The sequence below is a fragment of the Pseudomonas sp. NPDC008258 genome (assembly GCF_042956345.1).
Taxonomy (GTDB): domain Bacteria; phylum Pseudomonadota; class Gammaproteobacteria; order Pseudomonadales; family Pseudomonadaceae; genus Aquipseudomonas.
This window is the reverse complement of record NZ_JBIBGE010000004.1, coordinates 115,000-228,639: the sequence shown is the minus strand read 5'-3', so window position 1 is coordinate 228,639 and position 113,640 is coordinate 115,000. Positions and strand designations below refer to the sequence as shown.

Genomic DNA, 113,640 nt, shown 5'->3' with positions numbered 1-113,640 from the left:
GCCAGCAGTGCCAGGCTGCCGCGGTCTGGCGAGCGCCGTGGGTCGCAGGCGACGGCCAGGCGTGCCGGCGGAAAGCGGCTGAGTTGTTCGAGCAGGCGGTTGCGCGACTCGCGGCTGTCGAGCACGCCGGCATCGATCACGCTTTTCGGCAGGGTGGGCGGCCAGGGGCGCTGGTCGTCCAGTTCCAGGCCGACCAGCAAGGCACCGCTGCTGCCGCTTTCCAGCTGCCCGGCGGCAAACTGCGGCAAGGCTTCGGGGGCGGCGTCCTGCACGCCGATGCGTTCGCTGCGAGGCATCAGCGCATCACGCAGGTGCGCGTAGCCGGGCAGGCTCAGGTCCAGCGACAGGCGCTCGCGGCCCTGGCGCCAGCGCCACAGGCATAACCCGGCCAGCAGCAGGCGCGGCAGCAGGCCGTACACCAGCACCACGCCGAGCAGCCAGCTGGCCCAGGCCTGGCGGGCCAGTTCCAGGGCCGGCAAGGTGTCGCCGCTGGCGCGGATCATGGCCTCGTCGGGTACGGCAAAGCCCAGCAGCGAGGGCAGGGCGCCCAGTGCCTGGGTCAGGTGGATGAACGGGTCGGCGGCAAGCAGGGTGGTTTCCCAGACAAAGCCGTAGCGGCGGGTGGCCAACAAGGCCAGCAGCATCCCCAGCGCGGTGAGCATAGCCACCAGCCACAAGGCATGTACCAGCAGGCCGAGCAGCCAGCGGTTGAGGCGCTGGCGTTGCAGCAGCACCAGCAGTGCTGGCGCCAGGTGTGCGGCCTTGGCGTCACGGGCAAAGCGTTCGCTCAGCCACAGCCACAGGCGCCCCAGCCCTGCGCCATGCTCGCCACTCAGGGCAAAACCGATGGCCCAGCCCAGCAGCATCAGCAGGTTCAGCCCGAGCAGGCTGCCCAGTGCCCAGAACACATTCACCGGGCGCTGCCCGTCGCCCAGGGCGGCCAGCGCCAGGCCGGCGCCGCTGAGTACCGCCATCAGCAGCAAGGCCAGTAGCGCCAGGCGTGCGCCTTGCTTCCAGTGGCGCAGGGCGGTGGTCATGCCGTCGCGTTCAGCCAGGCACAGCGCACGGGTTTCGATGCGGGCCGCCAGGTCGCCGCCTTGTTGGCGGGCGCGGCGGTTGGCCTCCTGGTCTTCCAATGGGCCGGCATGTTCTTCACGCAGGCGTACCGCTTCGGTGAGCCAGCGTTTGTCCAGTGGAGTCGGTTCGGTCACAAGCTCTTCCATTGCACAGGTCAGGGCAGAAGCATAACCCACACGCCCGGTGCTATCCTCGCTGGCATGAATACATCACTCCCCCTCAGCCTGATCGCGGCTCACGCCGAGAACCGCGTGATCGGCATCGACAACTCCATGCCCTGGCATCTGCCGGGGGATTTCAAGTACTTCAAGGCCACCACCCTGGGCAAGCCGATCATCATGGGGCGCAAGACCTGGGATTCGCTGGGCAGGCCGCTGCCTGGGCGGCTGAACATCGTGGTCAGCCGCCAGGCTGGGCTGCAACTGGAGGGCGCCGAGGTATTCGGCTCGCTGGAAGAGGCGCTGGTGCGTGCCGAGCAGTGGGCGCGGGAGAAAGGCGTCGATGAGCTGATGCTGATTGGCGGGGCGCAGCTGTATGGGCAGGCGCTGGAGAAGGGACTGGTCAGCCGCATGTACCTGACGCGCGTGGAGTTGGCGCCGGAGGGGGATGCGTGGTTTCCTGAGTTTGACCGGGGGCAGTGGACGCTGGCTTCGAGTGAGGCGCAGGTTGAGGAAGGCAAGCCTGGGTATCACTTTGAGGTTTGGGACAGGGTTTGAGAATTTAGGGCTGCCTTGCAGCCCTATCGCGACGCAAGGCTGCTCCCACATCGATTGCATTGATCTCGAGCCATGTGCAATACCTGTGGGAGCCTGGCTTGCCAGCGATGAGGCCTGAACAGGCAACATGCAGTATCAATTGCGAATACATCTCATCTTCTGCTAGCGTGCGCACCTCTTGAGACTTGCAGCCGAGGCGTGCCGTGTCTTCATGGAACAAGCAGATCGCCCGGCTGTTCACCGAGCAGAAGAAAGCGCTGGAAGCCTTCGTCGCACGGCGTACCGGCAATCCTCAGGTAGCCGCTGACCTGACCCAGGAGTCGTTCCTGCGCCTGGCGCGGCTGCCTGCCGACAAGCAGATCGATAACCTGCCGGCCTTTCTCTTCACCATTGCCAGTAACCTGGTGCGCGATCACCAGCGGCAAATGATTCGTCGCGAGCGCCTGGATGCTGGCGAGCCGAGCGAAGAGCTGGCCAGCGACGACCCCGGCGCCGAAGAACAACTGTTCGACCAGCAGCAGCACGCCTTGATGCAGGCCGCGATCGAATCGTTGCCCGAGGCGACCCGGCATATCTTCCTGCTTTACCATGTCGACGGCTGCAGCTACCGGGAAATCGGCGAGCGCATGAACGTTACCCCGCGCAGCGTCGAATACCAGCTGCGCCGGGCACTGCTGGACTGCCGCGCCTTCATCAAGCGGCAACTGGCCGGCCAGGTGAGGGCGCCGCGGCCATGAACCCTGGAATTTCAGATACCCCCATGAGCGAAACGCCCGACAGCGAGCAGATGTTCGCCGAAGCCACAGCCTGGTATTACCGCTTGCAGGCCGACGATGTCACGCCTGAGGAGCAAGCGGCATTCGCTGCCTGGAAGGTGGCCGGGGCTGTGCAAATGCAGGCCTGGGATGAAGTGATCCTGTTGCTGGGCGCTTTACAGGCACCCGCGGCACAGCTGCGTGAACAGCAGCGCCAACAGTGGCGCAAGCCTGCCCGGCGTAACTGGCGCAAGGTTGCGCAGGGCATAGCGGCGGCCCTGTTGCTGGGCTCGCTGGTTGGCCAGACGCCGTATGTCGACCGCTGGCGCGCCGACTATGCAACCGCCACCGGTGAGTCGCGCAGTGTGCGCCTAGACGATGGCACACAGGTGCAACTGAACACCGACACGGCGCTACAGGTAACCCTGGCGCAGGGCGAGCGGCGGGTGCGGCTGTTGCGCGGCGAGGCCTGGTTCGATGTGGCGCGCGACCCCGCCCGGCCGTTCGTGGTGAATGCCGGTGAGGGTTGGGTGCGGGTGGTCGGTACCCACTTCAGCGTGGCCAGTGACGCTGGCCAGACCCGCGTCAAGGTCGGGCAGGGCAGGGTCGAAGTCAACGCCGGCAGTGGCCCGGGCGTGTTCCTTGGGCCGGGGCAGGCCGTGGAGTATGCGGCGGGCTCGCTGGCCGCCTTGCACCCGTTCGACCAGGCCAGTGCTTTTGCCTGGCGGCAGCGGCAGCTGGTGTTCAGCCAGCAACCGCTGGCCGAGGTGGTTGCCGAGTTGAACCGCTATTGGCCGGGCCAGACCGTGCTGCTGGGCGAGGGCCTGCGCCAGCGCAAGGTGTCTGGCGTGTTCGAGATCGACAAGCCCGATGCCGTGCTCAAGGCGCTGACGCATACCTTAGGGTTGCGCGCCGAGCAGTACACGCCTTGGTTGCGCATCCTGCGTGAAGGTTGAGCGAAGATTTTCAAAAATTTTTCGGGGATTCCAGCCGAGCCGACGTCCTTGATTGGGTAGGCGCAAATAATAAGCACTCTCAGACAGTGCCGCGCCGTCGATCATCAGGACGAATTCGGGGAGCCTCACCACATGAACATCATCGCCACGCGCACTGCGCTCGGGCTGGCCGTTGCACTTGCCTGCGGCACATTGGCCGTGCCGCTGCACGCCAGTGCCGCGACCCAGGCCCAGGCCTACCGTTTCGAGATCCCGGCACAGCCGCTGGATTCGGCGCTGGCGGCCTTCAGTGCTGTGACGCGGCTTCAGGTGCTGGTGCCGGGCGAGTTCACCCAAGGGCTGCGTTCACCGGGCGTGAGTGGCAGTTATCCACAGGCCCAGGCGCTGGCACGCCTGCTGGACGGCACCGGCCTCAGTGCCACGTATATCGACGCCGACAGCGTAACCCTGGAACGGCGTGGCAGTGACGACGATGCCTCGCTGCAACTGGGCGCGATCAAGATCGACAGCCGCCAGTTGGGTACCACCACCGAAGGTACGCATTCCTACACCACCAGCGCGCTGAGCATCGGCAAGGGCGAGCAGAAGCTCAAGGACATCCCCCAGTCGGTCTCGGTGGTCACCCGCCAGCGGCTGGACGACCAGAACATGAACAGCCTGCAGGACGCCATGCGCCAGGTGACCGGGGCAACGATCAAGTCCTATAACACCGGTTCCAACCTGAACGACGTGTACATACGCGGCTTCCTGGTCGACCAGGTGCAGGTAGACGGGGTTTCCCAGCGCACCGGGCAGGGCGACATGGCCACCAGCTTCGACCTGGCCATGTTCGACCGGGTCGAGGTGCTGCGCGGCCCTTCCGGCTTGTACCAGGGCGCGGGTGAACCGGGCGGTACCATCAACCTTGTGCGCAAGCGGGCGCTGGGGCAGTTCGGTTTGTCTGGCGAGCTGTCGGCCGGCAGCTGGGACCGCTATCACTCCACGGTCGACATTACCGGGCCGCTGAACGACCAAGGCACCCTGCGTGGGCGTTTTGTCACGGCCTACGAGAACAACCAGTCGTTTGTCGACCATGCGCAGAACGAGCGGCCGATGGTTTACGGTCGCCTGGAATACGACATTACCCCGGCTACCACGCTGTCTTTGGGTGGCACCTACCAACGCAACAATTCCACGCCAGCTTTCGGCCTGCCAGCTTATGCCGACGGTAAGCTGCTGGACGTCAGCCGTTCGACCTTCGTTGATGCCAAATGGAACGAGTTGGACGAGCGCCTGTGGGAAAGCTTCTTCGAGGTTGACCATACACTGGACAACGGTGGCCAGTTCAAGACTTCGCTGACCTACCGCGATGCGGAAACGCCGACCCGCAACTTTACCTGGACCGACGATGCTGTTGATCCGGAAACCGGCGACAGTTGGGCGTTAGCCTATTCCTACTACACGCATATCAAATCATTGGGCCTGGACAGCTTTGTCACCCTGCCGGTGGAGGCATTCGGGCGTAGCCATGAGTTTACGGTGGGTGCCGAATACCAGCATCTCGACAAGGACTTTACCTACGGTGGCGGGGATTACTTCCCAATCAACGTTTTCGACCCGGGCAGTATCGATATTCCCAAACAGGACTACGACATGCCCAATGGCAACTGGTCGAAGTCCAACCAGTATGGGGCCTATACCCGGGCCAAGATCAGTGCCACCGACTGGCTGGACGTGATCGCCGGCGGCCGCCTGACATGGTTTGACAGCGAGGCGCGCAACGCCAACCCGTTCTTCAACCAGTTCAACAGCTCCGAGACCAACATCAACCACAAGTTCATCCCCTACGGTGCGCTGGTGGCCAAGCTGACGCCGGAACTGTCGGCCTACGCCAGCTACACCAGTATCTTCAAGCCGCAGACCGAGGTGGACAAGGATGGCGTGCCGATCGACCCGCGCAAGGGCAAGCAGTATGAACTGGGCCTGAAGCGTGAGTTCTTCGATGGTCGCCTGAACGGCAGCGTGGCGGTGTTCCGCATCTATGACGAAAACCGTGCGCAGCTGGTGGGCCAGACGACGTACAACGAGGCACAGGGCAAGGTGCGTAGCCAGGGCTGGGAAACCGAGCTTTCCGGCAACCTGACCGATAACTGGAGCATCAGTACCGGTTACGCCTTCACCATGCTCAAGTCGATGAGCAACGAGGACTACCAGGGCATCACCATTACGCCCAAGCACAACTTCAACCTGTGGACACGCTACGAGTTCAACGATGGGCCGTTGCAGGGCGTAAGCGTAGGGGGCGGGGTGCGGGTGGTCAGCGAGACCTACTACATGCGCAACGGCGTGGACTTTGTGCAGGGTGGCTATGGCGTGGCGACCGCGCAGGTGGGGTACCGCTTCAACAAGCACCTGACCACGACGCTGACGGCCAATAACCTGTTCGATCGCAAGTATTACGAGCGGGTGGACAGTGCGTGGGGGTCGAACTTCTATGGCGAACCGCGGAACCTGACGTTGAGCTTGCGGGCCAGTTACTGACTTGAGAATGCCGGGGCTGCGTTGCAGCCCATCGCCGGCAAGCCAGCTCCCACAGGTATTGCACAAGGCTCAAGTCCAGCTCCCACAGCTATTGCACAAGGCTTAAGGCCAGTGGAGAACCTGTGGGAGCTGGCTTGCCGGCGATAGGGCCCTGTCAGGTATGGCTCAATTCGGCATGTTCATCGCCGGCCAGCACATCCTTGTCGGTCTCTTTCAACAACTGGCTGGTCACCACGCCCGCCGTCATCGAACCGTTCACGTTCAGCGCCGTACGGCCCATGTCGATCAGCGGTTCCACCGAAATCAGTAACGCCACCAGTTCCACCGGCAAGCCCATGGCCGGCAGCACGATCAGCGCGGCGAAGGTGGCACCGCCGCCGACCCCGGCAACCCCTGCCGAACTCAGGGTGACGATGGCCACCAGCGTGGCGATCCACAGCGGGTCGAAGGTATCGATGCCCACCGCTGGCGCGACCATCACCGCCAGCATGGCAGGGTAGAGCCCGGCACAGCCGTTCTGGCCGATGGTGGTGCCGAATGATGCGCTGAAGCTGGCAATCGACTGCGGTACGCCCAGGCGGCGGGTTTGCGCTTCGATGTTCAGCGGGATGCTGGCCGCGCTGGAGCGGCTGGTGAAGGCAAAGGTCAGCACCGGCCATACCTTGCGGAAGAAGCGCAGCGGGTTCACGCCGGTGGCGGCCAGGATGACGGCATGCACCACGAACATCAGTGCCAGGCCCAGGTACGACACCACCACGAAGCTGCCCAGCTTGAGGATGTCTTCCATGTTCGAGCTGGCGACCACCTTGGTCATCAGGGCCAGCACGCCATATGGGGTCAGCTTCATCACCACCCGCACAAGGCGCATCACCCAGGCTTGCAGGGTGTCGATTGCCGACAGCGCGCGCTCGCCTTTCTCGGCATCGTCCTTGATCAGTTGCAACGCGGCCAGGCCGACGAACACGGCGAAGATCACCACGCTGATGATCGAGGTCGGCTTGGCGCGTGCCAGGTCGCCTACCGGGTTGCTGGGGATAAACGACAGCAGCAACTGCGGGATGTTGAGGTCGGCGACCTTGCCCGCGTAGTCGCTGTGGATAACCTGCATGCGCGCGCTTTCCTGGGCGCCGGCCACCAGGCCTTCGGCGCTGAGGCCGAACAGGTTGGTCAGCACGATGCCGATCAGCGCGGCAATGGCGGTGGTCAGCAGCAGGGTGCCGATGCTCAGCACGCTGATGCGGCCCAGCGACGAGGCATTGTGCAGGCGCGCCACGGCACTGAGGATCGAGGCGAAGATCAGTGGCATTACGATCATTTGCAACAGGCCGACGTAGCCGTTGCCGACCAGGTCGAGCCAGCTGATGGTGGCCTTGAGCACCGGGTGGCCAGCGCCATAGACGGTGTGCAGGACCAGGCCGAAGACCACGCCCAGCACCAGGCCCAGCAGTACCTTCTTGGCCAGGCTCCAGTCGGTGCGGCGGGTTTGTGCCAGGCCCAGCAACAGGGCCAGGAACGCCAGCAGGTTAAGTGACAGCGGCAGGTTCATTGAAGCTCCAGCAGAAAAAAGCAGAAGTGGCATCGCCTCTGTGAGCGATTGCGAACGGAAATGCTAACAGGCTGAAAACAAACGAATTTATACCCAAATGGAATTTGCATAGTCGTTTATGGAATAACGGCGTGTCGCAGATTGCAATGAACACGGCGTTTACTGCTGCATGGAGGTCGCTATCGACGGCCGCCGGCAGGGATTGTTGCACTAGCGTTTCCGGGTCATTTCAGGAGATTCGTACATGAGAGTCGCTGTGAAAGCCGCCGCCATCGGCCTGTCCCTGCTGTTCAGTATCGAAACCTTCGCCACCGAGCTCAAGCACTGGCCTGCCGAAGCGGCCAAACAGCTCGACAGCATGATCGCTGCCAATGCCAACAAGGGTAACTACGCGGTGTTCGACATGGACAACACCAGTTACCGCTACGACCTTGAAGAGGCCTTGCTGCCGTTCATGGAAAACAAAGGGCTGCTGAGCCGGGAAAAGCTCGACCCGTCGTTGAAGCTGATGCCGTTCAAGGACACCGCCGAGCACAAGGAAAGCCTGTTCAGCTACTACTACCGGTTGTGTGAAGTCGACGACATGGTCTGCTACCCGTGGGTAGCCCAGGTGTTCTCGGGCTTTACCCTGAAGGAGCTGAAGGTGCAGGTGGATGAGCTGATGGCTTCCACCAAGCCGATCCCCAGCACGTATTATGAAGGGGATCAGGTAAAGGCCATCGAGGTGCAGCCGCCCAAGGTCTTCAAGGGCCAGGCCGAGCTGTACAACAAGCTGATGGAGAACGGCATCGAGGTGTACGTGATATCCGCCGCCTCCGAAGACCTAGTCCGCATGGTCGCCTCGGACCCCAAGTACGGCTACAACGTGAAGCCGCAGAATGTGATTGGCGTGAGCCTGCTGCTCAAGGATCGCGCCAATGGCCGGTTGACCACCGCGCGCAAGCAGATCAGTGCCGGGCACTATGACGCCAAGGCCAACGAAGGGCTGGAGCTGACGCCGTACCTGTGGACCCCGGCCACCTGGATGGCGGGTAAGCAAGCGGCGATCCTGACCTATATCGATGAGTGGAAGAAGCCGGTGCTGGTGGGTGGCGACACGCCGACCAGTGATGGCTACATGCAGTTTCATGGGGTGGATGTGGGCAAGGGTGGCATCCACCTGTGGATAAACCGCAAGGCCAAGTACATGGACCAGCTGAACGGGATGATTGCCAGAAATGCGGCCGCGCAGGCCAGGGAAGGGTTGCCGGTGACGGCGGACAAGAACTGGGTGATCGTGACGCCGGAGCAGATTCAGTAAGCCTTGTGTAGATTGTGCCGGCCTCTTCGCGGGCTCGCCCGCTCCCACAGGAATTGCACATGTTTCGGATGCTGTGCAGTCCCTGTGGGAGCGGGCGAGCCCGCGAAGAGGCCGGTACAGGCATAAAAAAACCGGCGCTCAGAGCGCCGGTTCTTCATTCACGCTTTCAGAGCTTCACAGCCCTTCGAGCATTGCCTTGTTACGCACAGCACCCTTATCGGCACTGGTCGCCAGCAGGGCATAGGCCTTCAGCGCGGTGGTCACCTTGCGTGGGCGTACTTCAGCTGGTTTCCAGCCCTTCTTGTCCTGCTCGATGCGGCGCTCAGCCAGCTCTTCATCGCTGACCAGCAGGTTGATCGAACGGTTAGGGATGTCGATCAGTACCTTGTCGCCGTCACGCACCAGGCCGATAGCGCCGCCGGCAGCAGCCTCCGGCGAGGCGTGGCCGATCGACAGGCCCGAAGTGCCGCCCGAGAAGCGGCCGTCGGTGAGCAGGGCGCAAGCCTTGCCCAGGCCTTTGGACTTCAGGTACGAGGTCGGGTACAGCATCTCCTGCATACCCGGGCCACCTTTAGGGCCTTCGTAGCGGATGATCACGATGTCGCCGGCTTTCACTTCGTCGGCGAGGATGCCGCGCACGGCGCTGTCCTGGCTTTCGAAGATTTTTGCGGTGCCTTCGAACACGTGGATCGACTCGTCGACACCGGCGGTTTTCACCACGCAGCCGTCGAGGGCGATGTTGCCGTACAGCACGGCCAGGCCGCCTTCTTGCGAATAGGCGTGCTCGAAGCTGCGGATGCAGCCGTTCTCGCGGTCGTCATCCAGGGTTTCCCAACGGGTCGACTGGCTGAACGCGGTCTGGGTCGGGATGCCGGCAGGGCCTGCCTTGAAGAAGGTGTGCACGGCCTCGTCATCGGTCTGGGTGATGTCCCACTTGGCGATGGCTTCTTCCATGCTGCGGCTGTGCACGGTCGGCAGGTCGGTGTGCAGCAGGCCGCCACGGGCCAGCGAACCGAGGATGCTGAAGATGCCACCGGCGCGGTGCACGTCTTCCATGTGGTACTTCTGGATGTTCGGCGCCACCTTGCACAGCTGTGGCACTTTGCGCGACAGGCGGTCGATGTCGCGCAGGTCGAACGCCACTTCGCCTTCCTGGGCCGCGGCCAGCAGGTGCAGGATGGTGTTGGTCGAGCCGCCCATGGCGATGTCGAGCATCATGGCGTTTTCGAACGCCTTGAAGTTGGCGATGCTGCGCGGCAGCACCGACTCGTCGTTCTCGCCGTAGTAGCGCTTGCACAGCTCGACGATGGTGCGGCCGGCGGTGAGGAACAGCTGCTCGCGGTCGGCGTGGGTGGCCAGGGTCGAACCGTTGCCCGGCAGGGCCAGGCCCAGGGCCTCGGTCAGGCAGTTCATCGAGTTGGCGGTGAACATGCCGGAGCACGAACCGCAAGTCGGGCAGGCGCTGCGCTCGTATTCGGCGACTTTCTCGTCACTGGCGGTGGAGTCGGCGGCGATGACCATGGCGTCGACCAGGTCCAGGCCGTGGCTGGCCAGCTTGGTCTTGCCGGCTTCCATCGGGCCGCCGGAAACGAAGATCACCGGGATGTTCAGGCGCAGGGCAGCCATCAGCATGCCGGGGGTGATCTTGTCGCAGTTCGAAATGCAGACGATGGCGTCAGCGCAGTGGGCGTTGACCATGTACTCCACGGCGTCGGCAATGATCTCGCGGCTTGGCAGCGAGTACAGCATGCCGTCGTGGCCCATGGCGATGCCGTCATCGACCGCGATGGTGTTGAATTCCTTGGCCACGCCACCGGCGCGCTCGATTTCGCGGGCCACCAGCTGGCCCAGGTCCTTCAGGTGCACGTGGCCCGGGACGAACTGGGTGAACGAGTTGGCAATGGCGATGATCGGTTTCTTGAAGTCTTCGTCCTTCATGCCGGTGGCGCGCCACAGGGCACGGGCGCCGGCCATGTTGCGGCCTTGGGTGGAAGTCTTGGAACGATAATCAGGCATGAAACACTCCTGGCGGCTTAATCAGGTCACATAAAGGGGAGTGAGCTTCTCTTGTCCTTTGCGCCGCAGGCCGGTTGCCACTGGCACGGATGAGGCCGAAGACCGCGCGGGATCGCCGCGTGCTTGGCCAGAGCTCATAAACCCGCCGGGGATGACTGGCGATGAATAGGCCGATTCTACACCGCTGGCGCGGCGAAGGAATGCAGATGTGGATGGTTGGCGGGGGGATTGCGGCAGGAAAGGGCCGCTTGGCGGCCCTTTTTGGCAGAGATCAGCTGTTGGGCAGCAACCGGCAGGTGATGCTCTTGATGTAGCGGGTTTCGGCAATGGCCGGGTGTACCGGGTGGTCCGGCCCCTGGCCGCCGCGCTCGAGCAGCTGCATGTTGCGGTCCAGGTGGCGGGCGCTGGTCAGCAGGATGTTGTGCAGGTCGTCCTCGGGCAGGTGCATCGAGCACGAGGCGCTGACCAGGATGCCGTCCTTGCTCAGCATGCGCATGGCCTGTTCGTTGAGGCGGCGGTAGGCCGCTTCGCCGTTTTTCAGGTCTTTCTTGCGCTTGATGAAGGCGGGTGGGTCGGCAATGATCACGTCGAAGCGTTCTTCAGCGGCCTTCAGTTCGCGCAGGGCTTCGAACACATCGCCCTCGATGCAGGTCAGCTTCTCGCTGATGCCGTTCAGCGCCGCGTTGCGCTCCACGCCATCCAGGGCAAAGCCCGAGGCGTCGACGCAGAACACTTCGCTGGCGCCGAACGCGCCGGCCTGCACACCCCAGCCACCGATGTAGCTGAACAGGTCGAGCACCCGCTTGCCTTTAACGTACGGCGCCAGGCGCGCACGGTTCATGCGGTGATCGTAGAACCAGCCGGTCTTCTGGCCTTCACGCACCGGGGCTTCGAACTTGACGCCGTTCTCTTCCAGCGGCACCCAGTCCGGCACCTCACCGTAAACGGTCTCGACATAGCGCTGCAGGCCTTCGGCGTCACGCGCGGCGGAATCGTTCTTGAACAGGATGCCGCTTGGTTTGAGCACTTGCACCAGGGCAGCGATCACGTCGTCCTTGTGCGCTTCCATGGTGGCCGAGGCCAGCTGAACCACGAGGATGTCGAAGAAGCGGTCGACCACCAGGCCCGGCAGCAGGTCGGAATCGCCATAGACCAGGCGGTAGCATGGCTGGTCGAACAGGCGCTCGCGCAGCGACAGGGCGACGTTCAGGCGGTGAACCAGCAGCGACTTGTCTAGCGGCAACTTGATGTCGCGCGACAGCAGGCGGGCGCAGATCAGGTTGTTGGGGCTGAGTGCGACGATGCCCAGCGGCTTGCCGTTGGCTGCCTCCAGAACGGCCTGCTGGCCGGCCTGGAAGCCTTGCAGCGGGGTCGCAGTAACGTCGACTTCGTTGCTGTAGACCCACAGGTGGCCGGCGCGCAGGCGGCGGTCGGCATTGGCTTTGAGGCGAAGGCTGGGCAGGGACATGACGTCGCTCCGGGAAAAAAGAGCGGGAGTATACCCTGTTGGCCTGCACTTCGGTTCGGGGCACGACAAAGCGCTGGCACAGCCAACTGGGTTAGAATCCCCCGTCCTAAACGAGTGTGCACGTATGTCCCAAGAACTCAGCGCCGAACAGATCCAGCAAGCCTTGCAAGGCATTACCATTCCGCCGCAACCGCAGATCATGGTCGACCTGCAGTTCGAGCAGTACATGCCTGACCCGGACCTGGAAACCATCGCCAAGCTGATTTCCCAGGACCCGGGCCTCTCGGGCGCCTTGCTCAAGCTGGTCAACTCGCCGCACTTTGGCCTGGCCAACAAGATTGGCTCGATCCAGCGTGCGGTGAACCTGCTGGGCAGCCGTTCGATCATCAACCTGATCAACGCCCAGTCGATCAAAGGCGAGATGAGCGATGAGACCATCGTCACGCTCAACCGCTTCTGGGATACCGCTCAGGACGTGGCCAACACCTGCCTGACCCTGGCCAAGCGCACCGGCATCCAGGCCGCGGACGAGGCCTACACCCTGGGCCTGTTCCATGACTGCGGCGTGCCGCTGATGCTCAAGCGCTTCCCCAACTACATGGATGTGCTGGAAGAGGCCTATGCCAAGGCCGGCGAAGAAACCCGCGTGGTCGATACCGAAAACCATACTTTCAACACCAACCATTCGGTGGTCGGCTACTTCACCGCCAAATCCTGGCGCCTGCCTGAGCACCTTACGGCTGCCATCGCCAACCACCACAACGCCCTGGCGGTGTTCCGCGACGAGAGCTCGCGCAACACACAGAGCCAGCTGAAGAACCTGCTGGCAGTGCTGAAGATGGCCGAGCACATCTGCGCGTCCTACCGGGTGCTTGGCAACCAGGCGGTTGACCACGAATGGAACGTGGTCGGCCCGCTGGTGCTCGATTACATTGGCTTGTCGGAATACGATTTCGAGAACCTCAAGCAGAACATTCGCGAGCTGGGCGGGCACTGACACATGCCGGAATTACCCGAAGTAGAAACCACCCGGCGCGGTATTGCGCCGCACCTGGAAGGCCAGCGCGTCAGTCGTGTGGTAGTACGTGACCGGCGCTTGCGCTGGCCGATCCCCGAGGACCTGGATGTGCGCCTGTCGGGGCAGCGCATTGTCAGTGTCGAGCGGCGCGCCAAGTACCTGTTGATCAATGCCGAGGTCGGTACGCTGATCAGTCACCTGGGCATGTCGGGCAACCTGCGGCTGGTCGAGCTGGGCCTGCCGGCGGCCAGGCATGAGCACGTGGACATCGAGTTGGAGTCGGGGCTGATGCTGCGCTACACCGACCCGCGCCGCTTTGGCGCCATGCTGTGGAGCCTGGACCCGCTGAACCACGAACTGCTGCTGCGCCTGGGGCCAGAGCCGCTGACCGACCTGTTCGACGGTGAGCGCCTGTTCCAGCTATCCCGCGGGCGGTCGATGGCGGTCAAGCCGTTCATCATGGACAACGCAGTGGTGGTGGGGGTGGGCAACATCTACGCCACCGAGGCGCTGTTTGCTGCGGGCATCGACCCGCGCCGTGCCGCTGGCGGGATATCCCGGGCGCGTTATCTGAAGCTGGCGATCGAGATCAAGCGGGTGCTGGCGGCGGCGATCGAGCAAGGCGGTACCACACTGCGCGACTTTATCGGGGGCGATGGGCAGCCGGGGTACTTCCAGCAGGAATTGTTCGTTTACGGGCGGGGCGGGCAGCCGTGCAAGGTGTGTGGCACGGAGTTGCGCGAGGTGAAGCTGGGGCAGCGGGCGAGCGTGTATTGCCCGCGCTGCCAGCGCTAACCTGAAAGCTGGCGCGATCACTGTGGGAGCGGGCAAGCCCGCGAAGCAAGCAACTCGATGGATGGCACCGGCTGCGCCGGTGTTCGCGGGCATGCCCGCTCCCACAGGGACCGTGCAGAGGCTGCTGGGACTCAGTCCTTGCCGGTAATGCGGCGGTACTTGGCCATCAGCTGTTCTTCGGTCTCCGGGTGCGCTTCATCCAGCGGGATGCAGTCGACCGGGCAGACCTGCTGGCACTGCGGCTCGTCGTAGTGACCTACGCACTGGGTGCACAGGTTAGGGTCGATCACGTAGATCTCTTCGCCTTGGGAGATAGCCTCGTTCGGGCACTCGGGTTCGCAGACGTCGCAGTTGATGCAATCGTCGGTGATGATCAGGGACATGGGGACTCCGGCCGGGGCTCACAGCCCGGGCATGTTCAACGCAATGGGCACAATTGTGCCGCATTCGCGCCCGCAGTGCACGCGGGCGCGACAATCAGGCGGTCAGGCTTGCTTCTTGAAGCGTTCAGTCAGCGCTTCGGCCACCACCGGGTGGACGAACTTGGTGATATCTCCGCCCAGTGCGGCAATTTCCCGGACCAACGTCGAAGAAATGAACGAATAGCGCTCCGACGGCGTGAGGAACAGGCTCTCGACATCGGGGGCCAGCTGCCGGTTCATGTTCGCCAGTTGGAACTCGTACTCGAAGTCGGAAACGGCACGCAGGCCACGCAGGAAGACGTTGGCACCCTGTTCCTTGGCGAAATGCGCCAACAGGGAAGAGAAGCCGATGACTTCGACATTGGGCAGGTGCTTGGTGACCTCACGGGCGAGCTCCACCCGTTGTTCCAGCGGGAACAGGGGGTTTTTCTTCGGGCTGGCCGCCACTGCGATGATCACGTGGTCGAACAGCCGCGAGGCGCGCTCGACCAAGTCGCCATGGCCTTTGGTAATGGGGTCGAAAGTACCCGGGTACAACACTCGGTTCATCGCGTCATCCTGGCTGGAGTGCGTTGGGGAGTCGGATGGTAGCGCAGCGACGGCGCCCCGGCCAAGTCATGCGGCTGGCTGATGGCACTATAGACAGGGGCCGTATTGGTTGTCATGCGCTGTGTGCCAGGCGGGCAATCAGGGCTTCGGTGAGCCTGGCGCTGATGGCATACACCGACAGTTGCGGGTTGGCGCCGATGCTGGTGGGGAACAGCGAGCCGTCGTGGACCGACAGGTTGTCCAGCTGGTGATGGCGGCCCTGGCTGTCGCATACCGCCTGGCGCGGGTCTTCGCCCAATGCACAGCCCCCCATCACATGGGCGCTGCCCAGGCGCGTCCTGAAGGGCTCCAGGCGCAAGGCGTCGATCATGCGCAAGGCCTGTTCCAGGCTGGAAGCGGTGCTGGCATCGCTGTGCACGGGCGTCACCTGCGTGGCCCCGGCCGCGAACTGGATCTGTGCCATGCTGCGGTAGGCGCGACGCAACCCGTCGCGCAGGTAGTTGGTGACCGGGTAATCGAGCACCGGTGAGCCATCGCCACGCAGCTCCACGGCCCCGCCCTGGCTTTCGGGGTGAAAGCCGTCACGTAGCAACGCCAGCATCACATGGGTGTGCGGCAGCTCGGCCATGCGCCGGGCGTTCTCTTGGCCGTGCCCGCCCAGCAGGGTGCTGGCCAGGGCCGGGTGCAGCGGCGGCACTTCCAGTTTGTAGCCGACCGGGCCATCCGTACCACCCTGCCACTGGAAGTGGTCGCTGTAGATGGACTGCGGGGCGCCGTAGTAAGGGTCGATGCGCTCCTTGAAGCGCGCTGCGCTGAAATTCACCAGGTGCAGGAAGGTGCGCTTGCCCAGGCGGCCATGGGGGTCTGGAGCGTCGGAACGCAGCAGCAGGGCCGGGCTGTTGATGCCGCCGCCGGCCAGCAGGTAATGACGTGCACGTACCCTGACCTGCTTGCCGGTGGGGTAGATGCCTTGGGCATCCAGGGCATGGCATGTCAGGCCCTGGATACGTTCGCCGTTGTGTGTGAAGCGCGCGGCCCGGGCCAGGTACAGCAGTTCGCCGCCATGGTCGAGGGTGGCGGGAATGCGGGTTACCAGCATCGACTGTTTGGCATTCACCGGGCAGCCCATGCCGCAGTAGCCCAGGTTCCAGCAGCCGCGCACGTTGCGCGGGATCACCGCCCAGCGGTAGCCCAGTTGTTCGCAGCCCCGGCGCAGCACGTCGTTGTTGGCGTTGGGCGGCATGGCCCAGGGTGTAATGCCCAGCTCTTGTTCCACCCGCTCGAACCAGGGGCGCAGGTCATCCTCACCCAGGCCGTTCACGCTGTGCGCCGAGGCCCAGTGGGCCAGCGTCTGCGGCGGGGTACGAAAGCTCGATGTCCAGTTCACCAGCGTGGTGCCGCCAACGGCGCGGCCCTGAAGAATGGTGATGGCGCCATCCTTGCTCATGCGCCCCAGGCCCTCCTGGTACAGGCTGGCGTAGGCTTCGCTCTCCAGCAGGTGGAAGTCGCTGCTGGTCCTGAGCGGGCCTTCTTCGATCAACAGCACCTTGAACCCGGCAGCGCTGAGCATCTGTGCGCTGGTGGCACCACCGGCACCGCTGCCGATAACGGCTACATCGGCCTCAAGGGCCAGGTCATGCTCCAGGCGCGAAGCGTCGTGGGTTATCCAGCCGCGTTCGAGGCCTTGGCGAAACGGATCGGCTACAGGCATTGGCGATGCTCTTGTTGTTTTCAAATGTTCGGTGGACCGGGGTAACCACAGGCGGCCCAGGACTCGGGGCGTTCGTACCAGGCCATTTGCAGCAGTTGCAGCAACGAGGCGTGGCCCATGCGCAGCAGGCTCAATGAACTGTCCTGCCAACGCTGCAGGAAGGCTGTGACCTGGGTAGGGCTGGCCTGTTCCCAGGCGCCCCAGATACCGGTCAACGGGCCGCGGGTGAGTGGCAGGCTCAGCACGTCGAACAGTTGCCGGGTGAGCTTGAGCATTTCCGGCGACAAGGCTGCCAGTTTGTGGTCGAGGCTTAGCAGTACTGGCTGCTCGGTGGCCAACGTACCCGCCAGCACCACCGGGATCAGCGCACGCAGCAGTGGCAGGTCGTCATCGCGCACTGCCTGGTAACCGTGTGCGCTGGTTTGCGCGGTGCAGCCGACCAGGCTGGTGGCACTCAGAAACACGCTGGCGCCCAAGCTGAAACGCAGCAGGTCACGGCGTTGCATAGACCGGCCCTCAGCGGATAAAAAGCTTGTAGACCAAGCGCTGCAAGGCTTTGCCATAAGGCGGGTAGATCAGCCGTGCGGCGTTGAAGCGTTGCTTGGCCAGCACTGCCTTGGCCTTGCTGAACGTAAGGAAACCGTCGTGGCCGTGGTAATGCCCCATGCCCGAAGGGCCGATGCCACCGAAGGGCAGGTCGTCCTGGGCCACGTGCAGCAAGGTATCGTTCAAGCACACGCCACCCGAGTGGGTGTGGCATAGCACGCGGTCCTGGCCGGCCCGGTCATAACCGAAGTAGTACAGCGCCAGAGGCCGCGGGCGCTGGTTGATGTAAGCCAGCGCCTGGTCGAGGCTGTCATAGGGCACCAGCGGCAGCAGCGGGCCGAAGATTTCGTCCTGCATCACCTGCATGTCGTCATTCACACCCAGCAGCAGGTGCGGTGGCAGGCGCCGGCCCTGGCGGGTTTCGCCAGGGTACAGGTCGAGCACCTGCGCGCCCTTTTCCCGGGCATCGTCCAGCAGGTGCTGCAAACGCTGGAGCTGGCGCGGGTTGATGATGGCGGTGTAGTCGGGGTTATCGGCAATGCGTGGGTACAGGCGGCGAACGGCGCGCTGGTAGGCGTCGCTGAAGGCCTCCAGCCGGTCACGCGGCACCAGCACGTAGTCGGGGGCGACGCAGGTCTGGCCAGCGTTCAGGGTCTTGCCAAAGGCAATGCGCTCTGCCGCGGTATCCAGGGGCACATCGGCTGACACGACGGCCGGTGACTTGCCGCCCAGTTCCAGGGTGACCGGGGTCAGGTTCTGCGCAGCAGCCAGCATGACCTGGCGGCCCACGCTGGTTGCGCCGGTGAACAGCAAGTGGTCGAAGGGCAGGCGGGCGAAGGCCTGGCCTACCTCGACTTCGCCGAGCACCACGCTGACCAGGTCGGTGGGGAATACCCGTTCCAGCAATTGCTTCAGTACCTGGCCACTGGCAGGCGTGGCTTCGCTGAGCTTGAGCATGACCCGGTTGCCTGCGGCGAGGGCGCACGTCAGCGGGCCGATGGCGAGGAATAGCGGGTAGTTCCACGGCACGATGATGCCAACCACCCCCAGCGGTTGGTAACGCACCTGCGCGCTGGCCGGCTGGAAGGCCAGCCCAACCTGCCGCCGGCTGGCGCGCATCCAGCGTTGCAGGTGCTTTTCGGCGTGGCGCAGGCCCTGTACCGAGGGCAGCAGCTCGGCCAGCAGGGTCTCGTCGGCGCTGCGCCCGGCAAAGTCCTCGCTGATGGCTGTGATCAACTCAGCCTGGCCGGCCAGCAGGGCTTCGCGCAGGCTTTTCAGCCATTGACGGCGCTGGGCGGCGGGTGGCAGAGGGTTGCCCGCGAAGGCCTGGCGCTGGGTGGCGAACACTGCTGCAAGGTCGAGGTCGGGTTGCACAGGGGGCAAGGCACTGGGCGAGTTCATGGCGGCGTCGAGTCCGGGCAGGGAATCCCTAGAGCCTATACTCTAATTTGTACCATGGTGCGAATTTTTCCGCGCGGTCGGACGGTGCATTCCACCTGCAATACGCCGTAAGATGACCCTTTGAAGAAGGCCCGCAGACTGGGAGCTGAGCATGGCCCCGCGCATGAAGACCCGAGAGCGCATCGTGCAGAACAGCCTGGAGCTGTTCAACCAGCAGGGCGAACGCAGCGTCAGTACCAACCACATTGCCGCGCACATGGAAATCTCGCCCGGCAACCTGTATTACCACTTCCCCAACAAGCAGGCGATCATCGCCCTGTTGTTCAGCCAGTACGAAGAACTGGTGGACAGCTTCCTGCGCCCGCCACAAGGGCGCGCAGCGACCGTGGAGGACAAGCGCTTCTACCTCAAGGCCTTGCTGGCGGCGATGTGGAACTACCGCTTCCTGCACCGCGACCTGGAGCACCTGCTGGAAAGCGACGCGGAGCTGGCCGCCCGCTACAGGCGCTTTTCCGAACGCTGCCTGCGCCAGGGCCAGGCGATTTATCGCGGCTTTGTCGAGGCCGGCATCCTGACCATGGCACCTGCGCAGATCGAATCGCTGACCATCAATGCCTGGATCGTGCTGACGTCGTGGGTGCGCTTTCTCAGCACCACCCGTGAACATTCCGCGCACCTGGGTGAAGAAGCCTTCAAGCGCGGCGTCTACCAAGTGCTGGTGCTGGAACTCGGCTATGTGACCGACAACGCCCGCAGTGCCGTGGACGCCCTGTGCCAGGAATTCCATGTACCGTTCAACCAGGCCCTGGAACAGTAACCCAGGGCCCTAGTGCCATCGATCAGGAGATTGTCATGCCCCTTGCGCAATTGATCACCCCGCAGCAGTTGGCCGAGCGTCTGGACTCGCCCAAGTTGGTGATCCTCGACTGTCGCTTTGCCCTCGAGGATGTGGACTATGGCCAACGCAGTTACGCCCAGGGGCATATTGCCGGGGCGCATTTTGCCGACCTGGACCGTGACCTTAGCGGGCCTGTGATAAGGCGGCGCACCGGGCGCCACCCTTTGCCTGAGGCGCGGCGCCTGGTCGAACGCTTGTGCGAGTGGGGCCTGGACGATGACAGCGAGGTGGTGCTGTACGACGACGGGCCGGGCGCCTTTGCCGCTCGCGCATGGTGGTTGCTGGCCTGGCTGGGCAAGCGCAGCGGCGTGGCGATTCTCGATGGTGGGCTGAAGGCGTGGCATGCGGCGCACCTGCCTTTAAGCCTGGACTCGCCGCCAAAGCGCGAAGGTACCTTCACTGGTGAGCCGGATGCCAAATTGTTGATCGATGCCGACCACTTGGGCAAGCGGCTGGGTGCTGCGGACCTGACCTTGCTCGATGCACGCGCGTTGCCACGTTTTCGTGGCGAAGTGGAACCGATCGACCCGGTTGCCGGGCATATTCCGGGTGCGCAGTGTGCGGCCTTCACCGACAACCTCGGCGCTGACGGGCGCTTCCTGCCTGCGGACCAGCTCAAGCAGCGCTTTGCCGAAAAGCTGGGCGGGCGTGCGCCGGAGCAGTTGGTGTCTTACTGCGGGTCTGGGGTAACGGCTTGCCATAACCTGTTTGCGATGGCGCTGGCGGGGTACCCGCTGGGCAAGTTGTATGCGGGGTCGTGGAGCGAGTGGATCAATGATCCGCAACGTGGTGTGGCTACCGGCGAGTAAGCAGGCCCGGCCCCATCGCCGGCAAGCCAGCTCCCACAGTGAACATGCAAAGCTTGAGATCTACGCTGTACCTGTGGGAGCTGGCTTGCCGGCGATGAGGGCGGTTGAGCCACTGAAAACCGGGGCTGTTATTGGCCTTCCACCAGCCACTGCGGAATCCGCCGCTCCAGGTAATACCCCGGGTTGCGCAGGCTGCCATCGACAAACCCCACATGCCCGCCGCGGCTGTGCAGCTCGAAGCGGGTCTGCGGTGCCAGTTCACGCGCCGTAGGCAGGCTCTGGCCGGCCACGAACGGGTCATCGCTCGAGTGGATGATCAGCGTAGGCGTGCGGTTCTGGCCGAGGAAGAAGTGGCTCGATGAGCGGCGATAGTAGTCGTGCGCATCGCGAAAGCCGTTGAGCGGAGCAGTGACTTTGCCGTCGAAATCCCAGAACGTGCGCAGGTTGGTCAGTTGCCCCAGGCGCTGCAACGCCGCCAGCCGTTCATGCTGGCCCTGCTCATGGAAGTGCCGCTGCTTGAGCTGAACATACGCCAGCATCTCGCGCATGAAATGCGCCTGATACACCTTGGAGAACCCCTGGCCGATACGGTCGGCACAGTGGTCCAGGCGAAAGGGTACCGACACGGCAACTGCCGCCTCCAGTTGGCTGGCAACGCCGCTCTCGCCCAGGTATTTCAACAGCACATTGCCACCCAGCGAGTAACCCACCGCGTACAGCGGGGCCAAGGGGCGCTTTGTGCGCAGGTGGCTGACAATTTCCGCCAGGTCTTCGCTGGCGCCGGAGTGGTAGCTGCGCGGCAACAGGTTGGGCTCGCCTGAGCAGCCACGCCAGTTCACCGCCACGCTGGCCCAGCCGCGCCCTTGCAGCGCTTGCTGCAGGCCTTTCACATACGGCGAATGTGACGAGCCGGTCAGCCCATGCAGCACAAGCACCAGTGGCGCATGTGGCTCATGGGGGCCATGCCAGTCGAGGTCGATGAAGTCGCCGTCGGCCAGCCACAGCCGCTCGCGGTTGCGCTGCAGTTCAGGCAGCTTGCGCCACAGGGGCCCCCACAGGGTTTGCAGGTGGGGGTTGGAAAGGCCGGTGGCCGGGCGAAATGTGGCGCTTGGGCTGGGCATACTGGGCGACTCGTGATGTGCCTGCCTAGAGTGCCATGAAAAAGCGCCACAGTACCTGCGCTATTGGTCGGTTGTGGCCCTTTGCCAGAGCGCGTAGTGCACCTGACCGGTTTTTTTCTCACGATGCAGGCGCCAGTTGCCCGGCAGTTGCAAGGTTGAAGGCGCTGCCTCGCTTTCGGTATAGACCCACGCCTGTTCGCCCAGCCACTGGTTCTGCTCCAGCAGGTTGCAGGTGTTGGCTAGCAGGTCCTGGTGGAAAGGCGGGTCGAGGAACACCACATCGAACTGCTGCTTGGCCGGGCCTTGCAGGTAGCGCAGGGCATCGGTTTGCAGGATCTGCCCGCGTGGGCAGCGCAGGATCTCGAGGTTGTTCTTCAGGTTGGCGATGGCTGCCGGGTTGCTGTCTAGCGCCACGGCGTCCTTGGCCCCGCGCGAGAGGGCTTCGAGCACCAGTGCGCCACTGCCGGTGAAGGCATCCAGCACCTGGGCACCTTCGATGTAGGGTGCCAGCCAGTTGAAAACGGTTTCGCGCACGCGATCAGGCGTTGGCCGCAGGCCTTCACCCTCCGGTACCGCCAGGCGGCGGCTGCGCCACTCGCCGGCGATGATGCGCAGGTGGCCCTGGCCCTTGCTTTGGCCCGGTTGCGGGCGGGCGGGAGGGGTGGATCTAGGCATTAGTGCTCCGGTACCCCGAGCGGCTGCTCGGAGGGCTTGTCAGTGGGGGCTGGCAGCGGTTTTTGTGGCACTTTCGGGCCAACGGTGACGATCACCAGTTTATCGGCTGACAGGTGTTTGTTCATCGCTGCCTTGACCTGCTCGACGGTGAGGGCCTGGGACTGCTGCATGAAGTCCTCCAGCCAAGTCAGCGGCAGGTTGTAGAAGCCGATGGCGCCCAACTGGCCGACGATACTGGCGTTACTGGCGTTGGACAGCGGGAAGCTACCGGCCAGTTCGCGCTTGGCATCGTCCAGCTCTTGCTGGGTAGGGCCGGCCTTGAGGTAGTCGGCGAGAATGTCCTGCACCAGCTTGAGCGTACCTTCGCTGAGTTCGGCACGGGTTTGCAGGTTGATCATGAACGGGCCGCGTACCTGCATCGGGCTGAACACCGAGTACACGCCGTACGTCAGGCCGCGCTTTTCACGCACTTCGCTCATCAGCCGGGTGCCGAACGCGCCGCCACCGAGGATCTGGTTGCCCAGCGACAAGGCTGGCCAGTCCGGGTCCTGACGGTCGATACCCAGTTCGGCCAGCATCAAGTGGGTCTGCTTGGACGGGAAGTCGATGTGGGTCAAGCCGGCCTTGGCTTCGGTTGGCTGGGCTGGGGCGGCAAGCGCCGGGCCCTTGGGCAGGCCGGCAGACACCTGGGCGGCAATGGCTTCGGCCTCGGCGCGGCTCAGGTCACCGACCAGGGCGATGACCGCGTTGCCGCCGGTATAGGCCTTGGCGTGGAAGGCGCGCAGTTGTGCCAGGGTGATGCCGTTGATGCTTTCGGCGGTACCGTCACTAGGGTGGGCGTAAGGGTGCTCGCCGTAGAGCTTGCCGAACAGCGCCTTGCCTGCAATCTTGCCGGGGTTCTGCTTCTCGTATTCGAAGCCGGCCAGCATCTGGTTCTTGATGCGTTTGAGAGCGTCTTCGGGGAAGGTCGGTTTGCCGGCCACTTCAGCGAAAAGCTTGAGTGCCGGTTCGCGTTTGTCCTTGGCGCTGAGGCTGCGCAACGACGCTACGGCCATGTCGCGGTAGGAACCGTTGCCAAAGTCTGCGCCCAGGCCTTCGAAGCCTTCGGCGATGGCGGTCACGTCCTTGCCGGCCACACCCTCGTTGAGCATGGCGTTGGTCAGGGCGGCCACGCCGGGTGTGCTGCCGTCCTGGCTGCTGCCCGCGGCAAACGTGACGCGCAGGTCGAACATGGGCAGTTCGCGGGCTTCGACGAACAATACCCGGGCGCCTTCGGCGGTGTTCCAGTGCTGGATGTTCAGCTGACGCCGGCTGGGCGCCTTGCCATCGAGCTCGGCCAGCGATTGCAAGGTGTTGGCCGGGCGGGCGGCGCTGCTGTCGGCTTTAGCTGCATTGTCGGCCATGGCCGGGGCGGCCAGCACGGCCGCCAGCGCCAAGGCGCGGATACCCGTGGCCAGCAGGGTTGGGCGCGGTGCGCGACGATCACTCATGAGCGGACTCCTCAGGCAGTACATGGGCAACGCTCAGGCGTTCACGGGTGAAATAGGTGCGCGCGGCGTTCTGGATGTCCTGCGGGGTGACACGCTTGAGCTCGTCCAGCTCGCTGTCGATCAGTTTCCAGGACAGGCCGACGGTTTCCAGCTGGCCGATAGTGGTGGCCTGGCTGCTGATGGAGTCGCGGTCGTAGACCAGGCCGGCAATGACCTGGGCGCGCACGCGTTCGAGCTCTTCTGCCGTGGGCGGGGTGGTCTTGAGCTCGTCAAGCAACTGCCAGATGCCTTTTTCGACATCGGCGAGGGTTTTCTGCTTTTGCACGTTCGGCGTAGCCGAGATCAGGAACAGGCTGTCGCCGCGAGTAAAGGCGTTGTAGCTGGACGAAGCACCGGCTACCAGCTCCTGGCCACGCTCCAGGCGGGCCGGCATGCGGGCGCTGTAGCCGCCGTCGAGCAGGGCCGAGATCAGGCGCAGGGCGTGCACGGTACGCGGGTCTTTGGCGGTGGGCAGGCCGGGCACGTTGAACCCGTAGATCAGGCTGGGCAGCTGCGTGCGTACATGCAGGGTCAGCTGACGCTGGCCAGGCTCGGCCAGCTCAAGTGGCAGTTTGGCAGGCGGTACCGCGCGTTTGGGAATGCTGCCGAAGTACTTCTGCGCCAGGCCCTTGACCTCATCGGCTGTGACATCGCCGACCACCACCAGGGTGGCATTGTTGGGGGCGTACCAGCTCTCGTACCAGTGGCGCAGTTCCTCGACCTTCATGCGCTCGAGGTCGGCCATCCAGCCAATGGTCGGGGTGTGGTAGCCGCTGGCCGGGTAGGCCATGGCGCGGAACAGCTCGAATGCCTTGGCGTTGGGCTGATCGTCGGTGCGCAGGCGGCGTTCTTCCTTGATCACCTCGATTTCGCGGCTGAATTCGTCGGCGGGCAGGCGCAGGCTGGCCAGGCGGTCGGCCTCCAGTTCCAGGGCCACCGGCAGGCGGTCGCGGGCCAGCACCTGGTAGTAGGCGGTGTAGTCGTCGCTGGTAAAGGCGTTTTCTTCGGCGCCCAGGTCACGCAGGATGCGCGAAGCTTCACCGGGGCCGATTTTGGCGCTGCCCTTGAACATCATGTGTTCCAGCGCGTGGGACAGGCCGGTCTGGCCCGGGGTCTCGTAGCTGGAGCCGACCTTGTACCAGATCTGCGAGACTACCACCGGGGCCCGGTGGTCTTCGCGTACGACCACTTTGAGGCCGTTGTCGAGGATGAATTCGTGGGTGGGTTGCACATCGGCGGCAAAGGCCGCGAGCGGCAGGCAGAGCGTGCCGAACAACAGGCCAGCGGCGCGGCGGGCTAGAGCATTCATACGGTGTTTAACCTGTTCGGCGGCCCGCTGGGTTTAGCGTCGACGGGCCAGGAGGTGCTAGGATACTGATCCGGTTGCCTGGCGACCATGCCTGTCGCCGTTCTGGCCCACAGGACACTAAGACAAAACGTTGCGCATGAACCAGCCGGCTTCAAGATAGTCTGTTCTGCGTAGAGAGAATTCCCGATGTGCCGTTGCTGGCCCATCGCTACCCTGAGATAGCCGTCCTCCATGTTTGGTTCCAACGACGACAAAAAAGCGCCGGCCGAGGCTGGCGAAAAGAAAGGCCTGTTCAGCTGGTTTCGAAAGAAGCCGCAGCAACCCGTCGCCGAACAGCCACAAGCGCCTGAAGCCCAGGCCGCAGAACCTGTAGCGCCGCAGCCCGCCGTCGAGCACCCTGAAGCTGCTCCGGTAGAGCCGGTGGTTGCAGAAACTCCCGCACCTGCAACCGAGACCCCTCGGGCTTTCGAGCCAGCACCTGCCCCTGAACCTGCACCTGCCCCAGTGGTTGCACCGGTCCTCGAGCCTGCCCCGGTGCCTGAGCCTGCCCCAGTGGTTACCCCAGCTCCCGAGCCTGCACCGGCCCCGGTGGGAGCGGGCGTGCCCGCGAATGCGGAGCCTGCCACCCCGCAGGTCGTGACCCCTGCGCCAGCACCCGCCCCGGTCATTCAAACCGTCGAGCCCCCGGTCAGCAACCTGGTCCTGCCCGTTGCCGAGGAGCCCGTCGCCCTGGTTCCTGACCTGGAGCCAAAGGCCCCGCCGGCGATCCCCGAGCGCCCGGTGGCAGCACCTGTCGAGCCAGAGCCAGAGCCAGCCACAACCGTTACCGAGCAAGCCAAACCAGGCTTCTTCGCCCGCCTCAAACAGGGCCTGTCCAAGACCAGCGCCAGCATCGGCGAGGGCATGGCCAGCCTGTTCCTCGGCAAGAAGGTCATCGACGACGACCTGCTCGATGAAATCGAAACCCGGCTGCTGACTGCCGACGTCGGCGTGGAAGCCACCTCGGCCATCGTCCAGAACCTGACCCAGAAAGTCGCGCGCAAGCAGCTGGCCGACGCCGATGCCCTGTACAAGTCGTTGCAGGAAGAATTGGCCGCACTGCTGCGCCCGGTTGAGCAGCCGCTGAAAGTCCAGGCACAGAACAAGCCCTACGTGATCCTGGTGGTTGGCGTGAACGGTGCCGGCAAGACCACCACCATCGGCAAGCTGGCCAAGAAGCTGCAACTGGAAGGCAAGAAGGTGATGCTGGCTGCAGGCGATACCTTCCGTGCCGCGGCGGTCGAGCAACTGCAGGTGTGGGGCGAGCGCAACCAGATTCCGGTGATTGCCCAGCACACAGGCGCCGACTCTGCCTCGGTGATCTTCGATGCCGTGCAGGCCGCCAAGGCGCGTGGCGCAGACGTGCTGATCGCCGACACCGCGGGGCGCCTGCACACCAAAGACAACCTGATGGAAGAGCTGAAGAAGGTTCGCCGGGTCATCGGCAAGCTCGACGCCGATGCGCCGCACGAGGTGCTGCTGGTGCTCGACGCCGGTACTGGCCAGAACGCCATCAGCCAGGCCAAGTACTTCAACCAGAGTGTCGAACTGACCGGGCTGGCCCTGACCAAGCTGGACGGCACCGCCAAGGGCGGGGTGATCTTCGCCCTGGCCAAGCAGTTCAATATCCCGATCCGCTTCATCGGTGTGGGTGAAGGCATCGATGACCTGCGCACCTTTGAAGCCGAGCCGTTCGTCAAGGCTCTGTTCGCCGAGCGAGACTGACCATGATCCGATTCGAACAGGTTGCCAAGCGCTATCCCAACGGTCATGTGGGTTTGCATGAACTGAGTTTCCGGGCGCGCCGGGGCGAATTCCTGTTCGTCACCGGGCACTCGGGCGCCGGCAAGAGCACCTTGCTGCGCCTGTTGCTGGCCATGGAGCGCCCGACCAGCGGCAAGCTGATGCTGGCCGGGCAGGACCTGGGCCAGATCAGCAACGCGCAAATCCCGTTCCTGCGTCGGCAGATCGGCGTGGTGTTCCAGAACCACCAATTGCTGTTCGACCGCACCGTGTTCAACAACATCGCCCTGCCATTGCAGATTCTCGGCCTGTCCAAGGCCGAGGTTGCCAAGCGCGTGGACTCGGCCCTGGAGCGTGTATCGCTGAGCGACAAGGGCGAGCTGTTCCCGGCCGACCTGTCCACCGGGCAGCAGCAGCGGGTAGGTATCGCACGCGCTATCGTGCATCAGCCGGCCTTGCTGCTGGCCGACGAACCCACCGGTAACCTGGACCCGCGCCTGGCCGCAGAGATCATGGGTGTGTTTGAAGACATCAACCGCCTGGGCACCACGGTATTGATCGCCAGCCACGACCTGGCACTGATTGCGCGCATGCGCCACCGTATGCTGACCTTGCAGCGCGGCCGCTTGATCGGCGATGGGGAGGCTGGGCAATGAGCACTACACGTACGCCGAAGGTTTCCGAACGGGTTGCGCCAAAGCCGGCCGACCCGCAACCGGCAAAGAAAAAACGCGGCGAAGACGACGACGGCCCGGATTTCCGCACGCTGCTGCATGCCTGGCTGGAAAGCCACCGTGCCAGCATGGCCGATAGCCTGCGCCGTCTGGGCAAGCAGCCGATCGGCAGCTTTTTCACCTGCCTGGTGATGGCAGTGGCGCTGAGCATGCCCATGGGCCTGTCGTTGCTGCTGAAAAACATCGAGCAGCTTGGCGGCTCGTGGCAGCGCGCAGCGCAGATTTCGCTGTTTCTCAAGCTGGATGCCGGTAGCCGCGACGGTGAAGCGCTGCGTGATGAGATCAAGGGCATGCCCGGTGTGGCAGACGCGCAATTCGTTAGCCGCGAGCAGGCGCTGGAGGAATTCCAGCAGCAGTCTGGCCTGGGCGAGGCCTTGCGCGAACTGCCTGACAACCCGCTGCCTGGCGTAGTGGTGGTGACCCCGAGCGAGGTCGACAAGCCGGCCCTGGAAGCGTTGCGTCAGCGCCTGTCGGAGCTGCCGAGGGTGGAGGTGGCGCAACTGGACCTGGTGTGGGTCGAGCGCCTCGCAGCCATCCTCAAGCTGGGTGACCGCTTCGTCTTCGGCTTGGCCGTGATGCTGATTGCTGCGTTGCTGTTAGTAATCGGTAACACAATTCGTCTACACATTGAAAACCGCCGCATCGAGATCGAGGTGATCAAGCTGGTAGGCGGCACCGACGCCTACGTGCGCCGGCCTTTCCTGTACATGGGCGCCTTGTATGGCCTGGGTGCGGGCCTACTGGCGTGGGGCATCCTGGCGTTTGGCCTGAACTGGCTGAACGAGGCGGTTGTAGGGCTTTCCGGCCTGTATGGCAGTGATTTCGCACTGGGCGGTGTGCCTGCGTCCGATGGTCTGTCCCTCTTGATCGGAGCAGTGTTGTTGGGGTATATCGGTGCATGGATTGCCGTCGCTCGTCATCTGAACGAGCTGGCGCCGCGATAGTTTTTACGTGCCAGCATTGACATTTTCTTCACCATGGAACTTGTACCGTCGTTCCGGGTCAATGTTGGCAGCGCCCACAAGGCGCGAGTCTGGTAAGTCGGAGGTTCTTGAATGACCACATCGTTGCAACCTGCCTATGCCTTGGTGCCCGGTGCAAACCTGGAAGCCTATGTGCACACGGTCAACAGCATCCCGCTGCTGACGGTCGAGCAGGAGCGTGATCTGGGCGAGCGTCTCTATTATGAGCAGGATGTCGAGGCCGCTCGTCAAATGGTGATGGCCCACCTGCGTTTCGTCGTACATATCGCCCGTAGCTATGCAGGCTACGGGCTGGCCCAGGCCGACCTGATCCAGGAAGGCAACGTTGGCCTGATGAAAGCCGTCAAGCGCTTCAACCCGGAAATGGGCGTGCGCCTGGTGTCTTTCGCCGTGCACTGGATCAAGGCAGAGATTCACGAATTCATCCTGCGCAACTGGCGCATCGTCAAGGTGGCCACCACCAAGGCCCAGCGCAAACTGTTCTTCAACCTGCGCAGCCAGAAGAAACGCCTGGCCTGGCTGAACAACGACGAAGTGCATCGCGTGGCTGAAAGCCTGGGTGTCGAGCCGCGTGAAGTGCGTGAGATGGAAAGCCGTTTGAGTGGCCAGGACATGGCCTTCGACCCGGCAGCCGAGGCGGATGACGACAGCGCCTTCCAGTCGCCTGCGCATTATCTGGAAGACCACCGGTACGACCCGGCGGTGCAACTGGAGAATGCCGACTGGAGCGATAATTCCACCAGCAACCTGCACGAAGCACTGCAAGGCCTGGACGAGCGTAGCCGCGATATTCTCTACCAGCGCTGGCTGGCAGAAGAGAAGGCCACTTTGCATGAGCTGGCGGACAAGTACAGCGTCTCGGCCGAGCGGATTCGCCAGCTTGAGAAGAATGCGATGAACAAGGTCAAGGCGTTGATTGCGGTCTGATCAAGCCTTGGTTGCACAGAAAAGCCGCTGGCCCTGATCGGGTACGCGGCTTTTTTATTTGTGTTGTTTGTACCGGCCTCTTCGCGGGCGCGCCCGCTCCCACATGTACGGCGCAAGTCTTGTGGGAGCGGGCGTGCCCGCGAAAGGGCCCTCAAAGCTTGCGCGAGGTGTCGAGCTGCATCAGGTAGCTGGGCCCACCCAACTGGCTCATCTGCCGGCGAATCCACCCGGCCCGGCTGGCCACGTAGGCGCTCGGCCGGCTGGCACTCCACTTGATCGGGCTAGGCAGCACCGCCGCCAGTTGCGCGGCCTGCTGGCGGCTGAGCCGGCTGGCATCGACGCCAAAGTGATAACGCGCCGCCGCCTGCGCACCAAACACGCCCTTGCCCCACTCGGCGCTGTTCAGGTAGACCTCAAGAATGCGTTCTTTGGACCAGAACAGCTCGATCAGGGCCGTGAACCAGGCTTCCAGCCCCTTGCGGAACCAGCTGCGCCCGGACCACAGGAACAGGTTCTTTGCCACTTGCTGGGTCAGGGTGCTGGCACCGCGAACACTGCCGCCGCGCTCGTTATAGGCCAGCGCCGCCTGGATGGCCGGGATGTCGAACCCCCAATGGCTGGCGAACTTCTGGTCCTCACCCGCGATGACGGCAACTTTCAGCTCATCGGAGATGTTCTCCCATGGTTCCCAGTCGCGTTGCAGGTCGATCGGCTCGCCATTGACCCACGACTGCACCTTTCGCTCGACCATCAGGGCCGTACCGGGCGGCGGCACCCAGCGGAACACCAATACCAGCACGATGCTGCCGGCAGCGAACCAGAGCAGGGCACGGGAGAGGCGGCGGATAAGGGTTGGCAGCATGACGATGGCTTGGCCGTACGGGTGGAAGGGGCCATTATACAGACCCGATACAAGGAGTCGTCCCATGCTTCGCAGCTTCCTGATGCTTGCCGCCTTTTTCGGCTTTACCGGGGTCGCCCTGGGCGCCTTCGCCGCCCATGGCCTGAAAAGCCGGCTGACGGCCGACTACCTGGCTATCTTCCACACCGGCGTGACCTACCAGCTGGTGCATGCGCTGGCGATCTTTGGCGTTGCCGTGCTCTCGGCGCACCTGCCCGGGCGCCTGGTCGGCTGGGCAGGCGGCCTTTTTGCGCTGGGTATCGTGCTGTTCTCCGGCAGCTTGTACCTGCTGACCCTCAGCGGCATCGGCAAGCTCGGCATCATCACCCCGATTGGCGGCCTGTGCTTCCTCGCCGGTTGGTTGTGCCTGGGCCTGGCAGCCTGGCGGCTGGGCTGACCGGTTGGTCCACAATCGCGACTAATGGCGCGCACCGCCCTTGGGTTGCAGGGCGGTTCGGCGCTAGAATGCGGGCCCCAAAGAACAATGGTGGCCGTGCGCATGCGCATTCAACTGAACGGTGAACCTTACGAACTGCCTGCCGGCGAGAGCGTTGCAGCCCTGCTGGCGCGCCTGGAGCTGACCGGGCGCCGCATTGCCGTGGAACTGAACCTGGACATCGTGCCGCGTAGCCAGCACGACAGCACGCTGCTGAACGACGGCGACCAGGTCGAAGTGGTCCACGCCATCGGTGGCGGCTGACAGCAGCCCGGCGGTTCACAAGCAAGCCCTGCAACCTATTCCCGAGGAACAACGATGAGCAACGTTCGTAGCGACAAGCCCTTCATCCTGGCCGGGCGCACTTTCCAGTCGCGCCTGCTGGTTGGCACCGGCAAGTACCGTGACATGGAAGAAACCCGCTTGGCGACCGAGGCCTCGGGTGCCGAGATCGTCACCGTGGCCGTGCGCCGGACCAACCTTGGCCAGAATGCGGGCGAGCCGAACCTGCTCGATGTGCTTTCGCCCGACAAGTACACCATCCTGCCCAATACCGCCGGTTGCTTTGACGCCGTCGAGGCGGTGCGTACCTGCCGCCTGGCCCGTGAACTGCTCGAGGGCTACAAGTCCCATGAGTCGCGGACCCTGGTAAAGCTGGAGGTGCTGGCTGACCAGAAAACCCTGTTCCCTAACGTGATCGAGACCCTCAAGGCTGCCGAAGTACTGGTCAAGGAAGGTTTCGACGTGATGGTGTACACCAGCGATGACCCGATCATCGCCCGCCAGCTGGCCGAAGCCGGCTGCATCGCGGTCATGCCGCTGGCTGGCCTGATTGGTACCGGCCTGGGTATCTGCAACCCCTACAACCTGCAGATCATCCTTGAAGAATCGAAGGTGCCAGTGCTGGTCGATGCCGGCGTGGGTACCGCTTCCGACGCCACCATCGCCATGGAAATGGGCTGCGAGGCAGTACTGATGAACTCGGCTATTGCGCACGCGCAGCAGCCGGTGCTGATGGCCGAGGCCATGAAGCACGCCATCGTCGCCGGTCGCATGGCCTACCTGGCCGGCCGTATGCCGAAAAAACTCTATGCCAGCGCCTCTTCGCCGCTGGATGGTCTGATCAAGTAAGAGCCCCAGATGACTGACTCGCAAGATACGCCGATCGCCGCCGACGGCGACGCCCGCCCACACCGCCGCATCAAGAGCTTCGTGATGCGCGCCGGGCGCATGACCGAAGGCCAGCAACGCGGCCTGGACCAGGGCGGCCCGCTGTACATCCTGCCGCTGGCCGACAGCGCGGTGGACTACGACCAGGTGTTCGGCCGTTCGGCGCCGCGCACCCTGGAGATCGGCTTTGGCATGGGCCATTCCCTGCTGGAGATGGCGGCTGCTGCGCCTGAGCAGGACTTCATCGGGGTGGAAGTGCACCGCCCGGGCGTTGGCGCGCTGCTGAACGGCGTGCTGACCCAGGGGCTGAAAAACCTGCGGGTGTATGACTGCGATGCCATCGAAGTGCTGAACCGCTGTGTGGCGGACAACAGCCTCGACCGCCTGATGCTGTTCTTCCCCGACCCGTGGCACAAGGCGCGTCACCACAAACGCCGCATCGTGCAGCTGGAGTTCGCCGAACTGGTACGGCGCAAGCTCAAGCCTGGTGGCGTGTTCCACATGGCGACCGACTGGGAGCCGTATGCCGAGTACATGCTGGAAGTGATGAGCGCTGCCCCGGGCTATCGCAACCGTGCGGCCGATGGCACCTACGTGCCGCGCCCGGAAGAGCGACCGATCACCAAGTTCGAACGCCGCGGCGAGCGACTGGGGCATGGGGTGTGGGATTTGAAGTTCGAGAAGGTGGATTGATCGGCTGATACGGCCTTTCGATGTGCTGGTGCTTGCAGAAATGCAGGCGAAAAAAACCGCCTTGAGAAAGGCGGTTTTTTTGTGAGCGGCAGGACTGAGTATCCTTCGCTCTGGGATATCACCGAAAACACCCGCACTGCAAAAATATCTTAAGTAGGCTGGCAGAGGCCGTCAATGCTGCGAAACATCCGGCATTACGTGTGTCGGAACCCTTAACAGTCTTGCACGCAGATCCCAAGTATCATCACGTTGCTCCTGTGTAGATGTGATCGGTGATGGGCCGGGTAGGAGAAGAATTCTGCTTTCCGGCCCCTTCGACATGGCCTGAGAACCGTGCCGGCAGCTGTCTTCGAAGGGCCATTAACCTGGCCACTTCACCGAAAGCACTCGCACTGTTTTCGAAGGCATCGAAGTGCCGGTTAGATGCTGGAAGATTGGCCCGCCAACACGGAGGCCAAGGCATATGAAGCGTTTGCTTGATGCGCTGAGCCGCGTCTGGAAGCTTGTCCGGATCTTGGTTGTGCTCAAGACCGTTCGGGACTTCATGCGCGACCACTTCGATGATGCCCGTTAAAGGCTAGTCAGGTGGTAGGGCTGCCCTGGTACTCCGGGGCAGCTTTTAGCAGTGATTACCCTCGGCGATCAGCCACCACACCAATCAACACCAGCACTACCAACAGCACCGGCGCGAGCGCGTAGTTGTTGAACTGGCTCAACCCCTTCACCACCCACGGCGTGGCATAGATCAGCGCCGCACCGCTGCCGATCATCACCATCAGCGCCATGAACGGCACGCGCAGGGCGCCCGCCAGGCCACCAATGCGTTGCTCGGCCCAGGCTTTGACATCGCTACCGAACAGCACCAGCAGGCAGCCTACCAAGGCCAGTGAAATCTCCGACAGGTTACCGCGGCTCCAGCGGGAAACCGTCGCAAGCAGATCAAGTACCAGATCCATGGGTCATCCTTAGGTCAAGAAATACTGCAGCAGGTCATTGAGGAACAACTGGCCCCTTGGCGTGGCCACCAGTCGATCCGGTTCGACCTGTAAAAGGCCCTTTTGTTCGGCGGCGCGGCGTGCCTCGCGCAGTTGCTCCAGTGGCAAGCCGGTGCGCTGGGTGAACAGTTCGGCTTCCACGCCATCGGTCAGGCGCAGGGCGTTCATCAGGAACTCGAACGGCAGTTCGTCGACCGGCAGCAGTTTCTCCCCGGCCTTGAATGGTTTGGCCAGGTTCAGGTAATCCTTGGGCAGGCGGGTCTTCCAGGTCCGCAGGATGCGCCCGTCGGCGAAAGTCAGCTTGCCGTGGGCGCCGGCGCCGATCCCGATGAAGTCACCGAAGCGCCAGTAGTTCAGGTTGTGCCGGGCAGCGCGGCCCGCTTGGGCGTAGGCCGATACCTCGTACTGGCGGAAACCGTGCTCGGCCATCAGTGCCTGGCCGGCCTCCTGGATATCCCAGAGGATGTCGTCCTCGGGCAGCTCAGGCGGCTGGTTCCAGAACACCGTGTTCGGTTCCACGGTCAGCTGGTACCACGACAGGTGCGTCGGCCCCAGGTCGATGGCCTGGCGCAGGTCGCCCAGCGCATCATCCAGGGACTGGTCGGGCAGGCCGTGCATCAGGTCCATGTTGAAGTTGTCAAAACCGGCCGCACGCGCCATGCCGGCAGCACGCACCGCTTCGTCGCCGTTGTGGATGCGCCCGAGCGCCTCCAGCTTGGCTGGCTGGAAGCTCTGCACGCCGATGGACAGGCGGTTGATGCCGGTTTGCCGGTAGGCCTTGAATTTGTCCTGCTCGAACGTGCCTGGGTTGGCCTCCAGGGTGATTTCGATGTCCGGCGCGAACGGGATGCGTTGCTCCACGCCGCGCAGCAGCCGGCCCAGGGCGTTGGCACTGAACAGGCTGGGGGTACCGCCACCGAAGAAGATCGAGCTGATGGGGCGGCCCTGTACGGCGGCCAGCTCCTGATCAAGGTCGTCCAGCAGTGCTGTGACGTAGGCGTCTTCCGGCAGTTCAGGCCCGGCAGCGTGGGAATTGAAGTCGCAGTAAGGGCACTTGCGTACGCACCACGGAATGTGGATGTACAGCGCCAGCGGCGGCAGGCTGGTGAAACCCGCCGCGCCGGGGGTGGACAGCGTTGCGATCATGCCAGGCCCAGACGTTGGCGCAGCAGGGCCATGGCACGGGCGCGGTGGCTGAGCTGGTTCTTGTCCGCCGGGGCCAGGTCGGCGCTGGAGCAGTTGCGCTCCGGCACCCAGAACAGCGGGTCGTAGCCAAAGCCGTGCTCGCCGCTGGCCTCGAACAGGATGCTGCCGTGCCACAGGCCTTCGCACAGGATCGGCAGCGGGTCGTCGGCGTGTCGCACCAAAGCCAGTACGCAGACGAACTGCGCCCCGCGCTCGGTTTCGGGCACGTCTTTCAGGGCTTCGAGCAGCTTGGCATTGTTGGCCGCGTCACCCTTGCCGTCGGCGTAGCGCGCCGAGTAGATGCCCGGCGCACCACCGAGGAAGTCCACCGCCAGGCCGGAATCGTCGGCCAAGGCCGGCAGGCCGGAGATACGTGCGGCGTTGCGCGCCTTGAGGATGGCGTTCTCGACGAACGACAGGCCGGTTTCTTCCGGCTCGACCTGGCTGAATTCACCAATCGAGCGCAGCTGCACGGACTGGCCGAGCATGGCCTGCAGTTCCTTGAGTTTGCCAGCATTATGGCTGGCCAATACGAGTTGCTGGAAATTCATCATTCGCCGGGGAAAACTTCCTGGTTGAAGCTGAGGGAATTGCTGATGCCGCCGGTTTCGATATTCAGGTCGAAGGTGACGGTTTCTGGCTGTTCGATCTTGAACTGGGCAATGTAGTACACCGCGCCCTGTTCGGTAATCTGCTTGAACGACAGCGGGCTAGTACGCCCGGTCAGGTCCTTGACCGTTCCGCTGACAAGCGCCGGGGCTGGCTTGTTGGCCTTGAGCACGGCAATGTTGAGCACGCCCTGGTTCTTGCTGCGTACAAGGCCGGTGGCGGCAGCCACCTCGGGTGTAAGCATGCTCGAAGTGAATGCGCTGTAATGCACCGTCACGTCGCCAAACACTTCCTTGCGCTCGGGCCGGGCGGCATCGGCAGCCAGTACCGGCAAGGCCAGGCACAGGCTGATCAGGAACAGGGCTAGGCGACGCATGGGGCGATTCCTCCGGTGGGCGTCAGACTGCGAGCTGGTGCTCTTGCAGGCCCGGGCTGCTGACGCGATAGATGCCGATCTCACCTAGAAGATTAGGCCAAAGCCGCCCACCCCACCCGTTGCGGTGCAAGTGGTCGACAGCCAGGCGGTCGAGCACCTTGGCCCTGCGCTCGTGCACCAGTTCTTCGAAGTCGGCAAAGGTGCAGAAGTGGATGTTCGGCGTGTTGTACCAGGTGTACGGCATGAAGTCCGACACCGGCATGCGGCCCTTGGTGGCCAGGTACCAGCGGCAGCGCCAGTGGCCGAAGTTGGGGAAGGTAATGATGCACTGGCGGCCCACGCGCAGCATCTCATCCAGGATGCGGTCGGGGTACTCCACGGCCTGCAGGGCCTGGGTCATGATCACTACATCGAAACTGTTGCTGGCGAAGTTGCCCAGGCCTTTGTCCAGGTCCTGCTCGATGACGTTGACGCCCTTCGCCACGCAGGCGGCGATGTTGTCGGCGTCGATCTCCAGGCCATAGCCGGTGACCTGCTTGCGGTCACGCAGCGAGGCCAGCAGTTCGCCGCTGCCGCAGCCCAGGTCGAGTACCCGGCTGCCGGCGGGGATCCAGTCGTGGATGATTTCCAGATCGGCTCTCATGCTGTCCTCAGATGGCAATGCGGTTCATGTAGTTCGAGAAACCCTGCATGTAGCGAGGCGTGGGGATCAGGAAGGCATCGTGCCCATAAGGCGAGTCGATCTCCAGGTAGCAGACGTTCTTGCGCGCCGCCATCAGGGCGTCGACGATCTCGCGCGAACGGGCCGGCGAGAAGCGCCAGTCGGTAGTGAACGACATGATGCAGTAATCCGCCTTGACGTGGGCCAGGGTGGCGGCCAGGTCGCCGCCTTGGCTGGCAGCCGGGTCGAAGTAGTCCAGCGCCTTGGTCATCAGCAGGTAGGTGTTGGCGTCGAAACGGCCGGAAAACTCCTCGCCCTGGTAGCGCAGGTAGCTTTCTACCTGGAACTCGACGCTGTGGAAGTCGTAGTTGAGCTTGTCGCTTTTAAGCTCACGGCCGAATTTTTCACCCATCGAGTCATCGGACAGGTAGGTGATGTGGCCAACCATGCGCGCCAGCATCAGGCCGCGCTTGGGGATCACGCCCTGGTCCTGGAACGAGCCACCGTGGAATTCGGGGTCGGTGAGGATGGCCTGGCGTGCCACCTCGTTGAAGGCGATGTTTTGCGCCGACAACTTGGGTGCCGAGGCGATGTCGACGCAGTGGCGTACACGCTCGGGGTAGGTCATGGTCCATTGCAGCGCCTGCATGCCGCCAAGGCTGCCGCCGACGATGGCTGCCCATTGTGCAATGCCCAGGCGGTCTGCCAGGCGTGCCTGGCTGTGCACCCAGTCTTCAACAGTCAGCACCGGGAAGTCGGCGCCATAAGGTTTGCCGGTTGCCGGGTTGATGCTGCTGGGGCCGGTACTGCCGTTACAGCCGCCGAGGTTGTTCAGGCTGACCACGAAGAAACGGTTGGTGTCGATCGGCTTGCCGGGGCCAATGCAGCTGTCCCACCAGCCCGGCTTGCGGTCGGTGGCGGCATGGTAGCCAGCGGCGTGGTGGTGGCCCGACAGGGCATGGCAGATCAGCACGGCGTTGCTCGCGCTGGCGTTCAGGGTGCCATAGGTCTCGTAGACCAGCTCGTAACTGGCCAGTGAACGGCCACAGGCCAGTGCCAGCGGTTCATCGAACCGGGCGGTTTGCGGTACTACCAGACCGACGGAATCTTCGGGAAAGACAGTGGACATCGACCCTGCTCACGCTTGACGGAGGCGTAAGTCTAAAGAGCGCTACCCCCAGCGGCAAGCAAAGGCTTGCCGCTGGAAGCAACCAGGGTCAGATCATGCGCCACAGTTCTTGTGGCATGCCTGCGTAGGCAGCCAGAGGGGGCATGACGAACGACTGGATCACCTGGATTGCCAGGAAGGCGAAGATCGGCGAAATGTCCATGCCGCCCAGGTTGGGCACGATGCGGCGGAACGGTGCCAGCACCGGTTCGCTGATCTGGTAGGCCAGCTCGGCTGCGGGGTTATGGCTATTGGGCGCGACCCACGAAACGATCACCATCACGATCATCGCCACCCAGAAGATCTTCAGGAACAGCGAGGTGATGCCGATGATCGCCCACATCAGCAGGTGCAGGACGTCGCCGAAGGTGCCATAGGTGACCATCAGCACGAAGCCCATCAGCAGGGCCTGGATAACGATGGCCAACAGCAGCGACGAGGTGTCCAGCCCGGCCACACTGGGGATGACCCGACGAATCGGCTTGAGCAGCGGCTGGGTGGCACGCACCGCAAACTGGCACAGCGGGTTGTAGAAGTTGGCTTTGACCAGTTGCAGGACGAAGCGCAGCAGAACGATCACCAGGTACAGGCTGACCAGGGTTTGCACCACGAAGATCGCGGCGCCGGACAGTGCATTCATCTAAAGCTCCTTATTTGCCCAGTTGTTCGGCCAGCTCGGCGGAGCGCGTGGCCGCAGCCTGCAGTGCCTGCTCGACGATGGCCTCGAAGCCGCTGGCCTGGAACGACTTGATCGCTGCTTCCGTGGTGCCTGCGGGCGAGGTGACGCGGCGACGCAGTTCGGCGGCATCGACATCGCTGGCAACTGCCATGCGGGCAGCGCCAAGCGCGGTCTGCAAGGTCAGTTGGGACGCGGTTTCACGCGGCAGGCCAAGTTTTTCGCCTGCAGCGGTCATGGCCTCGATCAGCAGGAAGAAATACGCAGGGCCGCTGCCGGACACAGCGGTCACAGCGTCCAGTTGTTGTTCCTGCTCCAGCCACAAGGCCGTGCCCACCGCAGACAGCAGTTGTTCGGCCTGCTGGCGTTGCCCGTCGGACACTTCAGCGGTGGCGTAAAGGCCGCTCACGCCTTGGCGCAGCAGCGCCGGGGTGTTGGGCATGCAGCGCACCACCGGGCGGGGGCCTACCCAGCTTTGCAGGCTGGCGCAGGTGATGCCGGCGGCGATCGATACGATCAGCTGGCCATCGTGCAGGTTGGGTTGCAGGGCCTGACACACGGCTTTCATGACTTGCGGCTTGACCGCCAGCACGATCACATCGGCGCCGTCGATGGCCTGGGCGTTGTTCTCGAAGGTTTCGATACCGTGCTCGGCCTGGATGCGGCTGCGGGTCTCGGCGCCCGGGTCGCTGGCGCGGATCTGCGAGGCGTCCAGGCCCTGGGCACGCAGACCACCGATCAGGCTGGCGGCCATGTTGCCGGCGCCGATGAAGGCAATACGAGTGTTGCTCATGTCAGGTCCTTGTGGGAAAGAGTGAGTAAAGCATGCAATCAGTTTTGACCGTAGTCGCGGGCGCCGAACAGGGCGGTACCGATACGCACCCAGGTCGCGCCCTGTGCAATTGCCGCTTCCAGGTCGTGGCTCATGCCCATGGACAGCGTGTCCAGGCCAAGGTCCATGCCCTCCTGCAAGGCACGCAAGCTTGCGAAGGCGGCCTCTTGGGCCACGCGGTCATCAGTGGGTTCGGGGATTGCCATCAGCCCGCGCAGGCGCAGGTTTGGCAGCGCGACCACGGCCTTGGCCAGGGCCGGAAGATCGGCGGGAGCACAGCCGGACTTGCTGTCTTCGCCGCTGACGTTCACCTGCAGGCAGATGTTCAGTGGCGCCAGCCCGGCAGGGCGCTGCTCGGACAGGCGTTGGGCAATTTTCAGGCGGTCCACGGAATGTACCCAGTCGAAATGCTCGGCGATGGCTTTGGTCTTGTTCGACTGAATGGGGCCGATGAAGTGCCAGATCAAGGGCAAGTCGCCGAGTTCCTGCTGCTTTGTCAGCGCTTCCTGTAGGTAGTTTTCCCCGAAATCGCGCACACCGGCAGCGTGGACCTCGCGGATGGCGCTGGCGGGTTTGGTCTTGCTCACGGCCAGCAGCTGGACGCTGGCCGGATCACGCCCGGCAGCCTGGGCAGCGCTGGCGATACGGGCGGAAATAGCGGAAAGGTTGTCTGCTAGGGTGGACATGGACGGATGCCGACGGCTGTAGGGTCTGCGGCATTCTACCTACTTGAAGGCCTTTGGGGAGTCTCATGGATGTGACTGAACTGTTGGCCCAGGCCGTGCAGGCGGGGGCTTCGGACCTGCACCTGGCGGCGGGCCAGGTACCGATGCTGCGCCTGGAGGGCGAGTTGCAGCGGATGAACATGCCGGCTCTGGTGCCGGCAGGCCTGGCCGAGGGTATGGCGCCCTTGCTGGCTGAACACCAACGACAGCAGTGGGCACAGGGCGATGAGCTGGACCTGGCGCTGGAGGTCCCCACACTTGGCCGCTTTCGGCTGAACCTGTTTCGCCAACTGAATGGCCCCGGGGTTACTTTTCGGCTGATCCCGAGGGGGATCGCCACGCTGGATGAACTTGACCTGAGAGATGTGTATCAAGCTGTTGCGCAATGCAGTGATGGCCTGATCCTGATAGGTGGGCCTACCGGCAGTGGCAAGTCCAGCACCTTGGCGACGTTGCTCGACCAGCTGAACCGCGAGCGGGCGCTGCACATCATCACCCTCGAAGACCCGGTCGAAGTTATCCACAGCAGCCAGCGCAGCCTGATCAACCAGCGCGAGATTGGCCGCCATAGCGGCGGCTTCGCCCAAGGGCTGCGCAGTGCGCTGCGCCAGGACCCGGATGTGATCATGATCGGTGAGTTGCGTGATCTTGAATCCGTTCGCCTGGCCTTGCGCGCGGCCGAGACCGGGCACCTGGTAATGGCGACTGTGCATACGCGTTCGGCGGCGGGCAGTATTGATCGCCTGGTGGACGTGTTTGCAGCCGAGGAAAAGCCGTTGGTGCGGGCCATGCTGGCGGAATCGCTAAGGCTGGTAGTGGCGCAGGTGCTGGTCAGGCGTGAAGGCGGGGGCCGGGTAGCGGCAAGGGAGGTGCTGGTGGCGACGCCGGCGGTGCGTAATCTGGTGCGGGAAGGGCGGATGGCGCAGTTGTGTTCGGTGATGCAGGCGGGGGCGGCGGAGGGGATGCGGACGATGGAGGGGGCTTTGCGGGGGTTGAGGGAAAGGGGGGTGATCAGCGATTTATAGTGCCAGTGCCGGCCCTTTCGCGGGCACGCCCGCTCCCACAGGTATGGCGTTTCCCGTGAGAGGGGCGACGTACCTGTGGGAGCGGGCGCGCCCGCGAAGAGGCCGGAACAGGATAACGCCGATCAGCTCAGCGCTTGGCCAGGCTCAGCTGTTGCTGTTCTTTCGGTAGCACCCGTTTGGCCACTACGTAGTGCTTCTGCCAGTAAGGCTTGCTCAGGGTGTCGATGCTCACCCGCTTGCCACGCCGCGGCGCATGGATGAAGCGGTCGTTGCCCAGGTAGATGGCAACATGGTTCACCCGACGGCTCTTGATGTTGAAGAAAATCAGGTCACCAGGCTTCAGGTCGCCCTTGGCCACTTTCACGCCGTGGCCTTGGGCCATGGCATTGGAGGTGCGCGGCAGGTCGACGTCTGCGACATCGTTGAAGGCGTATTTGACCAGCCCGCTGCAGTCGAAGCCTTTTTTCGGGCTGCTGCCACCCCAAACGTAGGGGGTGCCGAGCACATTCACCGCACGGCTGAGCACATCGCTGCTCTGTTTCGGCGACATGGCAGCCACCGGCACACCGCGGCTGCTTGCAGCGTTGCCTGGGCGTGCGCGCAGGGTGGTCTGCTTGACCGGCGCGTGTTTCACCGAGGCATTGGTGGTGTAGCCGGTGAAACCATTGGGAAGACGTTGCTCACGATTGGTGGCGTGGGCGGCCAGGGGCAATAATAGACAGAGGGTCAGCCATGTCTTGAATAAAGGCGGCATAGATGAAGCTCTTATGAATAGTTATGTGTTGGGCGCGCAACTTTATAACAGCTTTTTGATCATTATTTGATCCGTTGGTCGATTGCCCACGTGCCATACGTCGGCCTGCGACGAGAAAGTCACATTTTTTTTTAGAAAATTTTTGGATAACCCAAGAGGGCTATGAATGAACAGTTATGAACAGGGGGCGCCCTATCACGACACTCACAGCAAGGTCATCGGCTACCTGCTGTGGATTTTCGGCTTCACCGGGTCGCATCGTTTCTACTATGGCAAGCCCGTCACCGGCACCATCTGGTTCTTTACCCTGGGGCTGCTGGGCATTGGCTGGCTGATCGACCTGTTCCTGATCCCGTCCATGGACCGTGAGGCTGACCTTCGGTTCCAGTCCGGGCGCATCGACTACAACATCGCCTGGGTGCTGCTGACCTTCCTTGGGGTGTTTGGCCTGCACCGGCTGTATCAGGGCAAGTGGATTACCGCGATCATCTACTTCTTTACCGGCGGGCTGTTCCTGGTGGGGGTGCTGTATGACTTCTGGACGTTGAACAGCCAGGTTTCCGAGAGGAATGCGGGGCGGGGTTGAGAAGGCTGGGGCGCAAAGCGCCCCTGTTGAAAGGTTACTGGCGGGTCTGGCGCTGTTGCAGCAACAGGTTGGCGAACCCTGCCCCTGCCAGCTGTTTCTGTGCCCCGGTCAGCTGTTCGCGGTTGCTGAACGGCCCGACCAGTACGCGGTACCAGGTTTCATCCTTGACCGTACCCGACTCCACCTTCACCGCCTGGCCCAGCAGGATGATCTGCGCGCGGACCTTGTCGGCATCGGCCTGCTTGCGGAACGAGCCGGCCTGCAGGAAGTACTGGGTGGTCGCGGCCGGCTTGATCACCGGCGGTGCCGGTGGTGGGGTCTGGCCCAGCAACGCCGCCTGGGCCCGTGCGGTGTCGATCTTCGCCGCTTCTGCCGGCGTTACCGGGGCCACCGGCTGGGCGGGCACTGGTGGCGTCTTCTCGGGAACGGCCTCTGGCGGCACGATTACCTCAGACTCCGGCAGCAACGTGTAGAAGTCGTATTTCGGCTTCACAGGCTGCTGCGGGGTGGCCTGGGCCGGCTTGCCGGCCTCGACCACTTTCTCCGGCTTCTGCTGCTCGGGTTTGGTGCGCTTGATGTCTTCGCCACCCGGCTCGAGCTTCATCAGGAATACGATGAATGCGCCTACGGTAAGGCCGACGGCCATCCATACCCAGCCGGGGATCGGCTGCTTGGCCGGCGCCGTCTGACGACTGGCGCCGCGCTTGGGGGCGGGTTTCTTCTTGGCAGCCAACTTACATGCGCTCCAGGGTTTCCAGGCCGAGCAGTTCCAGACCTTGTTTGAGGGTGCGGCCGGTCAGGGCGGCCAGGCGCAGGCGGCTTTGCTGCTGCTCTGGGGTTTCTGCAGCGAGGATCGGGCAGTTCTCGTAGAAACTGGAGAACAGGCCGGCGAGGTCGTACAGGTAGCTGCACAGCACGTGCGGTGTGCCCTTGTCGGCGACGTTATTGAGGATTTCGCCAAACTGCGCCAGGCGTGCAGCCAGGTCCTGCTCGTGGGGAGCCTGTAGCACGATGTTGCCGTCAACTTCGTCAAAGCCCTTGCCCAGCTTGCGGAATACACCGGCCACGCGGGTGTAGGCGTACAGCAGGTAAGGGGCGGTGTTGCCTTCGAAGTTGAGCATCAGTTCGAAGTTGAAGCTGTAGTCGCTGGTGCGGTGCTTGGACAGGTCGGCGTACTTCACTGCGCCAATGCCCACCACTTCGCCGATGTGACGCAGGTCTTCGTCGGCCAGGCTCGGGTTCTTTTCCTTGACCAGCGCGTAGGCGCGCTCCTTGGCCTCGGTGAGCAGGTCGATCAGCTTCACGGTGCCGCCGTCACGGGTCTTGAACGGGCGGCCGTCGGCGCCGTTCATGGTGCCGAAGCCCATGTGCTCCATTTGCATCGGGTGGCCGACAAAGCCTGCACGGCGCGCCACTTCGAACACCTGGTTGAAGTGCAGGGCCTGGCGCTGATCGACGAAGTACAGGGCGCGGTCAGCCTTGAGCACGTTGCTGCGGTAGCGTACCGCAGCCAGGTCGGTGGTGGCGTACAGGTAGCCGCCGTCGGCTTTCTGCACGATGACCGGCAGTGGTTCGCCTTCGCTGTTCTTGAATTCTTCGAGGAACACGCACTGCGCGCCCTGGTCTTCGACCAGCAAGCCCTTGGCCTTGAGGTCGGCCACCACGTTGGCCAGGTCGTTGTTGTAGGCACTTTCGCCCATCACGTCGGCCATGGTCAGTTTGACGTTGAGCAGCTCGTAGGTCTTCTGGCAGTGCGACAGCGAGATGTCCTTGAAGCGTGTCCACAGGGCCAGGCAGTCCGGGTCGCCGGCTTGCAGCTTGACCACCAGGCCGCGGGCGCGGGTGGCGAACTCTTCCGACTCGTCAAAGCGCTTCTTGGCCGCGCGGTAGAAGTTTTCCAGGTCCGACAGCTCGTCGCTGGTGATCGGGTTTTCCTGCAGATAGGCCATCAGCATGCCGAACTGGGTACCCCAGTCGCCCACATGGTTCTGGCGAATCACGTTGTCCCCCAGGAACTCCAGTACGCGAGCCACGCTGTCCCCGATGATGGTCGAACGCAGGTGGCCGACGTGCATCTCCTTGGCCAGGTTCGGTGCCGACATGTCGATGACGACTTTTTCGCTCGCACCGGCCTTGCGCACGCCCAGGTGGGCGTCGGCCAGGGCGGCGTCCAGGCGATTGGCCAGGGCGTCGGTATTCTGGAAGAAGTTCAAAAAGCCCGGGCCGGCAATCTCGACCTTGCTGATGTCGGCGCTGGCCGGCAGGGCATTGATCAGTTTTTCGGCCAGGTCGCGCGGCTTCATGCCCGCCTGCTTGGCCAGCATCATGGCGATGTTGCTGGCGAAGTCGCCGTGGGTCTTGTCCCGGGCGTTTTCCACCTGGATCGCCGGCGACAGCCCTTCAGGCAGCACACCGTCGGTGACGAGTTGGGTGAGGGCTTGCTGGATCAGCTGGCGAATGGTGTCTTTCATGGGGATCTCTTTTCGACCGCAAGCGCGGTGAGCGCCTGGATGCGCAGGTGGAAAAACTGGGCATTATCCGTTGCCGGGAGCGGGTTGCCAACCTTTGGGCTGCAGCTCAGTAAAGGTCGACCGGGTCGACGTCCAGTGACCAACGGACCTGGCGCCCGCTCGGCATCTGCTCCAACACTAGCAACCAGGCGCTGATCAGTCGATGCAAAGGCGCCCGGGTATTGGCCTGAATCAACAGTTGCGCGCGGTAGCGCCCGGCCCGACGCTCCATGGGGGCGGGTACCGGGCCCAGCAGTTCGATACCCGGCAAGCGCTGCTCGGCCACCAGGCGCTCGGCGGCAGCGCACGCTTCGTCGAGGAAGCCTTCGGCCTGCCCCGGCTTGTGCGCCTCGGCTCGCAACAGTACCAGGTGGGAGTAAGGCGGCAGCCCGGCGGCGCGGCGTTCATCCAGGGCCTGTTCGGCAAAAGCGAAGTAGCCCTGCTCGGTGAGCTGCACCAGCAGCGGGTGGTCTGCCAGATGGGTCTGGATGATGACCTTGCCGGGCTCTTCGGCGCGCCCGGCACGCCCGGCTACCTGCACGATCAGCTGCGCCATGCGCTCGCTGGCGCGGAAATCGCCGGAGAACAGCCCGCCATCGGCATCGAGGATGGCTACCAGGGTCACACGTGGGAAGTGGTGGCCCTTGGCAAGCATCTGCGTGCCGACAAGGATGCTCGGCTGGCCGCGCTGGATGGTGCTGAACAGGTTGTGCATGGCGTCCTTGCGCGCCGTGCTGTCGCGGTCTACCCGCAGGATCGGGTAGTCCGGAAACAGCACCTTCAGGCGTTCTTCGGCGCGCTCTGTGCCAGCACCGACCGGGCGCAGGTCAACGTGGTTGCACTGCGGGCACTGGTGCGGCAGGCGTTCGTCATAGCCACAGTGGTGGCAGCGCAGTACGCCGGAACGCTGATGCACGGTCATGCGCGCATCGCAGCGCGGGCATTCGGACAGCCATCCACAATCGTGGCACAGCAAGGTCGGGGCAAAACCGCGGCGGTTGAGGAACACCAGCACCTGCTGGCCCGCCTCCAGGGTCTGGCGGATGGCCTGTTGCAACGGGCCGCTGATGCCGCTGTCCAGTGGCAGGCTCTTTACATCCAGCCGCAGCATGCGTGGCGGGCGTGCGCCGCCAGCGCGCTGGTTCATGCGCAGCAGGCGGTAGCGGCCGGTAAGGGCGTTGTGCAAGGTTTCCAGCGACGGCGTGGCGGAGCCGAGCAGGATCGGGATGTTCTCCTGATGGGCGCGCACCAGTGCCAGGTCGCGTGCGTGATAGCGCAGGCCCTCCTGCTGTTTATAGGAGCCGTCGTGCTCCTCGTCGATGATGATCAGGCCGGGGTTTTTCATGGGCGTGAACAAGGCTGAACGGGTGCCGATGATGATGTCGGCCTCGCCGTCCCGCGCCGCCAGCCAGGCGTCCAGGCGCTCGCGGTCGTTCACCGCCGAATGCAGCAGGGCAATGCGGGCGTTGAAGCGTTGCTCGAAACGCGCCAGGGTCTGTGGGCCGAGGTTGATCTCCGGGATCAGCACCAGTGCCTGCTTGCCGGCCTCCAGGGTTTCGCGGATCAGTTGCAGGTAGACCTCGGTCTTGCCGCTGCCGGTGACACCGGCCAGCAGAAACGCGCCGAAGCTGCCAAAGCCTTCGCGTACGGCGTCGAAGGCGTCGCGTTGCTCCTCGTTAAGGGGCAGTTCCGGCTGCGCCAGCCAGTGTTCATGGCGCAGGGCCGGCAGGTGGCGACGGACTTCGATCTGTACCAGATCCTTGGCCAGCAGCAGGTCGAGGCTGTCCTTGTTCAGGTTGAGCTTGGCCAGCAGGCTGTGGGCCACACCATGCGGGTGCTGGGCCAGGGTCTTGAGGGCGTCGCGCTGGCGCGGTGCACGGGCGATGCGTGGGTCTTCCAGGCGGGCACCGGGGGCAATGTGCCAGAAGCGTTCCTGGCGCATTTCGGCGGGTTCGCCTTGGCGCAGCAGCGTGGGCAAGGCCCAGCTCAGGGTGTCGCCCAGGCTGTGCTGGTAGTACTGGGCGGTCCACAGGCACAGCTTGAACAGCGACGCGGGAATGGCGGATACCGGGTCGAGCAGGGCGCTGGCGGGCTTGAGTTTGTCGGCAGGCACTTCGCTTTGTGCGCACACCTCTACCAGTACGCCGATCATTTCGCGACGGCCGAATGGCACGCGAATGCGCATGCCCGGGGTCAAGGTCTGGCGCGCCATGCTCGCTGGCGCCTTGTAGTCGAACAGGCGACGCAGCGGGGAGGGCAGGGCAAGGCGCAGGATGACGTCGGACACGCAAAAAGTCTCGGAGGGCGTTACAAGAACTGGCGAGCCTAGCAGACGACGGTCGGTGCAAGCGACACCTTGCGCTGGCGCTGTGCTCTGGTATTATTCGCCGCCTAATTACGTGCGGTATTCAACAATTGGTGTTGGGTGGCGGCACGCAGCTCGAGGAAGTGACCATGAAAGAAGGTATCCACCCGAACTACGAAGTAGTTGCAGTCACCTGCAGCTGCGGCAACAAGTTCGAAACCCGTTCGACCCTGGGCAATGTCCTGTCGATCGACGTTTGCAACCTGTGCCACCCGTTCTACACCGGTAAGCAGAAAGTCCTGGACACCGGCGGCCGCGTACAGAAGTTCGCCGATCGCTTCGGTATGTTCGGTACCAAGAAGTAATCATGCGCATGGCGAACCCCTCGGGTTTCGCAGTGCTGCAAAAAAAGGCGCCCCTTGTGGGCGCTTTTTTTATGGGCGTCATCTGGCACGTTCCCGCCATGGCGTTCTGCCCGCTGCCGGACCAGCCACAACAGGTGCTGGTGCGCCAGGTGGTGGATGGCGATACCTTGCGCCTGGCCGATGGCCGCAGCGTACGGCTGATTGGTATCAATGCCCCGGAAATCGGCCGCAACGGCCGTACCAGCGAGCCCTATGCCGAGGCCGCCAAGCGGCGCCTTCAGGCACTGGTCAAGGCCAGTGACGGGCGTGTCGGGCTGGTGCCTGGCGTGGAAGGCAAGGACAAATATGGCCGCACACTGGCGCATATCTACGGGCGTAATGGCGACAATCTGGAAGCACAGTTGCTCAGCGAGGGCTTGGGCTACCGCGTGGCCGTTGCCCCCAACGTACGCCTCAGCGGCTGTCAGAAAGCAGCCGAGCAAGCGGCGCGCAAGGCCGGTAGCGGCCTGTGGCGCCGTTCGCCCGTAGTGCGTGCCAGTGATGTCAGGCAGTCAGGGTTCGCTGTAGTCGCTGGCCGTATCAAAGGAATCGACCGCAACCGTGGCGGCGTCTGGCTGAACCTGGATGACACGGTGGTACTGCAGGTTCCCGCTCGTCTGCAGCGCAACTTCCCCGCCAGCTTCTTCGATAATCTCAAGGGACGCCAGGTTGAAGCGCGTGGCTGGGTGCTGGACCGTTCCCGCAAGGGTGGCCTGAAGCCCGGGCAGCGACGCTGGGTGTTGCCATTGACCGATCCGAGCATGTTGGAGCGTATTTCAGGCTAAAAGATGTAGACATTTCGCTATTTGATTGTACACACTGTTAGCCGTATGCCCCCGTGGGTTCTAGCGTAAAGTCGTAGGCTAAAGGCCTTGACACAAGTGACCGACCAGTCTTGTGACTCCCCGGCTCTTTGCGTATCCTCGGCGGTCCGTCAGAACAGTAAATAGCGGAATGCCCACCATGTCAGACCTGAAAACCGCCGCTCTCGAATACCACGCTCAACCTCGTCCGGGGAAACTGAGCGTCGAACTCTCCAAGCCCACTGCCACCGCCCGTGACCTCGCCCTGGCCTACAGCCCAGGTGTTGCTGAGCCCGTGCGTGAAATTGGCCGTGATCCGGAGCTGGCTTACAAATACACCGGCAAAGGCAACCTGGTTGCGGTGATTTCCGATGGCACCGCCATCCTCGGTCTGGGTGACCTCGGCCCACTGGCTTCCAAGCCGGTCATGGAAGGCAAGGGTGTTCTGTTCAAGCGTTTCGCCGGTATCGACGTGTTCGACATCGAAGTCGAATCGGAAAGCCCGCAAGCATTCATCGACACCGTTCGCCGCATCTCGATCACCTTCGGTGGTATCAACCTCGAAGACATCAAGGCGCCTGAGTGCTTCGAAATCGAGCGCACCCTGATCGAACAGTGCGACATCCCGGTGTTCCACGATGACCAGCACGGTACCGCCATCGTGACCGCGGCCGGCATGATCAACGCACTGGAAATCGCCGGCAAGAAGCTGGAAGACGCCAAGATCGTCTGCCTGGGTGCTGGCGCTGCCGCCATCTCCTGCATGAAGTTGCTGGTGAGCATGGGTGCGAAGGTCGAGAACATCTACATGATCGACCGCAGCGGCGTGATTCACGCTGGCCGTGACGACCTGAACCAGTACAAGGCTCAGTTCGCCCACGCCACCGACAAGCGCACCCTGGCTGATGCCCTGAACGGTGCCGATGTGTTCGTAGGCCTGTCCGGCCCGAACCTGCTGAGCCCGGAAGGCCTGAAGTCGATGGCGGCCAACCCGATCGTGTTCGCCTGCTCGAACCCGGACCCGGAAATTTCGCCAGAACTGGCGCACGCCACGCGCAGCGACGTGATCATGGCTACCGGTCGTTCCGACTACCCGAACCAGGTCAACAACGTACTGGGCTTCCCGTTCATCTTCCGTGGTGCCCTGGACGTTCGCGCCAAGCGCATCAACGAAGAAATGAAAATTGCCGCTGCCATCGCCCTGAAGGACCTGGCCAAGCTGCCAGTGCCGAAGGAAGTGTGCGAAGCCTACGGTGTTGAAGGCCTGGAATTCGGCCGTGAGTACATCATTCCGAAGCCGCTGGACGCACGCCTGATCACCGTCGTATCCGACGCTGTGGCCAAGGCCGCCATCGAATCCGGCGTGGCTACCCTGCCGTATCCGAAGCACTACCCGCTGAACAGCGTGGATGAAGTCTTCAACGGCTGATTGCCGCTGTAGCGACATGAAAAAGCCCCGGCTCGCAAGAGCCGGGGCTTTTTTATTTGCCGAAGTATCGGGCTGACGCGACCCCTTGTGGGAGCGGGCGTGCCCGCGAAGAATGTAACGCGGCGGCTGGCACCGGCTGCGCCGGTGTTCGCGGGCACGCCCGCTCCCACAGGGGCGGTGTTGCCTTTGAGACCTGTTAGAACAGATCCATCGGCGCCGCTTCGTCTGCCGGCAGCGGGCTGCCCGGCGCTGCGCCATTGCCCAGCTCATCCACCGACGGTGGCGAGTCTTCGGCCTTGAACAGTTCGAAGTAGGCGTTCGGTGTGCTCGGCGATGCCGCACGGCCACTGACCGGGTCTACACGCAGGCTGAGTATGCCTTCCGGCTCTGCTGGCGCATGCGCCGGCTTGTCCTTGAGGGCTGCGCCCATGAAGCTCATCCAGATCGGCAGCGCCGCTGTACCACCATACTCGCGGCGGCCGAGGGTTTCCGGCTGGTCGAAGCCGACCCATACAGTAGTCACGTAATCGGCGTTGTAGCCGGAGAACCAGGCGTCCTTGGATTCGTTGGTGGTACCCGTCTTGCCCGCCAGGTCGGTACGGCCCAGGGCCAGCGCCCGACGGCCTGTGCCGCGCTTGATCACATCCTGCAGCATGCTGGTAAGGATGTAGGTGGTGCGGCCATCGATGATCTGCTCGGCCACCGCAGGTGCCTGTGGTGCGGTCGCTACCTGGCTGAAGGCCGGTGGTGCTTCGCCTGGCATGGCTGCGGTGCTGATCGGTTGTTCGGGTGCAGCCAGGCCAGCCTGGTCCTCGGCACCTTGCGGTACGCGGGGCGGGTTGGCGGTGAACAGTGTTTCGCCGCTGCGGCTTTCGATGCGGTCGATCAGGTACGGGGTGATCTTGTAGCCGCCGTTGGCAAAGGTACTCCAGCCGGTGGCAATTTCCATCGGCGTGAGGGTAGCTGTGCCCAGGGCCAGCGACAGGTTGCGCGGCAGGTCCTGCTTGTTGAAGCCGAACTTGGCAATGTAGTCGATAGTGCGGTCTACACCCATGGCCTGCAGCAAGCGGATCGACACCAGGTTGCGCGACTTGTACAGCGCTTCACGCATGCGGATCGGGCCGAGGAAGGTGTTGGTGTCGTTCTTCGGCCGCCACACTTTGTCCACCGACTCGTCGACGAACACGATGGGCGCATCGTTGACCAGGGTGGCTGCCGTGTAGCCGCTGTCCAGTGCGGCACTGTAGATGAACGGCTTGAAGCTCGAACCCGGTTGGCGTTTGGCCTGCATGGCGCGGTTGTAGTTGCTCTGCTCGAACGAGAAGCCGCCAACCAGTGCGCGAATAGCGCCGTTGTAAGGGTCGAGGGTGACCAGGGCGCTTTGTGCGCCAGGCACTTGGCTGAACTTGAACTTGCCATCGTCCAGACGTTGCAGGCGCACCAGGTCACCGACCTGGGCCACGTCGGCCGGAGACAGCGGTGTACGGCCCTGGGCGTTGCTATTGATGAACGGGCGCGCCCACTTCATGGTGTCCCAGGCAACTTCGGCTTGCTGGCCGTCCCGGGTCAGAACCTTGAGGCCGGTTTTTTCGACATGGGTGACGATGGCCGGCTCCAGCCCCCCAAGGATGCGCTGCTTGCCCAGCTCTTGCAGCCAGGCAGCCTGGGTACGGCCCGGGAAGCGTGCTTCGGGGCCGCGGTAACCGTGGCGTTCGTCGTAGTCGGAGAGGCCGTTGAGGATGGCCTTGTTGGCCATGTCCTGCATGTCGCTGGGCACGGTGGTAGTGACGCGGAACCCTTCGGTGTACGCGTCGCTGCCGTAACGCCCGACCATTTCGGCACGGGCCATTTCTGCGATGTAAGGGGCGTTCACCTCAGGCGTCGGCACGTGATAGCTGGCATTGAGCGGCTCGGCCAGGGCGGCCTGGTAGCTGGCTTCGTCGATCTTGCCCAGCTTGTACATGCGGCCGAGGATCCAGTCGCGGCGCTCCTTGGCGCGCACCGGGTTGGCCAGCGGGTTGAAGCGTGACGGTGCCTTGGGCAGGCCGGCGATCATCGCCATCTGCGCCAGGCTCACGTCGCGGATCGATTTGCCGTAGTAAACCTGCGCGGCGGCGTCGATGCCGTAGGCGCGGTTGCCCAGGTAGATCTTGTTCACGTACAGCTCGAGGATTTCGTCCTTGGTCAGCTCACGCTCGATCTGCAGGGCCAGCAGGATCTCGTTGGTTTTGCGCGAGAAGCTGCGTTCGCTGGTGAGGAAGAAGTTCTTCGCCACCTGCATGGTGATGGTGCTGCCGCCGGTCTGGATATGCCCGGTTTTCACCAACTGGGTTGCGGCGCGCATCAGGCTGCTGGGGTCGACACCATAGTGGTTGAGGAAATTGTCGTCCTCGGCTGACAGAAGCGCCTGAATGAACTGTGGCGGAATTTCCGCAAAACGGATCGGCGAGCGGCGCATTTCGCCGAATTCGGCAATCAGTTTACCGTCGCTGCTGTACACCCTGAGGGGGATCTGCAACTGGATGCTTCTGAGGGATTCGACCGAGGGCAGGCTGGGGCTAAGATACAGAAACGCACCGCTCACACCGAGTACGAGCGCGCAGATGACTGCGACGGAAGACCACCAGAAGAACTTCAGCAGACGTATCAAGGCTTTTCGGTGTCCAGGTTGGGAGTGGATTGCACGCAGGTCCGGCGGACCGGAAAACGCTGGGCATTATAAGCATTTTTCGCCTCTCCGGGTTACCGGCCGGGCGGCCCGTCGGCCCGACGGGCAGGCCGGGGCCAGTGTTGACGCGGGGTTGCGACAGGCCGCTGCAAGTGGCAGCAAGGAAGCCGCGATGTTAGGACGCTTTGGCAAGGATGCCAGTTCACTCATGGGGGTAGAAATTGCCTCCGACGTTGTCCGGGTTGTGCAACTTCAGCGGCGCAGTCGGCGCTGCCGGGTGCTTGCTTCGGCTCAAGAACCACTAGAGTCCGCGGTCGGCAACGACTGGGTGAGCCAGCCCGCTGCCGTGGTGGCAGCGTTGCGTCGAGCTTACCGACGCAGTGGCTCCAGGCAGCGCCGGGTGGCGCTGGCGTTGCCGGCCAGCCAGGTGATCTGCAAGTTGTGCCATCTGCCGGTGGAGCAGGCAGGGGATGCGCTTGAGGCGCAGTTGCTGGCTGACGCTGAACAGCTGTTCCCGTTTCCGTTGGACGACCTGGCCCTGGATTTTCAGGTCTTGGGCGCGTCCCGGGAGCAGCCGGGGTGCACGGAAGTAATGGTGGCCGCGTGCCGGCAAAGTGCGCTGGCGTCACTTGAAGCCGTCGTCGCGCAGGCAGGGCTACAGCTTGAGGCTGTCGAGGTCGACAACATCGCCCTCTGTCGCATGTTGCCTCGGGGTTGCCTTGAAGGCTCGGCACTGCTGCGTGTCGAAGCGCACGGCGCAGTGCTTCATGACTGGCAGCCTGGCCAGCCCTGCCAGCGCCGTGAGCTGCCAGCACCGGGGTTCAAGGCGATGGGGCTGCTGTCGGAGCACCTGCATGCCCTGCTTGCTGATGCGCATTTGCCTGGGGGCCTGTGGATAAGCAGCAGTTCGGCGGTGGAGCCGAGTTGGCTGCATGGCCTTGGCTGCCAGCTGAATACGCCGTGCCGGCATCTACCTGCCGTGGGCGGGCTTGAACATGTCGATGGCTCGATGCTGCTGGCCTGCGCCCTGGCGCTTGGAGGGTTGCGCCCATGATGCGGTTGAATCTGTTGCCCTGGCGTGAACGGCAGCGCCGGGCGGCGCTACGGCGCTTTCGCACCCAGCTGATTGTCGGCGTAGTGCTGGCCCTGTGCGCCGTGACGCTGGTCGACCAAATGGCCCGGCAGCGCGGGCAACAGCAGGCGCTGGCCAACGTGCGGCAACAGGCCCTTCTTGAAGAATTGACCGAGCAACTCCAGCCGCTGGCCGAAATGCAGGCGCAGTACGAGGCACTGATCGCCCGTGCGTTGGCGCTGGAGGGCTTGCGCGCCCGGCAGGGTGCCTTGGGCGATATGCTCACTGGCCTTGAAGAGGCGCTGCCGATGGGCCTCCAGCTAATCGACCTCAGCCTGGAAGAGGGCCACCTGAACATCACCGGCCTGGCGACGTCTGGTGCCGTGGTGGCGCAGTTCATGCGAGACCTGGACCGGTCGGGCCTTCTGCTTGACCTGCAACTCAGGCGCGTCAGGAGCTTGCCGGGTGGTGATGAGTTTCGGGTGACTGCGCGTGTTTCGGCGTTCTGGTCGTGAATGTGGTGCCGATCCTTGCGTGGTGGGCGGTCGTCGAGCGTTCCACGCGTATGAGGTGCATGGTGCCGGTGCTGGTTGCTGCGCTGGTGTTTGGTTTGGGTTGCGCGCTTCGCCTGCCTGCGGGCTTGCAACAACAGGCGCAGGAAGCGGCTCGACAGGCTGTATTGAGCGGGCAGCATTCAGCCAGTGTGGCGAAGCGGGTGGAGCTGGAGCAGTTGCAGGCTGCTCTGGTTGATGCCGAGCAGCGGTTGCAGGTAGCTCACTGGTACCTGGCCGCCGGGGAGGGCATGAGCGACCTGCTCGACCGCCTGGCGGCTTCGGGGCATGCGCATGGCCTGTTGATCGAACGGCTCGACGTGCATGAAGCCGAGCAGCAGGCTGGCTACCGCAAAGTACCGCTGGAGCTGCAGGTAGTGGGGCGTTACGTGGCTTTGCGCCAGTGGCTGGGTGACTGGCTGGGCCAGGCGCGCCTGCTGCGCAGCGGCGAGATGAACCTGGCCGCAGTTGAGGGGCAGCCTGGGCTTTTGCGTCTGCAGTTGCGCGTCGATGCCTTTCATTCGCCCGCACCCATGCCAGCAGCTGATGTACTTGCTCGCATGCCCGCCAGGGCTGCGACGCCAGTGCCCGTGGTCGACCCCTTCGCGGCCGTGGCGACACGCAGGGTTGGCTCCGGGCTGACCAGCGTGCCGCTGGCACAGCTGGAAATGGTCGGCAGCCTGTCGCGGGGAACAGCACACGAGGCGCTGCTGATGGCGGCAGGCAGGCTCTATCGCGTGCATGCAGGAGAGCGCCTGGGTCGTAACCATGGTGTGGTGGTGCGAATCGATCAAGGCGGGGTTGAGGTACGCGAACGGCTATTCATGGCGGGGGTGTGGCACGAGCGCACGGCGTTCATCACCCTGACGAAACGCTTGGGCAAGGAGGCCTCGAAGCAGAATGAAAATGTTGATGAAATGGGGGTTGGCAGCCCTGCTTTCGAGCCCGCTGGCGTCGGCGACGCCTTATCAGGGTGAGCCCCTGTCGTTGAACTTTCAGGATGTGGAAGTGCGCTCGGTTTTGCAGGTGCTGGCCGATTATGCGGGCGTCAACCTGGTGGTCGGCGATGACGTACAGGGTAATGTCACCTTGCGTTTGCAGGACGTACCCTGGGATCAGGCCCTTGACCTGGTGCTGCGCAGCAAGGGCCTGGCCCGGCGGGAGGAGGGTAATGTGTTGCTGGTGGCGCCTGCGGCAGCTTTTGCTGCGCAGCCGTTCAATGCTGCGGTTGGGGCGGTCGCCGATGCCAGCGAGCAGCCGTTACGCCGTGAGTTGATACCGATCCAGCACGCCAAGGCCGCCGAGCTGGTTGAGCTATTGCTGAACACCCTGGCGGATGACGACACCGTTGCCGCTCGAGGCAGCCTGGGAGTCGATGAACGCACCAATACCCTGGTGGCGCACCAGCCTGCGTATCGTTTGGCCGAATTGCGCCAACTGGTTGCGCAGCTGGATGTGCCAGTGCGCCAAGTGGCGATCGAGGCGCGCATCGTCGAGGCAAATGTCGATTACGAGAAAAGCCTGGGGGTGCGCTGGGGCGGGCCGCTTTACGGTGAACGCCTGCGGCCGGGCAAGGAGTTGTTCGTCGATCTTGGTGTGGAGCGTGCGGGCACTGGCGTCGGGCTGGGCCTGCTGCGCGGCGATGTGCTGCTCGACCTGGAACTCAGCGCCATGGAAAAGAGCGGTAACGGCGAGATCATTTCGCAGCCCAAGGTGGTCACGGCCGACAAGGAAACAGCCAGAATCATCAAAGGCACCGAGGTGCCCTACCAGGAAACCAGCCAGAGCGGCGCCACCTCGGTGGCCTTCCGCGAGGCGTCGCTGTCGCTTGAGGTGACGCCGCAGATTACACCGGACAACAAGGTGATCATGGCGGTCAGGGTGACCAAGGACGAGCCGGATTACGTCAATGCCTTGAACGAGGTGCCGCCAATCCGCAAGAACGAGGTCAATGCGAAGGTTCGCGTGGCGGATGGCGAAACGATCGTGATTGGTGGGGTGTACTCGACTTCGCAAAACAATGTGGTCGACAAGGTGCCATTTTTCGGTGATCTGCCGTATGTTGGGCGGCTATTTCGACGCGATGCATTACAAGAGAAAAAATCCGAGCTGCTGGTCTTCCTGACTCCGCGTATCATGAGTGACCAGGCGATTGCTGTGAGTCGTTGATTCTGTGCGAAATTTGATACTTGTGGGGCCCATGGGCGCTGGTAAAAGCACCATTGGACGCCTTTTGGCCAAAGAGCTGCGCCTGCTGTTCAAGGATTCCGACAAGGAAATCGAACTGCGATGCGGCGCCAATATCCCGTGGATTTTCGACAAGGAAGGCGAGCCGGGTTTCCGTGACCGCGAGCAGGCGATGATCGCCGAACTGTGCGAACTCGATGGCGTGGTCCTGGCGACCGGCGGTGGTGCCGTGATGCGCGAAGCCAACCGCCAGGCTTTGCATCAGGGTGGCCGGGTGATCTACCTGCATGCCTCGGTGGAACAGCAGGTTGGCCGTACCGCGCGCGATCGCAATCGCCCGTTGTTGCGCACCGCCAACCCCGAGGCAACCTTGCGCGCCTTGCTGGAAGCCCGTGACCCGCTCTATCGCGAGATCGCCGACGTGGTGGTGGAAACCGACGAGCGGCCGCCACGCATGGTGGTGATTGATATTCTCGAACGCTTGCAGCAGTTGCCGCCCCGTTAACCCGGGACTATTCTCGGCCACCAGCGCCGAGGCGAGGTTCAACGTTACCGCGTGGGTTGCCCGTAAGGCGCCGCGCCCAAGTACATTGTGGGGATACATGCAGACACTTAAGGTCGACCTGGGCGAGCGTAGCTACCCGATCTACATTGGCGAAGGCCTGCTGGACCAGCCTGAACTGCTGGCGCCGCACATTGCCGGCCGGCAAGTTGCCATCGTTTCCAACGAGACCGTCGCGCCCCTGTATCTCGAACGCCTGACCAAGACCCTGGGTGCCTATTCGGTGCTGCCAGTGGTGTTGCCTGATGGCGAAGCCTACAAGAACTGGGAAACCCTGCAGCTGATCTTCGATGGCCTGCTCACCGCGCGCCATGATCGCCGTACCACCGTGGTCGCCCTGGGCGGCGGCGTAATCGGTGACATGGCTGGCTTCGCGGCTGCCTGTTATCAGCGGGGTGTCGATTTCATCCAGGTGCCAACCACCTTGCTTTCCCAGGTTGACTCGTCGGTAGGCGGCAAGACCGGTATCAACCACCCGCTGGGCAAGAACATGGTGGGCGCCTTCTATCAGCCCAATGCGGTGCTGATCGACACGACCAGCCTGAACACGCTGCCCGCACGCGAGCTGTCGGCAGGCCTGGCTGAAGTGATCAAGTACGGCCTGATCTGCGACAAGCCGTTCCTTGCCTGGCTTGAGGACAATATTCAGGCCCTGCGTGGCCTGGACCCTGTAGCCCTGACCGAGGCAATCAGCCGCTCTTGCGCGGCAAAGGCTGCGGTAGTGGGGGCCGACGAGCGTGAGTCCGGCGTACGGGCCACGCTGAACCTGGGGCATACCTTCGGGCATGCCATCGAGACCCACATGGGCTATGGCGTGTGGCTGCACGGCGAAGCCGTGGCAGCGGGCACGGTAATGGCCCTGGAAATGTCCATGCGCCTTGGCTGGATCGACCAGGCCGAGCGCGATCGCGGAATCCGCCTGTTGCAGGACGCAGGTTTGCCGGTGGTGCCACCACAGGAAATGACCCCGGCGCATTTCATGGAGCACATGGCGGTCGACAAGAAGGTGCTCGACGGGCGCTTGCGTCTGGTGCTGCTGCGCCAGATGGGCGAGGCCGTGGTTACCGACGACTATCCGAAAGAGATTCTACAGGCCACGCTGTCGGCGGATTACCGCGCGATCGTGGCCCAGCTTTGAGGTTGTGACAGCGCAATGACCAGTTTGCATGCCGATGAGGCCTTTCTCGACCATTACCAGTTGAGTCACGATCCGTTCGCGCCCCGCGTGCCCGGCTTCAAGTTTTTCCCGGCCCAGCGCAAGCCTGTGCTTGGCCAGTTGCACCACCTGGCGCGCTACAGCCAGCTGATGCTGGTGGTCAGCGGCCCGCTGGGCAGCGGCAAGTCGCTGCTGCGCCAGGCCCTGGTGGCCAGTACCAACAAGCAGGCCGTGCAGAGTGTGGTGGTGTCTGCCCGCAGCGCCAGCGATGCCTCCGGCATGCTGGCCCAGGTTGCCCAGGACCTGGGCGTGGACAAGGCTGAAGTGCAGGCGATCCTGTCCAAGGTAGTGCAGTTGGCGCTCACCGGGCAGGAAGTGTATTTGCTGGTGGACGATGCGGAACAACTCGACGAGTCGGCACTCCAAGCGTTGCTGGAATTGGCGGCGGGCGTGCCGGAAGGGCGCCCGCATATATTCCTGTTTGGTGAGCCTTCGCTGATTGCCGGGCTGGATGAACTCAATGTCGAGGAAGAACGCTTCCACATCATCGAGCTTGCCCCCTACAGTGAAGAAGAAACCCGCGAGTACCTGGAGCAGCGCCTGGAAGGGGCTGGCCGGGGCATCGAGGTGTTCAGCCGTGAACAGATCGTCGATATCCATGAAAACTCCGACGGTTGGCCTGGCAACATCAACCAGGTCGCCCGTGACACTTTGATCGAAGCCATGATCGCCAGCCGTTCGACGGTCAAGCGACCATCCATGGGGTTCAAGATGCCTAAAAAACATGTGCTCGCGCTGTCCGCTGTGGTCGTGGTCGCCGTTGGCGCCGCGGTTTTGATGCCCAAGAAGGGTGACAAGGCTCCGGCCGAAGCGCCGGCCGCCCAGGCCCAGTTGCCGCTTGGCGAGGGCAAGCAGGGGGCTGCCATCGAGTTCTCTGGCTCGTCCCAGCCGATGCCATTGCCACTGGTTGGCCAGTCCCAGCCGGTGATGCGCGAACCGCTGGCCCAGGCCGCTGGTATGGGCGAGGGTGAGGAAGGCAGCCCGGCTGGCGACACCGCCCTGCAGCCTGGCAACCCGCCGCCAACCGTGACCACCATTGCGCCGCCGCAAGGCGTGCCGGCTGGCCCGGCCCCTGCGCCTGCCCAGCCTGTTGCCAGTGTTCCTGCACAGCCGGTAGCGCCTGCGCCAAAACCGGTCGCAACCCAGCCAGCCAAGCCGGTTGCACCGGCCAAGCCTGCACCAGCACCCACCCAGGTAGCTGTGGCCAAGCCGGTCGCCAAGCCTGCTGAAAAACCAGCACCTGCTGCTGGTGGCAGCGGTGGCTGGTACGCTGGACAAAAACCGGGCAACTATGTGGTGCAGATCCTCGGCACCAGCTCCGAAGCGTCGGCCCAGGCGTACGTCAAGGCCCAGGGTGGCGACTATCGCTACTTCAAGAAAAACCTGCAGGGCAAGCCGCTGTTTGTAGTCACTTATGGCAGCTTCGCCAACCGTGACGCAGCGGTTGCGGCAATCAAGAACTTGCCAGCGAAGGTCCAGGCTGGTAAACCTTGGCCACGTACCGTCGCCAGCGTCCAACAAGAGCTGGCTTCGGCCCGCTGATACCTTCCGGGCGGCATCACCCCGCCGCCCAGTAGCTAAGCGAATTCTAGCTTTCGACTAGCCTGCTGCGTTTTTACGCGGCAGGCTTTTCTGTCCCAGACTGCCGGCCACAAGCCCTAGTTGCAGTCATGGCTGAAACGCTTCAGACTCGAGCCAAGCCGCTATCACGGCGCATGGCGCAAAAACATTCAAAACTGCGACATAAATTTTCAATGGTGAGACATGAAAATTTGTGGGCATCGCTGTCGCTGTGCAACAATGGTTTTCCATGGCCACCGCAAAAAAGCTGGCATTTGATCGGCGTGGATGGTAAGTGGTTGTTAAAAAAGAGATTTACCTCCGTTAGAGAGGTGAACCTGGTGAGAATGTGTCTATGAAAACAGGTCTGTACCATCCCGAAGAATTCAAGGACAACTGTGGTTTTGGCCTGATCGCCCATATGACGGGCGAACCGAGCCACCACCTTCTGCAAACCGCCATGCAGGCGCTGACCTGCATGACCCACCGCGGCGGTATCAACGCCGACGGCAAGACCGGTGACGGTTGCGGTCTGCTCATGCAGAAGCCCGATCAATTCCTGCGTGCCGTGGCCCAGGAACACTTCGCCGTCGAGCTGCCCAAGCAGTACGCCGTCGGCATGGTGTTCTTCAACCAGGACCCGGTCAAAGCCGAAGCTGCCCGCGCCAACATGGACCGCGAGATCCATGCCGCTGGCCTGAAGCTGGTCGGCTGGCGCAAGGTGCCGATCGACACCAGCGTGCTCGGCCGCCTGGCCCTGGAGCGCCTGCCGCAGATCGAGCAGGTGTTCATCGGCGGTGAAGGCCTGAGCGATCAGGAATTCGCCATCAAGCTGTTCAGTGCACGTCGTCGTTCGTCGGTGGCCAACGCCCACGACGCCGACCATTACATTTGCAGCTTCTCGCACAAGACCATCATCTACAAAGGCCTGATGATGCCGCGCGATCTCGCGGCGTTTTACCCAGACCTGGGCGACGAGCGCCTGCAAACCGCGATCTGCGTGTTCCACCAGCGCTTCTCCACCAACACCTTGCCGAAATGGCCGCTGGCGCAGCCGTTCCGCTTCCTCGCCCACAACGGCGAGATCAACACCATCACCGGCAACCGCAACTGGGCCATGGCCCGTCGCACCAAGTTCGCCAATGACCTGATCCCCGACCTCGAAGAGCTCGGCCCGCTGGTCAACCGCGTGGGGTCCGACTCGTCGAGCATGGACAACATGCTGGAACTGATGGTGACCGGTGGCATCGACCTGTTCCGCGGCGTGCGCATGCTGGTACCGCCAGCCTGGCAGAACGTCGAGACCATGGACGCCGACCTGCGCGCCTTCTACGAATACAACTCCATGCACATGGAACCGTGGGATGGCCCGGCCGGTATCGTCATGACCGAAGGCCGCCATGCGGTGTGCCTGCTCGACCGCAACGGCCTGCGCCCGGCGCGCTGGGTGACCACCACCAATGGCTACATCACCATCGCCTCGGAAATCGGCGTATGGGGCTACCAGCCTGAGGAAGTGTTGGCCAAAGGCCGTGTCGGCCCGGGCCAGATCCTTGCCGTGGACACCGAAACCGGCCAGATCCTCGACACCGACGCCATCGACAACCGCCTGAAGTCGCGCCACCCGTACAAGCGCTGGCTGCGTCAGCACGCCACCCGCATCCAGGCGACGCTGACCGACGACCAGGGCGCGGCCAGCTACGACGCTGACCAGCTCAAGCAATACATGAAGATGTTCCAGGTCACCTTCGAAGAGCGTGACCAGGTGCTGCGCCCGCTGGGTGAGCAGGGCCAGGAAGCCGTTGGTTCGATGGGTGACGACACGCCGATGGCTGTGCTTTCGCAGCGCGTGCGTTCGCCGTTCGATTTCTTCCGCCAGCAGTTCGCGCAGGTGACCAACCCACCGATCGACCCGCTGCGCGAAGCGATCGTGATGTCGCTGGAGATCTGCCTCGGTGCCGAGCGCAACATCTTCCAGGAATCCCCGGAGCATGCTTCGCGGGTCATCCTCAGCTCCCCGGTCATTTCGCCCGCCAAGTGGCGTTCGCTGATGAACCTGGAGCGCGAAGGTTTCGACCGCCAGCTGATCGACCTCAACTATGAGCAGAGCGTCGGCCTGGAAGCTGCCATTCGCAACATCGCCGACCAGGCTGAAGAAGCCGTGCGCGCTGGCAAGACCCAGCTGGTGCTGAGCGACCGCTACATCGCCCCGGGCAAGCTGCCGGTACACGCTTCGCTGGCTGTTGGCGCGGTGCACCACCGCCTGACCGAGCAGGGCCTGCGTTGCGACAGCAACATCCTGGTGGAAACCGCCACCGCCCGCGACCCGCACCACTTCGCCGTGCTGCTGGGCTTCGGTGCCTCGGCCGTTTACCCGTACCTGGCCTATGAAGTGCTGGCCGACCTGATTCGCACCGGCGAAGTGCTGGGCGATCTGGACGAAGTCTTCAAGTACTACCGCAAAGGCATCTCCAAGGGCTTGCTGAAGATCCTGTCGAAGATGGGTATCTCCACCATCACCTCTTACCGCGGTGCGCAGCTGTTCGAAGCCATCGGTCTGTCCGAGGAAGTGGTCGGCCTGAGCTTCAAGGGTGTGTCCAGCCGTATCAAGGGTGCCCGCTTCGAAGACCTGGAAAACGACCAGAAGCTGCTGGCGGCCGAGGCCTGGAGCGCGCGCAAGCCGATCCAGCAAGGTGGCCTGCTGAAGTTCGTGCACGGTGGTGAGTACCACGCCTACAACCCGGATGTGGTCAACACCCTGCAAGCCGCCGTGCAACAGGGCGACTACGCCAAGTTCAAGGAATACACCACGCTGGTCGACACACGCCCTGTGTCGATGATCCGCGACCTGCTGAAGGTGAAAGTGGCCGACCAGCCGCTGCCGCTGGAGCACGTCGAGCCGCTGGAGGCCATCCTCAAGCGCTTCGACTCCGCCGGTATCTCGCTGGGTGCACTGTCGCCAGAAGCCCACGAAGCGCTGGCCGAGGCCATGAACCGCCTGGGTGCGCGCTCCAACTCCGGTGAGGGCGGTGAAGACCCTTCGCGCTACGGCACTGTCCGCAGCTCCAAGATCAAGCAGGTGGCCACCGGCCGCTTTGGCGTGACCCCGGAGTACCTGGTAAACGCCGAAGTGCTGCAAATCAAGGTTGCCCAGGGCGCCAAGCCCGGTGAGGGCGGACAGTTGCCAGGCGGCAAGGTCAACGGTCTGATCGCCAAGCTGCGCTACGCGGTACCGGGCGTGACGCTGATCTCGCCACCACCGCACCACGATATCTATTCGATCGAAGACCTGGCCCAGCTGATCTACGACCTCAAGCAGGTCAACCCGCAGGCACTGGTGTCGGTCAAGCTGGTGGCAGAAGCCGGCGTCGGTACGATCGCCGCTGGCGTGGCCAAGGCCTATGCCGACCTGATCACCATTTCGGGTTACGACGGTGGTACCGGTGCTTCGCCACTGACCTCGATCAAGTATGCCGGCGCCCCGTGGGAACTGGGCCTGGCGGAAACCCACCAGACCCTGCGCGGCAACGACCTGCGCGGCAAGGTACGGGTACAGACCGACGGCGGCCTGAAAACCGGCCTGGACGTGATCAAGGCGGCCATCCTCGGTGCCGAAAGCTTCGGCTTCGGTACCGCGCCAATGATCGCCCTGGGTTGCAAGTACCTGCGCATCTGCCACCTGAACAACTGCGCCACCGGCGTTGCCACCCAGAACGACAAGCTGCGCAAGGACCACTACATCGGCACCGTCGACATGGTGATCAACTTCTTCACCTTCGTCGCCGAAGAGACCCGTGAGTGGCTGGCCAAACTGGGTGTACGCAGCCTGGGCGAGCTGATCGGCCGTACCGACCTGCTCGATGTATTGCCAGGCGATACCGAGCGCCAGCACCACCTGGACCTCACGCCGCTGCTGGGCAGCTCGCACATTCCGGCTGACAAGCCGCAGTTCTGCGAAGTGGACAAGAACCCGCCATTCGACCAGGGCGAGCTGGCCGAAAAAATGGTGGAAATGGCCATGCCGGCCATCCGCGATCAGGCCGGTGGCGAGTTCAACCTCGACATCTGCAACTGCGACCGCTCCATCGGTGCGCGTGTGTCGGGCGAAATCGCTCGCCTGCACGGCAACCAGGGCATGGCTGCGGCGCCGATCACCTTCCGCTTCAAGGGTACTGCTGGCCAGAGCTTCGGCGTGTGGAACGCCGGCGGCCTGAACCTGCACCTGGAAGGCGACGCCAACGACTACGTCGGCAAGGGCATGACCGGTGGCAAGGTCACCATCGTGCCGCCAGCCGGCAGCCCGTTCGAAACCCAGCACAGCGCCATCGTCGGTAACACCTGCCTGTACGGTGCCACTGGCGGCAAGCTGTTTGCTGCGGGTACAGCGGGCGAGCGCTTCGCTGTGCGTAACTCCGGCGCCCACGCTGTTGTCGAGGGCACTGGCGATCACTGCTGTGAATACATGACCGGCGGCTTTGTCTGCGTCCTGGGCAAGACCGGTTACAACTTCGGTTCTGGCATGACTGGCGGCTTCGCCTACGTGCTCGACATGGACAATAGCTTCGTCGACAAGCTCAACCACGAACTGGTGGAAATCCAGCGTATCAGTGGTGAAGCGATGGAGGCGTACCGCAGCCACCTGGCGCGTGTCCTGGGCGAGTATGTGGAAGAAACCGGCAGCGAGTGGGGGCGTGAGCTCTCCGAAAACCTGGACGACTACGTGCGGCGCTTCTGGCTGGTGAAGCCGAAGGCAGCCAACCTGAAGCAGTTGCTGTCCAGCACCCGTGCCAACCCGCAGTAAAAAACAGCTGCAAGTGGCAAGCCTCAAGCTGCACGTAATGGCAGCACGAGGTTTGCCCGGCTTAAGTGATCGTCTTGCGGCTTGCAGCTTGTAGCTTGCAGCTGCTGTAAAGAGGTTTTGAAAAATGGCTGAACGTCTGAACAACGACTTCCAGTTCATCGAAGTGGGCCGCAAGGACCCGAAGAAAAAGCTGCTGCGCCAGCGCAAGAAGGAGTTCGTGGAAATCTACGAACCGTTCAAGCCGCAGCAGTCCGTGGATCAGGCGCACCGCTGCCTGGGCTGCGGTAACCCGTATTGCGAATGGAAGTGCCCGGTGCACAACTTCATCCCCAACTGGTTGAAGCTGGTGTCCGAAGGCAACATCCTGGCCGCAGCCGAGCTGTCGCACCAGACCAACACCCTGCCGGAAGTGTGCGGCCGCGTGTGCCCGCAAGACCGCCTGTGTGAAGGTGCCTGCACCCTGAACGACGGCTTTGGTGCGGTGACCATCGGCTCGGTGGAGAAGTACATCACCGACACCGCCTTCGCCATGGGCTGGCGCCCGGACATGTCCAAGGTCAAGCCAACCGGCAAGCGTGTCGCCATCATCGGCGCCGGCCCGGCAGGCCTGGGCTGTGCCGACGTACTGGTACGTGCCGGCGTCACCCCGGTGGTGTTCGACAAGAACCCTGAAATCGGCGGCCTGCTGACCTTCGGCATTCCCGAGTTCAAGCTGGAAAAGACCGTGCTCAGCAACCGCCGCGAAGTGTTCACCGGCATGGGCATCGAGTTCCGCCTGAATACCGAGGTGGGCAAGGACGTGACCATGGAGCAGCTGCTCGCCGAATACGACGCCGTGTTCATGGGCATGGGTACCTACACCTACATGAAGGGCGGCTTCCCGGGCGAAGACCTGCCGGGTGTGCACGACGCGCTGGACTTCCTGATTGCCAACGTCAACCGCAACCTGGGCTTCGAGAAGTCGCCGGAAGACTTCGTCGACATGCAGGGCAAGAAGGTGGTGGTGCTGGGCGGTGGCGACACTGCGATGGACTGCAACCGCACGTCGATCCGCCAGGGCGCCAAGTCGGTGACCTGCGCCTATCGCCGTGACGAAGCCAACATGCCAGGTTCGCGCAAAGAGGTGAAGAACGCCAAGGAAGAGGGCGTGAAGTTCCTCTACAACCGCCAGCCTATCGCCATTGTCGGCGAAGACAAGGTCGAAGGCGTGAAGGTGGTCGAGACCCGTCTTGGCGAGCCGGATGCCCGTGGTCGCCGCAGCCCCGAGCCGATCCCGGGCTCTGAAGAGATCCTGCCGGCCGATGCCGTGGTGATCGCCTTCGGCTTCCGCCCAAGCCCGGCGCCGTGGTTCGAGCAGCATGGTATCCAGCTGGACAGCCAAGGGCGTGTAGTGGCCCCGGAGAAAGGCAAGTTCAAGCACCAGACCAGCAACCCGAAAGTGTTTGCCGGTGGCGACATGGTGCGTGGTTCGGACTTGGTGGTGACGGCTATCTTCGAAGGGCGTACCGCTGCTGAAGGTATCCTGGACTACCTGGAAGTCTGATTTTCGACCTGTTCGCGGGCACGCCCGCTCCCACAGGGTTCGGCGCAGAACCTGTGGGAGCGGGCGTGCCCGCGAAGCTTTTGTATACAAAAACGCTTGATCTGTGGCATCCAATAGACAAAACGCATGGCCATGGCCGTGCCTTTTGCGCTGGCGTCTGAGAAAATGCCCGCACTATTTTTCCGGATGCCGACATGACTGCCCTGAAGAACGACCGTTTCCTGCGTGCACTGCTCAAGCAACCTGTAGACGTCACCCCGGTGTGGATGATGCGCCAGGCCGGCCGCTACCTGCCGGAGTACCGCGCCAGCCGCGCCAAGGCCGGTGACTTCATGAGCCTGTGCATGAACCCGCAGTTTGCCTGCGAGGTCACCCTGCAGCCGCTGGACCGCTATCCGCTGGACGCAGCGATCCTGTTCTCGGACATCCTCACCATCCCCGACGCCATGGGCCTGGGCCTGTACTTCGAAACCGGCGAAGGGCCGCGTTTCAAGAAGGTCATCAGCACCCCGGCCGATATCGAAGCACTGCCGATCCCAGACCCGCAGAAAGACCTGGGCTACGTGATGGACGCGGTCAGCACCATCCGCCGTGAGTTGAACGGTCGCGTGCCGCTGATCGGCTTCTCTGGCAGCCCGTGGACCCTGGCCACCTATATGGTTGAAGGCGGTTCGTCGAAGGACTTCCGCAAAACCAAAGCCATGGCCTACGACAACCCGCAAGCCCTACACCTGCTGCTGGACAAGCTGGCCCAGTCGGTCACCAGCTACCTGAATGGCCAGATCCTGGCCGGCGCCCAGGCCGTGCAGATTTTCGACACCTGGGGCGGCAACCTGTCGGCGGCGGCTTACCAGGAATTCTCCCTGGCCTACATGCGCAAGATCGTCAGCGGGCTGATCCGCGAGCACGAAGGCCGCAAGGTGCCGGTAATCCTGTTCACCAAGAACGGCGGCCTGTGGCTGGAAAGCATCGCTGAAGCCGGTGCCGACGCACTGGGCCTGGACTGGACCTGCGAGATCGGCGACGCCCGTCGCCGTGTGGGTGACAAGGTGGCGCTGCAAGGCAACATGGACCCGACCGTGTTGTACGCCAAGCCCGAGGCCATCCGCCAGGAAGTGGCGCGCATCCTGGCCAGCTATGGCCACGGTACTGGCCACGTATTCAACCTCGGCCACGGCATTACCCCGGAAGTCGACCCGGAGCATGCCGGCGTGTTCATCAATGCCGTGCACGAGCTGTCGGCGCAGTACCATCAGTGAACTGATCGCTGAAAACAAAAAGCCCGGCCATGTGCCGGGCTTTTTGTTGCATTAAGTTTTAATTCAGCGATCGTCGTTAATCTGGTCCCATCGAAACCCAAACAGGACCTGATCCTCATGAAAGCTCATTACGTTGCACTGATCCTTGCCCCTCTGTTCAGTACCGCCGCACTGGCTGCGACTTACACCGGCCCCGGCGCCCAGTCGGTCACCACCGTGGCCGCTGCCAACGAAGCTGCGGATGACACTCCGGTCGTACTGCAAGGGTTTGTGACCAAGAAGATCAACAACGACGACAAGTACGAGTTCAAGGACAACACCGGCACCATTACCGTCGAGATCGATGACGAAGACCTGCCGCCGACGCCGTTCAACGACAAGACCAAGGTCAAGCTGACCGGTGAGGTGGAGAAGCACCTGATGAGTCGGGAAGTGGATGTGGATATTGTCGAGATCATCAACTGATCTGATGGCCTGTTCGCGGGCACGCCCGCTCCCACAGGGACTGCACCGAACCCTGTGGGAGCGGGCGTGCCCGCGAATGCTTCACACCGATTTGGGCGGTAACTTGCTCAGGTGCAGCGCCACCAGCAACGCCACTACCAGCAGGCTGCCAATGAACAGCCCGATACCATTCCAGCCCCACTGGTGCCAGAACACCCCGCCCGCCGTACCGGCCACGCTTGAGCCTGCGTAATAGCTGAACAGGTACAGCGACGACGCTTGCCCTTTGGCTTTCAACGCCCGGCGCCCGATCCAGCTGCTGGCCACCGAGTGCGCACCAAAGAAGCCGAACGTGAACACCAGCATGCCCACGATCACCATCGCCAGCGGGCTGGCCAGGGTCATCAGCAAGCCACCCGCCATCACCACGATACTGGCCCAGAACACCTTGCGCCGGCCCAGTTTGTCGGCTAAGGCACCCACCTGTGCCGAACTGTAGATGCCCGACAGGTACACCACCGACAGCAAACCGACCAGCGCCTGGTTCATGTGGTAGGGCTCGGCCAGCAGGCGGTAGCCGATGTAGTTGAACAGGGTGACGAAGGCGCCCATCAGCAGGAACGCCTCCAGGAACAGCCAAGGCAGGCCGGCATCCTTGAAGTGCATGACAAAGCCGTCCAGCAGGCTGCGTGGGTTCATCAACTGTGGGCGGAAGTTGCGCGATTCGGGCAATACCTTCCAGAACACCAGCGCGGCCACCAGCGCCAGGCCACCGATGGTCAGCATCGCCGTGTGCCAGCTGACGAAGTCGATCAGTACGCCGGTGATCAGCCGCCCGCTCATGCCACCAATCGCGTTGCCGCCGATGTAGAGGCCCATGGCCAGGCCAATGTGCTGCGGGTGGATTTCCTCGCTCAGGTAGGTCATCGCCACCGCCGCCAGGCCGCTCAGTGACAGGCCGACCAGCGCACGGGTGGCCAGTACCAGCTCCCAGCTGGGCATCACGGCGCTGGCCAGGGTGGAGAGGGCTGCGCAGACCAATGCAAAGACCATTACCGGCTTGCGCCCGATGCGGTCGGAAATAGGGCCGGTGATCAACAGGCCGAACGCCAGCATGGCGGTGGACACCGACAGTACCAGGCTGCTTTGCGCCGCGTTGATGGCAAATTCCTTGGACAACAGCGGCATCATCGGCTGTACGCAGTACAGCAGGGCGAAGGTGGCGAAGCCGCCGCTGAACAGGGCCAGCACGGTTTTCATGAAGGCCGGGGTGCCTTTTTCGATCCACATTTCGTTCAGGGGAGCGGGTTCTGGCTCGGCGGGAAGGGGGGCTACAGCAGTTTTCACGGGCGGGTACCTCTGACGCAATGAAAAAAGCATATAGCTGGCTAATGATTAGATCCAATATATTGTTCGACCTATTTAAGACGTTTTGCGACCTGTTTGGAGCTGATCATGGAACTGCGCCATCTGCGTTACTTCATTGCCGTGGCCGAAGAACTGCACTTTGGCCGTGCGGCCCAGCAGCTGGGTATTTCACAGCCGCCGCTCAGTCAGCAGATCCAGGCGCTGGAGCAGGAGCTGGGCGCGCGCTTGTTCGAGCGTACCAACCGTCGGGTCGAGTTGAGCGAGGCGGGGCGGCTGTTCCTTGAAGAGGCCCGGCAGGTGCTGGCGCAGGTAGAGAAGGCTGCCGATGTGGCCCGGCGTGCACAGTTGGGTGAACTGGGCGAGATGAAGATTGGCTTCACGTCGTCTGCGCCATTCACCTCGAAGATTCCCAAGGCCATCCACGCCTTTCGCCAGCGCTTCCCGGCAGTGCACCTGAACCTCAAGGAAATGAGCAGCCGCGATGTTGCCGAAGGGGTGTTCGACGAGTCCATCGAAGTGGGGCTGATGCGGCCCATGCCACTGCCGGAGGGCTTGCTGGCCACCGAGTTGTTCCGCGAGCCGCTGGTCGCGGTGATAAATGCTTCGCATCCGCTGGCCGAAGGCACCGAACAGGGCGTGCACATGGCGGCGCTGGCCCATGAGCCGTTTGTGTTCTTCCCGCGCAGTTACGGCAGCGGCCTGCATGCGCAGCTGCTGAGCCTGGCGCGGCAGGCAGGCTTCAGCCCGCATTTTGCCCAGGAGGCGGGGGAGGCCATGACCATCATCGGCCTGGTTTCGGCAGGGCTGGGCGTGTCGGTATTACCGGCGTCGTTCCAGCGCATGCGTATTGACGGGGTGGTTTACCGCACCTTGCTCGACGAAGGGGCGATGTCGGCAGTGTGGCTGGTGCAGCGCGAGCGCGGTGGGTCGGCAATGGCCAGGGCGTTCGCGCAATTGGTAACAGGGCAGGCCTATGCATGAAGCCAGCGCAGTAGCTGTGGGAGCGGGCGTGCCCGCGAAACAGGCGACGCGTTGGATGGCACCGGCTTTGCCGGTGTTCGCGGGCACGCCCGCTCCCACAGGTACTGCGCAAGCATTTAGATTTTGAGCAAGACAGTAGCTCCTGCAAGGGCCTGTGCAGGCCATACGGCAAATGGCACTGGCCATTGCCGCAGCGCCGCCACATACTCGGGCATTCGTTGATACACGGAGGTCAATCATGCGGCGCGTGGTGTTCAATCAGAAAGGTGGTGTGGGCAAGTCGAGCATTGCCTGTAACCTGGCGGCGGTCAGTGCCAATGAAGGCTACCGGACCCTGCTGATCGACCTGGATGCCCAGGCCAACTCGACCCAGTACCTCACCGGCCTTACCGGCGAGGACATCCCCATGGGCATTGCCGATTTCTTCAAGCAGAGCCTGTCCAGCGGGCCGTTCAGCAAGAAGAACAAGGTCGATATCTACGAAACCCCGTTCGATAACCTGCATGTGGTTACCGCCACACCCGAACTGGCCGATTTGCAGCCCAAGCTTGAGGCCAAGCACAAGATCAACAAGCTGCGTAAGTTGCTGGACGAACTGGATGAGGATTACGACCGGATCTACATCGATACCCCGCCAGCGCTGAATTTCTATGCGGTTTCTGCACTGATCGCCGCCGATCGCGTACTGATCCCCTTCGACTGCGACAGTTTCTCGCGCCAGGCCCTGTATGGCCTGCTGGCCGAGATCGAAGACCTCAAGGATGACCACAACGAAGACCTGCTGGTCGAAGGCATCGTGGTCAACCAGTTCCAGTCCCGCGCCAGCCTGCCGCAGCAGATGCTCGATGAGCTGCAAGCCGAGGGCTTGCCGGTGCTACCGGTGTACCTGAGCAGCTCGGTGAAGATGCGTGAATCGCACCACGCCAGCTTGCCGCTGATTCACCTGGAGCCCAAGCACAAGCTGACCCAGCAGTTTGTCGAGTTGCACGATCTGCTTGAGCGCACTGAATAGGCGCTGCGCTGCAGCGGCCTTGGAGAGCTGGCATGACATAGCGCTCAAGGCCACCTGGAGAACGCCGCAGGATGTAAAGGATCAGATTGGCAACGCCAGCATATGTGGCAAGAACCGCGTGGTCTTCAACATCGGAGGTAACAAGTACCGGCTTGTGGTTGAAATGCAGTATCGAGCCGGTATTGCCTGGGTGAAGTTCGTCGGTACGCACAAGCGCTATGACGAGATTGACGTGGAGACAATCTGTGAATATTAAGCCGATCCGTAATGATGACGATCTTCGAGCAGCGTTTCAGCGACTCGAATTCATTTTCCAGGCGCAAGCGGGAACGCCTGAAGCGGATGAAATGGAAGTGCTTGTGACACTCATTGAAGTGTACGAAAACAAGCACTATCCCATTCATCCCGCCAATCCTATTGAGGCCATCAAATTCTGCATGGATCAGCAGGGCCTTACCCCACGGGATCTGGAGCCTTACATTGGCCCGAGTGGTCGAGTTTCGGAAGTCTTGAATGGGAAGCGTGGACTGAGCCTCTCCATGATCAAGCGCCTGCACGATGGCCTGCGCATTCCCTATGAGTCGCTACTGGCAAACGCTTGAGAATCAAACCCCTTGGCTACGCACCCACTCCAGCAACGACTGGAGTGGAAACGCCCCCGCCTGGCGGCTGATTTCGCGGCCGTTCTTGAACAGCAGCAGGCTGGGGATCGAGCGGATGCCCAGCTGGCCGGCCAGGGTGCGGTTGGCTTCGCTGTCTAGCTTGGCCAGGCGGCAGCGGCCGGTCAGTTGGCGGGCGGCTTGTTCGAAGGTGGGGGCGAAGGATTTGCAGGGGCCGCACCAGTCGGCCCAGATGTCGACCAGCAGCGGCAGGTCGCCCTTGATCTGGCTGGCGTAGCTGGCTTCGGTGAGTTCGAAGGGCTTGCTCAGTAGCACATCCTGTTTGCAGCGGCCGCATTTTGGCGCGTCAGCCAGGCGTTCGGCGGGCAGGCGGTTAAGGCCGTTGCAGTGGGGGCAGGGAATAACCAATGGGTCGGACATATCAATTCCTTGTGTTGTTTGTTCGGGCCCTATCGCCGGCAAGCCAGCTCCCACAGGGGTACCGATTGGTCAGGTGCGACGCTGTACCTGTGGGAGCTGGCTTGCCGGCGATGGGGCCAGTACAGCAACCATCAGTTCATGATGAACAACTGATTTCCAGGTGCTTGCCCCATTCAGGTGGGCGCTCGGCATAGGCCTGCATTCCGGGCTGCTCTTCGAAGGGCTTGGTCAGCACCTGATGCAGCCGCTGCACTTCACTGTAATCCCCCGCTTCAGCCGCTTCGATGGCTTTCTGCGCCAGATAATTACGCAGTACATAAAGCGGGTTCACCGCATGCATCCGTTCCCGCCGACCTTCGGCATTACCGGTTTCGCGTTCACAACGGGCCAGGTACTCCGCGCCCCAGGCATCGAACCCGGCCGGATCGATGAAGTCGTCGCGTACCACCTTCAGTGCCCCGGCCACAGGCTGCTCACCCAGCTTGCGCAAGAACAGGTTGTAGTCCACACCACCACGCTGCATGCACTGCAACAGGCGTTCGACCAGTGCCATGTCGTCCTCCTCGGCTGTGGTCAGGCCCAGGCGCCGGCGCATCAGGTCCAGATAGTGGGCCTGGTACAGCGGCAGGAACAGCCCCAACGCTTCTTTCAGCGGCTCCACCTCGATCATTGTGGTCAGGGCCTGGGCCAGCGCGCTGAGGTTCCAGTGGGCAATCGGTACCTGGTTGGCGTAGCTGTAGCGGCCACGGTCGTCGGAATGGTTGCAGATGAAGTTGGCGTCGAAGTCGTCGAGGAAGGCGAACGGGCCGAAGTCGAAGGTGATGCCCAGGATCGACATGTTGTCGGTGTTCATCACCCCGTGGCAGAAGCCATAAGCCTGCCAACGGGCGATCAGTTCGGCGTTGCGCTCGACGATGGTGCGGAACATGGCCAGGTAGGGCTGTTCGGCTTCGCGGCATTCGGGATAGTGCTGCTCCAGCACATGGTCAATCAGCAGGCGTTGCTGTTCGGGCTGCTTGGTGTAGTAGAAATACTCGAAATGCCCGAAGCGCACATGGCTCTGCGCTACGCGCGTGAGCATGGCAGCGCTTTCGCGGGTTTCGCGCCATACCGGGGTGCTGGAACCGATCACGCACAGCGCCCGGCTGGTGGGGATGCCGAGGGCGTGCAGGGCTTCGGAGGCAAGGAATTCGCGGATCGACGAGCGCAGCACGGCACGGCCGTCGCCCATGCGTGAGTAAGGCGTCTGGCCGGCGCCCTTGAGGTGCAGGTCCCAGTGCTCGCCGGCATCGTTGAGCACTTCGGCCAGCAGCAGGCCGCGGCCATCCCCCAGGCGGGGGTTGTACGAGCCGAACTGGTGGCCGGAATACACCATCGCCCGAGGATCGGCTTCTTCCCACAGCTTGTGGCCGCTGAACAGCTCGGCAAAAACCGGCAGCTCGGCCTGTGCAGGGTCGAGGTCGAGCAGGGCCATGGCCGACTCGCTTGCTACCACCAGGCGTGGGTCTGCGATGGGCTCGGGTAGCACCTGGGTGGAGAACGCGTCACCCAGGCGGGCGAAGCGGTTGTCGAAGGTGAGTTGGTCGAGGGCTTTCACGGGGCCGGCTCCAGAGTTTGATTGGCTGGGGCCGCTTTGCGGCCCTTCGCGGGCACGCCCGCTCCCACAGGAATGAGCGCTCGCCTTGTGGGAGCGGGCAAGCCCGCGAACGAGGGCGGAGCCCTCGCAGGGTTTCAGCACAGAATAAAGGATTCAGGCTGAAGCAGTGCCATCGGATTTCGGCTGTTCCATGGGAATCAGCTGCTGTTTGCCGCCTTTCGGGTCCATCAGGAACACCTCTACCTGGCGCACCGAGATCTTGATGTCATGTGCCTTGAACTCGCGGCTGATGTAGCGGTTGAGTTCGTCCAGCGTCGGGTTGCGGTCGCCCAGGTCGCGTACGTGCATGCGCAGTTCGTGGTCCAGCGAGCTTTCGCCGAAGTTGAGGAAGTACACGATCGGCTCCGGGTCCTTCAGCACCCGTGGGTTCTCATGCGCACCCTTGAGTAGCAGGTCGCGCACCAGGTCCAGATCGGAGCCGTAGTCGATGCCCAGCTTCAGCGTCACCCGGGTAACCGTGTCGGTCAGCGACCAGTTGATCAGCTGGCCGGTGATGAAGGTCTTGTTGGGGACGATGATGTCCTTGCGGTCGAAGTCGGTGATGGTGGTGGCGCGGATGCGGATCTTGCTGACCGTGCCCGACAGGTTGCCGATGGTGATGGTGTCGCCAATACGCACCGGGCGCTCGAACAGGATCATGATGCCGGAGATGAAGTTGGCGAAGATTTCCTGCATGCCGAAGCCCAGGCCCACAGACAACGCGGCCACCAGCCATTGCAGCTTGTCCCAGCTCACCCCCAGGGTGGACAGGGTGCTGACGATGCCGACGCCGACGATGGTGTACGACAACAGCGTGGTGGTGGCGTAGGCGCTGCCTTGGGCCAGGTTGAGGCGTGACAGCACCAGCACTTCCAGCAGGCCCGGCAAGTTGCCGGCCAGGGCGAAGGTGATGCCGACGATGACCAGCGCACCCAGCAGGTCGCCAAGGCTGATCGGCACCATGCTGGCGGCGGCACCGGTGCCGCTGGTGTATTCGTACAGCACGAAGTTGTTGAGGTAGGCGAACACCGAGATCAGGTCTGCCCACACCCAGTACAGGCCGGCGATGAAGCCGCCGAGCAGGGCCAGGCGGATCAGGCGCAGCGACTGCTGGTTGACCTGTTCGATGTCCAGCGTTGGCTCTTCGGTGATGACTTCGCCATCCAGCCCTTCCTTGGCTGCGGCGCGCTTGCTCAGCGCCCGCTGGTAGGCCAGGCGCCGAGCCGCCACTGACAGGCCACGCACGAACGCGGCCTCGATCACCAGCCAGAACAGCAGCAGGTACAGGGTGTAGATCAGCCGGTCAGTGAGCTTCAGCGCGGTGTAGTAGTAGCCGAAGCACACGGCGACGAACAGGGCGATGGGCAGGGCGGTGAACGCAACGCCCACGGCTCTGCGGAACAGTGAGGTGTCGCGGTGTGCCGGGCTGCTGAGCAGCAGGCGGCTGAGCAGCCAGGCCATCAGTGCGTAGCAGGTCAGCACCACGCCGATACCCAGTACGTCGTCGGCCAGCGCCGATGGCTGGTGCTCGGCCACCGCCACTACGCCGACCAGTGCCAGGACCACGGTGCCCAGGCGGCGCACCCAGCCGCGCAGGAACTCGACCTGCGGCTTGTGCCAGCGGAAGTGGATTTCTGCTACGCCACCGGGGGCGAGGATGCGGTAGGCGGTGTAGAACACCAGCCAGGCCTGGGCCAGTTGCCACAGGGCCGCGCCCAGGTTGGCGTTTTGCCCGCGGGCGTCGATCTGCAGGGCATAGCTGCACAGTGCCAGGCCAAGGCTGACCGGCATCGCCAGCAGGATATTGATGAGAATCGCCTGGGGCGTGTGCCACTGGCTGTCACGGCGGAAGTGACCGATGTCCTGGTGCACCTTGCCCAGCCGCTGGTACAGGTATTTGCGCCGCCACAACAGGGCGCCGATCACCAATAGCAGGGGCAGGAACAGCAACGGGCGCTGGCTGAGGCCGTCGGCCAGCTCCTTCAGGCCCGAGCCCCACGGCAGGTTGGCGACCTGGTCGGCCAGGCGCTCGGGTACATAACTCAGCCAGTCCCAGTCCAGCGGCTTGTTGCTGGGGATCCAGAACATCTGTTCGTCGAGGGTTGTACGCAGGCTCTGCGCTGTGCCCAGCAACTGTTTCTGGTTGAGCTGCAGGGTGATCGATTCGTTAAGCAGCGCCGACAGTTCGCGGTTCAGCCGTTCAAGCAGGTCGCTGCGGTTGATGGCAACTTCCAGCAAGGCTTTGCGCAGTTGCGGGCTCACCTCTTCCTGCGGCTGCACGGCCAGCAGCTTGTCGACATAGGTGACCGGGCTGCTCATCTGCTCGCGTTGCTGGTTGACTTCAAACTGGTACAGGCGGGTGTCGGCGATCTGGTCGGCCAGGTCGCGGTCGACTTTCAGGTGTGGCAGGGTCTGCTTCTGCTTGTAGAGAATCTTCGACAGCAGCAGGCTGCCCTTGAGCACGTTGATCTGCTCGTCCAGCGCCTGGTCAGCCTGGGTCAGGCTGTCGAGTTGCTGTTTGGTGCGCAGGTTCTGCTGGGTCAGTTCGTTGAGGCGGTCGGTGCTTTTCAGCAGGTAGTCGGACAGCTTGAGGTTGACCGCGCTTTCGGTGGCCAGCAGGCTGCTGCCGCCGGCCTTCTGGGCCTCGATCGATTGTTGGGTGACCGCTTCCTGTGACTGGGCCAGGCGCTTGTCGTTGATCAGCGTCTGCAGGTCCTGGATTTCCTGCTCCAGGCGCGCGGCACGTTCGATCAGCAGGTCATGACGGGCGTTGCCCAGGTCTTGCAACAGGCTGTTGCCGGCCAGCTCCTGACGGCGCAGCAGGGTCAGTGCGTTGAGCGAGGCCAGTTCGGCGTTGAGCTGGTTGCGCTGGTCGGCGTTGATGGACTTGCCGCCGTCCTTGCCGGTTTTAAGAATGTTGTTGATCTGCTGGGTGCGTGCCTGGCTGTTGCTGATTTCGGCCTGGGCGCGTTCTGGGCGGGTTTGCGAATTGATGATCAGGCTGTTGGCTTCGGACAGCGCCTTCTGCAACTCGCCCTGCTGGGTGTTGCGTTCGCTGAGCATCTGCTCAAGCTGCGGCACGGCCAGTGTGGCGTACCGCTGGGCCACTGGCTGGGCCTTGGTTTCCTTGAGCCGGGCGAGTTCTTTCTGGCTTTCGCTGGTTTCCTTTGGAGCACCGGCCAGTTGCTGCTTCAGCGCGGCCAGTTTCTTCTCGTTGTCTTCCTTGCTGGCGAGCAGGCTCAAGGTCTGTTCGAGCACCTGCTGCAGGGCCTTCTGGTCGGCCTCGGGCAGCTTGCGCTCGGCGATCTTGTCGAGGCTGTTCTGGATGCTGGCGGTGGTCGGGGCCTCTGCGGCAGTGGCCGCAAAGGAAAGGGACAGGCACAGCCCGAGCAGGGCTGTGCGAAGGTACACGCGCAGGGACATAGGCAGACTACTTGTGGATCCGGCAGAAACGAAGTTTAGAGGAACAATCCTGGTCCGGGTCGCGTTCCTTCGGGGAATCTGACGCCTACTTTCTGGATCTTGTTCCCGTCCATGGTCGCCACGGTCCAGATCGTGCCATGCCATTCGACCTGGTCACCTACTACTGGAGCGCCTCCGACCTTCTGTCGGATGAACTGCGCCAATGGCATATTCGCGTCCAGGCCGTCGAGTTTCAGGCCATAAAGCGCGGCCACTGCACCCAGTTCGGCATCGCCTTCGAGCACGAAGTCGCCGAAGAAGCGCAGGTCCAGGCCCCGTTGTGGCGCCTGGCTGAACAGTTTGCCCAGGGCCTGCAGGTTGTGCTCGTGGCCGATCACGCAGAGCATGTCGCCCACTTCCAGCACGGTACTGCCCGACGGGTGCAACAGCTGCTCGTTACGGAACAAGGCGGCAATCCGCGTGCCTTCGGGCATTTTCAGCTCGCGCAGGGCGGCGCCGATGCACCATTTTTCGGCACCCAGGCGGTAGACAAACAGTTCCCACTCGCTGGTGATGTGCACTTCCAGGGCGGAGCGTGAAATCGGTGCCGGGTCTGGCGGTACGGTCACTTTCAGCAGTTTGGCCATCCACGGCAGGCTGGTGCCTTGCACCAGCAGCGACACCAGCACGATGAAGAACGCCAGGTTGAAGAACAGCTGGGCATCCGGCAGGCCGGCCATCAGCGGGAACACCGCCAGGATGATCGGTACCGCGCCGCGCAGGCCGACCCAGGAAATGAAGCCCTTCTCGCGGCCATGGAAGGCCTTGAACGGCAGCAGGGCAGCGACCACCGACAACGGCCGTGCCACCAGGATCATCCACAGCGCCAGGCCCAGCGCCGGCAGGGCGATGGGCAGCAGGTCGTGCGGGGTGACCAGCAGCCCCAGCACCAGGAACATGCCGATCTGGGCCAGCCAGGCCATGCCGTCGAGCATGTGCAGGATGCCGTGGCGGCTGCGGATCGGCTTGTTGCCCAGCACCAGGCCGCACAGGTACACGGCCAGGAAGCCGCTACCGTGCAGGGCGTTGGTCAGGGAGAACACCACCAGGCCGCCGGCCACCACCAGGATCGGGTACAGGCCACCGGCCAGGTTGATGCGGTTGACCAGTTGCAGCATCAGCCAGCCGCCGCCCAGGCCCAGCAGCCCGCCGATGCCGAACTCACGCAGCAGGTGGGTGAGCAGGCTCCAGTGCAGGCCGGTCTGGCCGCTGGCGATCATGTCGATCAGGGTGACGGTGAGAAACACTGCCATCGGGTCGTTGCTGCCCGATTCGATCTCCAGGGTGGCGGTAACCCGCTCATTCAGGCCTTTGCCGCCCAGCAGCGAGAACACTGCCGCAGCGTCGGTGGAGCCGACAATGGCGCCGATCAGCAAGCCCTGGATCAGGCTCAGGTTGAACAGCCAGGCGGCGACCAGGCCGGTGAGGGCGGTGGTGATCATCACCCCGACCGTGGCCAGCGACAGCGCCGGCCACAGGGCTACGCGGAAGCTTGCCACCCGCGTGCGCAGGCCGCCGTCGAGCAGGATCACGGCCAGTGCCAGGTTGCCCACCAGGTAAGCGGTCGGGTAGTTGTTGAAGATGATGCCGCCACCATCCACACCGGCAATCATGCCGACGGCGAGGATGATGACCAGAATTGGGATGCCCAGGCGTGACGACAGCGAGCTGACCAGGATACTTGCACCCACCAGCAATGCGCCGATCAGGAACAGGCTGTTGATGGTGCTGGCATCCAAAGGCAGTTACTCCGGTATAGCGCGGGGAAGAGGACTTGGACTGGCAAGTCGCGTGCCAATCGATTCTAACCTGATGAATTGGCAGCATGTAAAGCGTTTCTGCAGATGTGCAAAAGGCACCGCGGTGGGTGCCTTTTGTTGTGTTGCCTGGGCGGGCCTCTTCGCGGGCTTGCCCGCTCCCACAGGGATCTTGCAAGGCCTGCTGGCGATGCAATACCTGTGGGAGCGGGCAAGCCCGCGAAGAGGCCAGTGCGGGCTTACGCCTGCTTCACTTCACGCATCGGCTTGCCTTTCACCGGTGCATCGCCTGCCACGTAGTACTTGGCAGTGCTGCGTGCCAGCGGCTTGCGGCCACGGATCTTGTCCGAGATTTTCTCGGCGATCATGATCGTGGTGGCGTTGAGGTTGCCGGTGATGATCAGCGGCATGATCGACGCGTCGACCACACGCAGGCCTTTCATGCCGTGCACACGGCCTTCGCCGTCAACCACCGCCATGTCGTCGGTGCCCATCTTGCACGAGCAGGACGGGTGGAAGGCGGTTTCGGCGTGCTCGCGAATGAACTTGTCCAGCTGCTCGTCGGTTTGCACGTCGGCGCCCGGGCTGATTTCGCGGCCACGGTACGGGTCCAGCGCCGGCTGGGCCATGATTTCGCGGGTCAGGCGGATGCCGTCACGGAATTCCTGCCAGTCCTGCTCGGTGGACATGTAGTTGAACAGGATGCTCGGGTGCTGGCGCGGGTTTTTCGACTTGGCCTGGATGCGACCACGGGCAGGCGAGCGCATGGAGCCCATGTGCGCCTGGAAGCCATGTTCTTTCACGCCATTGGAGCCATTGTAGTTAATGGCTACTGGCAGGAAGTGGTACTGAATGTTCGGCCACTTGAACTCAGGACGGGTACGGATGAAGCCGCCAGCTTCGAACTGGTTGCTGGCGCCGATGCCGGTACCGTTGAACATCCACTCGGCACCGATGGCCGGCTGGTTCCACCACAGCAGCGATGGGTACAGCGACACCGGCTGGGTGCAGGCGTACTGCAGGTACAGTTCCAGGTGGTCCTGCAGGTTTTCGCCAACGCCCGGCAGGTCGTGCACGACCGGGATGTCGAGGCTTTCCAGCAGGGCGCGCGGGCCCACGCCGGAGCGTTGCAGCAGTTGCGGCGAAGCGATGGCGCCAGAGCTGACAATCACTTCCTTGCGGGCGCGGGCTTCCACACGCTCTTCGCTGTCGCCGACCAGGTAGGTCACGCCAATTGCGCGCTTGCCGTCGAACAGCACACGGTCGCTCAGGGCGTGGGTGACGATGGTCAGGTTCGGGCGCTTCTTGGCCTGGTCCAGGTAACCACGGGCGGTGCTGGAGCGGCGGCCGTTCTTGGTCACCGAACGGTCCATCGGGCCAAAGCCCTCTTGCTGGTAGCCGTTCAGGTCTTCGGTGCGCGGGTAACCGGCTTGTACGCCGGCCTCGACCATGGCGTGGAACAGCGGGTTGTTGCCGGCCTTGGGCGTGGCAACGCTGACCGGGCCTTCACCGCCGTGGTAGTCGTTAGGGCCGATGTCGCGGGTTTCGGCTTTGCGGAAGTACGGCAGGCAGTCCAGGTAGGTCCAGTCTTGCAGGCCCGGCAGTTCTGCCCAGCCGTCGAAGTCCATGGCGTTGCCGCGGATGTAGCACATGCCGTTGATCAGCGACGAGCCACCCAGGCCCTTGCCGCGGCCACACTCCATGCGGCGGCCGTCCATGAACGGCTCCGGGTCGGTCTCGTAGGCCCAGTTGTAGCGGCGGCCTTGCAGCGGGAAGGCCAGGGCGGCTGGCATCTGGGTGCGGAAGTCGAAGCGGTAGTCGGGGCCACCGGCTTCCAGCAGCAGCACGGTAACGCCGGCGTCTTCGGTCAGGCGGGTAGCCAGGGTGTTACCGGCGGAGCCGGCACCGACGATGATGTAATCGAATTCTTGGGACATGAAAGTACCCTCGTGTTGGCGGTGATCAGGGAGCGGGAACGCCCGTGCGCGGCGGCACGGGCGTGGCTGGACAGGGCCTTAGAAGACCGAGTTGTAGCCGCCCAGCTCGACCTGGACCGACTTGATGCGAGTGTATTGAGCCAGCGAGCTGACGCCGTTTTCACGGCCGACGCCCGACTGCTTGTAGCCACCAACCGGCATTTCGGCTGGCGATTCGCCCCAGGCGTTGATCCAGCAGATACCGGCTTCCAGCTTGTGGATGATGCGGTGGGCGCGGGTGATGTCGTTGGTGCAGACACCGGCGGCCAGGCCGTACTCGGTGTCGTTGGCACGACGGATCACTTCTTCTTCGGTTTCGTAGGTGAGAATGCTCATCACCGGGCCGAAGATCTCTTCCTTGACGATGGTCATGTCGTCGGTGCAGTCGGTGAACACGGTCGGGGCCACGAAGGCGCCCTTGGCGAATTCACCGGCAGTCAGACGCTCGCCGCCGCACAGCACGCGGGCACCTTCTTCTTTACCTTTGGCGATGTAGCCCAGCACGTTTTCCATGTGCGGGAAGCTGACCAGCGGGCCGAAGTTGGTGTTTTCGTCTTCCGGGTTGCCAACGCGAATGCGGGCAACGCGCTCGGCGATCTTGGCTTCGAAAGCAGCTTTCATCTCGGCAGGGATGAACACGCGGGTGCCGTTGGTGCACACCTGGCCCGAGCTGTAGAAGTTGGCCATCATGGCGATGTCGGCGGCCTTGTCCAGGTCGGCGTCGGCGCAGATGATCAGTGGCGACTTGCCGCCCAGTTCCATGGTCACTTCCTTCAGCGACGAGCTGGAGGCGCTGGCCATGACCTTCTTGCCGGTGGTGGTGCCGCCGGTGAAGGACACTTTTTCAATGCGTGGGTGCTCGGTCAGCCAGGTGCCGACTTCGCGGCCGCTGCCGGTCAGTACGTTGAACACACCATTCGGCAGGCCGGCTTCGGTGTAGATCTCGGCCAGTTTCAGGGTGGTCAGCGAGGTGACTTCCGAAGGCTTGAAGATCATGGCGTTGCCGGCGGCCAGGGCCGGGGCAGACTTCCACAGGGCGATCTGGATCGGGTAGTTCCAGGCACCGATACCCACGGTGACGCCCAGCGGCTCGCGGCGGGTGTAGACGAAGGACGATTCACGCAGCGGGATCTGCTCGCCTTCGATGGCCGGTACCAGGCCTGCGTAGTATTCCAGCACGTCGGCGCCGGTGACGATGTCGACGTAGCGGGTTTCGGAGTACGACTTGCCGGTGTCCAGGGTTTCCAGCATGGCCAGCTCGTCGTTGCGCTCACGCAGGATGTCGACGGCGCGGCGCAGGATGCGCGAGCGCTGCATGGCCGTCATTGCTGCCCAGACTTTCTGGCCGCGCTCGGCGCTTTCCACAGCCTTCTCGACGTCGGCCTCGGTAGCACGCTGAACGTGGGCGAGGACTTCGCCGGTGGCCGGGTTGATGGCTTCGAAGGTGGCATCGCTGCCAGCGTCGACGTAAGCGCCATCAATGTAGAGTTTTTGCGTTCCGAAACGGGCCATAGTGTCCTCGCAAGTGCAGTGTGTGGTTTGGCTTGCGCGTCACGCTCCTGCCGGGTTGGCAAGGGCCGTGCGCGCTTGGTCAGCAGCCTGGTCGTTGGTGCTCAGGGTGTGCTGTTTAGCCAGTTGTAGATCCATGTATTCGTAAGCAATCCGTATCGCCTGGTCGGTGTCGAATGCATCACCCGACAGGGCACCACGCAGCCACAAACCGTCGATCAGGGCCGCCAGGCCGCGGGCTGCCTTGCGCGCATGGTAGAGCGGCAGGGCGCGGCGGAACTGGCAGCACAGGTTGGAATACAAGCGGTGGTCGTTGATCCGCTGCAACCTGTGCAAATCGGGCTGGTGCATGCTGGAAGCCCAGAAGGCCAACCAGGTTTTCATTGCCGGGCCGTTCACCTGGCTGGCATCGAAGTTGCCCTCGATGATCACTTTCAGGTGGGCGCGCGGGCTGTCGTCCGTCAGGGCCTGGCGACGTGCTCGAACGCCTTCGTTGAGCATGTTCATGATGTAACCCATCGTCGCTGCGATCAGGCCGTTCTTGTCCCGAAAGTAGTGACTGATGATGCCGTTCGACACACCGGCCAAACGGGCAATCAGCGCAATGCTGGCGTCCCCCAGACCGACCTGATCGACCGCCTGCAACGTGGCTTCGATCAACTGCTGGCGGCGGATGGGTTGCATACCGACCTTGGGCATCTTGCTATCTCCTCAGGCCTGCGAGCAGACGACGGGCGGCTGACTCGGCGAAGGCCAGTCTATTTTGTTTTGATTGAACGTTCAATCAATAAAGAATAAGCTCTGCGACAATTTGTGCCATTGACAGTTTTTCAGGCGGTCGAGAAGGCACGGATTGACACCCCAGGAAATCGCGTAACCCCCGGAATACAAGGCGTTGACGGGCATGAGCGATGCGAAATGCAGATTCTGCCGTACGGTCACTGGCCTGCGACAGGCCCTTGGAGCGGGCGGGGTGATCTGTGACGAATGCGCGCACCTCAGCCGAGGCGTGGCATTTTCAGCAGGCCACCTGTCTGTTTTTTTGCAACGTATCGATTCGGGATCACGGTTTCCAGGGTGCTTTTATAACACCTGACGCAGTGGGGATATTCCACCAATTGCTCGGGAAAGACTGATTAGCCTCCACAGCCGTACTGCCCGGAGCATTCGTGCAATGAGTTCTGCCTCACTTACCAAGCCCCCCGCCGAGAGGGTACGGGTCAACCGCGTGGTGTTCTTCACCTCCGCGCTGATGATCCTTGTTCTGACTGCCTTGCTGATCGCTGTACCCGAAACCGCCGGCCAGGTGCTGGGCGTGGCCCAGAAATGGCTGACGCGCACCTTTGGCTGGTATTACATGCTGGTCATCTGCGGCTACCTGGTGTTTGTCGTCTACCTGGCCTTCTCCGACTACGGCAGCCTCAAGCTGGGCGGCAAGGACGACCAGCCGGACTTCAGCTACGGCGCCTGGGCCGGCATGCTGTTTTCCTCCGGTATCGGTATCTCGCTGCTGTACTTCGGTGCGTCCGAGCCACTGGATCACTACTTCAACCCACCGGAAGGCACCCCGGCCAGCCTCGAAGCTGCGCGCCAGGGCCTGCAACTGACCTTCCTGCACTGGGGCCTGCATGGCTGGGCGATCTACGCCTTGGTCGGCCTGGCCGTGGGTTACTTCGCCTACCGTCACAACCAGCCATTGGCGCTGCGTTCGGCGCTGTACCCGCTGGTCGGTGAGCGTTGGGTCAAAGGTGCTGCCGGCAATGCCGTGGACATTTTCGGCATGTTCGTCACCCTGCTGGGCCTGGTGACCAACCTGGGTATCGGTTCGATGCAGGTGTCGTCCGGCCTGGAGTACCTGTTCGGCATGGACCACAGCAAGACCAACCTGCTGGTGGTGATCCTGGTCATGGCCGGTGTGGCCACCGTGGCGGCGGTCTCGGGTGTGGAAAACGGCATTCGCCGCTTGTCCAACCTGAACATCATGCTGTTCAGCGGCCTGTTGATCTTCGTGCTGCTGGGCGGCGAAACCCTGCACCTGCTCAATGGCTTCGTGCAGAACGTCGGTGACTACCTGAACGGCATCGTGCTGAAAACCTTCGACCTGTATGTGTATGAAGGCGAGGCGGGCAAGTCCGAGCGCTGGCTGGGCCTGTGGACCGTGTTCTACTGGGCCTGGTGGATTTCCTGGGGCCCGTTTGTCGGCATGTTCATTGCCCGTATCTCCAAGGGCCGCACCGTGCGCCAACTGGTCATGGGCGTGCTGCTGATCCCGCTGGGCTTCACCCTGGCCTGGCTGTCGATCTTCGGCAACACCGCGCTGGACCTGGTGATCAACCAGGGCGCAGTGGAACTGGGCAAGACCGCACTTGAGCAACCCTCGATGTCGATCTACCAGCTGCTGGAATACTTCCCGGCCGCCAAGATCGTGATCGGTGTGGCAGTGTTCGTGGGCTTTGTGCTGTTCCTCACCCCGGCCGACTCCGGCGCGGTGATGATGGCCAACCTGTCGTGCAAAGGCGGCAAGGTCGACGAAGACGCCCCGCACTGGATGGTGGTGTTCTGGTCGGTGGTCATTACCCTGGTCACCATTGGCCTGCTGTTTGCCGGCAACTTCGAAGCCATGCAGACCATGGTGGTGCTGGCAGGCCTGCCGTTCTCGGTGGTGCTGGTGCTGTTCATGTTCGGCCTGTACAAGGCCATGAAGCAGGACGTGGCAGTGGAGCAGGAGCGTGCCGAACTGGCTGCCCGTGGCCGTCGCGGCTTCAGCGAGCGCCTGACCCAGCTGGAGCTGCAGCCGACCCAGGCCGTGGTGCAGCGTTTCATGGACAAACAGGTCAGCCCGGCGCTCAAAGACGCCGCCGCGCAGCTGCAGACTTTGGGCTTCGAGGTGGAAACCCGGGTTGGCCAGTCGCGCAACATGATGGGCCTGCGGGTGATGATGGACGAGGGTAACCCGTTCGTTTACGAAGTGAGCCTGGACGGCTACATGGCCGCGCCAAGCGAAGCACCCGTGGAAGGCGAGCCGGAAGTGCGCCAGCGCTTCTACCGTGCCGAGGTGTACCTGCACGACGGCAGCCAGGAGTATGACCTGATGGGCTTTGCGCCTGAGCAGATCGTACGGGATGTGCTGGACCAGTTCGAAAGCCACCGCCAGCTGTTGGGGCGTGTGTACAGCTGATGCTGATACGCTGAACAGAAGGCCTTGCTCGACAGAGCAAGGCCTTTTTTTTGCGCGAGCAATATTTAGCGTAGGCCTCGGCAAGGCGTGTAGCAGCCTCTCGGATTTACCGAGGAGGTATGCGCAACATGAACAGCCCCGAGACCCGCACGTTTGCCTTCGCGCAAGCAGTTGCCAAACAGTTTGCTGGCCGGCCCACCTTGCGGCAGGTCGCCAGTGAGCAGCTGTTGGCAGTGTTGCTGGCCGAGCTGCCATGGCTGGCTGATGTAACGCCAGCCCTGTCAACGGCTGAGCCCCTGATGCTGGATAGCCCGGACCCCGACACGCCTTACTGGACCACTCAACCGTTGCTCGACCGAGTGTTGCAAGCGCTGTTGGACCCACAGCTGCTTGATATCGAGCCATTGGAGGACGGGCGGCATTTCAATGTCGGGCTCACGGCGCCCTACCGTTTTGCGGGCTCCCACAGTGAGCTCGATACCCGGCGGCTGACGGGTTTGTCGCGCTCGCTGAATGAACTGGTTGCGCGCTTGCCGCAAAGCTTCTGTGAGGCCCAGCTTGAGTACTGGAAGGCCCAGGGTAGCGCTGGGGTCAGCCGGGATAGCTGGTTGCAGCTTGTGTTGCAAACCGCCCTGTTGCGCGGCCTGCCCATGCAAGGCCTGGATGCACAGGAGCAGGCCTGTATCCGAGGGGTGATCCGCGGCCAGGCTGACCAGCCGTCGGTTTGTTTCGTGGAGGCCCAACTGACGAGTGCGTCACAGCAATACGATGAAATGCTGTGCCACCTGTTGGTGCTGGGCGAGTGGGACGAACGGCAGGTTGCGTTGTGGTGTGAGCCGTCTGGCACCGTGCGCAGTTTCGAATCCCTGGGTGATTTCGGCTACGCCCTTCGTGATGAGCTGGCGCAGCGCTACGCATTCGAGCAGATGAGCTGGCGGCGTTACCCTGTGCAAGGTAATGCGTTCGCCCAGCAAGTTTCGTTGCTGCTCGAAACCGTGTTCCGCAGGGTTGATCGGGCATCTTTCAGTGCCATCAGTGATGTTGGGGCGCTTGAGCAGCGGTTTGCCGAGTTGAGTGACCCATCGTCATGGTTCGTCGATTACGAGAATCAAACCCCGGCGGTTCAACCGCCACTGGGCTTGCGTGCCAGCAGCGCTCAAGACAGCTTTGCGTGGAGTGCCGCGCTTTTGCAAATCGCCGCCTACCAACTCGATGCAGACGGCATTGCCGCATTGGAGGGTGTTCAGTCTCTGCAAGCCTATACCCGCCAGCAGTTGGCGGAGCAAATTCGCCTGGACCACGCTGACGAAGGCTCAGCAGACAACGTTCTTCTGGATTTGTACCTGGCGCGTGGGATGCCGGGTGGTGGGGCAACAGGCGCCGGGGGAGGGGAGCCGCTGGCATTCGTCGGCAGCAAGACCCTCACAGAATTTGCCATCGGCAATCTTTCTTCCCTTAAGGGGGCGGTCATTCGCAACATTCGCCACAGTGATGGCAGTGAACTGCCCGCTTGGCTGAACCCCGACTCGGTCAGGCGGTTGGTACTTCAGGTCGACATTGGTGGCGGTTATCCAGCCTATGTAGCCGAGCATCTGGACGACCCTGCGACGCGTGCCGACCGTGTCAGGCGATTTGGGCGGGAATGGCGCAGCGCACTGCTTTGCACTGCCGTCACCGCCAAACTTGAGCAGCGGATCTCGCAAGCCGGGTTGCAATGCATTGTCGACTTCTGTGCCGGGCATCTAGACCCGGTTACACCGCGAGTAATGCTTGTTCCCTTGGCATTCAAGCGCAGCCCGGCGTCCCGGAACAAAGACCAGGTACGGGGCATGTTCATGTTGTACTGCGCCGAACCTTCACTGGTACTGTTATATCGGCCCTTATTTGCGCAAGACACCCTGCGCGAATATGCAAGCCTGCCGGCCGTGCTCGACCAGGTTCGCGAATCGCAGTTGTTACAGGACAGTATCGTTGACTGGATGGATCCGGCTGTTCGAGCGATCTATCAGAACGGGGGTTTTCAGGAGCCTCACATCGCTGTTATCGGAATCGATTTCTACGCGCCGCCTGCTACCCCTGAACCCGCCAGCTTGTCCATTGAGTTCTGGCGCAATGATCTTGATGAAAGGCTCTATGCCGCAAACCGGGATTTGCTTGTCGAGCTCGCGAACGAGCAGTCCGTTTCCAATGCCGAAAGCCGCTGGCAGACGCTGAGCGAAGGCGCGTGGCTTCTGTTCGATGTGGTGACTCTGGTTATCCGTGGCCCAGCCGCCTCCATGGCCTGGCTGGTCCAGCTCCTAGGTGCTTTGGAGAACGACCTCGACGCGCTTGAGCAGGGTGACGAATTCGCCCGTTCGGCGGCCATTGCCGACCTGATGTTGAACCTGGGTATGAGCTTGTTGCATGCCCGTCAACCTGTGCAGGGGGTGGCTCCGGCTGCTGAGCTACCTGACGCTTCGGTGTTTGAACGCCCTGCTGCCCAGCGCGGCGCATTTGCCGAGAGCACGCTTGTTCCCGTGAACGTTGGCACTGGCCAGGCATTGGCGGCGCTGCCCGGCCGGTGGCTCGACTTCTCCTGGCGGGGCCAGAGTGGGCTCAACTGGTTGCCGCCTGCTCAGCGGCAAGCGCTCCATGCCATGCGTTCGAACGTGGCGCTCAACGGCCTCCAGCCGTTGACCACCCAAGAGGCGAGGGGGTTGTACCTTATCGATGGCCACTATTACGCAGCGTTGGGCGGGGACGCCTACCGTGTGGAGCAATCGCCAGCCGGTGTGCGTGTCGTCGATCCCCGAGGAACACCAGGGCCCTGGATCGTTTTCGATGGTGTCTGGCGAGTCGACGCCTCTCTCCGTCTGGAGGGCGGTATGAAGCAAAGCGGTACGCGGGCCAGGCTTGCGAACCGCTTCCACGAGATGAAAGAGAAGGTCGGCCAGTTGGACCTGCAAGTGAATGAAGCGAGGGATCGGTTCGGCACACTGGCAAAAAAATCGCTTGAATCGCTAGACAGGCTGCAAAGCCTCAAGGCACTCAGGGCAAAGGCAGCTGCAGCGCTGCTCTCGCCGCCAGAAGGGGCTGATGTTACGCAAATGCAAGGTTTGCTACAGCGGTACGATGACCGTATAGCTGAGTGGGAAGTGGAGGATTTCAACCGCAGGGAGGAATCGGTACAGCAATTGGAGGCCGCCGTGCGCGCAGAACAAACGATTCTGCCGCTGTTAACCACCATGAAGGAGCCTAAATTTGCAGCCGAGCGTTTGACCGCAGGTTGGGATGCCTCAATCGAGCAGCATGAGAAGAACGTTCGGACGGGGCTCATCCGCAATAACAATTTTATTGTGAAAGAACTGTGGGACCTTGCGGATTATGAGGCACTTGCCGAGATGCGAAAGCGCCTGAACGGGCGGCCTATCGTTGAAGTATCCGAGCTGTACAAAAAGTTACGCCTCAAGCTTGAAACCGTTGCAGGCCTGCAGGACCGCATACTTCTGGCTCAAGAGCATCTCGATGAATTATTGGCTGTGACAGCGGACGATTTCGAGATATCCAGCGCGCCGGAGGAACCGGCGCATACCGTTGGCCAGTTGATTGCTTCGCGTCACTTCACCACTGTCCAATTGCGTTTCCACCAGGTGCTGAACCTGAGTGACCTTGCTTTGCACCTGGACAGCGAAACCGGGATCGAAACGCTTGTCGGCTACAGGGAAGAATTGGCCGGCCTGAACCTGCGTAGCGCCGCAGATGCCCACGGTGAACTGGACGTTGTCACCCTGTCGGCGCAGGACAGGGTTGTCATCCTGCAGGAAGCCTGGGATGAATACACTGCCGCGCTGCTCAACAGCGCGCGTATCCGCAAAACAGGCGGGAAGTTGATCGAGCCGGGGATGATCGATCGATACCAGGAACATGTCGGCAAGCTCAAGCTGGACGCCGGACGCCGCCTGGTCGAAGCGGTTCGTGAGCAGGAAACCGGCACTGTACCCGACAGGCGTTCGCCCTATTCGGTCGCCAGCACGCAGCAGCGGCTGGTCCGCAATGCTCAAGGGCAGTTGCTGATCGGGACGGAGACCGAGGTGGAGGGGCAGAGCATCGTCGAGGTGCGCGAGTCCTTTTCCGATGATGTGTTGGCCACATTCGAGCAGGTTCAGGGCCAATGGTGTGAGCGAGAGGCTAAAAGGCCTTCATTGGTTGATCAGGCGCCACCGGACGATCTACCCATGTGGGTGCAGTCGCTGCTTGAAGAAAATACGGCTGTGCGGGAAAAGGCCAGGTCGTACGTCGAAAACGACATCAAAGGCTCCTTGCTCGCCCAGCTGTTTGATCAGCAGCTGAACAAACTGGACCAGGCCGCGAGCGTCGTGCGCGATGCGGGGGGCAACGAGAGCCTTCTCAGGACGCTGGAGCGGGATGCAGATGCACTGCGGGCCGAGAAAAAACTGCAACTGACCACCCTGTACACCGATACCAGCTATCCCTCCGCTGACGCCCTGCAGTTCCTGCATGCAGAGGGCGTGATCACGGTTGAATACAACGAAAGGCGCACCATGCAGGACGGTAGTGCATTTGATGAATACAAGGTGCTGCGCCTACCGAGCAGGCGAAACCTGTGGGCCGCGCACTTTCATTTCAGTTCACCTGATGACTACGCACAGGACTTCACCACCGGGCATCTGAAAACCTGGAGCCAGCGCCGAATGAGCCGTCGCCTGGCCGCCGCCGCGGGCCAGCGCCTTCATTATGGCAAGCTGACGCTGGAGCAAGCCCGGGGGATCATTCCCTTCTGATTGCTAGCGCTGGCTGCGGTTGGTGTACCGGCCATGCCTGCCGTGCGCCGGCATGGCCTGGTTACCCCGTTCGGCGATCATCTGCTGCAGGCTGACCAGGGTGATGCCTTGTTGCGCCAGGCGTGGCAGCTCGCGCGCCAGTATGTCGAGTGTTTGCGGGTAAGGGTGGCCGATCAACACGGCGGAGCCTTGTTGGCGGGCAAGGGCGATACCTTGCTGAAGTTGCCGGCTGATCGCTTCGTTGGTGCGTTCGTCGTCGAGGAACACATCACGGGAAACGTGTGCCAGCCCCTGTGCCTGCGCTTCGGCCGCCGCTACCGTCGCCGCACTGGTGCGGCTGTCGACGAAGAACAGGTGGCGCCGCTGCAGCTCGGTCATCAGCCAGGTCATCGGTTCGCGTTGGGCCGTCATCCGGCTGCCCATGTGGTTATTGATGCCTGCCGCGTACGGGACTTTGGCCAAGGCCGCATCCAGGCGCCGGGCCAGTTCCTCGATGGCGATGCCCGGGTGCCAGGCATAGGGCCCGGTAGCCGGGTCCATCGGCATGTGCAGGATCACCGTTTTACCAGCCTTGTGCGCCTGGCGGGCGAAGTCGGTGGCGTGCGGGGTGTCGGGCATGATTGCCATGGTCACCGGGCCCGGCAGGGCCAATGTGCGGCTGTCACGCTCGGGGCTCTGGCCCAGGTCGTCGATGATGATGCTCATGTAGGCCTTGTTGGCCGGTGCCGCTTGCGCGACCCCGGCTAGCAGGCCGAACAGCAGGCACAGCAGATAGCGCATGGGCTGAATCATTTACCCGAGGTGATGTTCAGGCCCTTGAGCAGGCTCAAGGCCTGGCTCAGCTGGAAGTCGTCATCCTGCGGGCGCTCCTTGCGCTTGCTGCTGCCGGTCGGGCGGTCGGCGCCGCCATTACCGTTGCCCAGGTGCCCCTGCAGGTCAGCTTCCTTGAAATTGTCGGTGTCGACTTCAGCGGTGAGCTTGGCCGGGCGCACTTCGATGTCGGGGACAATGCCTTGCGCCTGGATCGAGCGGCCGTTGGGGGTGAAGTACAGCGCAGTGGTCAGCTTCAGGGCGCGGTCGTTGGCCAGTGGCAGCACGGTTTGCACCGAACCTTTGCCGAAGCTGTCGGTGCCCATCAGCACGGCGCGTTTCTGGTCCTGCAGGGCGCCGGCGACAATTTCCGAGGCCGAGGCGCTGCCGCCGTTGATCAGCACCACCAGTGGCACGCCTTCGCTGGCGTCGGCCGGGTCGGCCGAGAAGCGCAGCTCGGAGTTGGCGATGCGGCCCTTGGTGTAGACGATCAGGCCCTTGGTCAGGAAGTGGTCGGCCACTTCCACGGCGGATTGCAGCACGCCGCCCGGGTTGTTGCGCAGGTCCAGCACCACGCCGCGCAGCTTCTTGCCGTTGTCCTTGCGCAGCTTGGCCAGGGCCTTGCCCACCTCGTCGCCGGTCTTGACCTGGAACTGGGTGATGCGGATATAGCCATAGTCGTTCTCCAGCAGCTGGCTCTTCACGCTCTTGACCTGGATGACCGCGCGGGCCAGGGTCACGTCAAACGGGTTGCCGCCGTCGCGCACCAGGGTCAGGGTGATTTTCTCGCCAACCTTGCCGCGCATCTTGTCGACTGCTTCGGTCATGGTCTGGCCGCGGGTGGGGGCGCCGTTGATCTTGACGATCAGGTCGCCAGCCTGCACGCCGGCACGCGAGGCCGGGGTGTCGTCGATGGGCGAGACCACCTTGATGAAGCCGTCTTCCTGGCCCACTTCGATGCCCAGCCCGCCGAACTCGCCGCTGGTGCTTTCCTGCAGCTCCTGGAAGTCTTCGGGGCCGAGGTAGGCCGAGTGCGGGTCAAGGTTGCTGAGCATGCCCTTGATGGCGTTTTCCAGCAGGGTCTTGTCGTCCACCGGCTCCACATAAGCCGCCTTGATGCGGTCCATGACCTCGGCAAAGGTGCGCAGCTCTTCCAGCGGCAGTGGCGCCTTGGCGGTCACCTCGGTGGCGGGCACTGCGGCGGCCTTGGCCGGCTCGGCGGCGCTGGCCAGGGGGGCGCCGACCGCCAGGGCGATGGACAGGGCCAGCTGGGTGAGACGAGGCGAGTGCAGCATGTCGAACGAACTCCTGATCCTGTAAGCGCTCCCTGGGGAGCATCGGCGCAGCATTCAGGCTACGCCGTAGAAATTTGACTAGCCCCGGCACCACTGCGCAGGGTCGGTCGGCCGGCCCTGCTGGCGGATGGCGAAGTACAAGCCTGCCGCGTCCTGGCCACCGCTGTCGCCCACGGTGGAAATGGCTTCACCGGCCTTGACGATATCACCGGCGCTCTTGAGCAGGCTCTGGTTGTGGCCGTAAAGGCTCAGGTAACCATTGCCATGGTCGAGAATGACCAGAAGCCCGGCACCGCGCAACCAGTCGGCAAACACCACACGCCCACCGTGTACGGCGCGTACCTGGGTGCCTGGGTTGGCGCTGATCATCACGCCGTCCCACTTGGCACGGGCATCGCTGCCGCGCGCATCGCCGAAGCGTGCCAGCAAGCGACCATTCACGGGCCACGGAAGTTTTCCCCGTGCGGAAGAAAATGCGCCGCCGTAGCTCGCGCCGTCGGTGGAAACCATCGGGCCGAGGGTGGTGCGGGCCTTCTTCGGTGGCTCCACCGGCTCCTTGGCCTCTTCGCGGGCAGCGGCGGCGGCCAGGGCCTCCTGCTGGCGGCGTTTTTCCGCTTCCTGCTGGGCCAGCAAGGCTTTCTTGCGCGCTTCTTCGGCTTCGCGGGCTTGCCGGGCCAGGGTTTCCTCGATGGTCTTGAGCACTTTGGACAGGTCGGCCTGGTCCTGCTCGCGGGCCTGCAACTTCTGGTCGCGGTCCTTCATGTCGCCATTGAGCTTGGCCAGTACCTGCTGGCGCTTGCCACGCTCGGCCTCAAGGGCCTGGCGGCGGCTGTCGAGGTCGGCCCGCTGGGCCAGCAGCTGTTGCTGCTGGGTGGCCATTTCCTGCTCGACATTGGCCAGTTGGCGCAGGGTTTCGTTGAAGGTGCGCAGTTGTTCCAGGCGCGCCTTGCTGATGTAGTCGTAGTAGGTGAGGGTGCGGGCGAACTTCTCGGGGTTCTGCTGGTTGAGCAGCAGCTTGAGGTATTCCTCGCGGCCATTGTTCTGGTAGGCCGAACGGGCCTGGATGGCGATCAGTCGCTGTTGTTCAACGCGGGCGCTCTGGAGTTTTTTTTTCTCGGTATCAAGGCGCTCCAGATCGCCCTCGGTCTTTTTTAGTTCTTGCTGCAGCGCCTCCACCTGCTTTTCGAGGTTGCCGATGTCGGTCTCGGTGGTTTTGAGGTCCTTTTGCACACCGGCCTTTTCTTCCTGGAGCTTGCCCAGCGTTTTCTTGAGCTCGGCAATGTCCTGGCGGGTGGCGTCCAGTTGCTGCTGGGTCTGTGCACGCTCATCGGCGAAGGCCGGGCTGAGCAGGCAAGACAGGGCGAGTAGGATCAGGGCGCGAAGCATGGGGTTTGGCGTACCAAGGATGGAGACTGGCCTAGTATGCCCGCCCGGGCGGGCAAAAAAAACGCCTCGCTGCGGGTGCAGAGGGGCGTTTGTCTGGAATTCATGTGTTATTGGGGCTGCTTTGCAGCCCTTCGCGGGCACGCCCGCTCCCACAAAAGTAGCGTGTGTCGCCGACCCTGTGGGAGCGGGCATGCCCGCGAAGGGGCGCAAAGCGGCCCCAATTCACAGATTCAGGCGTCTACCAGAATCGAGGTTCCGGTCATTTCCGCAGGCTTTTCCAGCCCCAGCAGCTTCAACATGGTCGGTGCAACATCGGCCAGCACGCCGCCGTCACGCACTTTCACATTACGCTTGCCCACATAGATGAACGGCACCGGCTCGGTGGTATGCGCGGTGTGCGCCTGGCCGGTGCATTCGTCTTCCATCTGCTCGACGTTGCCGTGGTCGGCGGTGATCAGCGCTTCGCCGTCCACTTTGGCCAGTGCTTCGACGATGCGGCCGACGCAGGTATCCAGCGCTTCAACCGCCTTCACCGCAGCCTCGAACACGCCTGTATGGCCGACCATGTCGCCGTTGGCGTAGTTGACCACGATCACGTCGAAGCGCTGCTGCTCGATGGCCTCGACAATGCGATCGGTCACTTCCGGCGCGTTCATTTCCGGCTGCAGGTCGTAGGTGGCAACCTTGGGCGACGGGATGAGGATGCGCTCTTCGCCTTCGAACGGTTCTTCGCGGCCGCCGGAGAAGAAGAAAGTAACGTGGGCGTACTTCTCGGTCTCGGCAATACGCAGCTGGGTTTTGCCGTTCTTTGCCAGGTACTCGCCCAGCACGTTGTTCAGGCTGGCCGGTGCAAAGGCTGCCGGCGCCGGAATCTTGGCCGAGTACTGGGTCAGGCCGATGTAGGCAGCCAGTTTTGGCAGGCGGGCGCGCGGGAATTCATTGAAGTCGGCTTCGACGAACACGCGCGACAGCTCGCGGGCACGGTCGGCGCGGAAGTTCATGAAGATCACGGCATCGCCGTCTTCGACCTTGACCGCTTCGCCAATGCGCGTGGCCTTGACGAATTCGTCGCTCTCGTCGCGGGCGTAGGCCGCTTCCAGGCCGGCCAGGGCGGTGTCGGCGGTGTATTCGGCGGTGCTGTCGACGATCAGGTTGTAGGCGGCGCTGACGCGGTCCCAGCGGTTATCCCGGTCCATGGCGAAGTAGCGGCCGATCAGGCTGGCGATGCGGCCCTTGCCCAGCCTGGCGAAAGTGGCGTCGAGCAGTTCGATGGACGACTGCGCGCTGCGGGGCGGGGTGTCGCGGCCATCGAGGAAGGCGTGCAGGTAGATCTTTTCTGCACCACGCTGGGCAGCCAGTTCGGCCATGGCCACCAGGTGGTCCTGGTGGCTGTGTACGCCGCCATCCGACAACAGGCCGAGGATGTGCACGGCCTTGCCGGCACTGGCGGCCTTGTCCACGGCACCGGTGAGCACCGGGTTTTCGAAGAATTCGCCGTCACGGATGGCTTTGGTAACGCGGGTGAAGTCCTGGTAGACGACGCGGCCCGCGCCCAGGTTCATGTGACCGACTTCGGAGTTGCCCATCTGCCCGTCCGGCAGGCCGACATCCATGCCTGAGCCGGAAATGAGGCCATGCGGCTGGGTGGCGCGCAGGCGGTCATAGACCGGCGTGTTGGCGGCAAAGATGGCGTTGTGTTCGGGGACTTCGCTGTGGCCGAAGCCATCCAGGATGATCAGGACCAGGGGTTTGGGCGTACTCGTCATCAATCAAACTCACGGTTGTTCAAAGATGATAAAGACACGCATTTTAGGGCAAATGCGCCACCTGCGGCGAATATTCGTCCTGTTCCCGGACCAGCGCGCCTCATGCGGCAACATGAAGGTACCTTTACGGCCGGCCCGTCGGGCTTTGGTGGCACTGGGGGGCTGTGTATACTGGCCGGCATTTTCAATCGCCTGGAACACCGCTGATGGTTGCTCACCTGATTCAATTCGCGACAGATCACTACATCCTGGTTGCGATCTTCGTTGTTCTGCTGGTCCTGCTGCTGCTCAATGAAATCCGCCGTGGCGGCCAGAGCCTGACCAATGGCCAGCTGACCGCCCTGGTCAACGCCGACAAGGGCCTGGTCCTCGACATCCGTACTGCCAAGGAATACGCCGCCGGCCACATCGTCGGTGCGATCAACATACCGCAGGACAAGCTGGCCACCCGCATGAGCGAGCTGGACAAGCACAAAGAGAAGACCCTGATCGTCGTCGACGCAATGGGCCAGCAGTCCGGCACCCACTGCCGCGAGCTGCTCAAGGCTGGTTACACCGCTGCCAAACTGAGCGGTGGCGTTTCCAGCTGGAAAGCCGATAACCTGCCCCTGGTGAAGTGATATGAAGCCCGTCATCGTCTATTCCAGCGACTACTGCCCCTACTGCATGCGCGCCAAGTACCTGCTTGAGAGCAAGGGCGTGGCCTTCGAGGAAATCAAGGTCGACGGCAAGCCGCAGGTTCGTGCCGAGATGAGCCAGAAGGCCGGCCGTACATCGGTGCCGCAGATCTGGATCGGCAGCACCCATGTCGGTGGATGCGATGACCTCTATGCCCTGGAGCGCGCCGGCAAGCTCGACGCGCTGCTGGCGGCCTGATTTGCACTGCATTCAAAAACATTAGGATAAGGATCTGCCATGACTGACCAACAGACCAACGGCGCTGCTGCAGAAGACAACAGCCCACAGTTTTCCCTGCAGCGCATCTACGTGCGCGACCTGTCGTTCGAGGCCCCGAAAAGCCCGCAGATCTTCCGCCAGAGCTGGGAGCCGAGCGTCGCGCTGGACCTGAACACCAAGCAGAAAGCCCTGGAAGGCGACTTCCACGAAGTGGTACTGACCCTGTCGGTTACCGTCAAGAACGGTGACGAAGTGGCCTTCATCGCTGAAGTGCAGCAGGCGGGTATCTTCCTGATCGCCAACCTCGATGCCCCTTCGATGAGCCACACCCTGGGCGCGTTCTGCCCGAACATCCTGTTCCCGTATGCCCGTGAGACCCTGGACAGCCTGGTGACCCGCGGTTCGTTCCCGGCACTGATGCTGTCGCCGGTCAACTTCGACGCCCTGTACGCGCAAGAGATGCAGCGCATGCAGGAAGCGGGCGAAGCGCCGACCGTGCAGTAATCGCTGCCGGCTTCAGAAAAAGCGCCTCTCGGGGCGCTTTTTTGTTGCCTGTGCGGGCCTCTTCGCGGGCATGCCCACTCCCACAGGTACAGCGCTGTACTTAAGGTTGGTGCGATCCCTTTGGGAGCGGGCGAGCCCGCGAAAGGGCCCGCACAGGAGAAAGATCAGCTCCCGGCAAACCCATTCTGCCGCCAGGCCTCATACACCGTCACCGCCACGGTATTGGACAGGTTCAGGCTACGGCACCCCGGCCGCATCGGCAGGCGCAGGCGTTGCTCGGCCGGCAGGCTGTCCAGCACCTCGGCTGGCAACCCGCGGCTCTCAGGCCCGAACAAAAAGGCGTCGCCCGGCTGGTAGGCCACTTCATGGAAAGGGTGCGAGCCTTTGGTGGTGAAGGCGAACAGCCTTGGGCTACCCAGGCTTTCCAGGCATCCGGCCAGGCTCTCGTGGCGCTTGAGCGTGGCATACTCGTGGTAATCCAGCCCCGCGCGGCGCAAGCGCTTGTCATCCAGTTCGAAGCTGATGGGCTCGATCAGGTGCAGGTGGCAGCCGCTGTTGGCGCACAGGCGAATGATGTTGCCGGTATTCGGCGGAATTTCTGGTTGAAAAAGGATGACGTGAAACATGCACGGCTCCAAGCGTGAAGATGACGGGCATTCTACCCCTGAACCGGACGTGCGATCGAAGGCGTTCCCGCGGATGATGCTGTCGTTGGCGATCGTTGGCGTTATGGTCGGGTTGATGATTGGCCGCCTGACAACGCCCGAAGAGCGGGTGTTGCAGGAGGTCGAGGTGGTGCAGAACGGCCTGGACCTTTGGTTCAACGAAGAGCCGCAGCTGCACGGCGAGAACGTGGAAGGTACGGTTGGGTTGCTGTTCCAGGCCCAGGGCAAGGCCCAGCAAGGGCAATTGACCCTGGACGGCAAACCGGTGAGCTGGCGGGTGCAGAAGAGCAAGGAAGGCTTGTTGCTGACAGTGGTGGCCGCGCGTCCCCTGCACGGCGAGTGGGCCGGTGCAGAGGACGATGGGCGTTGGCGGGTGCAGGTGAAACTGCACGAATAAAAGAGGGGATATCCCGGCCTGCCTGTACCAGGGTCCCCAAAAGGGCTACGGCGTACTGCGTGTAAAGAGGGGATGGCCCGGCCTGCCTGTACCGAGGTCCCCGAAACGGGCGGTGCTGCAAATAAAAGAGGGGTTCACCCGGCCTGCCTGTACCAGGGCCCCCGAAACTGGATATGTATTAGCTATTGCAGGGGGCGTGCCAATTTTGCAAAACCCGCAAATGCTGGGCTTTGAGGGGGATTTGGCCGGGTTTTGAGGGGATTTGTGCCTTCGAGAGGTGCATTGGGCACAGGATCGGTGCATCGGGGCTGAAATGGCTGGGGCCGCTTTGCGGCCCATCGCAGGCAAGCCAGCTCCCACAGGTACCGCGCAGATATCAGGATTTGCGCGGTACCTGTGGGAGCTGGCTTGCCTGCGATGGGCTGCAAAGCAGCCCCAGGGGTCTGGCAGGCGAAACGCTTAATCAGTGCTCATCACCTTCCTCGTCATCCCCCCCAGCCACATTCATCCCCAGCTCCTTGATCTTGCGCGTCAGGGTATTGCGCCCCCAACCCAGCAACAGCGCTGCATCCCGGCGCCGCCCGGCGGTGTGCTTGAGCGCTGTCTCGATCATGATCCGTTCAAAGCTCGGCACTGCACTGTCCAGCAGGTTGGTCTGCCCACGCGCCAACGCCTGGTCGGCCCACTGGCGCAGGGCCTGTTCCCAGTTGGTGACCGGTGCGGCATCCTGTGGCAGGTTCAGCAGCTCGGGCGGCAGGTCGCCGATCAGCACTTCACGGCTGGAGGCCATCACCGTGATCCAGCGGCAGGTGTTCTCCATCTGCCGCACGTTGCCTGGCCACGGCAGGTTGCGGATGAACTCTTCGGTCTCCGGCTTGAGGATCTTCGGCTCTACCGCCAGTTCCTGGGCGGCACGGGCGAGGAAGTGGCGGGCGAGGGCAGGGATGTCCTCACGGCGGTCAGCCAGGCGCGGGATGTGGATGCGAATCACGTTCAGGCGGTGGAACAAGTCTTCACGGAACTTGCCGGCCTGCACCAGCGACTCCAGGTTCTGGTGGGTCGCGGCAATGATGCGCACGTCGACCTTGACCGGCACATGGCCGCCAACCCGATAGAACTCGCCATCAGCCAGCACCCGCAACAGTCGAGTCTGGGTGTCGGCAGGCATGTCGCCGATTTCGTCGAGGAACAAAGTGCCGCCATCGGCCTGTTCAAAGCGGCCCCGGCGCAGGTTGGCAGCACCGGTGAAGGCACCTTTCTCATGGCCGAACAGTTCGGACTCCATCAGGTCCTTGGGGATAGCTGCCATGTTCAAGGCAATGAACGGCGACGCCGCCCGCGGGCTATGGCGGTGCAGGGCGTGGGCCACCAGTTCTTTACCGGTACCGGACTCGCCGTTGATCAGCACGGTGATGTTGGAGTGACTGAGGCGGCCAATGGCGCGGAACACCTCCTGCATGGCCGGTGCTTCGCCGATGATTTCCGGGGTACGCGCCAGGTTCTGTGGCACATCCAGCCCTTGTTGTTCCTGCGCATGCTGGTTGGCACGTTTGACCAGCGAGACCGCCTCGTCCACATCGAACGGCTTGGGCAGGTACTCGAAGGCGCCGCCTTGGTAAGACGCCACGGCGCTGTCCAGGTCGGAATGGGCGGTCATGATGATGACCGGCAAGCGCGGGTGTTGCTCGCGGATCTGTGCCAGCAGGTCGAGGCCGCTGGCGCCCGGCATGCGAATGTCGGAAATGATCACGTCCGGTTGCTGGCGTGCCAGGCGGCCCATCACACCATCTGCGCTGTCGAAGCTCTGGGTGGTCATGCCTTCCTGTTGCAGGGCTTTTTCCAGGACCCAGCGGATGGAGCGATCATCGTCGACGATCCATACGGTTTCACTTCGGCTCATGAGGCGGTGGCTCCTTGTTCCAGGGGCAGGTAGATCGAGAAGGCGGTATGGCCTGCGTGGCTTTCACACTCGATCAGGCCCTGGTGCTGGCTGATGATGTTCTGGGTAATGGCCAGGCCCAGCCCGGTACCGTCCGGGCGGCCACTGACCATGGGATAGAAGAGGGTGTCTTGCAGTTCCGGCGGAATGCCCGGGCCGTTGTCGATGATCTCGACCCGCGCCACCAGGCGATGGCGCACGTGGCCGATGGTGAACTGGCGCAAGGCGCGGCTGCGCAGGGTGATGCGGCCCAGGCGCAGTTCGTTCTGCGAACTGATCGCCTGCATGGCATTGCGCACGATATTGAGTACGGCCTGGATCATCTGCTCGCGGTCGATCAGCACGTCCGGCAGGCTTGGGTCGTAATCGCGCACCAAAGTGATGCAGCCTTGGCTTTCAGCCTCGACCAGGCTGCAAACGCGCTCCAGTACTTCGTGGATATTGGTCATGGCCAGCGACGGCAGCTTGTTCGAACCGAGCATGCGGTCGACCAGGTTACGCAGGCGGTCGGCTTCTTCGATGATCACGTTGGTGTAATCGCGCAGGCCTTCCTCGGGCAGTTCGCGTGACAGCAACTGCGCTGCGCCGCGGATGCCGCCGAGGGGGTTCTTGATTTCGTGGGCCAGGCCACGCACCAGCATCTTGGTGGTTTCCTGCTTGCTCAGCTGGGCCTCTTCCTTGGTGATGCGCAGCAGCCGGTCACGTGGGTGCACCTCTAGCAACAGCAGGGTCTGGCCCTGGTTGAGGATAGGGGTTACCGCGTAATCGACGGTGATGGTCTGCCCGGTCAGCGAGGTGAGCTGCGCTTCGCGCTTGGTGAACGGGTGCGCCTGTTCGACCGCCTGGCGCAACGAACTGAGCGCCTCGGTCGACTCAGTGAACAGCTCGCTGATGAACTGCCCATGGCTGCGTTGGCCGCTGACGGCCAGCAGCATTTCCGCGGCCGGGTTCATGTACTCCAGGCGCAGCTCGGCATTGAGCAGCAACGTGGCGGTGGTCAGGTTGTCCAGAAGCAGACGGTGCTGCGCATCGCTGATGGTCATAAGGCGTCGTTGACCTCTTTTGGCGCTTGCCTGGCACTGCTTTGGCCAGGGCCAGGTGCGGTGGCCCCGCTGGTGCGAAGCTCTCTACCCGCAAGAAATGCAAGAAACAAACCAAAGCTCCGAAAAGAAGCGGGATCTGCCGATAAAGGCCTGTATCTGCGCAAATTCGGATCAGAAACTCTGGATGAAACGTTTCATGTGAACCAGATTGGGGAGCAAATAGGGGCATGGTGCGTTTGGGTGCACCAAGATAGAGCATAGCGCGGTGAGGGTGGTTTTTGCCTGGCGCAGAAACGAAAACGGCCTCCCGAAGGAGGCCGTCTTGATCATGTGACCGGCGCCAGGCGCCGTTCAGATCAGCAGCTGTAGTACAGCTCGTATTCCAGCGGGTGCACGAAGGTGCGGACCTTGATTTCTTCTTCCGACTTCAGCTCGATGAAGGCATCGATGAAGTCGTCGGAGAACACGCCGCCCTTGGTCAGGAACGCACGGCCTTTGTCCAGCTCTTCCAGGGCTTCTTTCAGGCTGCCGCACACTTGCGGAATGTCCTTGGCCTCTTCTGGTGGCAGGTCGTACAGGTTCTTGTCGGCAGCATCGCCTGGGTGGATCTTGTTCTGGATGCCGTCCAGGCCAGCCATCAGCAGGGCCGCGAAGGCCAGGTACGGGTTGGCCGATGGGTCCGGGAAGCGTGCTTCGATACGGCGGGCTTTCGGGCTGCCGACGTAAGGAATACGGATCGAGGCGGAACGGTTGCGAGCCGAGTAGGCCAGCATTACCGGGGCTTCGAAGCCTGGTACCAGACGCTTGTACGAGTTGGTCGACGGGTTGGTGAAGCCGTTCAGGGCCTTACCGTGCTTGATGATACCGCCGATGAAGTACAGGGCGGTGTCGGACAGGCCGGCATAGCCTTCACCCGAGAAGGTGTTCTTGCCGTCTTTCCAGATCGACATGTGCACGTGCATGCCCGAGCCGTTGTCGCCGTACAGTGGCTTCGGCATGAAGGTGGCGGTACGGCCGTAAGCGTCGGCAACGTTGTGCACGACGTATTTCAGGGCCTGTACTTCGTCCGCTTTCTTCACCAGGGTGTTGAACTTGACGCCGATTTCGTTCTGGCCGGCAGTCGCCACTTCGTGGTGGTGAACTTCAACGGTCTGGCCCATTTCTTCCAGTGCGTTGCACATGGCAGTACGGATTTCGTGGTCGTGGTCGAACGGCGGAACCGGGAAGTAGCCGCCTTTCACGCCTGGACGGTGGCCTTTGTTGCCGCCTTCCACGTCAGCGCCAGTCATCCACGAGCCTTGCTCGGAGAAGATCTTGAACATCGAGCCGGAGATGTCCGACTGGAACTTCACTTCGTCGAAGATGAAGAATTCTGGCTCTGGGCCGGCGAATACGGTGTCACCGATGCCGGTGCTCTTCAGGTACTCTTCGGCGCGCTTGGCGATTGCGCGTGGGTCACGATCGTAGCCCTGCATGCTCGACGGGTCGACGATGTCGCAGGTGATGATCAGGGTAGGTTCTTCGGTGAACGGGTCCAGCACGGCGGTATCGTCAACCGGCATCAGGATCATGTCGGAAGCTTCGATGCCTTTCCAGCCAGCGATGGAGGAACCGTCGAACATCTTGCCGACTTCGAAGAAGTCCTCGTCCAGCGCATCACGCGACGGCATGGTCACGTGGTGCTGAATGCCTTTGGTGTCCGTGAAACGCAGATCAATCCACTTGACGTCATGATCTTTGATGAGTTGAACCGACTTCGACATGTTGTCCTCCGGATGGTCTAGAGCGCGGTGGGCCGCTGCCCTGGAAAAAGGGTGTTGCCGGGCGCGGATAGTCGGCCAAGCTTACCTGCCTCACAAGGGAGCAAATTGCATGCCAGTGCCCGAAAATGGCGAGCGAGGGATAAAAGGGGGCGTTTGCGGGCATTTCGCGGCGGGTCGGGGCGCAAAAGTGCACTCTTTGGATGCGTATTTTGATTGATGTGCACTGATGTGGTGCGCGGCTTGAGTGGCGTGCTTGCTTTGAGGGCCTCTTCGCGGGCGCGCCCGCTCCCACAGGTAGGGCGCAAGTCTTGAGGCCTGTGGATGACCTGTGGGAGCTGGCTTGCCGGCGATGAGGCCGGTGCATCCAATATAAATCCGACCTTCTGTACAAAAGTTGGTCAAATCCTGAGCAGTTTCCGCTATAATTCGCGCCCCACATTTTCGGCAGGCCCTGCGCGCGCTGTTAACCAATGAAACTTATCGTCAAAGTCTTCCCAGAAATCACCATCAAGAGCCGGCCGGTGCGCAAGCGTTTCATCCGCCAGCTCGCCAAGAACATCCGCAACGTGCTCAAGGATCTTGATCCTGAGCTCGCGGTCGATGGTGTCTGGGACAATCTCGAAGTGGTCACCCGCGTCGAAGACGAAAAAGTCCAGCGCGAGATGATCGAGCGCCTCACCTGCACACCGGGTATCACCCATTTCCTGCAGGTAGAGGAGTACCCGCTGGGTGACTTCGACGACATCGTCGCCAAGTGCAAGCACCACTTCGGCCACCTGTTGGGCGGCAAGCGCTTCTCGGTGCGCTGCAAGCGCGGCGGCCACCACGACTTCACCTCGATGGACGTCGACCGCTACGTCGGCAGCCAGCTGCGCCAGCAGTGCGGCGCCGCCGGCATCGACCTGAAGGCGCCTGAGGTCGTGGTGCGCATGGAGATCCGCGATCAGCGCCTGTACGTGATCCACAACCAGCACAACGGCATCGGCGGCTACCCGCTGGGTGCCCTGGAGCAGACCCTGGTGCTGATGTCCGGTGGCTTCGACTCCACCGTGGCGGCCTACCAGATGATGCGCCGCGGCCTGATGACCCACTTCTGCTTCTTCAACCTCGGCGGCCGTGCCCACGAGCTGGGCGTGATGGAAGTGGCCCACTACCTGTGGAAGAAGTACGGCAGCAGCCAGCGCGTGCTGTTCATCAGCGTGCCGTTTGAAGAAGTGGTCGGCGAGATCCTCAACAAGGTCGACAACAGCTACATGGGCGTGACCCTCAAGCGCATGATGCTGCGCGGTGCCGCGCACATGGCCGACCGCCTGCAGATCGACGCGCTGGTGACCGGCGAGGCGATTTCCCAGGTGTCCAGCCAGACGCTGCCGAACCTGTCGATCATCGACTCGGCCACCGACAAGCTGGTACTGCGCCCGCTGCTGGCCAGCCACAAGCAGGACATCATCGACCAGGCCACCGAAATCGGCACCGCCGACTTCGCCAAGCACATGCCGGAATACTGCGGCGTGATCTCGGTGAACCCGACCACCCATGCCAAGCGTCACCGCATGGAGCACGAAGAAAAGCAGTTCGACATGGCCGTGCTGGAGCGTGCCCTGGAGCGCGCCAAGTTCATTTCCATCGACCACGTGATCGATGAACTGGGCAAGGACATCGAAATCGAGGAAGTGGCCGAGGCGCTGCCGGGCCAGATCGTCATCGACATTCGTCACCCCGATGCCCAGGAAGACGAACCTCTGGTGCTGGAAGGTATCGAAGTCCAGGCCATGCCGTTCTACGCGATCAACAGCAAGTTCAAGCACCTGGACCCAACGCGCCAGTACCTGCTGTATTGCGACAAAGGTGTGATGAGCCGTTTGCACGCACACCACCTGCTCAGTGAGGGACATGCCAATGTGCGTGTTTATCGTCCGACATAAGACGCCGGGGCTGTATGGCGGCAGTATCCGCCATCGCCCTCCCGACCACCGGGCCCGCTGAGCCTTAAACAGTACATATTGGCCGCCTACACTGGGCGGCAACCGAATCCTCTGATCGAGATACACTTGTGATCGAAAATCTGCGTAACATCGCCATCATCGCCCACGTTGACCATGGTAAAACCACCCTGGTCGACAAACTCCTGCGTCAGTCCGGCACCCTGGAGCGTAACGAGCTCAACGACGAGCGCGTCATGGACTCCAACGACCAGGAAAAAGAGCGCGGTATTACCATTCTGGCGAAAAACACCGCCATCAACTGGAACGGCTACCACATCAACATCGTCGACACCCCCGGCCACGCCGACTTCGGTGGCGAGGTTGAGCGTGTAATGTCGATGGTCGACTCCGTGCTGCTGCTGGTCGACGCCCAGGACGGCCCGATGCCGCAAACCCGCTTCGTGACCAAGAAGGCGTTCGAAGCCGGCCTGAAGCCAATCGTGGTAATCAACAAGGTTGACCGCCCGGGCGCGCGTCCTGACTGGGTTCTGGACCAGATCTTCGACCTGTTCGACAACCTCGGTGCCACCGACGAGCAGCTGGACTTCAAAGTGGTCTACGCCTCGGCCCTGAACGGCATTGCCGGTCTGGACCACACCGAAATGGGCGAAGACATGACCGCGCTGTACCAGTCGATCGTCGACAACGTACCGGCCCCGGATGTTGACCGTGACGGTTCGTTCCAGATGCAGATCTCCGCACTGGACTACAACAGCTTCCTCGGCGTTATCGGCGTTGGCCGTATTGCCCGTGGTCGCGTCAAGCCGAACACCCCGGTTGTTGCCATCGACACCAACGGCAAGAAGCGTAACGGCCGTATCCTGAAGCTGATGGGCCACCACGGCCTGCACCGTGTAGACGTTGAAGAAGCCCAGGCTGGCGACATCGTCTGCATCAGCGGTTTCGACGAGCTGTTCATCTCCGACACCCTGTGCGCCCCGGACGCGGTAGAAGCGATGAAGCCGCTGACCGTTGACGAGCCGACCGTTTCCATGACCTTCCAGGTCAACGATTCGCCGTTCTGCGGTAAAGAAGGCAAGTTCGTCACCAGCCGTAACATCAAGGACCGTCTGGACAAAGAACTGCTGTACAACGTTGCCCTGCGCGTTCAGGAAACCGATTCCCCTGACAAGTTCAAGGTATCGGGCCGTGGCGAGCTGCACCTGTCGGTACTGATCGAAACCATGCGTCGTGAAGGCTTCGAGATGGCCGTAGGCCGCCCTGAAGTAATCATCCGTGAAGTTGACGGCGTGAAGCAGGAACCGTTCGAGAACGTCACCATCGACATCCCTGAAGAATCCCAGGGCAAGGTCATGGAAGAGATGGGCCTGCGTAAAGGCGACCTGACCAACATGGTGCCGGATGGCAAGGGCCGTGTGCGCCTGGAGTACAACATTCCAGCCCGTGGTCTGATCGGTTTCCGTAACCAGTTCCTGACCCTGACCAACGGTGCAGGCATCCTGACCTCGATCTTCGATCGCTACGACACCATGAAGTCGGGCCAGATGTCCGGCCGCCTGAACGGCGTTCTGGTTTCGGTCGAGACCGGCAAGGCACTGACCTACTCGCTGGAAACCCTGCAGGCTCGCGGCAAGCTGTTCGTTGAACATGGCCAGGAGATCTACAACGGTCAGATCATCGGCCTGAACAGCCGTGACAACGACCTGGGCGTGAACCCGACCAAAGGCAAGAAGCTCGACAACATGCGTGCTTCGGGCAAAGACGAAGTCATCGCCCTGGTACCGCCAGTTCGCCACACCCTGGAACAGGCCCTGGAATTCATCCAGGACGACGAGCTGTGCGAAGTGACGCCTAAGTCGATCCGTCTGCGCAAGAAGATCCTGGACGAAGGCGAGCGTACCCGCGCTGCCAAGAAAGCCAAGAACTGAGTTAGCCCAGGCTGAATGAAAACGCCCCCGGTCGAAAGGCCGGGGGCGTTTTTTTTGCGCACTCCCATCACCTAAAGCTCCATTTCAGGGTGTCAGATTTCCGGAAAATACTACCCCGTGAGTACGTGTTTCCATGTGCTCGGGTGTCTGATTGCTCTTTAGTCTCCTGCCTCTCTAATTTGTTTGAAGGTGGGAGGCTGAATATGTCTGAAGTTGTTGTCGGTAAAGATATTTGCATTATTGATGACGGTTTTACCGATAAGGAGCATGCGCAAATCCTGCGGCTTCTTACTGATTCGGTGTGGCGCTATGGGTGGCCTTATCCTTATTCGCCGCTTGAACGCCCTTGCTGGCACAGTTTCATAGCCGGTTCCCGCAGAGACAAGTTGGAAGATTGTGAACAGGAGCTGCGTGACCGTTCGGATTGGGTTTTTTTGGCGGACATATGGGCGCGCATCAAAGCCGTTCATATGCCATCAGCAGTATTGCTGGGTGTATACGCGAACGGACAAACCACCAGTCAGGATGGACCTATACATCGGGATAATACCGCGGAGGCGCCGGGACGAACTGTCATGCTGTTCTGTAGTGAACATTGGGCCACTTGCTGGGGAGGCGAGTTAATGTTCTACGACGCTGGCAAGGAGACCATCATTATGTCGGTACAGCCCAAGCCAAGAAGGGTTGTCGTTTTCAATGGCGAGGTACCGCACGCCGCACGGGCGCCCGCAGCAAGCTGTAACCGTCTGCGCATGAGTATCGCCTTCAAGACGATGATAAAGGAGTGATAGCAGATGGCTAAAACAGTCGAAATAATCTTGGGCTATGTCGAAGCACCCGTCGCGGTGGGGGCGGCTTCGACCTCCATAGTGGATCAGTACGATAGCGACAAGTCTGGTTTTGCGTTGGTCAATCAGAGTGCCCAGACAGGTGCGGCGGTGGCAGGCGTCACGCAAATTGTAAAGCTGACGGCGGGGTTTACACCTTTTCTGAACATAACGACGAATACGCTGGCGGCAACTACAGTGCTTCTAAAGATTACAGCGAGATACCAGACGAAGAAGGAATTTGAAACAGGGGATGTCTTGAGTCTGATTGGAAATGTTGCCGGGATTGTCGGAGGAATTACACTGCTGGCGGGGGCAGGTTCCGCTGCTACTGTCTTTACTGGCATAGGTTTGATGGCTAGTGCGGCAGGGATCTTAAACTCCGATGTGGTTGGTAAGCTGTATGAATCTACTGTCGCTCCCGTTCTGGAAAAATATTTTGTCTCAGATAATAATGCGGTGTATCCGGATTACTGGGTAGCGCCTGACTTGACACTTGCATCCCTTGATCAAATAATCGCGAGCTACTCAGGTGGCATTGCGGTGGGTCAGTGGGATCCTGATACCCATGACGTTTCGCTTGGCAGTAACTCCATTTACATATATGGGGTGGGCGTGCCCAGTGGTGGCGGATACATCGAGGGCGACAGTGGTGGGGGTCAGGTCACTCCACTGACTGGCTCCGGTTGGGGTGTTGGCGTCGGCCCTATAGAGTTCCCAGAGTGGAATATTGATATTGGCCCTATACAAATTATCGAGCCTGGCGGTGGTAATTGGGGTGTTGACAGGTATCACTGAAGCTCAGCAGTGCTGCATTGTTTCGGCGAGGCATAAGGAGGGGTTTGTGTATTCAACGTCCGAGTTTGTAAAGATATACAGAGCCTCCCCTCCGTTGAGGCAGATTCAATTACTGTTAATTATGATGTGTACGGTGCTGCCATTTGCAGCGCTGTATTACAGTGACTTAAAAGTATACAAGGCTCCTGATTTTTCCAGATTGACGTTCGTCGAGGGGCGTGTATCGGGCTACCCGGACACTTGGGAACATAATCGTTCGATCATGCATTTTGCAGTTGCATACACGCTGGATGGAGTACGGTATGGCAAAGGGATCTATACGTATCCGGCGTTGTACAAGGAGTCAGGGCTGCGAATAAACAAGAAGGTATCCTTGACGGTGGAGCGCCTGGACGACGGCAGCCAAGTGCGTGAACTGGCCACGTTGGATGGCCGTGTCCTTTTCGATGATCGATTCCATCAGCAAGTCATCGCTTGGAACAATCAATCAATAAAGTTTAAGGTGGTGGTGGCAGGGCTGATGTCATTCGGGCTGGCTGTCGCGGCTTTGGTCGTAGCTATACGGTATCGGGGCAAGCTTTTTCAGGCTGGTTGAGCTCAGGTTTGCTTCAAGCAGAAATAAGACGCCCCCGGCCGAAAGGCCGGGGGCGTTTTTTTATGCCTGCGGATTTTGCGTTGGCCGTTTCGCGGGCTTGCCCGCTCCCACAGGTACTGTGCAGGCCTTGAATATTGCGCAGATCCTGTGGGAGCGGGCAAGCCCGCGAAGAGGCCCTTGAAGGCTAACGCTTAGCGCCCAACCACCTTGGGCTTGTACGCACAATACCCCGGCCGCGGCCCGACCTTGGGGTGGTTGCGGCAGGTATCCGGGCGCTTGTCATAAATGGTGCACAGGCGGCTTTTACGATCCAGGTACATGCAGTCATCGTTGCTCATCCGGGTCAGGGTGAAGATCCCCGACTTCTGGTTGAAGCGCTCGATGATGCCTTCCTTCTGCAGGCGTTTGGCCACGTTTTTCGGCGGCTCGTCTTTTTCGAACTCGTCTACCACACCGATACGGATCAGATCCTTGATCTTCACCTCCACCGGCAGGGTGCAACAGGTCGAGTGGCAGCCACCGCACATGTGGCTGGCATAGCGCTGCCAAGTCTCCAGGCGGTCGACTTCGGCGGCGGCGATCAGGGTCGTTTTCATCTTTATAGGGTGGATCACGGTCTCGGGGCGCGCGATGATACCGGAATTGTTCAAAATATGAACAACCTTTTGCCGAATTCGCAGAGTGGGCATGAAAACTGCGAACAGTAACTGTCGCTCCCTGTCGAAGGGTCTAGTCTCATCACTCTCCCTCCGCTTTCGTCAACTTGCCCGAGGATGTCGCATGTCCCAGGAACCCAAAGCACGTGACGCCGAAGTCGCGGATTTTCGCGCCGCCGTACTGAACAAGCTGACCTATGCGGTCGGCAAGGACCCGGAGCACGCCTTCGACCATGACTGGTTCGAAGCCATTGCCCTGGCTGCGCGCGATCACATGGTCGACCACTGGATGGACCATACCCGCCAGGCCTATCGACGCAGCCAGAAGCGGGTGTACTACCTTTCCCTGGAATTTCTTATCGGGCGCCTGCTGTACGACAGCCTGAGCAATCTGGGGCTGCTGGACATCGCCCGCGATGCACTGGAAGGGCTGGACGTGGACCTGGAGCGCATCCGCCTGCTCGAACCCGATGCCGCGCTGGGTAACGGGGGCCTTGGCCGACTGGCAGCGTGCTTCATGGAAAGTATGTCCACCCTGGGTATTGCCGCCCATGGTTACGGCATCCGCTACGAGCACGGTCTGTTCCGTCAGGCTGTGGTCGATGGCTGGCAGCAGGAACAGACCGAAAACTGGCTTGATTTCGGCAACCCTTGGGAGTTCGAGCGTGCCGAGGTGATCTACCCGATCAGCTTCGGTGGCAGCGTCGAAACCGTGAGCGATGGCAACGGAGCCCAGCGCCAGGTCTGGTCGCCGGGTGAAACGGTGCGGGCGGTAGCCTACGACACGCCCGTGGTCGGTTGGCGCGGGTCCAGCGTCAACACCCTGCGCTTGTGGCGTGCGCGGGCGCTGGAAGAGTTGCATCTGGAGCGCTTCAACGCGGGTGATCACCTGGGGGCTGTGGCCGAAGTCGCCCGTGCAGAGAGTATCTCGCGGGTGCTGTATCCGGCCGACAGCACCGAGGCCGGGCAGGAGCTGCGCCTGCGCCAGGAGTACTTCTTTGTGTCGGCTTCGCTGCAAGACTTGCTGCGCCGCCACCTGAACATGCACAAAGACCTGCTCAACCTGCCCGATGCGGCGGCGATCCAGCTTAACGATACCCACCCTTCGATTGCCGTAGCCGAGTTGATGCGGTTGCTGGTGGATCAGCACGAAGTGCCGTGGGAAAAGGCCTGGGAGCTGACCGTCGGCACGCTCGCCTACACCAACCACACCCTTCTGCCCGAGGCCCTGGAAACCTGGCCGGTGGCACTGATGGAGCGCATGCTGCCGCGGCACATGCAGATCATCTACCTGATCAACGCCTACCATATCGACGCATTACGGGCCAAAGGCCTGCACGATTTCGATGTGCTGCGCGCGGTGTCGCTGATCGAGGAAGACAACGGCCGCCGGGTGCGCATGGGCAACCTGGCGTTCCTGGGCTCGCACAGCGTCAACGGTGTGTCGGCACTGCACAGCAAATTGATGAAGAGCACGGTATTTTCCGAGCTTCACAAGCTTTACCCGCAGCGCATCAACAACAAGACCAACGGCATTACCTTCCGCCGCTGGCTGTACCAGTCGAACCCGCAGCTGACCGATATGCTGGTTGAAGCGCTCGGGCCAGAAATCAAGGACGACCCTGAAGGGCGTCTGGCTGGCCTGGTGCCATTTGCCGAAAAACCGGCGTTTCGCAAGCAGTTCGCCGCGCAGCGCCTGCACAGCAAACGCGCCCTGGCCAGCATCATCCAGGACCGCATCGGCGTTACGGTAAACCCCGAGGCGCTGTTCGACGTGCAGGTCAAGCGCATCCACGAATACAAGCGCCAGTTGCTCAACCTGCTGCACACCGTGGCGTTGTATCAGGCCATACGCAACGACCCTGGTACCAACTGGGTACCGCGGGTGAAGATTTTTGCCGGCAAGGCAGCGGCCAGTTATCACCAGGCCAAGCTGATCATCAAACTGACCAACGACATTGCCCGGGTGGTGAACAACGACCCGACCGTGCGTGGGTTGCTGAAGGTGGTGTTCCTGCCCAACTACAACGTCAGCCTGGCTGAAAGCATCATTCCGGCGGCAGACCTTTCCGAGCAGATTTCCACGGCCGGTTACGAAGCCTCTGGTACCAGCAACATGAAGTTCGGCCTGAACGGCGCGCTGACCATCGGTACCCTCGATGGCGCCAACGTGGAAATGTGCGAGCAGGTGGGTGCCGACAACATGTTCATCTTTGGCCTGACCGCCCAGCAGGTCGAGGCGCGCAAGAAGGCGGGTGATTTTGGCGCCAGTGCAGCGATTGCCGAGTCCAACCGCCTGAATGATGTGCTGCAGGCGATTCGCAGTGGGGTGTTCTCGCCGGACGACCCTTCGCGCTATGCCGGGTTGATCGATGGGCTGGTGGCCTATGACCGCTTTCTGGTATGTGCCGACTTCGATGCCTACTGGGATGCCCAGCGGCGGGTCGAGGAGCTGTGGCACACGCCGCAGGAGTGGTGGCGCATGGCGGTGTTGAACACGGCGCGGATGGGCTGGTTCTCGTCGGACCGCACCATTCGCGAATATGCGACCGAGATCTGGAAGGCACTGGATTGAGGTAGGCCTTTACTGGCCTCTTCGCGGGCACGCCCGCTCCCACAGGTTTTGTGAAGCACCTGTGGGAGCGGGCGTGCCCGCGAATGGCCCCACAACCTGACCACCGGCCTGGCGCACGCTGAACTACCGACCTATTGTGCCGTCAGAGAGCCGTGGCGAGTCTCATCACTCGCTAGCCTGCAACTCTCCCTGTAAACTGCGGGGGTTTTTCATCCCCCAATCCGTTCGGAGCCATACATGTCCCGCGTTACCCTGAGTCGCTATCTGATTGAGCAGACCCGCAGCAACAATACACCTGCCGATCTGCGCTTCCTGATCGAAGTGGTGGCGCGTGCGTGCAAGGAAATCAGCCATCACGTGTCCAAAGGCGCCTTGGGTGGTGTGCTGGGCAGCATGGGCACTGAAAACGTGCAGGGCGAAGTCCAGAAGAAACTGGACGTGATCTCCAACGACATCCTGCTGGAAGCCAACGAGTGGGGCGGCCACTTGGCCGGCATGGCTTCCGAAGAAATGGACAACGCCTACCAGATCCCGGGCAAGTACCCGAAAGGCGCCTACCTGCTGGTCTTCGACCCGCTGGACGGTTCGTCGAACATCGACGTCAACGTCTCGGTCGGCACCATCTTCTCGGTACTGCGTTGCCCTAACGAGTACCTGAGCCAGAACGAAACCCTGAACGAAAACGCCTTCCTGCAGCCAGGCACCCAGCAGGTCGCCGCCGGTTACGCCATCTACGGCCCGCAGACCATGCTGATCCTCACCCTGGGCAACGGCGTCAAAGGCTTCACCCTGGACCGCGAGCTGGGCAGCTTCGTGCTCACCCACGAAAACATCCGCGTGCCGGAAACCACCGCCGAGTTCGCCATCAACATGTCCAACCAGCGCCACTGGGAAGCCCCGGTACAGCGCTACGTGGGCGAGCTGCTGGCAGGCGAGACCGGCCCGCTGAAAAAGAACTACAACATGCGCTGGATCGCCTCGATGGTGGCCGATGTGCACCGCATCCTGACCCGTGGCGGCCTGTTCATGTACCCACGTGACGCCCGCGAGCCAAGCAAGCCGGGCAAGCTGCGCCTGATGTACGAAGCCAACCCGATGTCGTTCATCATCGAGCAGGCCGGCGGCGCCTCCACCAACGGTTACGATCGCATCCTCGACATCAAGCCAGAGAGCCTGCACCAGCGTGTGTCGGTCATCCTCGGCTCGAAGGAAGAGGTCGAGCGCGTTACCGCCTACCACAAGGAGTAAGTCATGCTCGCACCTTGGCAGCCGTTGCTGGAGTGGTGGTTCGGTTGGGGCACCAGTCCCCAGGCCGTGGCTGACGAGAAGAGCACGCTGTGGTTTGGCAAGCATCACGATGCCGACGCCCAGGCGCTGTTCGGCGACCTGATGGAGCACGCCCTGGCGGGCGGGCTCGACGAGTGGCAGCAGAGTCCGCAGGGCTGGCTGGGCCTGCTGATTCTGCTGGACCAGCTGCCGCG

Annotated in this window: 96 protein-coding genes (2 of these 96 cut by a window edge); 51 read left to right on the top strand and 45 right to left on the bottom strand. The window is 62.5% G+C overall.

Features of this window, described 5'->3' with window-relative positions:
• On the bottom strand, positions 1–1,223 hold the 5' portion of the coding sequence (locus tag ACFY9W_RS05080; protein ID WP_391126611.1) for a DUF2868 domain-containing protein. The gene continues 169 nt to the left of window position 1, outside the view; only the first 1,223 of its 1,392 coding nucleotides appear in the window; it begins with the start codon at positions 1,221–1,223; the stop codon falls past the left edge of the window.
• A 54-nt stretch (positions 1,224–1,277) separates the two neighbouring features.
• Between ACFY9W_RS05080 and ACFY9W_RS05075 the strand changes: the two genes are divergently transcribed.
• From ACFY9W_RS05075 to ACFY9W_RS05060, 4 genes are all read left to right on the top strand, one after another.
• On the top strand, positions 1,278–1,793 hold the full coding sequence (locus ACFY9W_RS05075) for a dihydrofolate reductase (protein ID WP_391126608.1): 516 nt from the start codon (positions 1,278–1,280) through the stop codon (positions 1,791–1,793).
• 203 nt (positions 1,794–1,996) lie between these two features.
• Positions 1,997–2,530 (top strand): sigma-70 family RNA polymerase sigma factor, encoded by a 534-nt coding sequence (locus ACFY9W_RS05070; RefSeq protein ID WP_391126605.1) that lies wholly within the window; start codon positions 1,997–1,999, stop codon positions 2,528–2,530.
• Between the two features lie 23 nt (positions 2,531–2,553).
• Positions 2,554–3,504 carry a FecR domain-containing protein gene (locus ACFY9W_RS05065; protein WP_391126602.1) on the top strand — a complete coding sequence of 317 codons (951 nt, stop codon included), beginning with the start codon at positions 2,554–2,556 and terminating at the stop codon, positions 3,502–3,504.
• Positions 3,505–3,636: 132 nt separating this feature from the next.
• Positions 3,637–6,024: a TonB-dependent siderophore receptor gene (locus ACFY9W_RS05060; RefSeq protein ID WP_391126599.1), complete on the top strand. Its 2,388-nt coding sequence runs from the start codon at positions 3,637–3,639 to the stop codon at positions 6,022–6,024.
• Between the two features lie 154 nt (positions 6,025–6,178).
• Here the strand turns inward: ACFY9W_RS05060 and ACFY9W_RS05055 are convergent, their stop codons facing one another.
• A complete protein-coding gene (locus tag ACFY9W_RS05055) occupies positions 6,179–7,570 on the bottom strand; it encodes a cation:dicarboxylate symporter family transporter (protein WP_391126596.1) in 1,392 nt (463 codons plus the stop codon).
• A gap of 244 nt (positions 7,571–7,814) precedes the next feature.
• Between ACFY9W_RS05055 and ACFY9W_RS05050 the strand changes: the two genes are divergently transcribed.
• Complete coding sequence (locus tag ACFY9W_RS05050; RefSeq protein ID WP_391126594.1) at positions 7,815–8,870, top strand: haloacid dehalogenase-like hydrolase; 1,056 nt, start codon at positions 7,815–7,817, stop codon at positions 8,868–8,870.
• A 174-nt stretch (positions 8,871–9,044) separates the two neighbouring features.
• Here ACFY9W_RS05050 and ilvD read toward each other — a convergent pair whose 3' ends face one another.
• Both ilvD and ACFY9W_RS05040 read right to left on the bottom strand, forming a co-directional pair.
• Positions 9,045–10,886, bottom strand: coding sequence for a dihydroxy-acid dehydratase (gene ilvD / locus ACFY9W_RS05045; protein WP_391126591.1), 1,842 nt, complete (start codon positions 10,884–10,886; stop codon positions 9,045–9,047).
• A gap of 271 nt (positions 10,887–11,157) precedes the next feature.
• The gene (locus ACFY9W_RS05040) at positions 11,158–12,354 is read right to left on the bottom strand and encodes a class I SAM-dependent methyltransferase (RefSeq protein WP_391126588.1); all 1,197 of its coding nucleotides are present in this window, start codon (positions 12,352–12,354) and stop codon (positions 11,158–11,160) included.
• A gap of 178 nt (positions 12,355–12,532) precedes the next feature.
• Here ACFY9W_RS05040 and ACFY9W_RS05035 point away from each other — a divergent pair, with 178 nt between their 5' ends.
• On the top strand, positions 12,533–13,351 hold the full coding sequence (locus ACFY9W_RS05035) for an HDOD domain-containing protein (protein ID WP_391126678.1): 819 nt from the start codon (positions 12,533–12,535) through the stop codon (positions 13,349–13,351).
• 3 nt (positions 13,352–13,354) lie between these two features.
• Complete coding sequence (mutM, locus tag ACFY9W_RS05030; protein ID WP_391126585.1) at positions 13,355–14,167, top strand: bifunctional DNA-formamidopyrimidine glycosylase/DNA-(apurinic or apyrimidinic site) lyase; 813 nt, start codon at positions 13,355–13,357, stop codon at positions 14,165–14,167.
• Between the two features lie 131 nt (positions 14,168–14,298).
• Here mutM and ACFY9W_RS05025 read toward each other — a convergent pair whose 3' ends face one another.
• The 5 genes from ACFY9W_RS05025 to ACFY9W_RS05005 all read right to left on the bottom strand — a co-directional run bounded on the left by ACFY9W_RS05025 (position 14,299) and on the right by ACFY9W_RS05005 (position 18,796).
• The gene (locus ACFY9W_RS05025; RefSeq protein WP_016489663.1) at positions 14,299–14,550 is read right to left on the bottom strand and encodes a YfhL family 4Fe-4S dicluster ferredoxin; all 252 of its coding nucleotides are present in this window, start codon (positions 14,548–14,550) and stop codon (positions 14,299–14,301) included.
• A 102-nt stretch (positions 14,551–14,652) separates the two neighbouring features.
• Positions 14,653–15,138 carry a pantetheine-phosphate adenylyltransferase gene (gene coaD / locus ACFY9W_RS05020; protein WP_391126582.1) on the bottom strand — a complete coding sequence of 162 codons (486 nt, stop codon included), beginning with the start codon at positions 15,136–15,138 and terminating at the stop codon, positions 14,653–14,655.
• A 112-nt stretch (positions 15,139–15,250) separates the two neighbouring features.
• Positions 15,251–16,849: a GMC family oxidoreductase N-terminal domain-containing protein gene (locus ACFY9W_RS05015; RefSeq protein WP_391126579.1), complete on the bottom strand. Its 1,599-nt coding sequence runs from the start codon at positions 16,847–16,849 to the stop codon at positions 15,251–15,253.
• A 20-nt stretch (positions 16,850–16,869) separates the two neighbouring features.
• Positions 16,870–17,355, bottom strand: a complete 486-nt coding sequence (locus ACFY9W_RS05010) for a twin-arginine translocation pathway signal protein (protein ID WP_391126576.1) — start codon at positions 17,353–17,355, stop codon at positions 16,870–16,872.
• Positions 17,356–17,365: 10 nt separating this feature from the next.
• Positions 17,366–18,796: an aldehyde dehydrogenase family protein gene (locus ACFY9W_RS05005; protein WP_391126573.1), complete on the bottom strand. Its 1,431-nt coding sequence runs from the start codon at positions 18,794–18,796 to the stop codon at positions 17,366–17,368.
• A 151-nt stretch (positions 18,797–18,947) separates the two neighbouring features.
• Between ACFY9W_RS05005 and ACFY9W_RS05000 the strand changes: the two genes are divergently transcribed.
• Entirely contained in the window at positions 18,948–19,613 is a 666-nt protein-coding gene (locus ACFY9W_RS05000) for a TetR/AcrR family transcriptional regulator (RefSeq protein WP_391126570.1), read from the top strand.
• Between the two features lie 35 nt (positions 19,614–19,648).
• The gene (locus tag ACFY9W_RS04995) at positions 19,649–20,503 is read left to right on the top strand and encodes a rhodanese-like domain-containing protein (RefSeq protein ID WP_391126567.1); all 855 of its coding nucleotides are present in this window, start codon (positions 19,649–19,651) and stop codon (positions 20,501–20,503) included.
• A 128-nt stretch (positions 20,504–20,631) separates the two neighbouring features.
• Here ACFY9W_RS04995 and ACFY9W_RS04990 read toward each other — a convergent pair whose 3' ends face one another.
• The 4 genes from ACFY9W_RS04990 to ACFY9W_RS04975 are packed head-to-tail and all read right to left on the bottom strand — an operon-like array spanning position 20,632 to position 25,137.
• Positions 20,632–21,624, bottom strand: coding sequence for a hydrolase (locus ACFY9W_RS04990; protein WP_391126564.1), 993 nt, complete (start codon positions 21,622–21,624; stop codon positions 20,632–20,634).
• A gap of 60 nt (positions 21,625–21,684) precedes the next feature.
• The gene (gene rsmD, locus ACFY9W_RS04985) at positions 21,685–22,299 is read right to left on the bottom strand and encodes a 16S rRNA (guanine(966)-N(2))-methyltransferase RsmD (protein WP_391126561.1); all 615 of its coding nucleotides are present in this window, start codon (positions 22,297–22,299) and stop codon (positions 21,685–21,687) included.
• Positions 22,299–23,789, bottom strand: a complete 1,491-nt coding sequence (locus tag ACFY9W_RS04980; RefSeq protein WP_391126558.1) for an insulinase family protein — start codon at positions 23,787–23,789, stop codon at positions 22,299–22,301. The genes rsmD and ACFY9W_RS04980 overlap by 1 nt, the downstream gene beginning before the upstream one ends.
• Positions 23,782–25,137, bottom strand: a complete 1,356-nt coding sequence (locus ACFY9W_RS04975) for an insulinase family protein (protein ID WP_391126555.1) — start codon at positions 25,135–25,137, stop codon at positions 23,782–23,784. The genes ACFY9W_RS04980 and ACFY9W_RS04975 overlap by 8 nt, the downstream gene beginning before the upstream one ends.
• Positions 25,138–25,368: 231 nt before the next feature.
• Between ACFY9W_RS04975 and ftsY the strand changes: the two genes are divergently transcribed.
• From ftsY to rpoH, 4 genes are all read left to right on the top strand, one after another.
• Positions 25,369–26,901 (top strand): signal recognition particle-docking protein FtsY, encoded by a 1,533-nt coding sequence (gene ftsY, locus ACFY9W_RS04970; RefSeq protein WP_391126552.1) that lies wholly within the window; start codon positions 25,369–25,371, stop codon positions 26,899–26,901.
• A gap of 2 nt (positions 26,902–26,903) precedes the next feature.
• Positions 26,904–27,575 (top strand): cell division ATP-binding protein FtsE, encoded by a 672-nt coding sequence (ftsE, locus tag ACFY9W_RS04965; RefSeq protein ID WP_391126549.1) that lies wholly within the window; start codon positions 26,904–26,906, stop codon positions 27,573–27,575.
• Positions 27,572–28,597 carry a permease-like cell division protein FtsX gene (gene ftsX / locus ACFY9W_RS04960; RefSeq protein WP_391126547.1) on the top strand — a complete coding sequence of 342 codons (1,026 nt, stop codon included), beginning with the start codon at positions 27,572–27,574 and terminating at the stop codon, positions 28,595–28,597. The genes ftsE and ftsX overlap by 4 nt, the downstream gene beginning before the upstream one ends.
• Positions 28,598–28,708: 111 nt before the next feature.
• A complete protein-coding gene (gene rpoH / locus ACFY9W_RS04955; RefSeq protein WP_391126544.1) occupies positions 28,709–29,563 on the top strand; it encodes an RNA polymerase sigma factor RpoH in 855 nt (284 codons plus the stop codon).
• 151 nt (positions 29,564–29,714) lie between these two features.
• Here rpoH and mtgA read toward each other — a convergent pair whose 3' ends face one another.
• A complete protein-coding gene (mtgA, locus tag ACFY9W_RS04950; RefSeq protein WP_026034526.1) occupies positions 29,715–30,425 on the bottom strand; it encodes a monofunctional biosynthetic peptidoglycan transglycosylase in 711 nt (236 codons plus the stop codon).
• Positions 30,426–30,489: 64 nt separating this feature from the next.
• Between mtgA and ACFY9W_RS04945 the strand changes: the two genes are divergently transcribed.
• From ACFY9W_RS04945 to trmB, 4 genes are all read left to right on the top strand, one after another.
• A complete protein-coding gene (locus tag ACFY9W_RS04945) occupies positions 30,490–30,861 on the top strand; it encodes a DUF423 domain-containing protein (protein WP_391126541.1) in 372 nt (123 codons plus the stop codon).
• Between the two features lie 102 nt (positions 30,862–30,963).
• Positions 30,964–31,164, top strand: coding sequence for a sulfur carrier protein ThiS (thiS, locus tag ACFY9W_RS04940; protein ID WP_346643053.1), 201 nt, complete (start codon positions 30,964–30,966; stop codon positions 31,162–31,164).
• Positions 31,165–31,218: 54 nt separating this feature from the next.
• Positions 31,219–32,031, top strand: coding sequence for a thiazole synthase (locus ACFY9W_RS04935; protein ID WP_201201348.1), 813 nt, complete (start codon positions 31,219–31,221; stop codon positions 32,029–32,031).
• Between the two features lie 9 nt (positions 32,032–32,040).
• Positions 32,041–32,763: a tRNA (guanosine(46)-N7)-methyltransferase TrmB gene (trmB, locus tag ACFY9W_RS04930; protein ID WP_391126537.1), complete on the top strand. Its 723-nt coding sequence runs from the start codon at positions 32,041–32,043 to the stop codon at positions 32,761–32,763.
• 629 nt (positions 32,764–33,392) lie between these two features.
• Here the strand turns inward: trmB and ACFY9W_RS04925 are convergent.
• From ACFY9W_RS04925 to ACFY9W_RS04885, 9 genes are all read right to left on the bottom strand, one after another.
• On the bottom strand, positions 33,393–33,719 hold the full coding sequence (locus ACFY9W_RS04925) for a DUF3392 domain-containing protein (RefSeq protein WP_284353117.1): 327 nt from the start codon (positions 33,717–33,719) through the stop codon (positions 33,393–33,395).
• Between the two features lie 9 nt (positions 33,720–33,728).
• Positions 33,729–34,904 (bottom strand): radical SAM family heme chaperone HemW, encoded by a 1,176-nt coding sequence (gene hemW / locus ACFY9W_RS04920; RefSeq protein WP_391126534.1) that lies wholly within the window; start codon positions 34,902–34,904, stop codon positions 33,729–33,731.
• Positions 34,901–35,497: an RdgB/HAM1 family non-canonical purine NTP pyrophosphatase gene (rdgB, locus tag ACFY9W_RS04915; protein ID WP_391126530.1), complete on the bottom strand. Its 597-nt coding sequence runs from the start codon at positions 35,495–35,497 to the stop codon at positions 34,901–34,903. The genes hemW and rdgB overlap by 4 nt, the downstream gene beginning before the upstream one ends.
• A complete protein-coding gene (locus tag ACFY9W_RS04910) occupies positions 35,494–35,928 on the bottom strand; it encodes a DUF4426 domain-containing protein (protein ID WP_391126527.1) in 435 nt (144 codons plus the stop codon). Before ACFY9W_RS04910 ends, rdgB begins: the two co-directional genes overlap by 4 nt.
• A 22-nt stretch (positions 35,929–35,950) precedes the next feature.
• A complete protein-coding gene (gene metW, locus ACFY9W_RS04905) occupies positions 35,951–36,571 on the bottom strand; it encodes a methionine biosynthesis protein MetW (protein WP_003249106.1) in 621 nt (206 codons plus the stop codon).
• A 7-nt stretch (positions 36,572–36,578) separates the two neighbouring features.
• Positions 36,579–37,718, bottom strand: a complete 1,140-nt coding sequence (locus ACFY9W_RS04900; RefSeq protein ID WP_391126524.1) for a homoserine O-acetyltransferase — start codon at positions 37,716–37,718, stop codon at positions 36,579–36,581.
• 88 nt (positions 37,719–37,806) lie between these two features.
• Entirely contained in the window at positions 37,807–38,397 is a 591-nt protein-coding gene (locus tag ACFY9W_RS04895; protein ID WP_391126521.1) for a YggT family protein, read from the bottom strand.
• 10 nt (positions 38,398–38,407) lie between these two features.
• On the bottom strand, positions 38,408–39,226 hold the full coding sequence (proC, locus tag ACFY9W_RS04890; RefSeq protein WP_391126518.1) for a pyrroline-5-carboxylate reductase: 819 nt from the start codon (positions 39,224–39,226) through the stop codon (positions 38,408–38,410).
• A 38-nt stretch (positions 39,227–39,264) separates the two neighbouring features.
• Positions 39,265–39,951: a YggS family pyridoxal phosphate-dependent enzyme gene (locus ACFY9W_RS04885; RefSeq protein WP_391126515.1), complete on the bottom strand. Its 687-nt coding sequence runs from the start codon at positions 39,949–39,951 to the stop codon at positions 39,265–39,267.
• Positions 39,952–40,016: 65 nt separating this feature from the next.
• Here ACFY9W_RS04885 and ACFY9W_RS04880 point away from each other — a divergent pair, with 65 nt between their 5' ends.
• The gene (locus ACFY9W_RS04880) at positions 40,017–41,015 is read left to right on the top strand and encodes a PilT/PilU family type 4a pilus ATPase (RefSeq protein WP_391126513.1); all 999 of its coding nucleotides are present in this window, start codon (positions 40,017–40,019) and stop codon (positions 41,013–41,015) included.
• A 127-nt stretch (positions 41,016–41,142) separates the two neighbouring features.
• On the opposite strand, the gene ACFY9W_RS04875 is transcribed toward ACFY9W_RS04880, so the two are convergent.
• Positions 41,143–41,769: an NlpC/P60 family protein gene (locus ACFY9W_RS04875; protein WP_391126509.1), complete on the bottom strand. Its 627-nt coding sequence runs from the start codon at positions 41,767–41,769 to the stop codon at positions 41,143–41,145.
• 166 nt (positions 41,770–41,935) lie between these two features.
• Here ACFY9W_RS04875 and ACFY9W_RS04870 point away from each other — a divergent pair, with 166 nt between their 5' ends.
• Positions 41,936–42,355 carry an NINE protein gene (locus ACFY9W_RS04870; RefSeq protein WP_391126506.1) on the top strand — a complete coding sequence of 140 codons (420 nt, stop codon included), beginning with the start codon at positions 41,936–41,938 and terminating at the stop codon, positions 42,353–42,355.
• A gap of 34 nt (positions 42,356–42,389) precedes the next feature.
• Here the strand turns inward: ACFY9W_RS04870 and ACFY9W_RS04865 are convergent, their stop codons facing one another.
• The 3 genes from ACFY9W_RS04865 to ACFY9W_RS04855 all read right to left on the bottom strand — a co-directional run bounded on the left by ACFY9W_RS04865 (position 42,390) and on the right by ACFY9W_RS04855 (position 47,152).
• On the bottom strand, positions 42,390–43,088 hold the full coding sequence (locus ACFY9W_RS04865; protein WP_391126503.1) for an SPOR domain-containing protein: 699 nt from the start codon (positions 43,086–43,088) through the stop codon (positions 42,390–42,392).
• 1 nt (position 43,089) lies between these two features.
• Positions 43,090–44,826, bottom strand: coding sequence for an arginine--tRNA ligase (gene argS, locus ACFY9W_RS04860; protein WP_391126500.1), 1,737 nt, complete (start codon positions 44,824–44,826; stop codon positions 43,090–43,092).
• 106 nt (positions 44,827–44,932) lie between these two features.
• Positions 44,933–47,152 carry a primosomal protein N' gene (locus ACFY9W_RS04855; RefSeq protein ID WP_391126497.1) on the bottom strand — a complete coding sequence of 740 codons (2,220 nt, stop codon included), beginning with the start codon at positions 47,150–47,152 and terminating at the stop codon, positions 44,933–44,935.
• Positions 47,153–47,319: 167 nt separating this feature from the next.
• Between ACFY9W_RS04855 and rpmE the strand changes: the two genes are divergently transcribed.
• The 3 genes from rpmE to ACFY9W_RS04840 all read left to right on the top strand — a co-directional run bounded on the left by rpmE (position 47,320) and on the right by ACFY9W_RS04840 (position 49,806).
• Positions 47,320–47,535, top strand: a complete 216-nt coding sequence (gene rpmE, locus ACFY9W_RS04850; RefSeq protein WP_012274639.1) for a 50S ribosomal protein L31 — start codon at positions 47,320–47,322, stop codon at positions 47,533–47,535.
• Between the two features lie 2 nt (positions 47,536–47,537).
• Complete coding sequence (locus ACFY9W_RS04845) at positions 47,538–48,359, top strand: thermonuclease family protein (RefSeq protein WP_391126493.1); 822 nt, start codon at positions 47,538–47,540, stop codon at positions 48,357–48,359.
• 178 nt (positions 48,360–48,537) lie between these two features.
• A complete protein-coding gene (locus ACFY9W_RS04840; RefSeq protein WP_391126490.1) occupies positions 48,538–49,806 on the top strand; it encodes a malic enzyme-like NAD(P)-binding protein in 1,269 nt (422 codons plus the stop codon).
• 196 nt (positions 49,807–50,002) lie between these two features.
• Here the strand turns inward: ACFY9W_RS04840 and ACFY9W_RS04835 are convergent, their stop codons facing one another.
• On the bottom strand, positions 50,003–52,456 hold the full coding sequence (locus tag ACFY9W_RS04835; RefSeq protein WP_391126487.1) for a PBP1A family penicillin-binding protein: 2,454 nt from the start codon (positions 52,454–52,456) through the stop codon (positions 50,003–50,005).
• 190 nt (positions 52,457–52,646) lie between these two features.
• Between ACFY9W_RS04835 and pilM the strand changes: the two genes are divergently transcribed.
• The 11 genes from pilM (at position 52,647) to ACFY9W_RS04780 (ending at position 67,690) form a co-directional block, all read left to right on the top strand.
• A complete protein-coding gene (pilM, locus tag ACFY9W_RS04830; RefSeq protein WP_391126484.1) occupies positions 52,647–53,528 on the top strand; it encodes a pilus assembly protein PilM in 882 nt (293 codons plus the stop codon).
• The gene (locus ACFY9W_RS04825) at positions 53,525–54,061 is read left to right on the top strand and encodes a PilN domain-containing protein (RefSeq protein WP_391126482.1); all 537 of its coding nucleotides are present in this window, start codon (positions 53,525–53,527) and stop codon (positions 54,059–54,061) included. Before pilM ends, ACFY9W_RS04825 begins: the two co-directional genes overlap by 4 nt.
• An 11-nt stretch (positions 54,062–54,072) precedes the next feature.
• The gene (locus ACFY9W_RS04820; RefSeq protein WP_391126675.1) at positions 54,073–55,074 is read left to right on the top strand and encodes a pilus assembly protein PilP; all 1,002 of its coding nucleotides are present in this window, start codon (positions 54,073–54,075) and stop codon (positions 55,072–55,074) included.
• On the top strand, positions 54,998–56,266 hold the full coding sequence (locus ACFY9W_RS04815; RefSeq protein ID WP_391126479.1) for a type IV pilus secretin PilQ: 1,269 nt from the start codon (positions 54,998–55,000) through the stop codon (positions 56,264–56,266). Before ACFY9W_RS04820 ends, ACFY9W_RS04815 begins: the two co-directional genes overlap by 77 nt.
• Before the next feature lie 4 nt (positions 56,267–56,270).
• A complete protein-coding gene (aroK, locus tag ACFY9W_RS04810) occupies positions 56,271–56,789 on the top strand; it encodes a shikimate kinase AroK (protein WP_391126476.1) in 519 nt (172 codons plus the stop codon).
• Between the two features lie 97 nt (positions 56,790–56,886).
• Positions 56,887–57,984: a 3-dehydroquinate synthase gene (gene aroB / locus ACFY9W_RS04805; protein ID WP_391126473.1), complete on the top strand. Its 1,098-nt coding sequence runs from the start codon at positions 56,887–56,889 to the stop codon at positions 57,982–57,984.
• A 15-nt stretch (positions 57,985–57,999) separates the two neighbouring features.
• Positions 58,000–59,604, top strand: coding sequence for an AAA family ATPase (locus ACFY9W_RS04800; RefSeq protein WP_391126470.1), 1,605 nt, complete (start codon positions 58,000–58,002; stop codon positions 59,602–59,604).
• Between the two features lie 373 nt (positions 59,605–59,977).
• Complete coding sequence (gene gltB / locus ACFY9W_RS04795) at positions 59,978–64,423, top strand: glutamate synthase large subunit (RefSeq protein ID WP_391126467.1); 4,446 nt, start codon at positions 59,978–59,980, stop codon at positions 64,421–64,423.
• 124 nt (positions 64,424–64,547) lie between these two features.
• Positions 64,548–65,966, top strand: a complete 1,419-nt coding sequence (locus ACFY9W_RS04790) for an FAD-dependent oxidoreductase (protein ID WP_016712489.1) — start codon at positions 64,548–64,550, stop codon at positions 65,964–65,966.
• Between the two features lie 194 nt (positions 65,967–66,160).
• The gene (gene hemE / locus ACFY9W_RS04785) at positions 66,161–67,225 is read left to right on the top strand and encodes a uroporphyrinogen decarboxylase (RefSeq protein ID WP_051099567.1); all 1,065 of its coding nucleotides are present in this window, start codon (positions 66,161–66,163) and stop codon (positions 67,223–67,225) included.
• Between the two features lie 117 nt (positions 67,226–67,342).
• A complete protein-coding gene (locus tag ACFY9W_RS04780) occupies positions 67,343–67,690 on the top strand; it encodes a NirD/YgiW/YdeI family stress tolerance protein (protein WP_391126462.1) in 348 nt (115 codons plus the stop codon).
• A gap of 81 nt (positions 67,691–67,771) precedes the next feature.
• Here ACFY9W_RS04780 and ACFY9W_RS04775 read toward each other — a convergent pair whose 3' ends face one another.
• Positions 67,772–68,959, bottom strand: a complete 1,188-nt coding sequence (locus tag ACFY9W_RS04775) for an MFS transporter (RefSeq protein WP_391126672.1) — start codon at positions 68,957–68,959, stop codon at positions 67,772–67,774.
• Between the two features lie 165 nt (positions 68,960–69,124).
• Between ACFY9W_RS04775 and ACFY9W_RS04770 the strand changes: the two genes are divergently transcribed.
• The 4 genes from ACFY9W_RS04770 (at position 69,125) to ACFY9W_RS04755 (ending at position 71,632) form a co-directional block, all read left to right on the top strand.
• Positions 69,125–70,018: a LysR substrate-binding domain-containing protein gene (locus tag ACFY9W_RS04770; protein ID WP_391126459.1), complete on the top strand. Its 894-nt coding sequence runs from the start codon at positions 69,125–69,127 to the stop codon at positions 70,016–70,018.
• A gap of 238 nt (positions 70,019–70,256) precedes the next feature.
• Complete coding sequence (locus ACFY9W_RS04765) at positions 70,257–71,030, top strand: AAA family ATPase (protein ID WP_391126456.1); 774 nt, start codon at positions 70,257–70,259, stop codon at positions 71,028–71,030.
• On the top strand, positions 71,014–71,286 hold the full coding sequence (locus ACFY9W_RS04760; RefSeq protein ID WP_391126453.1) for a type II toxin-antitoxin system HigB family toxin: 273 nt from the start codon (positions 71,014–71,016) through the stop codon (positions 71,284–71,286). Before ACFY9W_RS04765 ends, ACFY9W_RS04760 begins: the two co-directional genes overlap by 17 nt.
• Positions 71,276–71,632 carry a type II toxin-antitoxin system HigA family antitoxin gene (locus tag ACFY9W_RS04755; protein WP_391126450.1) on the top strand — a complete coding sequence of 119 codons (357 nt, stop codon included), beginning with the start codon at positions 71,276–71,278 and terminating at the stop codon, positions 71,630–71,632. The genes ACFY9W_RS04760 and ACFY9W_RS04755 overlap by 11 nt, the downstream gene beginning before the upstream one ends.
• 3 nt (positions 71,633–71,635) lie before the next feature.
• On the opposite strand, the gene trxC is transcribed toward ACFY9W_RS04755, so the two are convergent.
• From trxC to betI, 7 genes are all read right to left on the bottom strand, one after another.
• Positions 71,636–72,070, bottom strand: coding sequence for a thioredoxin TrxC (gene trxC, locus ACFY9W_RS04750; protein ID WP_391126447.1), 435 nt, complete (start codon positions 72,068–72,070; stop codon positions 71,636–71,638).
• A 136-nt stretch (positions 72,071–72,206) separates the two neighbouring features.
• Entirely contained in the window at positions 72,207–73,667 is a 1,461-nt protein-coding gene (gene selO / locus ACFY9W_RS04745; protein ID WP_391126444.1) for a protein adenylyltransferase SelO, read from the bottom strand.
• A 153-nt stretch (positions 73,668–73,820) separates the two neighbouring features.
• Complete coding sequence (gene mscK / locus ACFY9W_RS04740; protein WP_391126441.1) at positions 73,821–77,129, bottom strand: mechanosensitive channel MscK; 3,309 nt, start codon at positions 77,127–77,129, stop codon at positions 73,821–73,823.
• A gap of 35 nt (positions 77,130–77,164) precedes the next feature.
• Positions 77,165–78,907 (bottom strand): potassium/proton antiporter, encoded by a 1,743-nt coding sequence (locus ACFY9W_RS04735; protein ID WP_391126438.1) that lies wholly within the window; start codon positions 78,905–78,907, stop codon positions 77,165–77,167.
• A 257-nt stretch (positions 78,908–79,164) separates the two neighbouring features.
• Positions 79,165–80,862: a choline dehydrogenase gene (betA, locus tag ACFY9W_RS04730; RefSeq protein WP_391126435.1), complete on the bottom strand. Its 1,698-nt coding sequence runs from the start codon at positions 80,860–80,862 to the stop codon at positions 79,165–79,167.
• 78 nt (positions 80,863–80,940) lie between these two features.
• Entirely contained in the window at positions 80,941–82,413 is a 1,473-nt protein-coding gene (betB, locus tag ACFY9W_RS04725; RefSeq protein ID WP_391126431.1) for a betaine-aldehyde dehydrogenase, read from the bottom strand.
• Between the two features lie 39 nt (positions 82,414–82,452).
• Positions 82,453–83,109, bottom strand: coding sequence for a transcriptional regulator BetI (betI, locus tag ACFY9W_RS04720; RefSeq protein WP_391126428.1), 657 nt, complete (start codon positions 83,107–83,109; stop codon positions 82,453–82,455).
• A 532-nt stretch (positions 83,110–83,641) separates the two neighbouring features.
• Here betI and ACFY9W_RS04715 point away from each other — a divergent pair.
• Together ACFY9W_RS04715 and ACFY9W_RS04710 are read left to right on the top strand one after the other, a co-directional pair.
• Entirely contained in the window at positions 83,642–85,588 is a 1,947-nt protein-coding gene (locus ACFY9W_RS04715; RefSeq protein ID WP_391126669.1) for a BCCT family transporter, read from the top strand.
• A gap of 128 nt (positions 85,589–85,716) precedes the next feature.
• Positions 85,717–90,369 (top strand): hypothetical protein, encoded by a 4,653-nt coding sequence (locus ACFY9W_RS04710; RefSeq protein WP_391126425.1) that lies wholly within the window; start codon positions 85,717–85,719, stop codon positions 90,367–90,369.
• A gap of 3 nt (positions 90,370–90,372) precedes the next feature.
• Here ACFY9W_RS04710 and ACFY9W_RS04705 read toward each other — a convergent pair whose 3' ends face one another.
• The 4 genes from ACFY9W_RS04705 to gpmI form a co-directional block, all read right to left on the bottom strand.
• Positions 90,373–91,149 carry a divergent polysaccharide deacetylase family protein gene (locus ACFY9W_RS04705; RefSeq protein WP_391126422.1) on the bottom strand — a complete coding sequence of 259 codons (777 nt, stop codon included), beginning with the start codon at positions 91,147–91,149 and terminating at the stop codon, positions 90,373–90,375.
• An 8-nt stretch (positions 91,150–91,157) separates the two neighbouring features.
• Positions 91,158–92,474: a S41 family peptidase gene (locus ACFY9W_RS04700; protein ID WP_391126419.1), complete on the bottom strand. Its 1,317-nt coding sequence runs from the start codon at positions 92,472–92,474 to the stop codon at positions 91,158–91,160.
• Between the two features lie 78 nt (positions 92,475–92,552).
• The gene (locus tag ACFY9W_RS04695) at positions 92,553–93,860 is read right to left on the bottom strand and encodes a peptidoglycan DD-metalloendopeptidase family protein (RefSeq protein ID WP_391126416.1); all 1,308 of its coding nucleotides are present in this window, start codon (positions 93,858–93,860) and stop codon (positions 92,553–92,555) included.
• A gap of 230 nt (positions 93,861–94,090) precedes the next feature.
• Positions 94,091–95,626 (bottom strand): 2,3-bisphosphoglycerate-independent phosphoglycerate mutase, encoded by a 1,536-nt coding sequence (gene gpmI / locus ACFY9W_RS04690; RefSeq protein ID WP_391126413.1) that lies wholly within the window; start codon positions 95,624–95,626, stop codon positions 94,091–94,093.
• Positions 95,627–95,832: 206 nt separating this feature from the next.
• On the opposite strand from gpmI, the gene ACFY9W_RS04685 reads away from it, so the two are divergent.
• Genes ACFY9W_RS04685 through secB form a run of 3 tightly spaced genes read left to right on the top strand, consistent with a single transcriptional unit; the run spans position 95,833 to position 97,027 of the window.
• Positions 95,833–96,246 (top strand): rhodanese-like domain-containing protein, encoded by a 414-nt coding sequence (locus tag ACFY9W_RS04685; RefSeq protein ID WP_391126410.1) that lies wholly within the window; start codon positions 95,833–95,835, stop codon positions 96,244–96,246.
• A gap of 1 nt (position 96,247) precedes the next feature.
• Positions 96,248–96,502 carry a glutaredoxin 3 gene (grxC, locus tag ACFY9W_RS04680; RefSeq protein WP_003249204.1) on the top strand — a complete coding sequence of 85 codons (255 nt, stop codon included), beginning with the start codon at positions 96,248–96,250 and terminating at the stop codon, positions 96,500–96,502.
• Between the two features lie 39 nt (positions 96,503–96,541).
• A complete protein-coding gene (secB, locus tag ACFY9W_RS04675) occupies positions 96,542–97,027 on the top strand; it encodes a protein-export chaperone SecB (protein WP_391126407.1) in 486 nt (161 codons plus the stop codon).
• 164 nt (positions 97,028–97,191) lie between these two features.
• On the opposite strand, the gene trmL is transcribed toward secB, so the two are convergent.
• Positions 97,192–97,653 (bottom strand): tRNA (uridine(34)/cytosine(34)/5-carboxymethylaminomethyluridine(34)-2'-O)-methyltransferase TrmL, encoded by a 462-nt coding sequence (trmL, locus tag ACFY9W_RS04670; RefSeq protein ID WP_391126404.1) that lies wholly within the window; start codon positions 97,651–97,653, stop codon positions 97,192–97,194.
• Between trmL and ACFY9W_RS04665 the strand changes: the two genes are divergently transcribed.
• The gene (locus ACFY9W_RS04665) at positions 97,652–98,089 is read left to right on the top strand and encodes a hypothetical protein (RefSeq protein WP_391126401.1); all 438 of its coding nucleotides are present in this window, start codon (positions 97,652–97,654) and stop codon (positions 98,087–98,089) included. The two genes, trmL and ACFY9W_RS04665, sit on opposite strands and share 2 nt — an antisense overlap.
• A 463-nt stretch (positions 98,090–98,552) precedes the next feature.
• On the opposite strand, the gene ntrC is transcribed toward ACFY9W_RS04665, so the two are convergent.
• The 3 genes from ntrC to glnA all read right to left on the bottom strand — a co-directional run bounded on the left by ntrC (position 98,553) and on the right by glnA (position 102,834).
• Positions 98,553–99,989, bottom strand: a complete 1,437-nt coding sequence (gene ntrC / locus ACFY9W_RS04660) for a nitrogen regulation protein NR(I) (protein ID WP_391126398.1) — start codon at positions 99,987–99,989, stop codon at positions 98,553–98,555.
• Positions 99,986–101,071, bottom strand: coding sequence for a nitrogen regulation protein NR(II) (gene glnL, locus ACFY9W_RS04655; RefSeq protein WP_016712463.1), 1,086 nt, complete (start codon positions 101,069–101,071; stop codon positions 99,986–99,988). The genes ntrC and glnL overlap by 4 nt, the downstream gene beginning before the upstream one ends.
• 356 nt (positions 101,072–101,427) lie before the next feature.
• Positions 101,428–102,834 (bottom strand): type I glutamate--ammonia ligase, encoded by a 1,407-nt coding sequence (gene glnA, locus ACFY9W_RS04650; protein ID WP_060500655.1) that lies wholly within the window; start codon positions 102,832–102,834, stop codon positions 101,428–101,430.
• A 470-nt stretch (positions 102,835–103,304) separates the two neighbouring features.
• Between glnA and thiI the strand changes: the two genes are divergently transcribed.
• The 5 genes from thiI (at position 103,305) to ACFY9W_RS04625 (ending at position 108,928) form a co-directional block, all read left to right on the top strand.
• Positions 103,305–104,759, top strand: a complete 1,455-nt coding sequence (gene thiI / locus ACFY9W_RS04645) for a tRNA uracil 4-sulfurtransferase ThiI (protein WP_391126393.1) — start codon at positions 103,305–103,307, stop codon at positions 104,757–104,759.
• Between the two features lie 128 nt (positions 104,760–104,887).
• Positions 104,888–106,708, top strand: coding sequence for a translational GTPase TypA (typA, locus tag ACFY9W_RS04640; protein ID WP_201203572.1), 1,821 nt, complete (start codon positions 104,888–104,890; stop codon positions 106,706–106,708).
• 203 nt (positions 106,709–106,911) lie between these two features.
• Entirely contained in the window at positions 106,912–107,496 is a 585-nt protein-coding gene (locus tag ACFY9W_RS04635) for a 2OG-Fe(II) oxygenase (RefSeq protein WP_391126390.1), read from the top strand.
• 6 nt (positions 107,497–107,502) lie between these two features.
• Entirely contained in the window at positions 107,503–108,333 is an 831-nt protein-coding gene (locus tag ACFY9W_RS04630; RefSeq protein ID WP_391126387.1) for a hypothetical protein, read from the top strand.
• 46 nt (positions 108,334–108,379) lie between these two features.
• Positions 108,380–108,928, top strand: a complete 549-nt coding sequence (locus ACFY9W_RS04625; RefSeq protein ID WP_391126384.1) for a hypothetical protein — start codon at positions 108,380–108,382, stop codon at positions 108,926–108,928.
• Between the two features lie 191 nt (positions 108,929–109,119).
• Here the strand turns inward: ACFY9W_RS04625 and ACFY9W_RS04620 are convergent, their stop codons facing one another.
• A complete protein-coding gene (locus ACFY9W_RS04620; RefSeq protein ID WP_016712459.1) occupies positions 109,120–109,524 on the bottom strand; it encodes a YkgJ family cysteine cluster protein in 405 nt (134 codons plus the stop codon).
• 184 nt (positions 109,525–109,708) lie between these two features.
• Here ACFY9W_RS04620 and ACFY9W_RS04615 point away from each other — a divergent pair, with 184 nt between their 5' ends.
• From ACFY9W_RS04615 to ACFY9W_RS04605, 3 genes are all read left to right on the top strand, one after another.
• Positions 109,709–112,159: a glycogen/starch/alpha-glucan family phosphorylase gene (locus ACFY9W_RS04615; protein ID WP_391126381.1), complete on the top strand. Its 2,451-nt coding sequence runs from the start codon at positions 109,709–109,711 to the stop codon at positions 112,157–112,159.
• A 237-nt stretch (positions 112,160–112,396) separates the two neighbouring features.
• Positions 112,397–113,407 (top strand): class 1 fructose-bisphosphatase, encoded by a 1,011-nt coding sequence (locus tag ACFY9W_RS04610; protein WP_009681216.1) that lies wholly within the window; start codon positions 112,397–112,399, stop codon positions 113,405–113,407.
• 3 nt (positions 113,408–113,410) lie between these two features.
• Positions 113,411–113,640, top strand: the beginning of a protein-coding gene (locus ACFY9W_RS04605) for a DUF924 family protein (RefSeq protein WP_391126377.1). The gene runs 367 nt beyond the window's last position; 230 of the gene's 597 nt are visible here — the first part of the coding sequence; it begins with the start codon at positions 113,411–113,413; its stop codon lies off the right edge, out of view.

Excerpts from the sequence above, each read along its gene's own strand:
- ACFY9W_RS05075 (WP_391126608.1), top strand. The coding sequence starts at position 1,278 with ATGAATACATCACTCCCCCTCAGCCTGATCGCGGCTCACGCCGAGAAC.
- ACFY9W_RS05065 (WP_391126602.1), top strand. The coding sequence starts at position 2,554 with ATGAGCGAAACGCCCGACAGCGAGCAGATGTTCGCCGAAGCCACAGCC.
- ACFY9W_RS05060 (WP_391126599.1), top strand. The coding sequence starts at position 3,637 with ATGAACATCATCGCCACGCGCACTGCGCTCGGGCTGGCCGTTGCACTT.
- ACFY9W_RS05055 (WP_391126596.1), bottom strand. The coding sequence starts at position 7,570 with ATGAACCTGCCGCTGTCACTTAACCTGCTGGCGTTCCTGGCCCTGTTG.
- ACFY9W_RS05050 (WP_391126594.1), top strand. The coding sequence starts at position 7,815 with ATGAGAGTCGCTGTGAAAGCCGCCGCCATCGGCCTGTCCCTGCTGTTC.
- ilvD (WP_391126591.1), bottom strand. The coding sequence starts at position 10,886 with ATGCCTGATTATCGTTCCAAGACTTCCACCCAAGGCCGCAACATGGCC.
- ACFY9W_RS05040 (WP_391126588.1), bottom strand. The coding sequence starts at position 12,354 with ATGTCCCTGCCCAGCCTTCGCCTCAAAGCCAATGCCGACCGCCGCCTG.
- mutM (WP_391126585.1), top strand. The coding sequence starts at position 13,355 with ATGCCGGAATTACCCGAAGTAGAAACCACCCGGCGCGGTATTGCGCCG.
- ACFY9W_RS05025 (WP_016489663.1), bottom strand. The coding sequence starts at position 14,550 with ATGTCCCTGATCATCACCGACGATTGCATCAACTGCGACGTCTGCGAA.
- coaD (WP_391126582.1), bottom strand. The coding sequence starts at position 15,138 with ATGAACCGAGTGTTGTACCCGGGTACTTTCGACCCCATTACCAAAGGC.
- ACFY9W_RS05015 (WP_391126579.1), bottom strand. The coding sequence starts at position 16,849 with ATGCCTGTAGCCGATCCGTTTCGCCAAGGCCTCGAACGCGGCTGGATA.
- ACFY9W_RS05010 (WP_391126576.1), bottom strand. The coding sequence starts at position 17,355 with ATGCAACGCCGTGACCTGCTGCGTTTCAGCTTGGGCGCCAGCGTGTTT.
- ACFY9W_RS05005 (WP_391126573.1), bottom strand. The coding sequence starts at position 18,796 with ATGAACTCGCCCAGTGCCTTGCCCCCTGTGCAACCCGACCTCGACCTT.
- ACFY9W_RS05000 (WP_391126570.1), top strand. The coding sequence starts at position 18,948 with ATGGCCCCGCGCATGAAGACCCGAGAGCGCATCGTGCAGAACAGCCTG.
- ACFY9W_RS04995 (WP_391126567.1), top strand. The coding sequence starts at position 19,649 with ATGCCCCTTGCGCAATTGATCACCCCGCAGCAGTTGGCCGAGCGTCTG.
- ACFY9W_RS04990 (WP_391126564.1), bottom strand. The coding sequence starts at position 21,624 with ATGCCCAGCCCAAGCGCCACATTTCGCCCGGCCACCGGCCTTTCCAAC.
- rsmD (WP_391126561.1), bottom strand. The coding sequence starts at position 22,299 with ATGCCTAGATCCACCCCTCCCGCCCGCCCGCAACCGGGCCAAAGCAAG.
- ACFY9W_RS04980 (WP_391126558.1), bottom strand. The coding sequence starts at position 23,789 with ATGAGTGATCGTCGCGCACCGCGCCCAACCCTGCTGGCCACGGGTATC.
- ACFY9W_RS04975 (WP_391126555.1), bottom strand. The coding sequence starts at position 25,137 with ATGAATGCTCTAGCCCGCCGCGCCGCTGGCCTGTTGTTCGGCACGCTC.
- ftsY (WP_391126552.1), top strand. The coding sequence starts at position 25,369 with ATGTTTGGTTCCAACGACGACAAAAAAGCGCCGGCCGAGGCTGGCGAA.
- ftsE (WP_391126549.1), top strand. The coding sequence starts at position 26,904 with ATGATCCGATTCGAACAGGTTGCCAAGCGCTATCCCAACGGTCATGTG.
- ftsX (WP_391126547.1), top strand. The coding sequence starts at position 27,572 with ATGAGCACTACACGTACGCCGAAGGTTTCCGAACGGGTTGCGCCAAAG.
- rpoH (WP_391126544.1), top strand. The coding sequence starts at position 28,709 with ATGACCACATCGTTGCAACCTGCCTATGCCTTGGTGCCCGGTGCAAAC.
- mtgA (WP_026034526.1), bottom strand. The coding sequence starts at position 30,425 with ATGCTGCCAACCCTTATCCGCCGCCTCTCCCGTGCCCTGCTCTGGTTC.
- ACFY9W_RS04945 (WP_391126541.1), top strand. The coding sequence starts at position 30,490 with ATGCTTCGCAGCTTCCTGATGCTTGCCGCCTTTTTCGGCTTTACCGGG.
- thiS (WP_346643053.1), top strand. The coding sequence starts at position 30,964 with ATGCGCATTCAACTGAACGGTGAACCTTACGAACTGCCTGCCGGCGAG.
- ACFY9W_RS04935 (WP_201201348.1), top strand. The coding sequence starts at position 31,219 with ATGAGCAACGTTCGTAGCGACAAGCCCTTCATCCTGGCCGGGCGCACT.
- trmB (WP_391126537.1), top strand. The coding sequence starts at position 32,041 with ATGACTGACTCGCAAGATACGCCGATCGCCGCCGACGGCGACGCCCGC.
- ACFY9W_RS04925 (WP_284353117.1), bottom strand. The coding sequence starts at position 33,719 with ATGGATCTGGTACTTGATCTGCTTGCGACGGTTTCCCGCTGGAGCCGC.
- hemW (WP_391126534.1), bottom strand. The coding sequence starts at position 34,904 with ATGATCGCAACGCTGTCCACCCCCGGCGCGGCGGGTTTCACCAGCCTG.
- rdgB (WP_391126530.1), bottom strand. The coding sequence starts at position 35,497 with ATGATGAATTTCCAGCAACTCGTATTGGCCAGCCATAATGCTGGCAAA.
- ACFY9W_RS04910 (WP_391126527.1), bottom strand. The coding sequence starts at position 35,928 with ATGCGTCGCCTAGCCCTGTTCCTGATCAGCCTGTGCCTGGCCTTGCCG.
- metW (WP_003249106.1), bottom strand. The coding sequence starts at position 36,571 with ATGAGAGCCGATCTGGAAATCATCCACGACTGGATCCCCGCCGGCAGC.
- ACFY9W_RS04900 (WP_391126524.1), bottom strand. The coding sequence starts at position 37,718 with ATGTCCACTGTCTTTCCCGAAGATTCCGTCGGTCTGGTAGTACCGCAA.
- ACFY9W_RS04895 (WP_391126521.1), bottom strand. The coding sequence starts at position 38,397 with ATGAATGCACTGTCCGGCGCCGCGATCTTCGTGGTGCAAACCCTGGTC.
- proC (WP_391126518.1), bottom strand. The coding sequence starts at position 39,226 with ATGAGCAACACTCGTATTGCCTTCATCGGCGCCGGCAACATGGCCGCC.
- ACFY9W_RS04885 (WP_391126515.1), bottom strand. The coding sequence starts at position 39,951 with ATGTCCACCCTAGCAGACAACCTTTCCGCTATTTCCGCCCGTATCGCC.
- ACFY9W_RS04880 (WP_391126513.1), top strand. The coding sequence starts at position 40,017 with ATGGATGTGACTGAACTGTTGGCCCAGGCCGTGCAGGCGGGGGCTTCG.
- ACFY9W_RS04875 (WP_391126509.1), bottom strand. The coding sequence starts at position 41,769 with ATGCCGCCTTTATTCAAGACATGGCTGACCCTCTGTCTATTATTGCCC.
- ACFY9W_RS04870 (WP_391126506.1), top strand. The coding sequence starts at position 41,936 with ATGAACAGTTATGAACAGGGGGCGCCCTATCACGACACTCACAGCAAG.
- argS (WP_391126500.1), bottom strand. The coding sequence starts at position 44,826 with ATGAAAGACACCATTCGCCAGCTGATCCAGCAAGCCCTCACCCAACTC.
- rpmE (WP_012274639.1), top strand. The coding sequence starts at position 47,320 with ATGAAAGAAGGTATCCACCCGAACTACGAAGTAGTTGCAGTCACCTGC.
- ACFY9W_RS04845 (WP_391126493.1), top strand. The coding sequence starts at position 47,538 with ATGCGCATGGCGAACCCCTCGGGTTTCGCAGTGCTGCAAAAAAAGGCG.
- ACFY9W_RS04840 (WP_391126490.1), top strand. The coding sequence starts at position 48,538 with ATGTCAGACCTGAAAACCGCCGCTCTCGAATACCACGCTCAACCTCGT.
- pilM (WP_391126484.1), top strand. The coding sequence starts at position 52,647 with ATGTTAGGACGCTTTGGCAAGGATGCCAGTTCACTCATGGGGGTAGAA.
- ACFY9W_RS04825 (WP_391126482.1), top strand. The coding sequence starts at position 53,525 with ATGATGCGGTTGAATCTGTTGCCCTGGCGTGAACGGCAGCGCCGGGCG.
- ACFY9W_RS04815 (WP_391126479.1), top strand. The coding sequence starts at position 54,998 with ATGAAAATGTTGATGAAATGGGGGTTGGCAGCCCTGCTTTCGAGCCCG.
- aroB (WP_391126473.1), top strand. The coding sequence starts at position 56,887 with ATGCAGACACTTAAGGTCGACCTGGGCGAGCGTAGCTACCCGATCTAC.
- ACFY9W_RS04800 (WP_391126470.1), top strand. The coding sequence starts at position 58,000 with ATGACCAGTTTGCATGCCGATGAGGCCTTTCTCGACCATTACCAGTTG.
- gltB (WP_391126467.1), top strand. The coding sequence starts at position 59,978 with ATGAAAACAGGTCTGTACCATCCCGAAGAATTCAAGGACAACTGTGGT.
- ACFY9W_RS04790 (WP_016712489.1), top strand. The coding sequence starts at position 64,548 with ATGGCTGAACGTCTGAACAACGACTTCCAGTTCATCGAAGTGGGCCGC.
- hemE (WP_051099567.1), top strand. The coding sequence starts at position 66,161 with ATGACTGCCCTGAAGAACGACCGTTTCCTGCGTGCACTGCTCAAGCAA.
- ACFY9W_RS04780 (WP_391126462.1), top strand. The coding sequence starts at position 67,343 with ATGAAAGCTCATTACGTTGCACTGATCCTTGCCCCTCTGTTCAGTACC.
- ACFY9W_RS04775 (WP_391126672.1), bottom strand. The coding sequence starts at position 68,959 with ATGTGGATCGAAAAAGGCACCCCGGCCTTCATGAAAACCGTGCTGGCC.
- ACFY9W_RS04770 (WP_391126459.1), top strand. The coding sequence starts at position 69,125 with ATGGAACTGCGCCATCTGCGTTACTTCATTGCCGTGGCCGAAGAACTG.
- ACFY9W_RS04765 (WP_391126456.1), top strand. The coding sequence starts at position 70,257 with ATGCGGCGCGTGGTGTTCAATCAGAAAGGTGGTGTGGGCAAGTCGAGC.
- trxC (WP_391126447.1), bottom strand. The coding sequence starts at position 72,070 with ATGTCCGACCCATTGGTTATTCCCTGCCCCCACTGCAACGGCCTTAAC.
- mscK (WP_391126441.1), bottom strand. The coding sequence starts at position 77,129 with ATGTCCCTGCGCGTGTACCTTCGCACAGCCCTGCTCGGGCTGTGCCTG.
- betA (WP_391126435.1), bottom strand. The coding sequence starts at position 80,862 with ATGTCCCAAGAATTCGATTACATCATCGTCGGTGCCGGCTCCGCCGGT.
- betB (WP_391126431.1), bottom strand. The coding sequence starts at position 82,413 with ATGGCCCGTTTCGGAACGCAAAAACTCTACATTGATGGCGCTTACGTC.
- betI (WP_391126428.1), bottom strand. The coding sequence starts at position 83,109 with ATGCCCAAGGTCGGTATGCAACCCATCCGCCGCCAGCAGTTGATCGAA.
- ACFY9W_RS04710 (WP_391126425.1), top strand. The coding sequence starts at position 85,717 with ATGAACAGCCCCGAGACCCGCACGTTTGCCTTCGCGCAAGCAGTTGCC.
- ACFY9W_RS04705 (WP_391126422.1), bottom strand. The coding sequence starts at position 91,149 with ATGCGCTATCTGCTGTGCCTGCTGTTCGGCCTGCTAGCCGGGGTCGCG.
- ACFY9W_RS04700 (WP_391126419.1), bottom strand. The coding sequence starts at position 92,474 with ATGCTGCACTCGCCTCGTCTCACCCAGCTGGCCCTGTCCATCGCCCTG.
- ACFY9W_RS04695 (WP_391126416.1), bottom strand. The coding sequence starts at position 93,860 with ATGCTTCGCGCCCTGATCCTACTCGCCCTGTCTTGCCTGCTCAGCCCG.
- gpmI (WP_391126413.1), bottom strand. The coding sequence starts at position 95,626 with ATGACGAGTACGCCCAAACCCCTGGTCCTGATCATCCTGGATGGCTTC.
- ACFY9W_RS04685 (WP_391126410.1), top strand. The coding sequence starts at position 95,833 with ATGGTTGCTCACCTGATTCAATTCGCGACAGATCACTACATCCTGGTT.
- grxC (WP_003249204.1), top strand. The coding sequence starts at position 96,248 with ATGAAGCCCGTCATCGTCTATTCCAGCGACTACTGCCCCTACTGCATG.
- secB (WP_391126407.1), top strand. The coding sequence starts at position 96,542 with ATGACTGACCAACAGACCAACGGCGCTGCTGCAGAAGACAACAGCCCA.
- ACFY9W_RS04665 (WP_391126401.1), top strand. The coding sequence starts at position 97,652 with ATGCACGGCTCCAAGCGTGAAGATGACGGGCATTCTACCCCTGAACCG.
- trmL (WP_391126404.1), bottom strand. The coding sequence starts at position 97,653 with ATGTTTCACGTCATCCTTTTTCAACCAGAAATTCCGCCGAATACCGGC.
- ntrC (WP_391126398.1), bottom strand. The coding sequence starts at position 99,989 with ATGAGCCGAAGTGAAACCGTATGGATCGTCGACGATGATCGCTCCATC.
- glnL (WP_016712463.1), bottom strand. The coding sequence starts at position 101,071 with ATGACCATCAGCGATGCGCAGCACCGTCTGCTTCTGGACAACCTGACC.
- glnA (WP_060500655.1), bottom strand. The coding sequence starts at position 102,834 with ATGTCGAAGTCGGTTCAACTCATCAAAGATCATGACGTCAAGTGGATT.
- thiI (WP_391126393.1), top strand. The coding sequence starts at position 103,305 with ATGAAACTTATCGTCAAAGTCTTCCCAGAAATCACCATCAAGAGCCGG.
- ACFY9W_RS04635 (WP_391126390.1), top strand. The coding sequence starts at position 106,912 with ATGTCTGAAGTTGTTGTCGGTAAAGATATTTGCATTATTGATGACGGT.
- ACFY9W_RS04630 (WP_391126387.1), top strand. The coding sequence starts at position 107,503 with ATGGCTAAAACAGTCGAAATAATCTTGGGCTATGTCGAAGCACCCGTC.
- ACFY9W_RS04620 (WP_016712459.1), bottom strand. The coding sequence starts at position 109,524 with ATGAAAACGACCCTGATCGCCGCCGCCGAAGTCGACCGCCTGGAGACT.
- ACFY9W_RS04615 (WP_391126381.1), top strand. The coding sequence starts at position 109,709 with ATGTCCCAGGAACCCAAAGCACGTGACGCCGAAGTCGCGGATTTTCGC.
- ACFY9W_RS04610 (WP_009681216.1), top strand. The coding sequence starts at position 112,397 with ATGTCCCGCGTTACCCTGAGTCGCTATCTGATTGAGCAGACCCGCAGC.